This window comes from Sphingobacterium sp. UGAL515B_05, assembly GCF_033097525.1.
Taxonomy (GTDB): domain Bacteria; phylum Bacteroidota; class Bacteroidia; order Sphingobacteriales; family Sphingobacteriaceae; genus Sphingobacterium.
Genome location: NZ_CP109907.1, coordinates 2,595,219 through 2,710,561 on the forward strand (window position 1 = coordinate 2,595,219; position 115,343 = coordinate 2,710,561).

The 115,343-nt window shown below is 40.1% G+C and carries 86 protein-coding genes and 5 tRNA genes (1 of these 91 only partly in view); 58 read left to right on the forward strand and 33 right to left on the reverse strand.

The window, feature by feature from the left end; genetic code table 11:
• The 7 genes from OK025_RS10395 to OK025_RS10425 form a co-directional block, all read left to right on the forward strand.
• A protein-coding gene (locus tag OK025_RS10395; protein WP_317669402.1) for a TonB-dependent receptor crosses the window boundary here: on the forward strand, positions 1-2,880 show its 3' portion. It extends 249 nt beyond the left edge of the window; 2,880 of the gene's 3,129 nt are visible here — the last part of the coding sequence; its start codon lies beyond the left edge, outside the window; the stop codon is at positions 2,878-2,880.
• A gap of 30 nt (positions 2,881-2,910) precedes the next feature.
• The gene (locus OK025_RS10400) at positions 2,911-4,989 is read left to right on the forward strand and encodes a RagB/SusD family nutrient uptake outer membrane protein (protein WP_317669403.1); all 2,079 of its coding nucleotides are present in this window, start codon (positions 2,911-2,913) and stop codon (positions 4,987-4,989) included.
• A gap of 198 nt (positions 4,990-5,187) precedes the next feature.
• Complete coding sequence (locus OK025_RS10405; RefSeq protein ID WP_317669404.1) at positions 5,188-6,249, forward strand: glycoside hydrolase family protein; 1,062 nt, start codon at positions 5,188-5,190, stop codon at positions 6,247-6,249.
• A gap of 132 nt (positions 6,250-6,381) precedes the next feature.
• On the forward strand, positions 6,382-7,782 hold the full coding sequence (locus OK025_RS10410) for a glycoside hydrolase family 28 protein (protein WP_317669405.1): 1,401 nt from the start codon (positions 6,382-6,384) through the stop codon (positions 7,780-7,782).
• A gap of 117 nt (positions 7,783-7,899) precedes the next feature.
• Positions 7,900-11,487 carry a DUF4450 domain-containing protein gene (locus OK025_RS10415; RefSeq protein WP_317669406.1) on the forward strand — a complete coding sequence of 1,196 codons (3,588 nt, stop codon included), beginning with the start codon at positions 7,900-7,902 and terminating at the stop codon, positions 11,485-11,487.
• 76 nt (positions 11,488-11,563) lie between these two features.
• Positions 11,564-13,720, forward strand: a complete 2,157-nt coding sequence (locus OK025_RS10420) for a hypothetical protein (protein ID WP_317669407.1) — start codon at positions 11,564-11,566, stop codon at positions 13,718-13,720.
• A 261-nt stretch (positions 13,721-13,981) separates the two neighbouring features.
• Complete coding sequence (locus OK025_RS10425) at positions 13,982-15,019, forward strand: GntR family transcriptional regulator (protein WP_317669408.1); 1,038 nt, start codon at positions 13,982-13,984, stop codon at positions 15,017-15,019.
• Between the two features lie 198 nt (positions 15,020-15,217).
• Here OK025_RS10425 and OK025_RS10430 read toward each other — a convergent pair whose 3' ends face one another.
• The 9 genes from OK025_RS10430 to panC all read right to left on the reverse strand — a co-directional run bounded on the left by OK025_RS10430 (position 15,218) and on the right by panC (position 25,322).
• Positions 15,218-15,790: a DUF4136 domain-containing protein gene (locus OK025_RS10430; RefSeq protein ID WP_317669409.1), complete on the reverse strand. Its 573-nt coding sequence runs from the start codon at positions 15,788-15,790 to the stop codon at positions 15,218-15,220.
• 282 nt (positions 15,791-16,072) lie between these two features.
• Positions 16,073-17,716, reverse strand: coding sequence for an NAD+ synthase (locus OK025_RS10435; RefSeq protein ID WP_317669410.1), 1,644 nt, complete (start codon positions 17,714-17,716; stop codon positions 16,073-16,075).
• A 1,028-nt stretch (positions 17,717-18,744) separates the two neighbouring features.
• Positions 18,745-19,338, reverse strand: a complete 594-nt coding sequence (locus tag OK025_RS10440; protein ID WP_317669411.1) for an FKBP-type peptidyl-prolyl cis-trans isomerase — start codon at positions 19,336-19,338, stop codon at positions 18,745-18,747.
• A 327-nt stretch (positions 19,339-19,665) separates the two neighbouring features.
• Complete coding sequence (locus tag OK025_RS10445) at positions 19,666-20,313, reverse strand: FKBP-type peptidyl-prolyl cis-trans isomerase (protein WP_317669412.1); 648 nt, start codon at positions 20,311-20,313, stop codon at positions 19,666-19,668.
• A gap of 75 nt (positions 20,314-20,388) precedes the next feature.
• Positions 20,389-20,856 (reverse strand): thioredoxin family protein, encoded by a 468-nt coding sequence (locus OK025_RS10450; protein WP_317669413.1) that lies wholly within the window; start codon positions 20,854-20,856, stop codon positions 20,389-20,391.
• Between the two features lie 14 nt (positions 20,857-20,870).
• A complete protein-coding gene (locus tag OK025_RS10455) occupies positions 20,871-23,207 on the reverse strand; it encodes a TonB-dependent receptor (RefSeq protein WP_317669414.1) in 2,337 nt (778 codons plus the stop codon).
• Between the two features lie 341 nt (positions 23,208-23,548).
• Positions 23,549-23,947 (reverse strand): hypothetical protein, encoded by a 399-nt coding sequence (locus OK025_RS10460; protein ID WP_317669415.1) that lies wholly within the window; start codon positions 23,945-23,947, stop codon positions 23,549-23,551.
• A gap of 119 nt (positions 23,948-24,066) precedes the next feature.
• Entirely contained in the window at positions 24,067-24,417 is a 351-nt protein-coding gene (panD, locus tag OK025_RS10465) for an aspartate 1-decarboxylase (RefSeq protein WP_088163054.1), read from the reverse strand.
• Between the two features lie 44 nt (positions 24,418-24,461).
• The gene (gene panC, locus OK025_RS10470; RefSeq protein WP_317669416.1) at positions 24,462-25,322 is read right to left on the reverse strand and encodes a pantoate--beta-alanine ligase; all 861 of its coding nucleotides are present in this window, start codon (positions 25,320-25,322) and stop codon (positions 24,462-24,464) included.
• Between the two features lie 148 nt (positions 25,323-25,470).
• On the opposite strand from panC, the gene OK025_RS10475 reads away from it, so the two are divergent.
• The 4 genes from OK025_RS10475 to uvrC all read left to right on the forward strand — a co-directional run bounded on the left by OK025_RS10475 (position 25,471) and on the right by uvrC (position 31,544).
• Positions 25,471-26,289, forward strand: a complete 819-nt coding sequence (locus OK025_RS10475; RefSeq protein ID WP_317669417.1) for a glycogen/starch synthase — start codon at positions 25,471-25,473, stop codon at positions 26,287-26,289.
• A gap of 371 nt (positions 26,290-26,660) precedes the next feature.
• On the forward strand, positions 26,661-27,140 hold the full coding sequence (ispF, locus tag OK025_RS10480) for a 2-C-methyl-D-erythritol 2,4-cyclodiphosphate synthase (RefSeq protein WP_317669418.1): 480 nt from the start codon (positions 26,661-26,663) through the stop codon (positions 27,138-27,140).
• Positions 27,141-27,380: 240 nt separating this feature from the next.
• Complete coding sequence (locus tag OK025_RS10485; RefSeq protein ID WP_120334967.1) at positions 27,381-29,651, forward strand: transglycosylase domain-containing protein; 2,271 nt, start codon at positions 27,381-27,383, stop codon at positions 29,649-29,651.
• Between the two features lie 93 nt (positions 29,652-29,744).
• The gene (gene uvrC / locus OK025_RS10490; protein WP_317669419.1) at positions 29,745-31,544 is read left to right on the forward strand and encodes an excinuclease ABC subunit UvrC; all 1,800 of its coding nucleotides are present in this window, start codon (positions 29,745-29,747) and stop codon (positions 31,542-31,544) included.
• A gap of 74 nt (positions 31,545-31,618) precedes the next feature.
• On the opposite strand, the gene era is transcribed toward uvrC, so the two are convergent.
• Positions 31,619-32,497, reverse strand: a complete 879-nt coding sequence (era, locus tag OK025_RS10495) for a GTPase Era (protein ID WP_070570335.1) — start codon at positions 32,495-32,497, stop codon at positions 31,619-31,621.
• Between the two features lie 115 nt (positions 32,498-32,612).
• On the opposite strand from era, the gene OK025_RS10500 reads away from it, so the two are divergent.
• The 5 genes from OK025_RS10500 to OK025_RS10520 all read left to right on the forward strand — a co-directional run bounded on the left by OK025_RS10500 (position 32,613) and on the right by OK025_RS10520 (position 33,202).
• A tRNA-Met gene (locus tag OK025_RS10500) sits at positions 32,613-32,685 on the forward strand.
• 56 nt (positions 32,686-32,741) lie between these two features.
• Positions 32,742-32,814, forward strand: a tRNA-Met gene (locus OK025_RS10505).
• A 57-nt stretch (positions 32,815-32,871) separates the two neighbouring features.
• A tRNA-Met gene (locus tag OK025_RS10510) sits at positions 32,872-32,944 on the forward strand.
• A gap of 56 nt (positions 32,945-33,000) precedes the next feature.
• Positions 33,001-33,073: transfer RNA gene (locus OK025_RS10515), tRNA-Met, on the forward strand.
• A 56-nt stretch (positions 33,074-33,129) separates the two neighbouring features.
• Positions 33,130-33,202, forward strand: a tRNA-Met gene (locus OK025_RS10520).
• A gap of 111 nt (positions 33,203-33,313) precedes the next feature.
• Here OK025_RS10520 and OK025_RS10525 read toward each other — a convergent pair.
• A complete protein-coding gene (locus tag OK025_RS10525; RefSeq protein ID WP_286896806.1) occupies positions 33,314-34,297 on the reverse strand; it encodes a transposase in 984 nt (327 codons plus the stop codon).
• Complete coding sequence (locus OK025_RS10530) at positions 34,290-34,643, reverse strand: transposase (RefSeq protein ID WP_286851555.1); 354 nt, start codon at positions 34,641-34,643, stop codon at positions 34,290-34,292. The genes OK025_RS10525 and OK025_RS10530 overlap by 8 nt, the downstream gene beginning before the upstream one ends.
• 346 nt (positions 34,644-34,989) lie before the next feature.
• Here OK025_RS10530 and OK025_RS10535 point away from each other — a divergent pair, with 346 nt between their 5' ends.
• The 7 genes from OK025_RS10535 to OK025_RS10565 all read left to right on the forward strand — a co-directional run bounded on the left by OK025_RS10535 (position 34,990) and on the right by OK025_RS10565 (position 48,896).
• Positions 34,990-38,163, forward strand: a complete 3,174-nt coding sequence (locus OK025_RS10535; RefSeq protein WP_317669420.1) for a TonB-dependent receptor — start codon at positions 34,990-34,992, stop codon at positions 38,161-38,163.
• Between the two features lie 17 nt (positions 38,164-38,180).
• On the forward strand, positions 38,181-39,815 hold the full coding sequence (locus tag OK025_RS10540) for a RagB/SusD family nutrient uptake outer membrane protein (RefSeq protein ID WP_317669421.1): 1,635 nt from the start codon (positions 38,181-38,183) through the stop codon (positions 39,813-39,815).
• Between the two features lie 257 nt (positions 39,816-40,072).
• Positions 40,073-43,162: a TonB-dependent receptor gene (locus OK025_RS10545; protein WP_317669422.1), complete on the forward strand. Its 3,090-nt coding sequence runs from the start codon at positions 40,073-40,075 to the stop codon at positions 43,160-43,162.
• Between the two features lie 23 nt (positions 43,163-43,185).
• Entirely contained in the window at positions 43,186-44,931 is a 1,746-nt protein-coding gene (locus OK025_RS10550; protein WP_317669423.1) for a RagB/SusD family nutrient uptake outer membrane protein, read from the forward strand.
• A gap of 169 nt (positions 44,932-45,100) precedes the next feature.
• On the forward strand, positions 45,101-46,402 hold the full coding sequence (der, locus tag OK025_RS10555; protein ID WP_070569188.1) for a ribosome biogenesis GTPase Der: 1,302 nt from the start codon (positions 45,101-45,103) through the stop codon (positions 46,400-46,402).
• Positions 46,403-46,423: 21 nt separating this feature from the next.
• Complete coding sequence (cysS, locus tag OK025_RS10560; RefSeq protein WP_070569119.1) at positions 46,424-47,890, forward strand: cysteine--tRNA ligase; 1,467 nt, start codon at positions 46,424-46,426, stop codon at positions 47,888-47,890.
• Between the two features lie 121 nt (positions 47,891-48,011).
• On the forward strand, positions 48,012-48,896 hold the full coding sequence (locus tag OK025_RS10565) for a DUF4440 domain-containing protein (RefSeq protein WP_317669424.1): 885 nt from the start codon (positions 48,012-48,014) through the stop codon (positions 48,894-48,896).
• Between the two features lie 77 nt (positions 48,897-48,973).
• On the opposite strand, the gene OK025_RS10570 is transcribed toward OK025_RS10565, so the two are convergent.
• On the reverse strand, positions 48,974-50,323 hold the full coding sequence (locus OK025_RS10570; protein WP_317669425.1) for a peptidylprolyl isomerase: 1,350 nt from the start codon (positions 50,321-50,323) through the stop codon (positions 48,974-48,976).
• Between the two features lie 482 nt (positions 50,324-50,805).
• On the opposite strand from OK025_RS10570, the gene OK025_RS10575 reads away from it, so the two are divergent.
• Positions 50,806-51,897, forward strand: a complete 1,092-nt coding sequence (locus tag OK025_RS10575) for a lactonase family protein (RefSeq protein ID WP_317669426.1) — start codon at positions 50,806-50,808, stop codon at positions 51,895-51,897.
• A gap of 60 nt (positions 51,898-51,957) precedes the next feature.
• Here OK025_RS10575 and mnhG read toward each other — a convergent pair whose 3' ends face one another.
• Genes mnhG through OK025_RS10610 form a run of 7 tightly spaced genes read right to left on the reverse strand, consistent with a single transcriptional unit; the run spans position 51,958 to position 57,697 of the window.
• Positions 51,958-52,308, reverse strand: coding sequence for a monovalent cation/H(+) antiporter subunit G (mnhG, locus tag OK025_RS10580; protein ID WP_317669427.1), 351 nt, complete (start codon positions 52,306-52,308; stop codon positions 51,958-51,960).
• Complete coding sequence (locus tag OK025_RS10585; RefSeq protein WP_046671612.1) at positions 52,301-52,576, reverse strand: monovalent cation/H+ antiporter complex subunit F; 276 nt, start codon at positions 52,574-52,576, stop codon at positions 52,301-52,303. The genes mnhG and OK025_RS10585 overlap by 8 nt, the downstream gene beginning before the upstream one ends.
• Positions 52,573-53,031: a Na+/H+ antiporter subunit E gene (locus OK025_RS10590; RefSeq protein WP_227550155.1), complete on the reverse strand. Its 459-nt coding sequence runs from the start codon at positions 53,029-53,031 to the stop codon at positions 52,573-52,575. The genes OK025_RS10585 and OK025_RS10590 overlap by 4 nt, the downstream gene beginning before the upstream one ends.
• A gap of 19 nt (positions 53,032-53,050) precedes the next feature.
• Positions 53,051-54,559 (reverse strand): proton-conducting transporter membrane subunit, encoded by a 1,509-nt coding sequence (locus OK025_RS10595; protein WP_317669428.1) that lies wholly within the window; start codon positions 54,557-54,559, stop codon positions 53,051-53,053.
• Positions 54,556-54,912 carry a Na+/H+ antiporter subunit C gene (locus OK025_RS10600; protein ID WP_046671609.1) on the reverse strand — a complete coding sequence of 119 codons (357 nt, stop codon included), beginning with the start codon at positions 54,910-54,912 and terminating at the stop codon, positions 54,556-54,558. The genes OK025_RS10595 and OK025_RS10600 overlap by 4 nt, the downstream gene beginning before the upstream one ends.
• Positions 54,912-55,331 (reverse strand): Na+/H+ antiporter subunit B, encoded by a 420-nt coding sequence (locus OK025_RS10605; protein ID WP_075994294.1) that lies wholly within the window; start codon positions 55,329-55,331, stop codon positions 54,912-54,914. Before OK025_RS10605 ends, OK025_RS10600 begins: the two co-directional genes overlap by 1 nt.
• Before the next feature lie 56 nt (positions 55,332-55,387).
• On the reverse strand, positions 55,388-57,697 hold the full coding sequence (locus OK025_RS10610) for a putative monovalent cation/H+ antiporter subunit A (protein ID WP_317669429.1): 2,310 nt from the start codon (positions 57,695-57,697) through the stop codon (positions 55,388-55,390).
• A 412-nt stretch (positions 57,698-58,109) separates the two neighbouring features.
• Here OK025_RS10610 and OK025_RS10615 point away from each other — a divergent pair, with 412 nt between their 5' ends.
• The 19 genes from OK025_RS10615 (at position 58,110) to OK025_RS10705 (ending at position 82,674) form a co-directional block, all read left to right on the forward strand.
• Entirely contained in the window at positions 58,110-58,631 is a 522-nt protein-coding gene (locus tag OK025_RS10615) for an RNA polymerase sigma-70 factor (RefSeq protein ID WP_317669430.1), read from the forward strand.
• A 52-nt stretch (positions 58,632-58,683) separates the two neighbouring features.
• Positions 58,684-59,835 carry a FecR family protein gene (locus tag OK025_RS10620; protein ID WP_317669431.1) on the forward strand — a complete coding sequence of 384 codons (1,152 nt, stop codon included), beginning with the start codon at positions 58,684-58,686 and terminating at the stop codon, positions 59,833-59,835.
• 233 nt (positions 59,836-60,068) lie between these two features.
• Entirely contained in the window at positions 60,069-63,689 is a 3,621-nt protein-coding gene (locus tag OK025_RS10625; RefSeq protein ID WP_317669432.1) for a SusC/RagA family TonB-linked outer membrane protein, read from the forward strand.
• Between the two features lie 11 nt (positions 63,690-63,700).
• A complete protein-coding gene (locus OK025_RS10630; RefSeq protein WP_317669433.1) occupies positions 63,701-65,173 on the forward strand; it encodes a RagB/SusD family nutrient uptake outer membrane protein in 1,473 nt (490 codons plus the stop codon).
• A gap of 4 nt (positions 65,174-65,177) precedes the next feature.
• A complete protein-coding gene (locus OK025_RS10635; protein WP_317669434.1) occupies positions 65,178-66,548 on the forward strand; it encodes a substrate import-associated zinc metallohydrolase lipoprotein in 1,371 nt (456 codons plus the stop codon).
• Between the two features lie 3 nt (positions 66,549-66,551).
• Entirely contained in the window at positions 66,552-67,883 is a 1,332-nt protein-coding gene (locus OK025_RS10640; protein WP_317669435.1) for a DUF4302 domain-containing protein, read from the forward strand.
• Positions 67,884-67,954: 71 nt separating this feature from the next.
• Positions 67,955-68,998, forward strand: coding sequence for a hypothetical protein (locus OK025_RS10645; protein ID WP_317669436.1), 1,044 nt, complete (start codon positions 67,955-67,957; stop codon positions 68,996-68,998).
• 30 nt (positions 68,999-69,028) lie between these two features.
• Positions 69,029-69,841, forward strand: coding sequence for a hypothetical protein (locus OK025_RS10650; RefSeq protein WP_317669437.1), 813 nt, complete (start codon positions 69,029-69,031; stop codon positions 69,839-69,841).
• A gap of 30 nt (positions 69,842-69,871) precedes the next feature.
• Positions 69,872-70,312, forward strand: a complete 441-nt coding sequence (locus OK025_RS10655) for a PH domain-containing protein (RefSeq protein ID WP_317669438.1) — start codon at positions 69,872-69,874, stop codon at positions 70,310-70,312.
• Between the two features lie 495 nt (positions 70,313-70,807).
• A complete protein-coding gene (locus OK025_RS10660) occupies positions 70,808-71,335 on the forward strand; it encodes an RNA polymerase sigma-70 factor (protein WP_317669439.1) in 528 nt (175 codons plus the stop codon).
• Between the two features lie 46 nt (positions 71,336-71,381).
• On the forward strand, positions 71,382-72,533 hold the full coding sequence (locus tag OK025_RS10665) for a FecR domain-containing protein (RefSeq protein WP_317669440.1): 1,152 nt from the start codon (positions 71,382-71,384) through the stop codon (positions 72,531-72,533).
• A gap of 258 nt (positions 72,534-72,791) precedes the next feature.
• A complete protein-coding gene (locus OK025_RS10670) occupies positions 72,792-76,370 on the forward strand; it encodes a SusC/RagA family TonB-linked outer membrane protein (RefSeq protein ID WP_317669441.1) in 3,579 nt (1,192 codons plus the stop codon).
• 3 nt (positions 76,371-76,373) lie between these two features.
• Positions 76,374-77,987, forward strand: coding sequence for a RagB/SusD family nutrient uptake outer membrane protein (locus tag OK025_RS10675; protein ID WP_317669442.1), 1,614 nt, complete (start codon positions 76,374-76,376; stop codon positions 77,985-77,987).
• A complete protein-coding gene (locus OK025_RS10680) occupies positions 77,974-78,888 on the forward strand; it encodes a putative zinc-binding metallopeptidase (protein ID WP_239468758.1) in 915 nt (304 codons plus the stop codon). Before OK025_RS10675 ends, OK025_RS10680 begins: the two co-directional genes overlap by 14 nt.
• A 6-nt stretch (positions 78,889-78,894) precedes the next feature.
• Positions 78,895-79,758: a DUF4302 domain-containing protein gene (locus OK025_RS10685; protein WP_317669443.1), complete on the forward strand. Its 864-nt coding sequence runs from the start codon at positions 78,895-78,897 to the stop codon at positions 79,756-79,758.
• A 193-nt stretch (positions 79,759-79,951) separates the two neighbouring features.
• Complete coding sequence (locus tag OK025_RS10690; RefSeq protein ID WP_317669444.1) at positions 79,952-80,614, forward strand: hypothetical protein; 663 nt, start codon at positions 79,952-79,954, stop codon at positions 80,612-80,614.
• A gap of 477 nt (positions 80,615-81,091) precedes the next feature.
• Positions 81,092-81,622, forward strand: coding sequence for a hypothetical protein (locus tag OK025_RS10695; protein ID WP_317669445.1), 531 nt, complete (start codon positions 81,092-81,094; stop codon positions 81,620-81,622).
• 42 nt (positions 81,623-81,664) lie between these two features.
• Entirely contained in the window at positions 81,665-82,294 is a 630-nt protein-coding gene (locus OK025_RS10700) for a hypothetical protein (RefSeq protein ID WP_317669446.1), read from the forward strand.
• A gap of 137 nt (positions 82,295-82,431) precedes the next feature.
• The gene (locus tag OK025_RS10705; protein WP_317669448.1) at positions 82,432-82,674 is read left to right on the forward strand and encodes a hypothetical protein; all 243 of its coding nucleotides are present in this window, start codon (positions 82,432-82,434) and stop codon (positions 82,672-82,674) included.
• 431 nt (positions 82,675-83,105) lie between these two features.
• Here the strand turns inward: OK025_RS10705 and OK025_RS10710 are convergent, their stop codons facing one another.
• On the reverse strand, positions 83,106-83,249 hold the full coding sequence (locus tag OK025_RS10710; protein ID WP_317669449.1) for a hypothetical protein: 144 nt from the start codon (positions 83,247-83,249) through the stop codon (positions 83,106-83,108).
• 103 nt (positions 83,250-83,352) lie between these two features.
• On the opposite strand from OK025_RS10710, the gene OK025_RS10715 reads away from it, so the two are divergent.
• The 4 genes from OK025_RS10715 to OK025_RS10730 all read left to right on the forward strand — a co-directional run bounded on the left by OK025_RS10715 (position 83,353) and on the right by OK025_RS10730 (position 87,300).
• Positions 83,353-84,135, forward strand: coding sequence for a hypothetical protein (locus tag OK025_RS10715; RefSeq protein WP_317669450.1), 783 nt, complete (start codon positions 83,353-83,355; stop codon positions 84,133-84,135).
• Between the two features lie 231 nt (positions 84,136-84,366).
• Positions 84,367-84,798, forward strand: a complete 432-nt coding sequence (locus OK025_RS10720; RefSeq protein WP_317669451.1) for a nuclear transport factor 2 family protein — start codon at positions 84,367-84,369, stop codon at positions 84,796-84,798.
• A gap of 267 nt (positions 84,799-85,065) precedes the next feature.
• On the forward strand, positions 85,066-86,049 hold the full coding sequence (locus OK025_RS10725) for an energy transducer TonB (RefSeq protein WP_317669452.1): 984 nt from the start codon (positions 85,066-85,068) through the stop codon (positions 86,047-86,049).
• A 258-nt stretch (positions 86,050-86,307) separates the two neighbouring features.
• Complete coding sequence (locus OK025_RS10730) at positions 86,308-87,300, forward strand: energy transducer TonB (protein WP_317669453.1); 993 nt, start codon at positions 86,308-86,310, stop codon at positions 87,298-87,300.
• Positions 87,301-87,451: 151 nt separating this feature from the next.
• On the opposite strand, the gene acs is transcribed toward OK025_RS10730, so the two are convergent.
• The gene (acs, locus tag OK025_RS10735) at positions 87,452-89,368 is read right to left on the reverse strand and encodes an acetate--CoA ligase (protein WP_317669454.1); all 1,917 of its coding nucleotides are present in this window, start codon (positions 89,366-89,368) and stop codon (positions 87,452-87,454) included.
• A gap of 185 nt (positions 89,369-89,553) precedes the next feature.
• On the opposite strand from acs, the gene OK025_RS10740 reads away from it, so the two are divergent.
• Entirely contained in the window at positions 89,554-90,432 is an 879-nt protein-coding gene (locus tag OK025_RS10740) for a hypothetical protein (protein WP_317669455.1), read from the forward strand.
• 113 nt (positions 90,433-90,545) lie between these two features.
• Here the strand turns inward: OK025_RS10740 and OK025_RS10745 are convergent, their stop codons facing one another.
• The 3 genes from OK025_RS10745 to rsmA are packed head-to-tail and all read right to left on the reverse strand — an operon-like array spanning position 90,546 to position 93,504.
• The gene (locus OK025_RS10745) at positions 90,546-91,478 is read right to left on the reverse strand and encodes an NAD(P)-dependent oxidoreductase (protein ID WP_317669456.1); all 933 of its coding nucleotides are present in this window, start codon (positions 91,476-91,478) and stop codon (positions 90,546-90,548) included.
• Between the two features lie 59 nt (positions 91,479-91,537).
• Positions 91,538-92,722: an FAD-dependent monooxygenase gene (locus OK025_RS10750; protein WP_317669457.1), complete on the reverse strand. Its 1,185-nt coding sequence runs from the start codon at positions 92,720-92,722 to the stop codon at positions 91,538-91,540.
• 2 nt (positions 92,723-92,724) lie between these two features.
• Positions 92,725-93,504, reverse strand: a complete 780-nt coding sequence (gene rsmA / locus OK025_RS10755) for a 16S rRNA (adenine(1518)-N(6)/adenine(1519)-N(6))-dimethyltransferase RsmA (protein WP_070560762.1) — start codon at positions 93,502-93,504, stop codon at positions 92,725-92,727.
• Positions 93,505-93,665: 161 nt separating this feature from the next.
• On the opposite strand from rsmA, the gene pdxA reads away from it, so the two are divergent.
• The 4 genes from pdxA to miaA are packed head-to-tail and all read left to right on the forward strand — an operon-like array spanning position 93,666 to position 97,810.
• A complete protein-coding gene (gene pdxA, locus OK025_RS10760; protein ID WP_317669458.1) occupies positions 93,666-94,721 on the forward strand; it encodes a 4-hydroxythreonine-4-phosphate dehydrogenase PdxA in 1,056 nt (351 codons plus the stop codon).
• A 54-nt stretch (positions 94,722-94,775) separates the two neighbouring features.
• On the forward strand, positions 94,776-96,209 hold the full coding sequence (locus OK025_RS10765) for a CCA tRNA nucleotidyltransferase (RefSeq protein WP_317669459.1): 1,434 nt from the start codon (positions 94,776-94,778) through the stop codon (positions 96,207-96,209).
• Between the two features lie 45 nt (positions 96,210-96,254).
• The gene (locus OK025_RS10770; RefSeq protein WP_317669460.1) at positions 96,255-96,842 is read left to right on the forward strand and encodes an IS1096 element passenger TnpR family protein; all 588 of its coding nucleotides are present in this window, start codon (positions 96,255-96,257) and stop codon (positions 96,840-96,842) included.
• 47 nt (positions 96,843-96,889) lie between these two features.
• Positions 96,890-97,810, forward strand: a complete 921-nt coding sequence (gene miaA / locus OK025_RS10775; protein ID WP_317669461.1) for a tRNA (adenosine(37)-N6)-dimethylallyltransferase MiaA — start codon at positions 96,890-96,892, stop codon at positions 97,808-97,810.
• Between the two features lie 145 nt (positions 97,811-97,955).
• Here miaA and OK025_RS10780 read toward each other — a convergent pair whose 3' ends face one another.
• The gene (locus OK025_RS10780) at positions 97,956-99,026 is read right to left on the reverse strand and encodes a branched-chain amino acid aminotransferase (protein WP_046672808.1); all 1,071 of its coding nucleotides are present in this window, start codon (positions 99,024-99,026) and stop codon (positions 97,956-97,958) included.
• A gap of 324 nt (positions 99,027-99,350) precedes the next feature.
• Between OK025_RS10780 and OK025_RS10785 the strand changes: the two genes are divergently transcribed.
• Positions 99,351-99,509, forward strand: coding sequence for a hypothetical protein (locus OK025_RS10785; protein ID WP_157698580.1), 159 nt, complete (start codon positions 99,351-99,353; stop codon positions 99,507-99,509).
• A 190-nt stretch (positions 99,510-99,699) separates the two neighbouring features.
• On the opposite strand, the gene OK025_RS10790 is transcribed toward OK025_RS10785, so the two are convergent.
• From OK025_RS10790 to recJ, 3 genes are all read right to left on the reverse strand, one after another.
• A complete protein-coding gene (locus OK025_RS10790) occupies positions 99,700-101,214 on the reverse strand; it encodes a GH3 auxin-responsive promoter family protein (RefSeq protein ID WP_317669462.1) in 1,515 nt (504 codons plus the stop codon).
• A 22-nt stretch (positions 101,215-101,236) separates the two neighbouring features.
• Complete coding sequence (lptB, locus tag OK025_RS10795) at positions 101,237-101,971, reverse strand: LPS export ABC transporter ATP-binding protein (RefSeq protein WP_028072074.1); 735 nt, start codon at positions 101,969-101,971, stop codon at positions 101,237-101,239.
• A 156-nt stretch (positions 101,972-102,127) separates the two neighbouring features.
• Positions 102,128-103,828, reverse strand: a complete 1,701-nt coding sequence (gene recJ, locus OK025_RS10800; protein WP_317669463.1) for a single-stranded-DNA-specific exonuclease RecJ — start codon at positions 103,826-103,828, stop codon at positions 102,128-102,130.
• A 114-nt stretch (positions 103,829-103,942) separates the two neighbouring features.
• Here recJ and OK025_RS10805 point away from each other — a divergent pair, with 114 nt between their 5' ends.
• Positions 103,943-104,725 carry an MBL fold metallo-hydrolase gene (locus OK025_RS10805; RefSeq protein WP_317669770.1) on the forward strand — a complete coding sequence of 261 codons (783 nt, stop codon included), beginning with the start codon at positions 103,943-103,945 and terminating at the stop codon, positions 104,723-104,725.
• A gap of 48 nt (positions 104,726-104,773) precedes the next feature.
• Here OK025_RS10805 and OK025_RS10810 read toward each other — a convergent pair whose 3' ends face one another.
• Positions 104,774-106,396, reverse strand: coding sequence for a RagB/SusD family nutrient uptake outer membrane protein (locus OK025_RS10810; RefSeq protein WP_317669464.1), 1,623 nt, complete (start codon positions 106,394-106,396; stop codon positions 104,774-104,776).
• A gap of 13 nt (positions 106,397-106,409) precedes the next feature.
• Entirely contained in the window at positions 106,410-109,439 is a 3,030-nt protein-coding gene (locus tag OK025_RS10815; RefSeq protein ID WP_317669465.1) for a TonB-dependent receptor, read from the reverse strand.
• Between the two features lie 523 nt (positions 109,440-109,962).
• Here OK025_RS10815 and OK025_RS10820 point away from each other — a divergent pair.
• Positions 109,963-110,442 (forward strand): cation:proton antiporter regulatory subunit, encoded by a 480-nt coding sequence (locus OK025_RS10820; RefSeq protein ID WP_046672804.1) that lies wholly within the window; start codon positions 109,963-109,965, stop codon positions 110,440-110,442.
• A gap of 3 nt (positions 110,443-110,445) precedes the next feature.
• Positions 110,446-111,687 carry a cation:proton antiporter gene (locus tag OK025_RS10825; RefSeq protein ID WP_317669466.1) on the forward strand — a complete coding sequence of 414 codons (1,242 nt, stop codon included), beginning with the start codon at positions 110,446-110,448 and terminating at the stop codon, positions 111,685-111,687.
• Positions 111,688-111,788: 101 nt separating this feature from the next.
• Here OK025_RS10825 and OK025_RS10830 read toward each other — a convergent pair whose 3' ends face one another.
• Positions 111,789-112,118: a metal-sulfur cluster assembly factor gene (locus OK025_RS10830; protein WP_317669467.1), complete on the reverse strand. Its 330-nt coding sequence runs from the start codon at positions 112,116-112,118 to the stop codon at positions 111,789-111,791.
• Positions 112,115-113,284, reverse strand: a complete 1,170-nt coding sequence (locus tag OK025_RS10835; RefSeq protein WP_317669468.1) for a glycosyltransferase family 4 protein — start codon at positions 113,282-113,284, stop codon at positions 112,115-112,117. Before OK025_RS10835 ends, OK025_RS10830 begins: the two co-directional genes overlap by 4 nt.
• A 111-nt stretch (positions 113,285-113,395) precedes the next feature.
• Here OK025_RS10835 and OK025_RS10840 point away from each other — a divergent pair, with 111 nt between their 5' ends.
• Positions 113,396-114,364, forward strand: coding sequence for a polyprenyl synthetase family protein (locus tag OK025_RS10840; RefSeq protein ID WP_317669469.1), 969 nt, complete (start codon positions 113,396-113,398; stop codon positions 114,362-114,364).
• Between the two features lie 84 nt (positions 114,365-114,448).
• Positions 114,449-115,225 carry an amidohydrolase gene (locus OK025_RS10845; protein ID WP_046672799.1) on the forward strand — a complete coding sequence of 259 codons (777 nt, stop codon included), beginning with the start codon at positions 114,449-114,451 and terminating at the stop codon, positions 115,223-115,225.
• The last annotated feature ends 118 nt before the right edge of the window (positions 115,226-115,343 follow it).

Genomic DNA, 115,343 nt, shown 5'->3' on the forward strand with positions numbered 1-115,343 from the left:
AGCCTTGGTTTCGAATCCCAAGAAATTTCTGTGGGTAGTCGAAATAACTTCAATATAGTTCTTGCACAAAAGGTCGATGTCATGGACGAAGTCGTGGTGGTTGGTTATGGCACGATGAAAAAAAAGGATGTGACGGGTTCGATAGCGAGTGTGGGTGAGAAAGAACTGAAGGCAATGCCTGTGAAAGATGCATTGCAGGCAATGCAGGGTAAGGTGGCTGGTGTTGATATCACTTCGAACCAACGTCCGGGAACAACAGGTAGTATAACGATAAGAGGTGTACGATCGATCACTGCAGATCAGGGACCACTGTATGTAGTCGATGGGATGGTATTACAGGCCGGTGGCATTGACAATATCAATCCGAGTGATATAGAGACCATTGATGTCTTAAAAGATGCTTCTGCAACAGCTGTCTATGGTTCACGTGGAGCGAACGGTGTTGTTTTGGTGACGACCAAGCAGGGAAAAAAAGGACGTTTAATGTTGAATTATGCTGGTACGGCAACTTTTGAGAAAATGTACGATGTCACAGAGTACATGGATGCTGCGGAATGGTTGGATTATGCGCGTTTGGCGAAATTCGGAACGACGACACCAGATTATGCAAAGGATCTTTCTAGATGGGGATCTGTAGCTGCCTCATGGGCAAATATTGCTAAAGGTTGGACTAATAACAATACTGTATGGGATCCAAGCCTAGTCGGTAATTACGATTGGGCAGATCTTGGACGTAAAAATGCCTTATCGACCGAACATACTTTAAGCGTTTCAGGGGGAGGGGAAAACTCCAAAGGTTATGGTTCTTTTGGTTATCTTAAGCAAGATGCTACACAACCCGGTCAGAAATTTAATCGCTATACTTCAAAAGTAAGTTTTGAAGCTACGCCAACAAAATGGTTTACCATGGGAGCTTCAATAAACACATTCTTCTCCGATCAAGATTATGGCTATAATTTCTCTAAATCTGTAACAGGTGCAGGTGACTATTACAGTGCTTTACGAGGTATGTTACCTTGGACAGTTCCTTATGATGACAACGGAAACTATCTGAGAAATCCTGCTGCGGGTGATATCAATATCATCAATCCAATTAATGAATTGGAATATAATACCAATCAACGTCAGACTTTTGGCGCCAATGGTAGTTTCTTTAGCCAATTGGATTTTGGACAGATTTATGAGCCATTGAAAGGTTTAAAATATCGGGTGCAATTTGGACCTGAGTTTAGATATTACCGGTTGGGTTTAGCAAATGCAGCCGAGGGAATAAATGGTGATGGAAATAATGCGGTGACTTATTCAACAAACCGCAATTTAGCTTGGACTTTAGACAATTTGATCTATTACGACCGCGATTTTGGAACGGATCACCACCTTGGTATAACCTTGTTGCAGAGTTCTTCCAAGTATAATTCTGAATCAAGTAATATGAAAGCCACGGATGTGTATAGCGCAGAAGAATTATGGTATAATATAAATTCAGGAGGTTTTATCGGCAGTTGGGGAACGGGCTTATCTGAGCGACAAATGGAATCCTATATGGCACGTGTAAATTATAGCTATAAGGACCGTTATATGTTGACTGCTTTTGTGCGTTGGGATGGATCTTCGGTATTGGCACCGGGGCATCAATGGAGCTCATTTCCTTCCGTAGCTGCATCATGGCGCATTGACCAAGAAAATTTTATGAAAGACGCTCGCTTTGTCAATACACTAAAATTGCGTTTGGGAGCTGGTATTGTTGGTAATGCCGCAATTGGACCTTATCAAACGAAAGGATTATTGACCCAAAATTTTTACAACTGGAGCGCGACGAATTCAACACCAGGATATGTTGCCTCTGATCCTTCAGCTGCTAATCCGCAAAAAATGGCCAATCCAGAATTAGGCTGGGAGCGTACGACCCAATATAATTTGGGTATAGATTATGGCTTTCTAAATAACCGAATCAGCGGTGCTTTGGACATGTATAAAACGAAGACGAATGATCTGTTATTGGCCATGACGCTAAACTCTGTTTTAGGCTATGGGGCCACAATGGCAAATGTTGGTAAGACTTCAGGCTGGGGGATTGACCTTCAGATCAATACAATCAATGTTAAGAATGATAACTTCCAGTGGAATACGACTTTAACTTGGTCCAAAGACAAGAATAAAATACTCGAATTGAATAACGGACGAAAAGAAGATTTAACCAATAACTGGATTGTTGGTCAGGAGATTCAAGTCCCTTATGATGTGGTTTACGATGGTATTTGGAAAACCTCAGAAGCAGAGGAGGCTAAAAAATATGGCGCTAAACCCGGACAGATCCGTGTGAAGGATATTAGTGGTCCCGATGGTGTTCCTGATGGCAAAGTAGATCGCAATTATGATCGACAAGTGTTAGGATCCTATCGTCCAAAATGGTCTGGCGGGATTATGAATACATTCACCTACAAAAACTTTGACTTATCTTTCTTTATTTTCTCGCGTTGGGGACAGACCATAAACGCTGGAGCTGCTACTTTGGATGGTCGTTATATGCAGCGCAAATTGGACTACTTTATTCCGGGCGTTCATGAAGATGCTGAATATTATCAGCCAGGCTCAAATGGTGAAGCGGCAGATCCTTGGAACTCTTCCATGAATTACCGTGATGGATCATTTATCAAGCTAAGAAATGTAAGTTTAGGTTATAATTTTTCGAAAACAAAATTACAAAAACTTGGCATCAGTAATTTTAAGGTTTATGCACAGATCATGAACCCGGCGATGTTGTATTCAAAAGTGGATTTTCTGGATCCAGACTTAGCAAGTTATAATAATAATACAACGCAAGCCGGCTCCGCCATCACCACAAGAGGAGCTGTGATCGGCGTGAACATAGGATTTTAAGCAGCAAAAGGATTTAAAAAATTGACTCTCATGAAAAATTATAAAATATTAGTTGCTTCAATGTTAGGTGCGGCAGGATTATTAGTATTGAACGCCTGTAGTAAAGACTTTTTGAAAGAGGAGCAGATTACCATACCGGATACAGACTATTTTAAAACTCAGGCAGGGCTAGATGATTTAGCAACCGGTGTTTACTCCAAATTGAAATTTAAATATAATTATACCTGGGGGATGGCCCTGTTCAATCTAGGTGTAGATGAGTTTACGGATGCAAATAATGCTTCCCCAAGCTTTAATAGTTATAGTATGGATCTTAATCCTGCTGAATCAACTTATGGAGGTGGAAATATTCAGCCGGTGTTTGATAATATGTATAGCGGTATCGAATCGGCCAATACCCTGATTCAAAACGTACCCTTATATTATGATAAATCCAATGCCAATTATAATACACGTCTTGGCGAGGGATACTTTATGCGGGGCTATTTCTACTTACAGTTGATTGTACAGTTTGGAGGTGTCCCCCTGAAATTGACCCCGACCGAAAAGGTTGAATCCTATTTTACTAGAGCTTCTGAAGATGCTTGTTTTGCACAGGCCATAGCGGATCTTGAGCAGGCTTATACGTTGTTGCCGGCTTCGGCGACAGAATTTGGGCGTGTAACAAAATCAGCTGCAGCACACTACATTGCTAAAGCACGATTGACTCGATCGAGTGAGCTATATGCCGCTTGGAATTCAAAATATACCGCGGAAGACTTAGATGCTGTCATCAAATATGGAACGGAGGTCGTGGCGGCACATCCCCTGGTAGATGATTACGTAAAACTATGGGATTATCAAAAGGCCAATAGTGCTAACGAAAAAGTCTCGGAGGTTGTTCTGTCGGCACAGTTTTCGGACGACCAGGCAACCTGGGGGCGTTATGGAAATCAGATCCATCTTTACTACCCTGCTGTTTATCAAGATTTAGGCGGAACAAGCCGCGATATCTCCGGTGACCGTGAATTTTCTTATGCCCGTACCACAAATTATACGCTGGATGTATTTGACAGGGTGAATGATTCACGTTTCTGGAAATCCTTTATTACGATGTATGGTGCCAATAATACCGCTAATGCCCCTGTCTGGACTGCAGCTAATGCATCGCTTGGGCCTGAAGGAACTGTTGTTGGAACGAAGCGGTTTAAAGGTGGAGAGCTGGGTATTAAATACATTGTCAACAACGCTGGCGATACACGCTACAAAGCAGTGGCCGGTGATGCAACAGGAGTTCTTAAAAATGGCGTGATGCAGAACCCGCATACTTTTGTACGTTACTTTCAGGGAGAACCTCAAGCTTGGGTGGGTCAGCATGGAAATAACGGATACTTTGGTGTTCAATCACGTTATGTGGCGCTTTCGAAGTTCAGAGATGGCTATCGGGTTAGTATAGCGTCTGCCAATGGTACGCGAGATGTTATTATGGCGCGCTCGGCGGAAGATGTCTTAATGGTGGCCGAAGCCTATATCCGCAAGGGGGAGGGCCAATATGCCAATGCTATACAGTGGATCAATAAATTGCGCAGTCGTGCTGGCTATAAAAGTGGTGAAGACCGAGCGAAGAATGTCGATGGCGGACAAGCCTACAAGAATAATTCCTATGCTGTTGGAAAGGGCGGCGGCTTTTCTGCGGAAGGAGCAATCTATTGGGAAGGAAACTCATACTACGAATCCAATAATGATATTGCGAAAACTACGGCCTCTTCCGAAACACAGATGCTGATCAATTCTGTCGCTGACATTTATAATTCAGCAGTTGATGCGCCGATCTACGAGAAATTGGGGGCAACAAGCAATGCACAGAAAATGATGGCATTTTTGTTGAATGAACGCACACGTGAATTGTGCGGTGAACTTTACAGATGGGAAGATTTGGCGCGCACCAAAACATTGGAAGCGAGATGGAAAGCCTTTAATGATGGTTATGTGCGCGGGAATACAGTCTTTAGTCCAACTACACATTACTATCGACCGATTCCGCAATCTTTCTTGGATGCAACAACCAATGAAAGCGGTGCCGCATTGACGCCTGCAGAAAAACAGGCTATGCAAAATCCAGGCTATTAATTTTTGATGGTAATAAACGTGAACCTGACCTACCTGTTCTGAATGGAATGGGTAGGTTTTTTTTTATCAAAATGTAAGCGATTGCAGGATAGCGCAGGATAGGGAATATTGCTGATTTTGGTATCTTTCGGTTTGATTCTCATTGCATTGGGAATCGGAATAAACCAAATTATAGATCAACGGAAGGGAAATGTTCACATGGATAGAAGAGTCTTCTTAAAATCAAATGCATTTTTGTGGGCGATGATGGTGTTACCTTTAGATACGGCAGCTAAAAAGGGTATACTGGAGTCTCCTTATTTTAAATTGAAACCGATTGGAAGATCCTTACAATTGGTAGATTACTTTATTTGGTGCTCATCTCCGATTTGGGGCGACGATGGTAAGGTTCATCTTTTTTATTCACGTTGGCGAAAGGACAAAGGGATGGGTGGCTGGATCAAAGGTTCCGAGATAGCGCACGCAGTCGCTGATTCTCCCTATGAAACATTCCAACATAAAGATGTTGTTCTACAACCTCGGGAAGGATTTTGGGATAGTACCACCTGTCATAATCCACTGATAAAAAAGATAGCGGATACGTATTATCTTTTTTATATGGGAAATTCCAACGGAAAGACAGATACCAAAAGGATAGGCGTAGCAACGGCGAAAAACCTGGATGGACCATGGAAACGGCAGGATAATCCAATCTTATTGCCTGGCGTGGAGGGGGCATGGGATGATCATTGTACCACAAATCCTGCATTTCTAAAAGGTAACGATGGTAAATTTTGGTTGTATTATAAATCTTGGAATACTGCTGAATATCTGCGGGATAAAGGTCCTGTTAGAGGAAATCGAAAGTATGGATTGGCCAAAGCTGAACATCCCTTGGGACCATATGTGAAAGTATCAGAGCATCCGGTCATTGATTTTTCTGATCGTCCGCATAATGCACAGCTTGAAGATGCTTTCGTATGGAAACAGGATGAACAGTATTGTTTATTAGCAAGGGATATGGGGTTTTACAATCACGAAGATGGATTGATCTTAAAATCATCAGATGGCGTTAAATGGTCTGAACCGCAAGTGGCTTATCTAGGTTTATCGACCTATATTCAGGAACCGCCCCCACCAGCCAACTTGAAGCGCTTCGGCAGGCTTGAGAGACCTATGGTCCTGATGGATGAAATAACGGATAAACCGCGTTTCCTTTTTGGGGCAACGCAGGGTGGTACAGCCGGAACCTCGACAGCCTTTGTATTTGAGATCGTGTGAAGAGTATGCCATAATCATGTTTATTCTGAGAAAATAACTGCAAGTTTTGCTTCTGTATTGGGAAGATCGATGCAAGTGGGCTGAATTTGGCAGCTGATATAAACAAGTACAACCAGAAACAATTATAAGCCAATGAAAAAGATTTTTAGTATGCTCCTCGTCATTTTTGCATGTGTAGCAAGTCAAGCGCAACAAACATCCTGGACCAGTGCAAAGCAACCCTTAAAGGAAATTGAACAGCTTAAAAAGATCATTGTTGCTCCTACATTTGAAAAGAAAGATTATTCCATCGACGATTTCGGTGCTATTGGAGATGGCAGGACAAAAAATACTGTAGCCTTTAGAAAAGCAATTGAAACGTGCAATAGGCAGGGTGGAGGGCGCGTAATAGTCCCGAAAGGAGTCTATCTGACCGGTGCAATCTATTTGAAAAGCAACGTCAACCTTCATGTCAGCGAAGGGGCAACCGTACGCTTTAGTCGCGATAGTGCTGATTATCCGATGGTATTCACGCGTTGGGAGGGCATGGAATGCATCAATTTTTCTCCTTTCATCTATGCGTACAAAGAAGAGAATATTGCCATCACAGGAAAAGGATTGTTGGATGGAAATGCCGATAATGATCATTGGTGGTATTGGTGTGGTGCCCGAAAATATGGATGGCACGAAGGCCGCCCTGGAGAACAAAAGCCTGCCCGGGCAATTTTGCATCAGCAGATGGCTGAAGAGATGGACCCGTATAAAAGAGTATTTGGCGACGGCAATTTTCTTCGCCCCAATTTTGTGCAGCCTTATTTATGTAAAAATGTCTGGATTGCTGACGTCAAGCTGATTAATTCTCCGATGTGGAATCTTAATCCTGTCCTATGTGAGAATGTATTGATTGAAGGTGTGAAAGTGGTGAGTCATGGACCTAATAATGACGGCTGCGATCCTGAAGCAAGTAAAAATGTATGGATCAGAAATTGTTATTTTGATACCGGCGATGACTGTATTGCTATTAAATCGGGAAGAGATGAAGATGGCCGCAATATTGGTCGACCTGCGGAGAATCATATCATCGAAAATTGTGAAATGAAAGATGGTCATGGCGGCGTCGTTATCGGTAGCGAAATTGCAGGCGGAGCCAGAAATATCTATGCACTCAACAATGTCATGGACAGTCCAAATTTGGATCGGGCTCTACGGATAAAAACCAGTTCGAGCCGAGGTGGGATCATTGAGAACGTTTTTTTTTATAACACGGAAGTGGGGCAATATAAGGAAGCGGCTGTACGATTTAATATGTTTTATGAAAAACCCGGAAAACATATTCCAACGATTCGCAATATCTGGGTCGAAAATCTCCATGTTAAAGGTGGTGGAAAGTATGCTGTGCTCTCCACGGCATACGAATCTTCACCTATAACCGATTTTACGATGGTCAATTGTAAAATTGATGGTGTAAAAGAAGCGTTTAAAGTTGATTACCTCAAGAATGTCTTGCTAAAAAATGTTATTGTCAATGGAAAAGAAATCAAGTCTTTCGATTAACGTAACACAACCATCGATGGTTACCATCGATGGGAAGTATAAACTCCAGTGACTAAGAAGTAGCTACCGGTCATTAAAAAGATCTGCACATAGCTAATTCATGAACTAATTATTGATATGATACGAAAGTATTTGATTTTTTGCGGTTTGCTAGTTGGGACTATCCTGGAGATAGCTGTTGCCCAGTCAAAACATTGGCAAGATAACGATCGTGTACTGCATTATACCGAGGATAAAGGAGATTTCTTACTGGTGAATGGAAGATATCGATTTAATCGTGCTCTTTATGGTAATAACCTGGCATCCCGTGTAGAAGCAGGCGATTTACCTGAATTTGCATTGTACATGCCGGGGATGGCAGGGAACTTACAGTTTGTTCTCAACAATAAGCAGCAGCGAAAAAAAGTGATTGATGCCGATCATATTGAGACAAGGTATCGACCCGGAGCGATGTATTATCGCATCAAAGATGCCTTACTTGGAAATGGTTATATCGATATCGTTGTAATGGCGCAGGCCGATGCCGAAGGGATGATCGTAAAATTACAGGCGGCGAATATTAAACAGGATGCACATCTTTACGCTGTCTATGGGAGAGCTAGCGGAAAAACATTCAGTAGAAATGGCGACATAGGTGCAGATCCAGAATCGGGGTTTTATCTTCTTCCTGCATATTGTGAACAGAATCAATATACACTGGAAAAAAATAGTTTTGGACTTAAGTATCAAAATAAGAAAAATGAGCCCCAATTTATTCAGGGTAGTTTTTCAGGACTCTCAGCACTACGGATGTCAGATGCTACCGTTTTGGATGATCTCTCTAATCTGACGAAAACGGAGAATAAGGGTAGTCCTATCCTTGTCGGGAAATTTATGCTGACTAAAAAATCAAGTTATATTCAAATCGCTAAAGGGAAGCGTTCTGCTGCGGAATTTTCTGAAGGCTCATTGGAAAAGATTTATGAGCTAGCGGATCAGAAAAGGGTTTCGCTGGCTAGTCGGGTTAAAATAAACACACCGGATCGATACATCAATAATTTGGGGGCAGCGCTTTCGGCAGCCGCTGATGGAATTTGGGAATCGCCTACTTTCTTGCATGGAGCTGTGGCATGGCGTATGCGTTTGAATGCTTGGCGGGGAGCTTACACCGCAGATGTATTGGGATGGCATGACAGAGCGAAAGAACATTTTTCGAGTTATGCGAATTCGCAGGTTAGAGAACCCGCTGCTGGACGGGTGGTGATGGATACAACTTTGCACTTAGCTCGACATTTGGAAAAAATGGGTACTTCTATGTTTTCAAGCGGCTACATTTCTCGGAATCCAAATAATAATACGGTACCCCATCACTACGATATGAACTTGGTCTTTATCGATCAATTGTTGTCACATTTTAATTATACAGGGGATGTTGCTTATATCAAAGAGATGTGGCCAACGCTGACTCGGCATCTCAACTGGGAAAAGCGAAATTTCGATCAGGACAATGATGGCTTATACGATGCCTATTGTGCAATATGGGCAAGTGATGGTTTACAATATTCCGGTGGCGCGGTCACGCACACAACCGCCTATATGTACCGTGCCAATCAAATGATGGCCAAACTCGCAAAGGTAATAGGTGAGGATGCGACGCCCTACCAACAAGAAGCAAATAAGATTCAAAAAGCGCTAAAAGATCGACTTTGGTTGCAAAAGAAAGGTCATTTTGCCGAGTTCCAGGATGCGCTTGGCAATCAGCTTATACACGAAAATGCGGGTTTGTGGACCATTTATCATGCCGCAGACGCTGCTATCCTGGATGATTTTGAAAGCTACCAAAATCTCCAATATGTAACTAACTATTTGCCAAAGATTCCTATTCGTGTCAAAGGACAGGAACAGCATGACCTGTATACATTGCCGACGACGACATGGCAGCCTTACACTTGGTCGGTCAATAATGTTGCTTTGGCAGAGAATCTACAGACAGCATTGGCCTATTGGCAATCTGGTCGGGCGGATGATGCCTATCAGCTCTGGAAAAGTAACCTCATGGAAAGTATGTATCATGGGATCAGTCCCGCCAACTTTCAGCAGCTTTCCCACTATGATGCATTTAGAGGCGAATTATACCGTGATTTTGCCGACCCGATCGGTGTAGCATCTCGTACATTAGTCGAAGGATTATTTGGCGTGCATCCACGTCTACTGGACAAACAATTGTTTCTTAAACCTGGTTTCCCATCGACATGGAATTTTGCACAGATTGAAATGCCGGAATGGAGTTATACGTATAAGAAAACTAAAACTGCTGTTACATTTCAGATTAACACGCGTTATGCGATGCCCGTAAAACTTGCTTTGGAAGTTTCCGTAGATTTTACCCAGGTGAGTGCTGTTAAAGTCAATGGAAAAGAAGTCAAGTGGTCATTAAAGTCTTCCGCTATAAATGGGGCATGTATTGTTGTTGAATCTGAAGCTGAGCGGAATTTCGACATCACGATAATGGGGGATGGCAAACTCGAAAAGATGGATACCAAAAATGTGGAGCAAGTTTTCACCGATCAATGGGCTTTTCCCTTACCTGCTAATACCCAATTGTTGGAAAGCTACGATCCTCAAGGAATTATCCAAAAGAAAGCCGGTCACAAATTTTCTTTTGTCCAGCATGAGCGGGTAGGAACCTTTTTCGTGAAGCTTCAACAGGGAGCTATGGTTTGGTGGCAGGCAGTTGATATTCGGCTATTACCGCCTGTAAATTCAACTATTCTGCGTAAAGAGCTAAACTATTTTTTGATGGTGGAAAACCGTTCTGCTCAGCCACAACAACTGGTAATTGATCATCAGGATTTTCAAACAGCCTTCAGCTTGAGATCAGGAGAAATAAAGAAATTGGAACTTCCCAACAATATCTTTTCAAAGGGAACAAATCGCGTTAATCTGGTTGTGGGAACTTATCGCCAAACAGTAGATTATATCGATTGGAATATCGATGATAAACCTGATTTTTTAGCGGAAAATTTATCGAGTTATTACAACGCGCGTTTGACGGATATCTTCCAACAGAAATATCTTTCGCCAAGACCGGAAGGGCCAACCTTGCAGCTGCCTTGGCAGGGAATAGGCAATTGGTGTTATCCATTGACGACGGCAAATATTGACGACAGGGGAATCATGAAAAAAGGCAAGCAAGGGGATCTAATATACCTAGGTATTCCGTTTCAGCTAAAAAATGACTCCAAAAATGTGGTCTTTGTCAGTCAGTGGGATAATTATCCAAAAAGCGTCAAAATACCTTTAGCCGGCCAGGCCAGCAAAATGTATCTCTTGGTCGCCGGTTCTACAAATCCGATGCAATCCCAGCTTATCAACGCCAATATTAAGGTCAATTATACTGATGGAACTTTTGATACGTTAGATCTCATCAACCCGATCAACTGGTGGCCTATCGAACAGGATTATCTCGATGATAATCACGCTTTTGAACTCCCCGATGAACGAATTCCTTACCGAATCAGTCTGAAGTCTGGAGAGCTTTATAAGGGCGGAACCTGGAGTCATTATACCGATATCAAGGGGTATAGCAATCGTGCCATTGATGGTGGAGCAGCTTCATTATTGGATTTGCCTCTAAACAATAAAAAGAAACTTCAATCAGTAGAGCTTATCGCCGTAGCAAACGATGCGGTCATCGGTCTGATAGGTCTCACTTTAATGCGATAGATAAATTGAGAATGTACTCCGGAATTTCCGGAGGAATCTTGAACACGAATATAGTATGCATAAAAATCCAATATAGATGAAAAAGAAGTTTAGTATTATTTTCACTTTCCTTGTAAGTGTTTTAAGTCCTATGTTAGTCCTAGCGCAACAAGGAACCAAAATTAATCGGGAAAATGTCGTTAAAAGGCACAATGTCTCCAATCATACCATGGATACATTAGCTTCGCTCACAGTCGGTAATGGTACCTTTGCCTATACGGTCGATGCTACAGGAATGCAGTCTTTTCCCATTTATTATAAAAATGGGGTTTCCTTGGGAACACAGTCAGAGTGGGGATGGGATTCCTTCCCCAATACAAAGAACTATAAATTCGAAGAAACATTAAAATCCTACGACTTTAACAGCGAAGGGCGGAACGCGCAATATAGCATCCAATTGAAAGAACCGGAACGCAATGCAGAAGCTGTAAACTATTTTAGGGAAAATAAACACCGTCTGCAATTGGGTAACGTGGGCTTGGAACTTTATTTGAAAAACGGGCAACGGGCAACGGCACAACATATCCAGGCTATTCGACAGGAGCTGAACCTTTGGACGGGTATTATCACAAGTGAATTTCAGATTGAAGGAGAACCTGTCTCTGTAAAAACCACATCGTATCAAAGCAGTGACCGCGTTGCAGTACATGTCGCTTCGCCATTGATTGCACAGCAAAGGCTGAAAATATTTGTACACTATCCTTACCCAAGCGGAAAATTTTTGGATGAAGGTACCAACTATGATCAGGTGAATGATCATAAAACAACGATCGTAGCTCAATCTGCACATGTTGCAGTGATAAATCATCAGTTGCAGGGAGCCAGTTACTTTACACAATTGGATTACTCACAGGGAACTTTAAAAAATACGGCTTCACACTATTTTGTGTACCAACCAGCTCCTGAGGTCAAAGAGTTTGATTTTTCATTTGCATTTGCGCCCACAAACAACTTTGATAAGAAGAGGATCCAGTATATGGATGCAGCAGGTGAAAGTGCAAGGTCCTGGAAGCATTTTTGGGAAAGTGGTGCTGCGGTTGACTTTGCGGGTAGCACAGATCCAAGAGCCAATGAGTTGGAAAGAAGAGTTGTACTCTCTCAATATCTGACAAAAGTACAATGCGGAGGAAGTAATCCACCCCAAGAAACAGGTCTCACTTTTAATAGTTGGTATGGAAAGCCACATACGGAAATGCATTGGTGGCATGCTGTGCATTTTGCATTATGGGGACGTCCTGAAATTATGGAAAAAACATTGGATTATTATTTTAGGACCTTTGAAAAAGCGAGAGAACTCGCAAAACGACAGGGCTATCAAGGGGTTAGATGGATCAAAATGTCCGATAACGAAGGGAATGAAAGCCCCTCATCGGTAGCTGCATTTTTAGTTTGGCAACAGCCACATATTATCTATATGACCGAATTGGCCTATCGGGACAAAAAGGATCTCGCTGTCTTAAAAAAATATAAGGATCTCGTATTTGCCACAGCTGATTTCATGGCCGACTTTGCACATTATGATCAGGCAACGGGTCGCTATAATGTAGGCAAGGGAGTTATTCCTGCACAAGAAGTTTTCAAGGCTTCCGAGACGATGAACCCGACGTATGAGGTCGCCTATTGGGATTGGGCACTTCGTATAGCGCAACAATGGAAGGAGCGTCTGGGAGAACCCAGAGTGACCAAATGGGATCAAGTTATTGAAAAACTGGCCCCCTTACCAAGTAAGGACAACATCTACTTGGCCACTGAAACTGCTCCCGATTCTTATACGTACGATCGTTGGATGATGGACCATCCCGCGGTACTCGGTGCATTAGGGATGGTTCCTGAATCACCGAAGCTAAATAAAGCGGTGATGAAAAACACACTGGATGTCGTTTGGGAGAAATGGCATTGGGAAAAGACCTGGGGGTGGGATTTTCCCATGACGGCCATGAATGCTGCTCGTCTGAATCTTCCCCATAAAGCGCTGGATGCATTATTTATGAATGTCCAAACCAATACCTATCTCAAAAATGGACATAATTATCAAGATGAACGCCTGCGGATCTATTTACCAGGCAATGGTGGTGTGCTCACGACCGTAGCGATGATGCTTGAAGGGTGGGACGCTTCCAACAGTGATTTACCAGGGTTTCCAAAAGATGGCTCATGGGTTATAAAAAAAGAAGGATTTAAAAAAATGCCCTAATATATCCAACCGAACACCCTCATCCTAAAATTGAACTGTCCATTGAAAAATAGCAGTACAGTACAGGATGATGAAATCGGACACATTTTATAGTATTGTAATAACCAATATAAACAGGTATAACCCCAGCTTTTGTTCATGAGCTTGAAACTTTCATTGTTATGAAAAAATATATATTTCATTTATGTTTTTTGGTATTCGCTCTTTCCTATTAAATATTTATAAACAAATCGTTAATTTTATAATTAATAAAATCTAACAATGACCAATTCCGTAAATCAATTTTTAAAAACTTTAGAAATTAGCGATTTTTCTGCCACACCTAAGTATTTGCAATTGGCAAATACAATTATCGATGCTGTTAAAAATGAAACATTGGTCAGAGATGATATGCTCCCTTCTATTAATGAGCTCAGTGCATATCTGGAAATATCACGTGACACTGTAGAAAAAGCATACCGCTATCTTAAGAAAAATGAAATTATAGCATCTAACCCCGGAAAGGGGTATTATGTGAATAAAACGGATGTCGAATCCAAACTTAAGATAGCACTCTTTCTAAACAAACTAAGTGCCCATAAAAAAATAGTATATGATTCCTTTGCAAAAGAGTTGAGTGATTATGCCAACCTGGATCTATTTGTATACAATTCAGACCTATCGTATCTGAATACATTGTTGGGAAGCTTAACGAAAACATATGACCACTATGTTCTATTCCCCCATTTCAAAGAGGGAAGGGACAAAGCGCCGGATATCATTCGTAAGATTCCGGCAGAGAAACTCATGTTATTGGGTAAGTTCATCGAAGATGTGCCCGGAGATTTTCCTGCAGTCTACGAAAATTACGAACATGATATTTACTCCGCATTGGAGGAAGCTAATGAAGTGCTGAGTAAGTACAAAAACTTAAAACTTGTATTTCCTGACTATAGTGATTTTCCAAAAGCTATTATTAAGGGCTTTTATAAGTTTTGTCAACAATATGCTTTTGAACACGAGCTCGTATCCGACATTGATGAAGAGAAAGTAGAGAAAGGAACATGTTACATCAATATTATTGAAGATGATCTGGTGAAATTGTTGAACAAGGTTATTCAGAAAAAACTGGTTATAGGAAAAGATGTTGGTATCATTTCCTATAATGAAACTCCATTGAAAAAGTTTATCCTGAATGGTATTACAACAATATCAACTGATTTTGAAATGATGGGAAGAATGGCTGCTGAGTTGATTATAAATAAATCTAAAGATCGCGTTGAAGTGCCATTCTACTTGAAACTAAGACCTTCTGTTTAATGCTAATGCGCTCCTATTTCAAGGTACAGATGATCATGAAGCGTATATTGGTTCTTCATGTTTCAGCAGGCGAGCGGGCGGTAGTGAAAGGAAAAGACGATTCTTTTACTTGAGGAACAGGCTAATAGAAAAAGCAAAAGGCTGATCTACTTAAATAAATCAGCCTTTTGCTTGTATAATTACGATTGAAAACTTCGTTTATTTCTTTAAGGTCTTCACAGGAAACAGATCAATAACACCTTTTGCAACCTTGCTGATATTATTAATTGCTTTTTCTGGGTTATCAACATCGCCCGAACCACGTGCCTGCCAAATTACCGAATTTGTTTTACGATCGATGGCTTCGATGATCAAATGGCCGTAGCGATAGCGTTCTTTTGCAACTGGATAATAACCTCCGCCATAGTAGTAAGGTGAAAACCATGGACGGTACCAGCCCCAAGGGCCTCCCCATCCGTAATAACCACCGCCGCCATAGACCAGACGGCTTTTATTATTGACAATGGTAATATATCGAAATAGTAAATCAGGATTATCTTTAGAATATTGTAAGCCCTTTGCCTCCAATGCAGTATTCGCGGCATCCAGGATATTGGTTTTAGCGATATCGTTGTCAAAATAAGACTTCGAAAGCGAGTCTACCGGAGGTAGCCAAGCATAGGTCTTGAAAGGAGTAAAATCCATCTTTTCTACCCGAGTGGTATTGTATTGATAAGACGAACATGATGCGAGTGCAACGCAAAGCACCAAAAATAATAGAATCTTTTTCATCGTAGTAATTTGTTTATTAACTGTGATGAATCTACCATGAGTATATTGTCGCTACATTCAGCAGTACACTCATGATGGTTCATGGCCTATATGGAACTTATATTTATTTAACTAATTTGTTTTTATTCTTTATCCGCATACCTTTCAATTGTAAAAACAGTACAGTTGACGGTCTTCATGGCAATTGTTTTTCACCGTCCGGGATGCTACCATCCTTTTTGATTTTACAATCTATTACTTTAGACAAAAAACTATAAATATGGTTTAATCCGAATTGTAAAATTAATAGGGATATTTTGCCACTAACGGAATCTGTCTTCCCGGACCGAATGCTTTTGGACTAATACGCAGGATCGGAGGAGCTTGAAAACGTTTGAATTCAGCATTATTAACCAATTTACATACCCTTTCTACTAACGATTTTTCAAAGCCCATTGCTACAACCTCAGATCCTGCTTTCTCATTTTCTATGAGTTCAAAGAGGATTTGATCCAATAGATCGTATTCCGGTAGCGAGTCCGAATCTTTCTGATCGGGTCGAAGTTCTGCAGAAGGCGCTTTTTCAATGGTATTGACTGGAATGATCTCCCTTTCTCGATTGATGTAGCGCGCTAAATCATAGGCTTTGGATTTGTAGACGTCACCGATTACAGATATGGAACCTGCCATATCACCATAGAGTGTACCATATCCTACAGCAGCCTCACTTTTGTTGGATGTATTGAGTAAAATATTGCCGAATTTATTGGAAGCGGCCATCAGAATTACCGCACGTGCGCGCGCTTGAATATTCTCTTCAGTCGTATCTGGCTGTAGCCCTTCAAAAAGAGGAGCTAAACTATGTTCGAAGGCATTGGCAATATCTTTGATCGGAACGATATAATGTTTGCAACCGGTATTGTTGACGAGATCCATTGCATCTTTTATCGAATGGTCGGAAGAGTAAACCGATGGCATCAGTATGGCTAATACATTATCAGCACCTAGCGCTTCACAGGCTAAAGCGGCAACTAAGGCCGAATCTAGCCCGCCGGACAGACCTAAAACCGCCTTCTTGAAACCGGATTTTTGAAAATAATCACGTAGTCCAAGGATCAATGCATCGTGTATAAGAGCTATCTCAGCAATAGACTCTTTTGAAGATGCTGTGGTGGAGGTTATATTTTGTTGATGATAGGTGACAAATTGAAGATCTTCTTCAAAGCTTTTTAGCTCAGCAATTTTTGTTCCTTCATTATTCAGGGCGATTGAGCGGCCGTCAAAGATAATATCCATGTGGGCGCCAATTTGATTGACATAAATTAGCGGTCTTCCAGACTTTCTTACCTGTTGGCTGAGGACCTTGATCCGTTCATCAAAATGCGTATAGGAAAAAGGGGATGCCGCAATGTTGATGAGAAGGTCTGGATTTTCTTTTCTCAACTCTGCCATGGGGTCACCAACGTAAGAATTGCCCCCTTCGTCATCATCCCACAAATCTTCGCAAATGGTTAAGGCAATTTTTACACCGTTCAACTCGATACAATCAAAACGTCTGCTGGGCTCAAAATAACGATATTCATCAAATACATCATAATCGGGCAAGAGGCCTTTTTTAACAATGTTTCGGACTTCCCCATGCTCAATAAATACGGCCGTATTATAAAGCTCTTTGCCTTCAGGATCACTGTTTTTGACCGGTGCTCCGATGATACAGGCAATATCCTGACAATGAGCAGCGATGTGATGAATAGCTTCATCGCATTGACGTTTAAAAGCCTTACTTCGCAAAAGATCCTTGGCAGGATAACCACCTATGGCGAGTTCGGCGAAAATAATAAGATCGGCTGTTGCTTCTTTGGCCTGTTGGATCGCGCTAATTATTTTTTTGGTATTTGCTTCAAAATTACCGATATGGTAATTCAATTGTGCTAAAGCTATTTTCATATGCTATTAATCGTCTAACTAAATAAGATACCAATTGCTATAGGATCTTCTCACAAATTTATTTCTTTTTTTTGATACTCAGACCGCCCTTAGTCGAATAAAAGCGCTAAATTATCTTCCGATCAATTGAAGGACATTGTATTACCAGCTATGGCCTGTAAGTGGAACGAATGCACAGTGAGACCATGTTGAGTCTATCTGTTGAGCTGCTATCGTTGTAGATGTCTGTTTTTTACAACGCGGGACGGTATTGAATCGTGCTAAATTGTTTTAACATAATTTTAACAACGTTAAATGCTGTTAAATTTCTTGACATGAAAGCAGATCTGTAGTACCTTTGATATATCAAAAGAAACGAAAGATATTTAAAAATAATATATAAAGAACTTTTCATAATTTAGGTTAATAATTGGTTAGGTAAAGCTCGGAGTTCCCCACTTCGAGCTTTTATTTTTTCTAGCAACCTGTTTCAAGTCGTGTTTCAATTTCCTTCTTTGTTTAATTAATTTAAAGTGTTGTTTAGGCATTATACTATTGCCACATAACAGCGTTCTTTTTGTTCCATAAGTCTAGCTCCTTCCTCTTTTTCTCTTTTAATTTTTTTTTGCAGAACATTAGGATTAAATAGTGATCAAATTAACCATTTAGACAGTGCTTGTTCAGTGATTGTTCAGTGCTCGTTCAGTGCTTGCTCAGTGAAGACTGAACAACTAGTGACTGATCACTGTCTAAAAATTGGTTAAAAATTGTTATTAGGTAAAAGAGGATGTTAAAATATTTCCGTTTTAATTGTCAACTTACTTTTAAGTTTTTAGATCATTTTGCTAGCATTAATACTATCGAACATATAATCGTTATTTATTATTTTGAGGAGATTGCGGGAGCATATTTCCCTGTAGAGAAGGGCCGAGTCGATGTGATGTGTGATACTGTGAAGGCTTTAGTTGAAAACCCCATTAAACTAAAAACTCCTAAAATGACGTCATTTTAGGAGCTTTTATGCTTTATTGCTTCAAAAGGAGCGATAATTATTTGATATCCGTTACTTCAATGACAAAATCCAATGGCGAGTTTGCCGGAATAGTTCCCACAGCCTGGTTTTGGTATCCATAAAGGGAAGGTGCCATGATGTGAATTTTACTGCCCTTTTGTAGACCTTTTTCCGTTAAGCCGCCTAATTTCATGTCACCGATTTTTTGCGGAGCAAATGCGAAGGTCCAAGCAGGAATAATAGTGCTGTAAAATGGATATTGATACCCCGTGTTTGTGATGATTTCAAATTCTTTGGCAGTATCAGTTTGATCAAATACACTTCCACTCAATAATTTTCCAACGTATTTTACAGTCGGTTTATATTTTAAATATTTGCCATTTAATGTATCAACCACTTTATACTCATAGTTCCCTGTTCCTTCGGCAAGAATTTCATACCAAATTCCCGTTTCGCTGTTGTATTGTGCATCAGGGTAATTTTGGCTAACGTAATTTTTAAGTGTTACAGAATCCGTTTTAAATTGTGCATTCGCATCATAAACCGGCGCATCGTCGCTTTTGTTACAGCTGACAATAAGGAAAGCGATTGCTGCAAATCCCATGAATAGTGGTGATAACAGTTTTTTCATTGTATTTTTTATTGGTTTTTCAAGGAAGCTATTTTCTTTATGAAAGTAGCTTTGCAAATGTATATTATTTTTTCTTCGCTAAAGGTTTTCGCTATAACAATTAACATTTTGATACAGTAATTTACACTTTGAACGTGGAATTAGCTGTTTGGTATTGAACCGACGTAATTACGCATATCAGCATGTTGACTATGCTGGCACATTGGCTACTTTTGGTGAGTGCCTAAAAAAAGCCATTCTCACTAGGAGAACGGCTTGTGTTGTCTGCTGTATTTTTAGTAGATATAATACAGAATTGTTAGCTGTTGTTATGAAACAAGGCAATTATTATTGATTTTTGATGTCAATAACCTCAATCGTAAAATCTAATGGAGATTTTGCAGGAATAGTGACATTTCCTGTTGAAGAGTCTTTTTGGTCATTATCACCATATGCCCATGGAGAGGGTGTAATAAATCTAATTTTTGATCCTTTTTTTAGCCCGTTTGTTGTAATGCCTCCTGTTTTTTCTTCTTTACCATTAAAAGTAATTGATTTTGGTAAAAAGGCAATTTGCCAAGCCGGAATTACTTTGGAAAGGTTGAAAGAAGCTGTTTTTCCTTCCTCTGTTTGCTGAAAGACAGTTCCACTTGGAACAAGTTTTCCAACATATTTTACGGTCACATTAGGGGCTACAATTCCGCCATTTCCACTGAATGAGTAAGTGTAAGAACTCTCATCTCCTGCAGCTAGAACTTGATATGCTAGTCCCAATGAATCAATGTATTGTACATTTTGAAGTTGGTTATCCGCAACATATTTTTTAATCAGAGGGAATTGTTCATCAATTCTTTTTTTATTGATCGAATCTTGAACACGTTGTTTCTCTATTTGCTCTTTGTAATAAGCATCCCAATCAAAATTATCTTTATTACAAGCCGTAAAAAGAACCCCCAGACACAAAAACGCCATTAATAATTTCGTGATATTTTTCATAATTTCTTAAAGTGTGTATTAATTATAAAATCCAAAACGCAGGAATGATGGAATTCGCTACAAGTAAATGTTAAATTATTCTAAAAAAACAGCTAACTCCTTTGAATTCAGGTATTTTTGTTGTATGCTTTTTAGACGAAATTCACGATCAAAACGTAGGAGAGTTGGGAAGATCATTTTTCTCCCTTGTAACAATTGCAAAGCTAAAGGATGGTATTGTCCTGTTTTCTTTCTTTTGCTTAAGGGCTTCCATATACTAAGGTCAAAAGCAATGTCTTGGATAGATTCTGCATCTAAATGAACGGCGTAATAGCGCTTGTTGATTAATTGGGCAATCTCCTTTTTTGTAAAGATTTCCTGTTCCATTTTCCGGCAATAGCTGCACCAATCTGTATGAATAAAGAGGAGTGTTTCGCGAGGGGAAACGGCCAAGAGTGAGTCCAGTTCCGTAAAATCAATCCAATTTATCCGCTCCTGTCCTTGAGAACAGAGCGGATAAAAGAATAGGATCAATAGCACATATATTTTTTGGAAATGCTTCATATCCCAAATCCATGTTAATGAAAATGACCAACACGAAGGCCAAATGTATAAGTTCGCGGGCGTGTTGGACCATAGATATAGTCTGAATCGCGGAGCGCTCCCTTGTCAAAATCTTTTTGGAAAGCATTGAACATGTTTTGTACACCACCAAAAATCTCAATGCTGAAATCTTTATGTATTGGAAAGGTATACCCTAAGCGGAGGTTCAGCTCAACAAAGTCCCGGGCATTTTTAAGGGTCATTACATCATTTTGGATGTGTGGAACAATCATCTTTCCCGTGTATACCCCTGTCAGATCGATTGCAAATTGCTTGGTCGCTTTCAGGTTGCTATTCATATAACCATAGATATTTGGCGTACGGACATATTTCTTAGTGAGGATATCCTGTCCATCTTCTTTTCCCTCATAGATGAGCTGGTCTCTCTTATAGCGAGAGCGCTGGATCGTCCCCCCGGTTTGAAAAGAAAACCAGGAGGATGGCGCGATATTGATTTCAATATTGGAACCGTACACCCTGGCTCCTTCACCATTTTGCATTTCCTGGATAATCAGTCCATCTTTTTCAGACGCCATGATGTTGACAAACTGATTATTTAGATCGGTGTAAAATCCCTCCACGAGCAAACTTGTTTGTACATTTCCAAAATTTTTATTGTAGCTAAAAGAGCCTGTATACGCATTGGAGTATTCTGTTTTCAGATTTTCACCGATCAATACAAATACTTGGTTTCCACCAATGGAAGTGACGTGCATGTCCTCATTAAATGCCTGGGGTGCACGGAAGCCCCGTGCATAACCGCCTCTAAATTGGAGGTCTTTTGTGATATCGTATAAGATGGTCAACCGTGGGCTAAAAGTGCCGAAGCGCTGATCCGAATTTCGGTCTATACCTGCAAGACTATATTTACCGTCAACGTAGGTATAATCATATCGTGCTCCGATTAACGTTTTAAAATTGCTTAAAGGCTTCCATTCGTATTGGGCATAACTGCCTAACCCTTTGTTTTGCTGATCAATGGTTCGTTTATACCCCGGTATTTCATCCTGGGTATTGTTGTATGAAAACTCCACTCCGGCAGTAAATACATCTCTTTCAAAGTTGTAGGTATATTGTCCTCCGGCGACTAGCGCAATATCATTTGTTTTGCCATAAGCATTTGCGGCTAATGTGCTGTCTGCAAGGGTTGTTCCGCCCCCAAGACCGCCATAGTAGCTGTCGCGAACTGTTTTCTGCACAGAGCCATACAAAGACATTTTTTGCTTATAATCTGTGGAATAGTGATCGTATGTGATTCCGCCAACAAGCGAACTGGTTTCCAACTGCTCGGTGATCTGCGTCAGGTGCGGTACTTTATCGAGTTGATCACCACCGCGACGGAATTCATTCACGGTACTAAAATCAACCGTTATCTTATCCAGGTCACTCGGTTTGTAAAATAGTTTTGTGCCGAACGTGGTGTTACGAAGTTTGGTTATTTCCGAAAATCCATCGCCATTTGCATCGTAAGCTTCCCGATTACGGTGCATACCGTAGAATGTGGCTCCTCTTTTGAGGTCTTCCGAAACGGTGGAGGTATTAAAATCCACTGTATTATCCCAGCTTTTGCCGCCAATGAGTGAATTGGTGGATTTTACTTGCCAGTCGTTTTCTACAGGATCTTTTGTAATAATATTGATGGTTCCAGCGATCGCATTGGCACCAAATAATGCCGAACCGCCACTGCGCACAACCTCAATACGATCGATCATACTGGTTGGAATCTGATCCAATCCGTACACGCTATTTAATGCGGAAAATACCGCCCTACTGTTGATCAATATTTGTGAATAGGGACCTTCGAGGCCATTCAGGCGGACTTGTGAAAAGCCGCAATTCTGGCAATTGTTTTCTACCCGTACACCAGGCTGATAATTCAATGTTTCCGACATAGCAACAGATTGTGTCGCATTAAATAATTTTGGACCGATGACATTGACAACCACGGGGGCGTCCTTACGTTTGACGCCATAACGTGTAGCCGAAACAACAACCTCATCCAAATTGAGGTTGTCTTCTTCCAGTTGAATTTGCAAAGGCGACTTCAACGTGTCTAAAGAGATGACTTTGCTGAAGGAGCGATAGCCCACTGCCGATATATTTAAGGTTACTTTTTGCGTTTGTATTGCAGACAGCTTAAAGTACCCATCTGGATCAGATGTAGTTGCGAGCTTGCTGTTTTTTAAAGTCAGAGTACCAGAAGGAACCGCCTCATGGTTTTTGTTGAATAAGTAGCCTTCAAGTTTTGATTGGGCGTATATAGTGGATGTACCAGCCAGTAATGTGGCCAATAGAGTGTAGTGCTTTAGCATCGTAATTTTATGAAAATTTTAAAAATACAAGCCTCGTATAGCATGTTCTGTTCCTCGTTATGAACGGCGTTCAAGGCATTGCGTCTTATCGAAAGCAGGATAATAGCTTGTTTCCGACAAGTTAATGTATGCCAATGAGCTCACTGAAACCATAATGACAGTATTCAGCGAAGGTTTTCGCTATTGTAACAGGGACAATTCTCAAAGTAGAGGCAAATAAAAAAAAGGGATCAAAGATGATTATCGATAGCGGTGTTTCATGCTGTCGTTCTGGAGCCAAGCGATTTAGCACATGCGTAATTTCTACTTGTTTGCGCCAAGTTCGTTTGATCGTTATGGAACTAGAAACAGGCTTTCGAAATCTTTGATTTTTGGTTTATGCTAAGCTGGGGGGGACCGCGTAAGTGGTAATGATCGATCGTTGTGCTGATCGCCTCCGGACAAAATGAATTATAATGCTCTTCTTTTACTTCACGCGGAAGAGGAAGTTCAAGGACGGTAAATTCAGTTTGTACGTAGGTATTGTGATAGATGACATTGAGGTATTCGATTTGGTCATCTGTTTCTTGCGGCTTTTGTTTTTTTGTAAAATCATAAGGGTGGGTGTGCATGACAATTTCACCAGTCGATTTTACCTCTTTGTGCATGAAAACAACACCCGAAATAATAATCAGCGACATTAATACCAATTGGCATAATGCGATAAGCTGACGTGGGGATTTCGTTGTTTTTCGGTACATAAAAAAGCGCTACTTTTTAGGGTAACGCTTCAAAAATACGATTTTATTGTTGAGTATAGGTGAAATACCTATTAAAAAAATATAAAGTATCTAGTTGTGAAGTTTACAGATCTTCCTGATTATTTAATCAGATGATTGTTGTCGTCCGGAAATACAACGGAAGGTTTGAACTGCTTAGCCTCCTCGAAATCCATGGTCGCGTAGGAAATAATGATGACGATATCGCCAACTTGAACCAGGCGAGCCGCAGCACCATTCAAACAGATAATACCTGATCCACGTTGACCTGGGATGACGTATGTTTCAAGACGGGCTCCATTATTGTTGTTTACGATTTGAACTTTCTCGTTAGCGATGATATTTGCGGCATCCATCAAATCTTCATCTATTGTGATACTACCCACATAATTCAATTCCGCTTGTGTGACTTTAACGCGGTGAATCTTGGATTTCATTACTTCTATTACCATGGCGCAAAGGTAGGGCTTTCTGCTGAATTTGAAAGATTTGTCAATTAATTTGACAAATTATTCAGAATCATATTATCAATTAAACGGACACCTTCAACCCAGGCCGTGACAAGTGCGACATGCTGCTTGCTGAAATCGATGTGGTTGACTTCTTTTAACGTTGAACTTTCACATAGCGCAAAGTATTCAACGCTAAGCCCATCGGTGTCTGTTAAAATCTGCAAGGCTTTGTCTTTTATTTCCGCTAGCGGGATAGGGTCATGTATATGATCTTTTACATATTGCAGGGAACGGGAGAGTGCCAAAGCCGTTCTTTTCCCAGCTTCACTTAAGCGCGCGTTTCTAGAGCTCAGTGCTAGGCCGTCTTGATCTCTAATGGTAGGACATATCGCTAATTGAATCGGGAGATCCTTCATGGCTATCATGCGTTTGATAACCATGACCTGTTGAAAATCTTTTTGTCCGAAACACGCAATATCCGGTTGTACCAATGTAAATAATTTATAGACGACCTGGGTGACACCCTGGAAATGGCCAGGGCGTTTTTCACCTTCCCAAATTTGGTCCAGTTCGCCAAGATCGAGATGCCAGGCCTCATTTTTATCGGGGTACATCTCATCAACGCTTGGTAAGAAAAGGATGTCGCAATCGACGGATTCCAGTAATCTGATGTCGTTTTCGATGGGCCGTGGATATTTTTCGAGATCTTTCGGATCGTTAAATTGTGTGGGGTTAACAAAAATGCTGCAAACACGAATATCACTGATTGGTTTTGCATAATTTAATAAGGATAAATGTCCTTCATGTAAAGCGCCCATCGTAGGGATTAGGGCGATTTTTTGACCTGTTGATCGGGCTTCTTGCAGGTATGCTTGGAGAGATGCTTTCGTTTTGAAAATTTCCACTTTGCTATTTAGTTTTTTGTTGGCAAAGGTGCATAATATTTTGGGAATATAAAACGATGATTAATAGTAAATTGCATAGTAAGTATTTTTTTCGTACCTTTGTAGACCGATTTTACTGTTCGAAAATAATAAATAAAAATAACTGGAGATGGCAAAAACGAAGATATTGTTTATTACTCACGAGATGTCGCCTTTCCTCGAATTAACTAAAATTTCTGAAATTACACGTCAACTTCCGCAAGCGATGCAAGAAAAGGGTTTTGAGATCCGGATCTTAATGCCGCGTTTTGGGAATATCAATGAGCGTAGAAATAGATTACATGAGGTTATTCGTCTTTCAGGCTTGAACATTGTTGTGGATAATAATGATAATCCGCTAATTATTAAAGTTGCTTCATTACCTGCGGCCCGTATGCAGGTGTATTTCTTGGATAATGAAGACTACTTTCAGCGTAAAAAAGTTTTTAGTGATGAGCATGGCGAATTCTTTGCAGACAATAATGAGCGTTCGGTGTTCTTCTGTAAAGGAGCATTGGAAACTGTGAAGAAATTAGGTTGGTCCCCTGATGTAGTACACTGTCATGGATGGTTCTCTGCTTTGGTACCGGCTTACGTGAAGACAACTTATAAAGACGATCCTACATTCAAGGATGCAAAAGTGATGTACTCTTTGTTCAATGAAGAATTTAAAGGCACATTAGGTACGAAGTATGCTGAAATGGCGCCAGAAGGTTCCTTTAAAGCTTCGGATGCGCAGGTGTACGGTGATGGTAGTTATGAGGCGATCTATAAAGGTGCTTTGCATTTTACCGATATGGTGGTTGTCGCTGACGAAAATGTCAACACTGAAATCGTTGACTTTGCTCGCTCAAAAGATATCCAGATTTTTGAGCCTAATGGCGATCAGGATTACGATGCTTTTGGAGAAGTGTATGATCAGTTTGCGCCCGAAGAAGTAGAAGCGTAAGCTTTACTTTTCGAAGCGTTTCGAAAAACAAACAGATAATGATATAAAAAAGGCTATTCTCAAGGATAGCCTTTTTTTATGCGTCTCTTTTTTCATCTGGTCGAACCGTTATTTCAATGATTTTCGTTGCACTACCTGCTAGAAGCCTTTTGTCTCGGTAAATATAGCTGCGAATTGTTATCTTCGCAGTAATCTGTCGTTGTGTTTAGATGTTCATGCCCTGGGATCTCCGCGAAGATGATTCGGGTTGGATCTAGACCTAATAGGCTAGGTTGTCAAATAGCATACATAGGCTGTATTTTATTGTATTTAAATCGGATGTTTGGGCATGTTTCTAGGATATGAACAGACACCATAGCTATAATCGTGTAATGAAAATTAAGGTAGGATTTGGATTTGATGTCCATCAGATGAAAGAAGGTCATCCATTTATTGTCGGTGGAGTGCAATTGGAGCATCATGCTGGAGCCTTTGGGCATTCTGATGCCGATGTGTTGGTCCATGCGATATGTGATGCCATTTTGGGCGCTGCCAATTTAGAAGATATTGGCTACCACTTTCCAAATACAGATATGCGCTGGAAAGGCATTAGCAGTTTATTGTTGTTAAAAGAATGTATGGCGCTGATTGCTGCAAAGGGATACACGCTTGGCAATATTGATGCGATGCTATGTCTGGAAGCTCCTAAGATCAAACCCTATATTCCACAAATGAAAGTTAAACTGGCTGAAGCAACGGGTTTGGATATCGACGACATCTCTATTAAAGCAACAACAAATGAAACGATGGGATTTATCGGTCGCCAGGAAGGGGTGGTTGCCTATGCGGTTTGTTTGATTGAACGCACGTAGTTCGCCTCAATATTTTCGCGTTTAAATTCTTGCTTTTGGCCCAATTAGTAATACCTTTGCCAAAGTAGGGATTCTTGGCACACTATCTGATAGAGTGAGCATTAATGTCTTAATTGAAGTCTTTAAAGATCGAAATAAAGCAGTATCCAAGGTTGCAGAACATAACTGTGGCTGGAAAAATGGGCTCTGTATTGTGGTCTTTACAATGAATAATATTTACGTCTGAAATTTAGTAAATAGATGAAACGAGTATCAAAAAAAAATCAACTTACTGAGGCTGATGTCAAACGGTATACGTTCAATTTTTGGAAAATTATCGTCGGGATCGTCGCGATAGGTTTCCTCTTTATATTGAGTATACGTCTTGGCGTATTTGGAAAATTACCCTCCTTCAGTGATTTGGAAAACCCCAAAAGTAATTTAGCTTCCGAAGTTATCACGGAAGATCATAAGGTATTGGGAACCTATTATGTCCAAAACCGCTCCAATGTAAAGTATAGTGAATTGTCACCTTATTTGGTCAAAGCATTGGTTTCGACAGAGGATAAACGCTTTTATGATCACTCTGGGATCGACTACTCACGTACATTTACAGTGATCTTTCACACGCTGACCGGTAACAAACAGGGGGGAAGTACAATTACACAGCAGCTGGCACTTAATCTATTTTCGGATGGACGGCAAAAGAATTTTCTAAAGCGTGTCATCCAGAAATTTCAGGAATGGATTACAGCTGTTCGCTTGGAAAGAAATTATACCAAAGATGAGATTATTACCATGTATTTTAACACGGTAGACTTTGGTGCTTACAATACATACGGAATAAAATCCGCCGCGCGGACTTATTTCAATACGACTCCGGATAAACTGACAGCAGACCAAGCGGCCCTTTTGGTGGGGATGCTTAAAGGGCCGGGAGCCTATTCTCCGGTGCGGTATCCCGAAAAATCACGTACTCGCCGTAATACGGTGTTGAACAATATGGTTGCCGCAAATTTTATTTCGGCTGAGGAGGCTACAAAAGCGAAAGAAAAACCACTTGGTTTAGAACTTAAGATCGCAAATTACGGTGAGGGTTTGGCGCCATATTTTAGAGCGGTATTAAAGGATGAAATCAAAAAGGAATTTGCAAAATTGTCCATCACCAAACCAGATGGCACACCTTATGACCTCGATCGCGATGGATTGAAAATCTATACGACGATCAATATGTCTATGCAGCAATATGCCGAAGATTCGCAAAAAGAGTGGATGAAGCAACTGCAGTCTAAATTTGCTGCGCAATGGAAAAATAGGGATCCTTTTAAAGGGGATAAAGCCAAGCTGCTCATCAGTGGAATGAAGCGCTCAGACCGTTACCGTATTTTGAAAGAAGAGGGCTTGAATGAAGACGAGATCAAGAAGGCCTTCAATGTCAAGGTTCCGATGAATATATTTACATGGAAGGGAAGTGTTGATACGATGATGACGCCAATGGACTCCATTAAGTACAATAAACTCATGTTGCGCAATGCGATGATGTCTATGGAGCCGAAGACCGGACATATCAAAGCCTGGGTTGGAGGTATAGACTTTGATCACTTCAAATATGATCAGGTGAAAATGGGTACACGTCAAGTCGGATCAACGGCCAAACCATTTACGTACGCGGTGGCGATTGACAACGGTTATTCGCCATGTTACAGTATTCCCAATTACCAACAAACTTATAACGGATGGACACCAAGAGGAAATGCACAAGGTGGAAACCCGATTACCTTAGCGAAAGCATTGGCTTATTCGCAAAACTATGCGACGGCCTATCTGGTACACGAAGTTGGTGCTGCGGAAGTAGCTGCATTGACAAAACGGATGGGTATAACAAGTGATGTGCCTAATTATCCATCGATCTCATTAGGCGCTTATGAAGCGTCGGTCTTTGATATGGTGGGTGCCTATTCTGCATTTGTGAATCAAGGAACTTGGATTGAGCCAACAGCGATCTTACGTATTGAAGATAAAAATGGTACACCGATCTATGATAAAGCACCAAAGGTCGTAAAAGCCTTAAATAGTGAATCCGCTTATATTATTGTTGATATGCTGAAAAAGGTGGTATCCCAGGGTACGGCGAGACGTATTCAATGGATGTATAAGCTCACAAATCCAATTGGCGGTAAAACAGGTACAACCAACGACAACTCAGATGCCTGGTTTATTGGTATTACACCGGAACTGGTTACAGGTGTTTGGACTGGTGCAGAAGATCGAGGCATTAGTTTCGATAGGATGGAGTACGGACAAGGGGCCGCAGCAGCGATGCCAGTATTCGCCTACTACATGCAGAAAGTGTATAAAGATTCAAATTTGAAGTACACCAAGGGTGATTTTGAGCAACCCCAGGGTGGGCTTACCCGCGTCATTGACTGTAATCAGTATTGGGGCGGTGGTGGCTCTGATGTCGAAGATGGGTCTACGGATTCAAGCGGCAAAGATGCGACTAAACTAAAAGATGATCGCTTAGGTTTCTAAGTTATTTTAACGAATACCATTGGGCCAGACAATAAATTTTTTCGAGATTTGTTGTCTGGCTTTTTTGCTGAAGGTGTTTGATATTGGAACATAATGGACGTATTTGACTATAGAGAAGAATTAAAGAAGATACCGCATCGACCGGGAGTCTATCAGTATTTTGATAAAAATAATGAACTGATCTATATCGGTAAAGCGAAGGATTTGCGTAACCGGGTCGGCTCGTATTTCGTTAATGAAAATCAGCTGAATGGCAAAACCCGTGTTTTGGTTCGGAAGATCAACCGCATATCTTTTACCATCGTTGACACGGAGATTGATGCTTGGTTACTTGAGAATTCATTGATCAAAAAACACAAGCCCAAGTATAATGTTCTGTTGAAGGATGATAAAACCTATCCATGGATTGTCATCAAGAACGAACCTTTTCCGCGGGTTTTTTGGACCAGACAATATATTAAGGATGGGTCCCGTTATTATGGCCCCTATCCTTCCGTGGGAATGATGCATATTGTATTGGATCTGATCCGTGAATTGTTTCCCCTCCGTACCTGCAATTTGGCCCTAACACAGGAAAATATACGGAAAGGTAAGTTTAAGATCTGTCTCGAATATCAAATTGGAAATTGTAAGGGGCCCTGTGAAGGGTATCAGTCCGAAGACGACTACGATCAGAACCTGAGTGATATCAAGGATATTCTGAACGGAAAGATTGCTGTGGTGACCAATCGTTTAAAGGAGAGTATTGCTGCCGCAGCAGCAGCTCTGGATTTTGAAAGAGCGCAGTTAATTAAGGCGAAGCTGGATAAGCTGGACAATTACCAGAGCAAGTCTACAGTGGTCAACTCATCCATTACAAATGTGGATGTATTTAGTATTGCTTCAGACGAGGGCTACGCTTTTGTCAATTACCTGAAAGTCATGAATGGTGTTATTATTCAGACACAGACGCTCGAAATGAAACGGCGTCTGGATGAGAGTGAACAGGAGCTTTTGGCCTTGGCCATACCGGAGATTCGGGAACGCTTCAAAAGCCTTTCGCGGGAAATTATCGTACCCTTTGAATTAGATATTGAAGAGAACGAACGGATTCGATTTACGGTTCCGAAGCTGGGCGAAAAGAAAAAATTGCTGGAGCTGTCTCAAAAGAACGTGGCATTTTTTAGAAAAGAGCGTCTGTTGCAATATGAAAAGCTTAATCCTGACATTCGGACCGAGCGCATCTTAAAGCAGATGCAAAAAGATCTTCGCATGAACGTGCTCCCACAGCATATTGAATGTTTTGATAACTCGAATATTCAGGGGAATTATCCCGTATCGGCTATTGTTGTCTTTAAGGATGCAAAACCTTCGAAGAAGGATTACCGACACTTTAATGTGAAAACAGTTGAGGGACCCAACGATTTTGCCACGATGGAGGAGGCTGTTTTTAGACGCTATAGGCGATTATTGGATGAAGATCAACCTTTGCCGCAGTTGATCATTATCGATGGCGGAAAAGGGCAGCTAGGCGCAGCCTTAAAGAGTTTGCGCTTGTTGGGGATCGAGCGAAAAGTAACCGTCATCGGTATTGCCAAAAGACTGGAGGAGCTTTTCTATCCAGGTGATCAATATCCACTTTATTTAGATAAAAAATCTGAAACCCTCAAGGTCATTCAACATCTTCGGGATGAGGCACACCGCTTCGGAATCACCTTCCACAGGAATCAACGGAGCCGGAAGACCTTCGTTTCAGAGCTGGAAAACGTTCCGGGTATAGGTAAAACAACCGTTGAGAAAGTATTAACTGAATTTAAATCAGTGAAAAAAGCGAAAGAAGCCTCAGATGAAGAGCTAAAAAAAGTGCTTAATCTGAAACAGATTAAAGCACTTCGTGAATATTTTGCAAAGTAAAAATTTACAAGAAGAACAGTTCGTGCAGGGGAGGTCGGTATAAAAAGATCTCCGTACGAACTTTTCAATGCGGATTAATCGTCGTAGCCGAAACGTTTAAGGTAGTTCTTTTTACTTCTCCAGTCAGGAATTACCTTAACAAAAAGCTCGAGGAATACTTTTCCGTCGATAAACTCTTCAATATCCTGGCGCGCATAGGTGCCGACTTTTTTGATCATGGCTCCCGCTTTTCCAATGATAATGTTTTTTTGAGAGTCGCGCTCAACAATAATTTCGGCAGCAATACGTGTGATATTTGCTTCTTCTTTGTAAGATGTAACGATTACTTCTGTACTGTAGGGAATCTCTTTATCGTATAGTTTGAATACTTTTTCACGAATCATCTCAGAGACAAAAAAACGCATGGATTTATCCGTTAACTCATCCTTTTCATAATAGGCTTCGTGAATAGGTAACTTGTCCTTAATGTAGTGCATCACGGCAGCAACATTATGATTTAATTTTGCTGAAATCGCAAAAACGGTATCCGGATTTAACTTTTCCTGCCAAAATTCAATCTTAGCCTTGACCTCTTCTTCCGAAGATTTATCGATTTTGTTGATAAGCACGGCAACAGGGGAATTTGTTTTACGCAATTTCTCCAGGACATCGTTCTCATCGTATTTTTCGTGGATATCTGTCACAAATAAAATAATGTCTGCATCGATCAACGATCCTTGGACAAAATTCATCATTGACTCTTGCAAAGAATAGTTTGGTTTGATAACACCAGGGGTATCCGAAAACACAATTTGATGGTCTTCATCGTTTACAATACCGATAATGCGGTGTCTTGTCGTTTGCGCTTTGGGTGTAATGATAGACATTTTTTCACCCACTAAAGCGTTCATTAGGGTGGACTTACCAGCATTTGGCTTTCCGATGATACTTACGAATCCTGCTTTATGTGACATTTTTCTAAATTTTATTAGGATTACAAAGAAACAAAATATATCTTTGTACTCCAATTCGGAAGGATCATAATCTTGTTTTTTCAAAAGAAAAAAGCAATTTTGTTCAAAAATATATTGCGGGGTGGAGCAGTTGGTAGCTCGTCGGGCTCATAACCCGAAGGTCACTAGTTCGAGTCTGGTCCCCGCTACTAAAAGAAAGAGCCGGTTGCAATGATCGGTTCTTTTCAAGAAATTTAAAATACATTGCGGGGTGGAGCAGTTGGTAGCTCGTCGGGCTCATAACCCGAAGGTCACTAGTTCGAGTCTGGTCCCCGCTACTAAAAGAAAGAGCCGGTTGCAATGATCGGTTCTTTTAAAAGAAATTTAAAATACATTGCGGGGTGGAGCAGTTGGTAGCTCGTCGGGCTCATAACCCGAAGGTCACTAGTTCGAGTCTGGTCCCCGCTACTAAAAGAAAGAGCCGGTTGCAATGATCGGTTCTTTTCAAGAAATTTAAAATACATTGCGGGGTGGAGCAGTTGGTAGCTCGTCGGGCTCATAACCCGAAGGTCACTAGTTCGAGTCTGGTCCCCGCTACTAAAAGAGAGAGCCGGTTGCAATGATCGGTTCTTTTCAAGAAACTTAAAATACATTGCGGGGTGGAGCAGTTGGTAGCTCGTCGGGCTCATAACCCGAAGGTCACTAGTTCGAGTCTGGTCCCCGCTACTAAAAGAAAAAAGCCGAGGTGAATATCTTGGCTTTTTTTGTGTCCTAATTTACGCTATAATACCGCCTGTTTTTCAGGATCATACCGAAAGTTTGGGGGAGGAGAAGTTTTTAAGCATACAATTTCATTACTCTATATAGGAAGAATGTGGTGTCCCTTACACCGCGAAAGACACTCCTGAACGCTTTGAGCTTTGCATTGAAAGATTCTGCTGAAGCATTGGTGCTTCTATTGTCGAAGTAGTGTAGAATGTATTGATGATGCGCTGCAATGGATCTTGCTACGCTCTCAAATGAAGCGATGCCCGCATTTTCAACCTGATTATGCCACAGTCCCAGTTTGGTAAATGCTATCTTTTTGTCCTGGCATTTATTGAATATGTCACCCAGGGCAATTCCAAGGTCATAAGCGAGCTTTAGCTTGGGAAACCGCATGAACAACAATTCAGCTCGGTGTTTCTGGTTTTCGGACCATCGGCTTGGGTGTTTGAACAAGAGGTGTCTGGATCTAGCCAGTAGCTGTTTGAGCGTGTCTCCATTAGGCAACAACTCGGGTTCATATGGGATTCCTCCCTTTCGCGATTCCATTATCTTCTTGCTTTCCGCATCCAATACTTCCCAACGATACTTAATACGAAGTTCCTGCACTGCATCGTAAGCTAACTTTTGGACATGGAACCGGTCGACCACACGCCTGGCATTCCTGAAACATCTACGGATTGCCTTGGCCATGTTCGGCGCCATATCCATGGTCACCTCCTTTACCTTATTCCTTGACCGTAAAGGTATTAACTCAAGAACAGTGATGATATCTTCGGCCTTGGTGCCCTTGATAGTCGCTAGGATCGTCCCTTTACCTCCTTTTGCCGATTTACTGCTAACAATGGTATATAATTCACCGTTGCTAAAACTGGTCTCATCGATGCTCAAGCGTTCAGAGATGTTCCCGGGGAAAAGAGTCCATCGCTCTGCATGTGGCTTTTGGCTCCAGTCATGGAAGTCACTGAGATGGTTCTTGTATTGATCCTGAAGTTGCTTGCCGTCCACCTGGAAGAATAACCCTACCAATTGGGCACTGACAGGATAGTTATCCAAATATCTTCTTTAAAAAAAGCCCGAATTCAGTCGTCATTCGAGTACCCTCACGCACCAGGTTCCAATCTCTTGTGATAATATCTCCCGTATCTAACACTGTCCAGCGGCGGCGGCGGATATGTAGAGTAACTTTCTGACCTCTAATGGGAAAGTCTGAAATCTCTGTGGAAGGCATAAAGCCCTTTGACTCCAACTTGCTGTTCTCATAGCCCGTTGGAGCAATATTAAGCTCGTCTAGATAAATGTGGAGCTGATTGTCAACCTGATCGACTTCTAAAATCTGAAAGTATTCTAAAAGCCCTTCGGGCATCAATAGGGATAGTAATTTACGTTCGGCGTCTTGCAAGGGATATCTGTATTAAACAAACTAAACTAGGAAATTTTTTGTATTCCCCCAAGAATTCTGCTTGATCCGTTTTTCAGGATCATCTTTTTTCCTACTCTTCTAAATTTCTTTTTATCGATTGTCGTGAGCGTGTTAAAAAACTGTCTTTTGCTGTTATTTAATCGTTCTACTTTTTTGATATTGGATTACGTTGTAAAATGTGTGTTTATGCAATCGTTTGTCTAGTTTGCGCAATCGATTTCGTTGATTCCATATTTTGATATCGTCATATCTTCTTCTAGTTTTAGCATTCATTTACCTAAATTTTGATTAGAACGCTAATCAATCTTTAAACTAACTATTAAATATGATCATTTCAAAGATTCTTGGTAATCAAAAATTGAGCTTATTGTCTTTAGCCCTACTTGTTACAAGTGCACATAATATGGCTAATGCGAACAGTCTCAATTTCTCCGAAAACAGTGCTTTGTTCAACAATGTACTATTTCAGCAGAAAGTAACAGGTAAAATCTCAGCTTCAGACGGTCCCAAAGCAGGTGTCACCATTCGTGTTAAAGGGACTTCTAAGTCCACGTCGTCTGGCGCCGATGGGCAATTTAGTATCGAGGCTAAAAATGGAGATGTGCTATTAATCAATAGTATAGGCTATAAGGCACAGGAAGTCGTTGTCACAAGCCCAGTTGTCAACATCAACTTGGAGTCTGCAAATGAGGCTTTGGAAGAGGTTGTTGTTGTCGCATACGGGACACAAAAGAAAGTGAACATGACGGGTTCAGTCGCAACGATTACACCAAAACAATTGGCTGATCGACCAGTTACATCTCTTCAAAATGCTTTGCAGGGGATTAGTCCTGGTGTTACAGTGTTGAGTCGTCCGGCGGAGGTTGGACGAAGCTCTTCCGGAGCAGCTTCCAATGCAGGGTCAATAACCGTGCGGGGTAGGTCAAATTTGGGGTCACCATCACCTATGTTTATTATAGATGGTATCCCAGCAACTAGCGCAGAATTCTCGGCATTAAGCCCGAACGATATCTCGAGTATGTCGGTATTGAAAGATGCAGCTTCGGCTTCATTGTATGGATCCCGAGCAGCAAATGGCGTTATTTTGGTGACAACCAAGCGCGGAGGCGGAGAGCGCGCAGTTATCGGTTTCAATGCAAATTACGGATTTCAAAGTGCAACGTTTTTACCGGAATATGCCGATGCTGTAACGTATGCAGAGCTGTATAACAAAGCAATGCTTAATGTTGGGAAAACCGCAACTTTTACTCCTGAGGTTATCGAGAAATATAAGAACCAATCTGAACCCGATTTTTACCCAAATAATAATTGGTACGATGAGGTCCTAAGACACTCTGCTCCACAGCGTGAAGTCGGACTTAATGTGAATGCCCCAGGCAAGATCACCAATTACTACTTGGGCTTAAATTATTTTGACCAGCAATCGTTAGTGCCGGGGCGTAAACAAGATCGCGTTAATATGAAGCTCAATACGAATACCACTGTTATCAAGGATCTATTGACATTTAATACCAATATGTCATTCCTTAAGCAGGATTTCGATCGCACAGGGAGTGCAATTAGCTGGGTCGAAATGGGAAGAGCTTTGCCGTTTACGGTGATTCGTCAATCTGATGGTTCATGGGGATCTATTTCAAATGGAAAACCCAATGCAACGATTGCAAAAAATAATCAATTACGTGCCATTACCGAAGGCGGAAGAGGAAACAATCGGGATAATTATCTGCAATTGGCCGCGAATGCATCTTTAACGCCGTTGAAAGGGCTGTCGATAGATGGGGCGATGTCTTTGAAATATACGAATACAAACTCCTTCGATTTTATCAACCGTACGGATCCTGTTACTAATTTCGTAACTAAGGAACCTATGCCATCCACCGCAAATACGATCAACGAATTGAAGGAATATTGGGGGAAACGTCAGGAACTACTCTTGCAAGGTACGGTAAACTACGAACGGACATTTGGCGACCACTTTGGAAAAGTGACTGTTGGTGCATCCCAGGAGTCTAATGTGTATCGCGAAGCATTTTTGGGAAGGAAAAATTTTGTCACCAATGATGCATCAACGATTATTAATGGTGATTCAGGAACACCCAGCTCGGATGATACAGGTTTAGCAAACCGTACAACGCAAGACGAATGGGCACTACGTTCCTTTTTTGGACGTTTTAATTATTCTTATAAAGATAAATATCTGTTAGAAGCAAACTTGCGTATGGACTATTCTTCGCGTTTTGCTTCGGAGGTTAGAAAAGCGACTTTTCCTTCGTTCTCAGCTGGCTGGAACATCAATAAAGAATCTTTTATGGAGAATGTTAAATGGGTTGATCTATTAAAACTCCGTGGATCTTACGGTTCATTGGGTAACCAAGATGCTGTTCCGATTGGAAACTATTATAACCTTTTGGATCGTTTTTCTGCCTACAGTTTTGATGGTACGGCTGTAGATGGTATGGAGCAACTTTACGGAGCTAATCGTTTGGCTTTATGGGAAAAGGTGTCAATGAGTAATGTTGGAATTGACGCGACATTTTTAGGAGGAAAATTCAATTTGGTTGCTGATTATTTTGTTAAAAGAACAGAGGATATCTTATTGCAACCAGCGCCACTACTGACTGGAGGATTTGATAAAAAACACTCTCCTTATTACAATCAGGGAACAACACAGAATAAGGGTATTGAGATTTCATTGACATATAATGGGAAAATTGGTGATGAATTTACCTATTCCCTATCAGGTAATATTTCAAAAATCAAAAATAAGATTATCACGTTGGGTAGTGTGAACGAGATTATAGACGGATATTATATCAATCGCGTAGGTGGGTCTGTTGGTGACTATTTTGGTTATAAGACAGCGGGTGTATTTACCAGTCAGACAGAAATAAATGACCATGCTGACCAAAGCAGTCTTGGAGCAACGACTAAAATAGGTGATATTAAATATGTTGATACCAATGGCGATAAAGTGATAGGCCCTGAAGACCGTAGTATTTTGGGGAATGATGTTCCTTGGTTCAATTATGGTTTTAACTTCCGTGCGGCCTATAAGAACTTTGATTTAGATGTCTTGACTTATGGTGTTGGTGGGGTGAAAACATATTTGGAAAATGAGGCTTCTGCACCATTTTTTAACGGAGCCAATATTAAAAAGAATTGGATAAATGGCTGGTCAGAGGAAAATAATAAGGCTGATGCACCATTTCCACGGATTACATTGACAGGAGATGCGCCACAAAATTACAGAACCTCGGATTTCTGGTTATTTAGCGGAAACTATTTTAGAATTCGAGCAATTACGTTTGGTTATACTTTCCCTAAAGAAGTATTAAGTCATATGAAGATGTCGCAGTTGCGTTTGTTTGCATCTTCGACTAATCCATTTACGTTCATGGCAGACAAACGTCTTGGAGATTATGATCCTGAAACAGGTTCTGGAAGAGCAAGTTATCCGGGGGTGAAGACTATTTCTGTAGGATTGACAGCTAAATTTTAATTTTTTAACGAAGAGAAATGAAAAGAAACATATTATATCCAATGTTGGCAGCGACCCTTTTAATGGGAGCATGTTCCAAAGATTTTTTGGATCGCACGCCTGTGAATAAGATCGCCGAGGATGATTATTGGAAAACCGAAAATGATGTTAAATTGGCAGCAAATGCAATTTATGCAAAGCTTTCAGACGCGATGTATATGGATGGAGCATCCGATTTAGTACACGCTCAATATCCATGGGAAAGTGCATCTACGGATATCTCTTCCGGTTCAGTTGCAACTGATTTGGACGCGGGATGGGATTACATCTCTATTCGTTCCTGTAACTACTTTTTGGAAAATGTAGATAAGGCAACGATGGACGCTGAATTGAAAGAGCGCTATAAAGCTGAGGTAAGATTTATCCGTGCATTTTTATATATTCCTATGGTAGAAAAGTTCGGGGATATTCCTTTAGTCACAACAGTATTAACAAAGGAAAATGCTAATGTGCCCCGTACGAAGAAAAGTGAGGTGTTGGAATTTTTATACAATGAACTACAGGAAGTCTCCACAAAATTACCTGCTTCCTATGCATCTGAAAAAGGTAGAATCACCAAAGGAGCAGCTCTTGCATTGAAAGCCCGTCTTTATTTATATGAAAACAATTGGGAGAAAGCAGCTTCAACAGCAAACGAAGTTATGGGTTTAGGTTATTCATTGTTTAAAGTAAGTAGTGAATCCGAAAGAGATAAAAAAGATAACTATGGTCAATTTGTTGATTTCAGCAGTGCAGCTGACGAAACTAAATTCAGACTAGGATTAAGGAGTTATGAAGGCCTATTTGAAGTCGAAAACGAAGGAAATAGTGAAGTCATTCTAGACAGACAATATATTCCTGTGACACAAACACAGTTCAATAACACTCTTTTAATGGAAGGAAGTGTTGGTGGATGGAGTTCCCTAACACCTACGCAAAATCTAATTGATTTGTATCCAAGTTATAAAACAGGTCAGCCAGTTGAAAAAGTTTCGGCTGCTACTCGGGCCGCCAATTATGCGAAAGCGGATAAATCAGATTTTGTAAAAGAGTTTAAAAATAGAGATCCACGTTTTTATGCTTCTGTTTTGTTTGAAACAGCACCTTGGAATGCTTTGACAGAAGAAGGTGGATATGAATTTGCTTGGCAGAGTGGTAAATCAAATATGTCGCAAACAGGATACAATTTTAGAAAACTGGTTGATCCTACATCCAGTAGAGCACAAGTCGATTCCTATGCAAATATTATCCTAATACGTTATGCTGAAATCTTGCTTACTTATGCTGAAGCGCAGAACGAAAAGTCAGGGCCGGATGCTTCTGTGTATGATGCACTGGATCAACTTCGAGAGAGAGCCGGTATGCCTAAAGTTGATCGTACTGTTTACGCGTCTCAAGCTAAATTGAGAGAATTGATTCGTAACGAGCGGGCGATAGAACTGATCTTAGAAGGTACACGTTACTATGATATCCGTCGTTGGAAGACAGCACCCGATGTGATGAAGAATATTTACAATGTATCCAATGGATTAGCGCAAGAACGTGCTTGGAATGATAAGCTATATTTGATGCCAATTCCACAAGGTCAAATTGACTTATCTTATGGTGTGCTAACCCAAAACAAAGGTTATTAGTATTTCCCATAAAACAAATGAAAACGGGCTCCTCAATTATTTGAAGAGCCCGTTTTATTGGATGCACCTTCCAGATAATTACCTCCAGATTTTTGAATGTTATAAATATGTGTTTATGCAATCGTTTGTCTAATTGGCGCAATCGATTTCGTTGCTGCTAAATTTTGAGATAGCGTGATCTTCTTTTAGTTTTAGCATTCATGTACCTAAATTTTGATTAGCAAGCTAATCAATTTTTAAACTAACTATTAAATATTATGATTTCAAAGATTCTCGACAATCACAAGTTGAGCCTGTTATCATTAGCTTTACTCATTACAAGTACACATAACTCAGCTAATGCTAATGGTCTTACATTTACAGGCGACAACATATTGTTGAATAGCGCTGTTTATCAACAAAAAGTGAGCGGAACAGTGCGGTCTGTAGACGGACCCTTGGCAGGTGCTACCATTAGTGTGAAAGGTAGTGCTAAATCGACATCCGCAGGTGTAGATGGACGATTTACAATTGATGCTAAAAATGGCGATGTATTGGTCATTACAAGTGTTGGATATAAGGCGCAAGAAGTGATAGTGACAGGGTCGGTTGTTAACATTAATCTTGAGTCCAATAGCGAAGCACTCCAGGAAGTTGTCATAGTTGGTTATGGAACACAACAGAAAAAAGAAAGTTTGACCGGTGCTCTTCAGGCTGTGAAAGGTGACAAATTGCGTGACGTAACAACTCCGTCTGTCGAGAATATGTTAAATGGTAAGGCCGCAGGTGTCTATGTGGCACCAGGAGCTGGTAAACCGGGATCAAATGGTGGAGTTGTGATTCGTGGTCAGGCAACAATAAGTGGTACAACAAGTCCACTATGGGTTATTGACGGCGTCATTGTTGGTTCAAGTCCAGGTGATATCAACCCTAACGATATTGAATCTTTAACGATATTAAAGGATGCTGCCTCAACATCTATTTATGGTTCTCAAGGTGCAAATGGTGTTGTTGTCGTCACAACAAAAAATCCTTCAGCTTCCAAGACCAGTATTAGTTTTTCTACCAAAATGGGGGTTAACCAACTTTCTAATGGACACATGAAGATGATGGATGGAGCTGAACTTTATGACTACTTTGCTTCATTCTCAAATCCAGCTGATATCAAATTTCCACGTTGGAATTCGGACTTACGCAATAGTAATTTCGACTGGTGGAAGCTGGCTACTAAAACTGGATTTGTACAGAATCATAATCTTTCTATTCAAGGTGGTACCGATAAATTGCAATCTTATTTGTCTTTGGGGTATTATAACGAAGCTGGTGCAGTAAAAGGGTATGACTATGATCGTTATAACTTTAGATTGCGTACCAATTATAAACCTTTTGACTGGTTGACCATTAAACCATCAATTGTCGGTTCTAAACGTTCTGTTGATGATCGTCAATATGATGTCAATGCGATGTATGGTAATCTACCATGGGATAGCCCTTACGATGCTAATGGAAATTTAGTGCCACACCGCTATAGTGGCTGGGTCAACAACGCAAGCACAAACTACTTGTATGACTTGCAATGGAATCATAGTGCCAATACCAATTATGAATTTATGGGTAACTTAGATTTCGATGTCAAATTAACAGATTGGTTGACCTTCTCCTCAGTCAACAATTATCGTTACAATAGTTATTCCGATAGCGGGTATCAAGATCCACGATCAAACAGTGGCGAAAGTGTAATTGGTCGTGTGACAGATTATCGCATGGAATTTGCCCGTCGATATACCAACCAGATTTTACGTTTCAACAAGACTTGGGATAAACATAGCCTGAATGGATTGGCTGCATACGAATTTAACGACTATTGGACAAAAACCTTAGATGCTTATGGGACGGGTATTGTAAATGGTTTCGAGGTATTGGATGTTGTTGCAAAACCAGAGCGGACCAGAGGCGGAATTTCCGAATGGGCAGTACAGTCATTTTTGTCTAATGCAAACTATGCATACGATAATAAATATTTGGCACAGGTATCGTTCCGCCGTGATGGAGCATCCAATTTTGGTACGAATGCAAAATATGGAAACTTCTTTTCAGTCAGTGGTGGTTGGAATATCAATAAGGAAAACTGGTTTAAGGCTGATTGGGTGGATAACTTGAAATTGAGAGTTGCATATGGATCGGTAGGTAATAGACCGAGCTCATTATATCCACAGTATAGCCTTTATTCGGTATCGGCATCATCAAGTTATAATGGTATACCAGGGGCGTTAATTAGTCAAATCGGTAATAAAAATCTGACTTGGGAAAAAACATACACAACAGGTTTTGGGGTGGATGCAGCCTTGTTAAAAAATCGACTAAGATTTAATGTTGATTATTACGACAAGAAAACAGACAATGTACTTTATCAAGTTCCCATCAGTGGTCTGACCGGTGTTACCTCTATTTGGAAAAATATTGGTAAGATGCAAAACCGGGGGATTGAATTGACCATCGGTGGCGACATCGTTCGAAATGACAATGTGCAATGGAGTCTGGATGTTAATTTAAGTCACAATGTGAATAAACTGACAGAACTTTTCGCCACAAAAGATGCTGATGGCAATCTTGTATCCAAACGAATTATAGCGGGAGATGGTTCAGGAATCGCTGGATCGGCGCAACGCCTGCTTCAACCTGGTTATCCGGTAGATACCTATTACTTAAAAGAATGGGCTGGCGTTAACGTAGATAATGGGGCACCTATGTGGTATCAATATTCGACTGATGCGGATGGTAACGAAACGCGAACAGCAACATCTAATTATTCAGATGCCACATTCCGTAATGTAGGGAAGGGAAACCCAGATCTTTTTGGAGGTTTCAGTACGTCCTTAAATTATAAACAGTTTGACTTAAATGCTGTCTTTGGTTTCTCGTTGGGCGGGAAATTGTATAATTACTCACGTCAGGAATTTGATTCGGACGGAACATATACAGATCGTAATCAGATGAAACTACAAGATGGATGGAGTCGTTGGGAAAAACCGGGCGATGTAGCTACTCACCCGATAGCGAAATATGATAATCAAGATAAAGGTAATTCGCCGTCAACACGCTACTTGGAAAGTAACAATTTTTTAAAGATGAGGTCGTTGACTTTGGGCTACAACTTCGATCTGAAAAAGTATAACATCAAAAATTTACGCGTATTCTTAGCTGGAGAGAACTTGTTTACAATTACGAACTACTCAGGTGTTGATCCGGAACTTCCGTTGACTGAGCCAGATGGCAAAGGTGGAGGCGGTCAAATGATCAGATCTACAGGTGTTTCTGTATATCCTATGGTTCGCAAATACATGTTCGGCGCAAGTGTGACATTTTAATTTTAACGTTTAGAAAATCAATAATGAAAAAGATATTAATCGGACTTTTAATCGCAACGGCAGTATCCTCTTGCGATATAGATCGACTTCCTTATACTTCAATGGACGAAGATAATATTGTAACTAATCCTGATGCAATGGTAACCGGTACTTATGCACAGTTAAAAGCTTGGTCCGACCCTATGCACCGTTTAGGTGAATACGCTGGTGATAATATGATGATCCGCGGTTCATCGACAGATGCGTTTTACGAATTTATCTCCTATGCGAGAACTCCAAACAATTATCGTTTACAGGATTTTTGGGACAGCGGCTATAAAGCTATTGCACAATCCTCGAACGTCATCAAGATGTTTGCAGAAGGTCAAAGCAAAGAAATGGACAACAAACTGGGGGAGTGTTATTACATCCGTGGAATGATGTACTTTTACCTTTGTCGTGCATTTGGAAAGCCATACTATCAAAGCCCAGAAACAAACTTAGGTGTCCCTATTGTCAATGGTACACCTGATGATGTTTTCAATAATTTGAATCTGCCGGACCGTTCTTCTGTCAAAGATACGTATGCACAGGCAATCAGCGATCTAAAAAAGGCAGAAGGTTTACTGACACTTGATAAAGGGGCTACATATGCATCCAAAGGTGCAGCGCAAGCGATGCTTTCCCGTATATATCTGTATATGAGTGGTACCTATAAAAATCCAAATGCAGCATATGCTCGTCTTTCGGTTGAATATGCAGATAAGGTGATTAATTCAGGTAAATATGTGCTGTTGGCCCGTGAGCAATTCATGAAATATAATACCTTTAGACCAGAAGATAACAAAGAGACCATCTTTGCGGTGAAACGTGTCGCTTCTGAATTTTCGGGCGATGATCACTATTATGGTATTGGTGGTATGTACTCCAATATCGGTGGTATGGGCTGGGGTGAGATGTATTCCAGTGCCAAGTACATTGATCTATTGAATGAAACTGGTCGTAATGATTGGAGACCTGATCATTACAACATTGTCGATGCACGTGCTGCATTTATTGAACCAACATATGCCAAAGATGATAAGGACAACTATTCAACAGTAATTCGATTTATCAAGCAGGACGTCCCAGCGAAGGCCGGTGACCCTAAAACAGTGAGCTATGTACAGATTCCAGTTATAATTAGTGGAAATAATGTTATTGCGAGAGAAGTCAAAAAGGTCGGTGATAAGGAGGTTGTTAAAGAATATACATTGACAGCAATTAATGCTAATCAACAGACCTATTCAATTACCTATGAGGATGGCAATACCTATGCGGGTATGATAGATTACTATATTTCCTTAAACCGCGCTTATCCCCAATTCTATATTGTGAAATGTTCACGTGAAGGGGAGGAGTCTCAACTGCACTCGCCTGTAATCAGTCGCTTGGGTGAAATTTATTTAAACCGTGCCGAAGCTAATGCAAAATTAGGTAACTATGGTGCTGCATTAAATGATTTGAATACCATCAGAAATCGTTCTATCGTCAATGGAGGATATACTTCGATTGATGCGGCCAACGCAAGCAAACTGATCGATAAAGAGCGTCAGTTGGAATTGGCCTATCAGGCCGAACGCAGCTATGATGTGTTCCGTAATGGGTTACCGTTGAATAGAACTTATCCTGGACCACAAAAACAATTTGAAGATATTCTACCAACAGATTTTAGAGTGACTTATTTTATTCCACAGAACGCAATAAATTCTTATCCAGGTAAATTGACGCAGAATCCAACGTCTAATTAGACGAATATTTATAATTTAAACCCGATAAATGGCTTTACTTCACGGTAAAGCCATTTTTGTTTTTGTGTCGCGATAATCCCTTTCGAATCCGTATCTTTGTTCCCTTAAGTATATTTTTAGCATAAAAGTGCCATCTGCTGTGAGAGCGGGTGGATCAAATAAAATAAATATGGCAAATATTGTTGCAATTGTTGGTCGTCCAAATGTTGGTAAATCTACCTTATTCAATCGTCTTACAGAAAGTAGAAAGGCGATTGTTGATGACTTTAGCGGGGTGACGCGCGACCGTCATTATGAAACAGCCGAGTGGATCGGAAAGAAATTTACAGTAATTGATACAGGTGGTTTTGTACATGGTTCGGATGATGTCTTTGAAGAGGCTATTCGCGATCAGGTCTATATCGCTATTGAAGAAGCTTCAGTCGTTATATTCATGGTGGATGTCACAACTGGTATTACCGACCTGGATGACGAAATCGCTGATATTCTGAGAAGAAGCTCCAAACCTGTGTATGTCGTGGCCAATAAAGTCGATCACGCAAAATTGCACCATGAATCGGCAGAGTTTTATGCCTTTGGTTTAGGAGAGGTCTTCAATATCTCGTCGGCTACAGGATCGGGTACAGGTGAACTGTTGGATGCTGTGGTTTCTCATTTCGAAGTGGAGGAGGAAGAAGAAGAATCCTTACCGAAATATACCATCGTAGGCCGCCCGAATGTGGGTAAATCTTCCTTGACAAATGCATTGATCGGCAAAGATCGCAATATTGTAACGCCAATGGCCGGGACAACACGTGATTCAATCCGTATACATTACAATCAATATGGACATAACTTTTTATTGATCGATACTGCAGGTCTTCGTCGTAAGTCCAAAGTAAATGAAGATATTGAGTTTTATTCGGTGATGCGTACCATCAAAGCCTTGGAAGATTCTGATGTGACGATTTTAATGTTGGACGCACAGGATGGATTAGAAGCGCAGGATGTTAATATTTTCAACCTGGCAGAGAAGAACCGTAAAGGTATCGTAATTGTTGTCAACAAGTGGGATTTGATCGAAAAGGACAACAAAACAATGAAGGCTTTTGAAGATCGCATCAAAGAGAAAATAGCACCATTTACAGATGTGCCTATTATCTTTACTTCCGTGACCGAAAAACAACGTGTTCTTAAGGTGTTGGAAGTTGCCGACAAGGTATATGCCAACAAGACAAAGAAGATCCCTACGTCCAAGTTGAATGAAGTGATGCTGGATATTATCGAGAATTATCCACCGCCATCCTTAAAGGGTAAATATATCAAAATTAAATATGCAACACAGTTGCCAGGACGGACACCGATGTTTGCATTCTTCTGTAATCTGCCACAATATATCAAAGATCCGTACAAACGTTTTATTGAAAACAAATTGCGTGAGAACTTTGACTTTACAGGTGTGCCAATTCAAATATATTTCAGACAAAAATAGATTTCCAAGCAGCGATTAAACATGGACCATAATCTCTATTTATACAATACGCTTTCGCGAACAAAAGAAAAATTCGAACCTATTCATCCCAATCTCGTTGGTATGTACGTATGTGGACCCACAGTGTACAGTGATGTGCATTTGGGAAACTGTCGAACGTTTGTGTCTTTTGATTTGATTTTTAGATACTTGCGTCATCTTGGTTATAAAGTGCGTTACGTGCGCAATATTACCGATGCGGGGCACTTGGAAGGCGATCGTGATGAAGGGGATGACAAGTTTGCAAAAAAAGCAAAATTGGAGCAGTTGGAACCGATGGAAATCGTTCAAAAGTATACGATAGGTTTTCATGACGTATTGCGTCTTTTTAATACATTGCCGCCTAGTATTGAGCCTACTGCGACAGGTCATATTTCCGAGCAGATCGAAATGATCGAACAGATTATAGCGAATGGCTATGCCTATGAGCGGAATGGTACGGTTTATTTTGATGTTGAAAAATATGTTGAAACATACGATTATACGATATTGACCAATCGTAAATTGGAGGATATGCTCAATAATACCCGTGAATTGAGCGGTCAGGATGAGAAAAAGGGGCGTTTGGATTTTGCCTTGTGGATCAAAGCAAAACCTGAAACGATTATGCGTTGGCCTGCACCTTGGAGCGTTGGCTTTCCGGGTTGGCACATTGAATGTTCGGCCATGAGCAGAAAGTACTTAGGTGATCAGTTTGATATTCACGGTGGTGGAATGGATTTGGCAGCTACACATCATACCAATGAAATTGCACAGTCTGAAGCATGTAACCATACGAGCCCTGCCAAATATTGGATGCACACGAATATGTTGACTGTAAATGGTGCACGTATGTCCAAATCTGCCGGAAATGGATTTTTACCGGGCGAGCTATTTACTGGAAATCATCCCTTATTGAATAGAGGTTATTCGCCGATGGCCGTACGCTTCTTTATGTTGCAGGCACATTATAGGAGTACGTTGGATTTCTCCAATGAGGCATTGGATGCGGCCGACAAGGGATATAAAAGACTCATGACTGCGATCAGTCTTTTAGACAAATTGAAGGTGTCTAAAGGTGCTGATTCATTCAATTTAGCTGAAATCCGCCGCAAGTGTTACGCAGCTATGGATGACGACTTTAATAGCCCTGTACTCATTGCCGAACTGTTTGAAATTGTACGTATCATCAACTCGATTTATGATGGTAAAGCGAAAGTAACGGCAGAAGGATTGGAAGGTCTTCAAGTATTCATGAAAGAATTTGTTGAGGATATCCTAGGGCTTAGAAATGATCAGACTTCAGCATCCGATGATATCGATGACGTCATGAATCTGGTCATTAAACTACGTAACGAAGCCAAAGCAAATAAAGACTTCGTCACCTCAGATCGTATTCGTGATGAGCTTAATTCTATTGGAATTCAATTGAAAGATAGCAAAGAAGGAACACTTTGGAATAAGATTTGATAGATAAGAAATCGAATTTATAAAAGAGGAGTAAAATGGAATATTCCTATTGGGAAAACACATTATCCGTGGAAACCAATGGATATTCCATATAACCTTTAAAAGAAAGATCATTTTGCATATGAATTTTTGGAATAGGCTATCCGTCGTCGCATTCATGAGTGTTGCTGGTACAACGCTATATGCGCAGATACCTGAGAAAGTTGGAAGCCTATTGCAGGCCGATAAGGATGCTGCTGCATTGGCTAAAGCCTCTACACCGCACCAGGCGTTTCTTTCGATCATTGATAAGGAATCTACGTTTTACGTCCCATCGGCAGTAAATGCTTATAACTATCTTAATAATAGACCAAATATTCCCGATGTTTTAAATTGGCAACCTACGTTTGCGTTGATTGCTAAAAGTCAGGAGTTTGGTGTGACTTCGGGGTCTATGGACTTTCAGAAAGTAGGTGCAAGATTGCGTCATGGGGAATACCTGACTGTGTGGAAACGCAATAAGAAGGGTAAGTGGCTGGTCGATATCCGTGCTGAAGTTGAAAATAACGGGAAGGATGGGGAATTTGATCTTGAATATATCGAACCTACCGACTCGTGGTATCTGAAGCATCGCTCTAAAGTGCGATTGAATCAGCGTGAAGATATTGTCCTGGAGACAGACAAATTGATGTCAACAGTTTTGAAAGCCGATAACCCAACCGCATATAAGGAGTTTTTAAGTGAGGATGTCCGGTTTTTGTTCCCTTGGACCAGTCCGATGGAAGGAAAAGCCGAAATGATGGCTTATCTCAAAAAACAACGGATGACGGTAGAAACAGTGCCCGAAGAAGTAAAACGTTCGTATAGTGGCGATTTTGCCTATACCAAGGGAACTGCAACGGTGCGACAAAAGGATAAGGTTGTGAAGTATAATTATATTCGTATCTGGCAACTGAGTGAATTGGCGAAAGATGATGTGAAGAAAGCGAACTGGAATATTCTGATCGAGATGATGTTTGAAAAATAACAGAATGATAGCGAAATAAAAAAGGGCTTGAATAGTTTATATTCAAGCCCTTTTTTATAGGATAAGTGTGTTGTACACTATTGTTTTTTCCATTTTTTCAATCCTTCACTGTGACCGAAGTCATCACTGATATTGATGTAGGTGGTCTTCAATTTATCATCGAACCATTTGCTCAGATTACGGTTGGTTTTATCCTGAACGGCGGCTTCTTTGATCTTTGTGAAATCCTCGTCCAAATTTGCTTTGTGAGGCGGGATACGTGTTTTCAAGTAATTGAAACGGTAGCCAACATCGCCCATTTTGTCTGTAAATTGCTCTGGTTTCGAGTATTCTCCTGGTTTTAGCGGATCGATTGCGGTAAATACTGATTTCTCCAAACCATCCATAGGGATTACCGTCGTGCGGCTCGAGCCCTCTTGATTTAGGATCATACCCCCATTGAATTTACTTTCCTCTGCATCTGAAAAATTTGTAGCGGCATGATAGAAATCCATTTTTTTGTCAACCACCAGTTTATAGATACTGTCCAATTTATTTTTGGTTCTCTCCAATGCTGCAGGCCCAGGATTGATCTTCATCAGGATATGGCGTGTGTGTACTTCTTCGCCACGTCTTTCGAGCACCTGAATAATATGAAAGCCATATTTGGATTCTACAATAGGTGATATTTCTCCCGGTTTTAATTTAAAAGCCATCGCGGAGAATTCCTTTACGTAGTTGTCACGTGTACCAAAACCTAAATCACCACCATAAGGGGCAGATCCGGGATCTTGAGAGTATATGCGTGCCATAGTTCCAAAGTCGGAGCCATCTATGATCTGCTTGCGGATACCTTCAATCTTATCTCGCTGCTCTTTTTTCTCTGCATCTGTCAATTTGGGCATCATGACAATCTCACCGATTTCTACCTCGGTATTGAAGTAAGGCAGACTGTCTTTATTCAAGCCTTCAAAATAACGTTTTACTTCCAACGGAGTTACATCTATTTTGGAAACGATGTTTTGTCTCATTTTTTGCGCTTTTAATTGTTCGAAAACACTCGGGCGCATTTCTTCTTTGTATTGCAATAAAGAGCGGTTAAGGAATTTTTCAAGACGTTCTTGTCCTCCAGCCTGTTGGGACATATGGCGAAGGCGTGCATTGAGGTTGTCATCAACTTCCGTCTCGGTTACATCGATGGAGTCAATTACGGCTTGTTGAGATAATAATTTTTGGACAATTAACTGTTCCAATATACCATCTTTATAGTTTTCATCTGGTTTATTCCCTTGCGCTAACCATTGAGAATATTGCATATCCACGTCGGACTGTAAGATAATGCCCGATCCAACCGTTGCGACAACGCGATCAATAACTTGACGTTGCGCAAGACTGGCCTGAATTGATGCAAACAGCAATAAAAACAATATATAAATGTTTTTTTTCATCCGTATAAATTATTTATGATATTTATGAGTGATCTTCATTTGTATAAATGAACTTCTTCCACTCGGTTATTTGTCCATGATTTATTTTTTTGTCACAAGCATTCACGCTGCCTTCGGCGGTATGCGTAGTAATTGTGTTCAATATATACTTTTTTGAACAACAGCACAAAATTATCAGATTATATGAATTATTCGTACTTTTATTTAACAATATTTTTGTATTCCCAATATTTTAAATGGGTGATTTTAGAATTGTTAAAATTGATGTGCTAAAATACGCATTTGCCTATTAGAAAGGACGGTTTTAACCAAATTTAACAAGTCTATTGACGATATTTACACCTGTAAAATGGAGGGGTTTTTAGATCCTCACACGAGGAATGAATGGAGGAATTTAATCGGGGTCCCGTATAATTTAGAAACAAACTTGATGTAATGGTCTCATTCAACAAATGAGTATCTACATTTATAAAATAATTTCAATGAAAAAAGCATTTATTTATTTGATGACAATTTTACCGCTGGCTAGTTTTGCGCAACAGATTCCTATGTTTGTGGGCACATATACGAGCAAAACCGCGAGCAAAGGCATCTATATTTATAATTTTGATGTTAAAACTGGTGAAACAACTTTGTCGAGCACGCAAGAAAGTAAAGATCCATCCTTTTTGGCGCGAAATAATAACTTTATTTATGCGGTTAATGAGGTTCCAAATCAAGAGGGCACTGTTTCTGCCTATTCTTTTAAGGACGGTCATTTAACTTTTTTAAATTCACTTCCTTCCGGAGGAGAGTCGCCATGTTTTGTTGAGGTACATCCTAAGGGTAACTTGCTCGCCGTGGCAAATTATACAGGCGGATCTGCGGCTCTGTTTGACTTGGAAAGTAATGGTGTTTTAAGCAAAAGAGCACGCTTAATACAACACGAGGGTAAGGGGGTGGACCCCGTACGCCAAGAAAAACCACATGTGCACTCTACGTTTTTCTCCAGTAAAGGGGATAAGTTGTACGTTCAAGACCTCGGTCTGGACGAGATCTCTATCTTTGCGGTCAATAAATCAGGAAATACCTATAGCCTAGCTGATGAATCAGAAGATATCTTTACGCCTGCTGGAGGTGGTCCGAGACATATCATATTTGATAAGAAAGAGAAATTCCTGTATGTTGTATTGGAAATGACCGGTCAAATAGCATCGTATAAGAAAGATGGTGATGCATGGATGTATCAAAGTACTTTTGAAATCAATCCAGAAGGTTTTAAAGGGAATAATGGTGGTGCGGATATTAAGATGTCGGCTGATGGCAAATTTCTGTATGCAACCAATCGTGGCGATGCCAATACAATCGCTACTTTTTCGGTGGAGAAGGATGGGGAACTGAAGAAGCTTTCCAATCTTTCGGTAAAAGGTAAAGGACCGCGCAATTTCAACCTCTCTCCGGATGGTAAGTACCTTTTGGTAGCAAATCAGTATACCAACAACATTGTTTTGTTTAGCCGGGATGCTAAAACGGGTTTGTTAACCGATACTGGGAAAGAAATTGCTGTACCATCGCCTGTTTGTGTTATATTCTAATCAAGACCAGAAATCCGAATAAGAAAAGAAGATTTTTAAGAAAAATAGTACACGTTTTTCTTAAAAATCTTCTTTTCTGCAATCTAATTCACCTTCCTTTTCAAGGTCATTTAAGGTGGTTCCCTTCCATGTTTTTACCCGCTGGATATAGGCCGCCCTACCAATCATGTGTGCCGCGACTGGCGCAGTGAGGATTAGGAAAAATCCAATGGCTATAGCCTTGGTCGTTACGGACACATCCGGGAAGGTCATGGCTGCACAAATGAGCAATAGCCCGACACCCAATGTTGCTGCTTTTACGGTAACTGAAAGGCGTAAATAAAAATCGGGCATCCGCAAGATGCCAATAGATGCAAATAGTATGGCCAATGCCCCGATGGTACTGAGAATGGCTAAAGTAATATCAATCATCTTTGCTTTGTTTTTCTAAATAAAATGAAAATGCGATCGTACCAAGAAATGCGATAAGCGCCAAGATCATGGCAATGTCTAAAAACACCTCCTGGGAAGTTCGTATACTATAAACGGTAATAATGCCGATTCCAATGGTGATAATAAGGTCTAAGGCGATTACACGATCAAATATCTGAGGGCCCTTATACAGCCGAATAAAAGCCAATATGACTGAAATAGTCAAGATCGGAAGGATCACATAGTCAAAATAGCTATTTAAAGTCATCTTAAGAGTTCTAAAAGTCTTCGTTCAACATTATTTTTAAGAGTAGAAACAAATTGTTCCTTGCTTTTCATGTACATGACGTGAATAAAGAGCGTTTTCTTATCTTCACTTACGTCGAGGATAAGTGTGCCGGGTGTCAACGAGATAAAGGTTGAAAGCAGGTTAATTTCCAAATCGGTTTTTGCATCCATGGGATACTTGACAATCGCAGGTTTGATAAAAAACTTGGGGGTTATTACGTCGTATGCAACCTGCACATTGGCGACAATCATTTCCCACAGGAAAAAAAGAATAAAACTCAAGGTTTTGGGGACCCGATAAAAGTAGCGTTGATCTACTTCATTCCTGTTCATAAGCCAGAGGATACCAAATCCCAACATAAAGCCGAATAGGAAGTTGGTGTAATACATCGATCCCGTCAAAGCGACCCAGATGAAGGATAACATGAGGTTCATTAAAAACTGTTTTATCATATCATTTCTGCCCTCCTAATACAGCGTTTATGTAAGGTGATGGATCCAATAATTGTGTCGCGATTTGATCCGCAACATGGATGATAGCTTCGGCATTGAGTCCAATATAGAGAGACGCAGACGCCAAAATAACAACTGGAAGTATGAGCATTGTTCTCTTATAGCCGATCATACCCGCAAATTTATCGTCAATGATTTCCGGATCAGGCGCATCTTTCCAGAATACCTGCGCCCACATTTTAGCGATGACAAACAAGGTGATAAAGCTGCCGATAATCAGGGCTCCCGCGAAAGCATATTTTTCTAACTGGAAAGCGTCTTTGAAAAGATATATTTTTGGCCAAAAGCCCGATAGTGGTGGAATGCCCACCAATGAAAATAGAACAATGGCAAAAAGTAATGAAATCTTTGGATATTGGGCATAAAGTCCACCCAGTTTGGTCATATCCATGGTGCCGCGGAGTTGTCGTATAACACCAGCGATGAGGAATAAGTTCGTTTTGACCATGATATCATGGATCAGGTAAAATACTGCGCCTAATAAAGCCCATTTGCTATATAAGCCCAATCCGCCAATCATAAAACCAATATGACAAACGATCAAATAAGAAAACAACCTTCGGATATTGGTTTTGATCAGTGCGCCAAAAGCACCCGTCAGAATAGTCAATATGGCTAAGACGATAAGCAGTTCCTTGGTAAAATGATTGGGAATAAATAGTAAGGAAAATACGCGGAACAAGGCGTAAATCCCAACCTTGGTCAATAAGCCTCCAAATGTCGCTGCTACGGCCGAAGGTGGCGTATGGTAAGAGGACGGTAACCAAAAATAGAGTGGAAATACGGCGGATTTAATTCCGAAACCGATCAGGAAAAATGTTGCTGTAATTTCTACTAATGCCTGATTTTGTATTTTAGGAATACGGAGGGCCAGGTCGGCCATGTTTAACGAGCCTGAAATGCCATAAAGAATGCCTATTCCTGTTAAGAAAAATGTGGAAGCCAGAATATTCATGGCCATATATTTTACGGCACCTTCCAATTGGGATTTTCTGCCCCCCAAAGTCATCAATACAAAAGAGGAAATAATAATAACTTCAAACCATACATACAGATTGAAGATGTCACCGGTTAGAAAAGCCCCATTGAGCCCCATCATCAAAAAGTGAAAGATCGGGAAGTAACCGTAGAGAATACGCTGGCGCCCTACGCCGACACAGGAAAAGATGGAGACCGCCAGCCCTGCGATTGAAGTTAGGAGTACAAGGGTACTGCTGAAAAGATCGGCAACAAAGACAATTCCAAAAGGAGCTTTCCAATTGGCCGCATTCATGGTCAAAATACCACCATCGTAAACCTTGAAGAATAGTTTAAAGGCAAGAATGAGTGCGAGCAAGCTTCCACCGACACTCAGAAAACGTTGTGCGGTGGATTTGCGCCAAAACATTAGTTGGACAATAGCAATAAATAAATGCACGATAATCGTGGCTATAATGTGGTTGTCTATCATATATCTTCTTCCTCAGGCGTGTTCAAATCATCCAGATCATCAGTACCAAGCAATGCATATACACGCTTGAGTAAAACGATGGCAAAGGAGGTTAGGCCAAAGCTGATCACGATGGCCGTTAAAATAAGTGCTTGCGGAATCGGGTCCGCATAAATATCGGTGAATACCTTCAGATCGGGTCCAATGATAGGTGGTTTACCTTTAATAATGTTTCCCAATAAGAAGATCAAAATATTGGTACCATTGCCCAGTAACATAATCCCCAGCAACAGTTTCACCATGCTTCGACGCAAGATGAGGTATATTCCGGCAGCATAAAGGATGCCGATCAATAACACGAGTATCAGTTCCATTATTCTTCTTCAGTAGTTAAAGCAATTGTAAATAAAATCGTCAGGACGACACCGATGACAACAAAGTATACACCAAGGTCAAAAAATAAGGCCGTTCCTATCATCCCGATAACGGGAATTTTCTCTTCCAGCCAAAGCCCGGTCATGACAGGGTAGCCAAAAAATGCAGGTAAGAACATGCTTATGGCCGAAATCCCCAATCCTATGGGAATAAGTGACAAGGGTTTGTACTGAATCAGTTTCATGGTATTTTGAGGGCCAAAGGCAAAACTATGCAACACAAAGGCAATCGAAGCAACTAAGCCGCCAACGAAACCTCCGCCTGGGTAATAATGCCCCCTGAGTAGAAGGAACACCGAGAAAAGTAAAAGTATCGGTAATAAATACCGCGTAGCGGTCTGTAATATTGTACTGTTCATTTGTTACTATTTAGCAAGGAGCTATTAGCTCATTTGTGCATAACCTTTAACTATCATTATTCTTTATCCGAAGATTTTAAACGTAATTTTAATAAGCTGTATACCCCTAATGCAGCAATACTCAATACCACAATTTCAAACATGGTGTCAAAACCTCTGAAATCGACAAGCAATACATTGACAACATTTTTTCCTTTAGCAAGCACATAAGCATAATCGCCATAGAAATCACTGATATTGGTTGTCGTTGGTTCATGGAGTACACGCAGTGCAACCATGGATAGCAGAATGCCAAAAACGATAGCGACCACGGCGTCGCGAATGATGGTGCGTCGGTTGGCCAAATTCAGGAAAGAGGGGAGCTTAAAGAGTACCAATACGAAGAGTACCACCGTGAGTGTATCGATGGTGAATTGCGTCATCGCTAGATCTGGGGCACTGTAAAATACGAAAATAAGACATATGGCATAACCTACAACACTGGTGGCTACTACGGCAGTTAAACGGGATGAGGTGCGGATGGTAAGTACAATGGCACCGACCAAAATGCAGACTGTGGTGACTTCGTAGAAACTCACTGGCGATAGGGTTTCCCATTTGATATGGAGTGGTCCCCCCAGGTATAACTGGTAGGCGATCAATAATTCGGCAAATAAGATAATTTTCAACAGATACGAACGCAAATAGCCGTTGTGCATTTTGTTGGTGAAGAAAGTAGAGAACAAAACAATTTCCTGCGCACATAATTGAATGATATATTCAGGAGAAATCTTATTGAAATTTGCAATCCAAGCCAATTTTTTCTCGCTGGGCCTGTTTGCGAAATAAAGTAAGGTGCCAGCAGCAATTGTAATAGCGCTTAATAGGAGGATTAAATTAAAGCCATGCCAGATTTTCAGGTGAAATGTTTCCGGTTTTGCGAGTATACTTGTTGCGGTAGGTCCGGCAATCCATTCGCCGACAAGTCCTGGGATGCATCCAAAGACAACTCCTAATATAGCTAAAAGTAAAGGTGGGATCCACATGGCTTTATAGGGCAGGTGGATTGTATTAAATTGCTCGGGCAGCTTACCCATAAAAGGTTTGATACCGGCCATAAATCCGGCAGAGACCAAGAGTATATTTGTTATTACTGCAGCGACGGTCAAATAGAGAAATAAATCGGGTGTGGCATGCAGTGTTGCCTCGTAAATCAGATCCTTTCCAATAAATCCAAATGTAAGTGGAATACCGGCACTGGAAAGTGCCGCTAGGAAACCAGCGATAGCGACAGGCATTAATACCTTGCGTAGCCCCCGCAAGACTGTAAGATCCCGCGTTCCGGTTTCATGGTCTATAATCCCCGTAATCAAGAATAAAGCGGCTTTATATAAGGCATGTACTAGTATAAAGACACTTGCTGCAATAATGGCGTCCTTTGTGCCGAGGCCCAATAAGAAAACCAAAATACCTAGTGCGGATATCGTTGAGTAGGCAAGAACTCCCTTTAAGTCGGTTCTGAAAAGGGAATGGAATGCGGCATAAAGCATCGTGAAGCCACCAATGGCCATGAGAGAATACATCCAGATTGGGTTGCCCCCAAGTATTGGTGAAAAACGGGCCAAAAGGTAGATTCCGGCCTTCACCATGGTTGCGGAATGTAAGTAGGCCGATACAGGCGTTGGCGCTTTCATGGCACCGGGTAGCCAAAAATGAAAAGGAAATTGTGCCGATTTCGTAATAGCACCAAGTGCTACGAGGCCAAAGACCAGCGGGAACAATGGATGCTGCTGAATGAGTGATACTTTACCAATGAGTGCCGTAATATGATAGGTGCCGGCAATATTACCGAGTAAAATAAAACCTGCCAGAAGGAAAAAGCCGCCCAAACCGGTAATAGATAACGCGGTCAATGCGCTTTTTCGTGAGTCCTTGTTGTCATTGTTAAATCCTATGAGAAAAAACGAACTGATCGAGGTCAGTTCCCAGAAGATAAACAGTAATAACATATTGTCCGACAGGACAAGTCCCAGCATCGCCGACATAAATAGACAGAGGTAGCCAAAGAATCGATCGATATACCGATGCCCTTTAAGATAGGCATTGGCGTAGAAAAAGATGCAAGCTCCGATTCCAGTAATCAATAAGGAAAAAAGTAATGATAGTCCATCTAATTTAAAATCCAGATTGATACCTAAAGAGGGTACCCATGACGTCGACTGTACGAAATAGGAGCCTTGACTAATTGGTACAATATATTGCGTAAAGTATAGAAATAGAAGTACCGGTAAGAATGCGAGAATAAAACCCCATTTGGTTTTAAGGAATCGACCAAATGGAACAATAAGGCTCGATGTTATTAATCCTGATAGAACAGTAAATAGCATTTAGTCTTTGTTTTAATTTTTTATTGAAGTGTTTGTTTTACTTGTCAATAAGAACCTTCTACAGTTCATCGTTGCCAACGCTTATATAGCGATGAAGGTTTTTTGAAAGTTTACAATATAGTAAAAAAAAGCGGAAAATGGTGTTTTTTCAGCTGTTTTTCCTATGAATAAATGATAAAAACAGGGATTTTGTTTTGACTTGAGAATAAATTTTTAATGAGAGAATAAGCTTGTAAAAAAGGGCCAAGAGAAGTTAATTTATTGGGAAATAGAATTTTTAAGCCCAGACATTAATATTTTATGTAATAAAAATGTTAAATTTTGTTAAACAATATTAAAAAACTCTATCTTAGAGTAGTTAATCAGCCGCCAAGGACTGTTTCTAATCAATTTTGTTATACCCGTTGGAATTATGGGCTCTGAAGAGAAGTTATTTAGAAGGTATTATAAAAATTTATGCCACTTTGCATGGAAATTTGTGGGAGAATCTTCCGTTGCAGAAGATTTGGTACAGGAAGCTTTTATAACATTCTTTAAGGAGCAACAACGAATGGATGAGTCGGAAACGTTTGTACGAAACTATTTATATACTGCCGTGCGATTTTCTTGTCTGAAGCATTTAAGACATGAAAAAGTAAAAGAAAAGTATTGGACCCGAGTAAAGTTCAATGAGGAAGATGCGCATTCTGTTGAACTGTCCGTGATTCATACCGAAGTGATCAATGAAGTCTATCGAATTATCGCCGAAATGCCTACTGCGTGTCAGCAAATTTTTAAGATGGGCTATTTAGAAGGCTTGTCGAATCTTGAAATTACCGAAAAACTTCAGATCAGCGTAAATACCGTTAAAACGCAAAAACAACGAGGCATGAAGATTTTACTGGATAAGCTGCATCCCGAATTTTTACCCCTTGTTATTTTTTTATTAAAATAATTTTAATTTCTTGTCACCCTTGACGATTCTATAGGGTTTCTAACCTATGGATATGAAAGCTAATACCAATTACATAGCCAAACTCATCAATAAGTTACTTCGTGGTCAAGAAACCATGACGGAGCGTAATGCTATTGAGCAGTGGCGGAAATCGGACAAAACTAACGATGATTTGCTAGAAAGCTTTCGGGACGCAAAAAATATTGAGGAGGATCTTATCTTTTTGGACAATTTGGATGAAGATCGTGCTTGGCATAAAATTCAACATGTTTCCGCTAAAGCAAAGAGAAATTATAGACCATTTCTTCGTGCGGCAGCCATTCTCGTGATATTGCTGGGAACAGCGCTCTTTTATATCCTTCAGCAGAAAGGGAGAGTTTTAGAGAAAGTAGCAATTGTACATCCTGTAAAAGGGGATATTTCACCGGCGCAATCTGGAGCTTTACTCGTCCTGGCGGATGGATCGATTATGCCTTTGGAGAAATCTAACAAAGCTGTTGATCCGAAAATAGTTGCCTTAACACATAAAGATAGTGTTGATCAACTGAATAATCCGAAAGCAGAGACTCGAATACAATTTAATACGCTGGTTGTTCCCAAAGGGAATTTTTATAAATTAAATTTAGAAGATGGTACTCAGGTTTGGGTAAATGCCAACTCTCAGCTTAAATTTCCTGTAAAGTTTAAAGAAAATGAGCGTCGCGTTATCTTGGAGGGGGAGGCTTACTTCGAGGTCGCTCATGATGCTGAGCGTCCTTTTGTTGTGGAATCTAGAGGAAGCGAAGTGAAGGTGTTGGGGACGCATTTCAATATTAACGCTTATAGTAGTAATGTCCGTACGACATTATCCTCGGGAAGGGTTCAAGTTAGCCATTCAGGAAATGTTATTGTTCTTGAGCCCGGAGAGTATGCGAATCTCAAAGATGACCTTCTCAGCAAAGGGAAGGCAGACTTAGATCACGATCTTTCCTGGCATAATAATCAGTTTTATTTTAAGAAAGAAACGATTGTAGAGATTGCCTCTACACTATCTAAATGGTACGATGTTCAGGTTCGATTTAAAAAAGATGTGGCGCTGGATAAGGTGTATAATGGTAATTTTAAACGCGATGTTAAGCTGTCCGAAGTTTTGGAAATGTTGACTTACGTCTGTGATTTGAAATTTGAGCTTCAAGGAAAAGAATTAATTGTCGAAAACAAATAAAAAGGAGTGTTTATGTAAGAAAAATAATACCTAACCTAAAGGTCTTACATAAAAAGTAGAACAGGAATGTTGCAGCATCCCTGTTCCGAAATGATCAAAAGGCCTAGAAATTTTTAAAGCGAATTAAGTAAACCCAATTAACCACAAAAAGTAAATGTATGAATAACTTACCATTTGGCAAAACGTGGCGACTGATACCTCATGACCCACGGTTTTGTAAACCTTTACGTATTATGAAAATTAGTACCTGCCTTCTTTTCGCCTTTGTGACCGGAGTTCAAGCCAATGGCCTTGCACAGAAAGTTACTTTGAAGATGAAAAATGCAAGAATTGAAGAAGCATTGAATGCGATTTCCAAACAATCCAATTTGCAATTATTTTATGGGGAGAATGTTGATTCTAAGGTGAGGGTCAATGTGAACTTAAAAAATGCTTCAGTAGAAGAAGCATTGAATTCTGTCCTACGCAACAATCATATAGACTATAAGATTATAGCAAATACGATTTCAGTTAATGGCGAGGAAGGCATTCGTTCGGATCGAAATGCGCTGCAACAGGGTATTTCTGGAACTGTTAAGAGTCAGGACGGAAAAGGGTTGAGCGGAGCGACAGTAACCGTAAAAGGAACCTCTATTTCAACACAGACTGACGACTTGGGCCATTTTAAAATCAATGCTTCTACATCGGCTGTTTTGGTTGTACGGTATGTAGGATTTGGCACACGGGAAGTCTCTATGGAGGGTAAGTCAACCGTAAATATTACACTTACAGCTAATGATTTAAAATTAGACGAAGTCAACGTGGTTGCGACTGGATATCAGAATCTTGATCGTAAGTTTTTCACGGGTGCATCCACGAAAATTGATGCGAAAGAAGCCGAACGAGCTGGGGTTCCTGATGTTTCCCGGATGTTGGAAGGCCAAGCAGCGGGTGTCTCTGTTCAAAACGTATCTGGGACATTTGGTGCAGCACCAAAAATTCGGGTACGGGGCGCAACCTCATTAACTGGGGATAATAAACCTTTATGGGTAATTGATGGTGTCATCCTAGATGAGGCTGTCAATATCTCCAACGAAGCATTGTCTACAGGAGACGCAAATACACTTTTAGGCTCTTCTGTAGCTGGGCTAAATCCCGACGACATCGAATCGATTACCGTTTTGAAAGATGCTGCCGCAACTGCGATGTATGGTGCTGCTGCGATGAATGGCGTGGTCGTCGTGAATACAAAAAAAGGTAAAAATACAGATGGGCAGGTACATTTTAATTATTCCGGAAACTTTACGACTTATATTAAACCCAACTATAATCAATTCGATATAATGAATTCTGCTGAGCAGATGCAGTTGGTAATTGATATGGAAAACAAAGGTTATCTCAATCACTCTCAGGTTTCGAGAGCAGGAACAGGAGGGGTATTTACCAAAATGTATAATCTCATGTATGAGTATGATCCAAACACCGATTCTTTCAAACTCAGAAATGATGCTCCTTCTCGCTATAATTTTTTACAACGTTATGCAAACGTGAATACAGATTGGTTTGACTTATTGTTTAGAAATAGTTTTGTACATGACCATTCGTTGAGTATGAGTACTGGGACTGCAAAGGCACAGACCTATGCTTCAACGAGTTTTATGAATGACCCCGGTTATACGCTTGGTAATCAGGCAAAACGTTTTACGGCTAATATCCGTAATAACTATAAAATCAATGATAAATTGAGTACAGAGTTTATTTTTCAGGGAAATATTCGTGATCAACGTACGCCTGGAACTCTAAATCGTAACTCCGATGCCGTTTATGGTAGTTATTCCCGGGACTTTGACATTAACCCATATTCCTATGCGCTAAATACCAGTCGTATTATTACACCGTACGATGAAAATGGTGACTTAGAGTATTTCACGCGAGATTATGCACCATTTAATATCTTCAATGAACTTGATAATAACTATATCAAACTAAAATTGATGGATATTAAAGTTCAGGCTGGTTTAACGTATAAGATTTTGCCCTCTTTGACCTATTCAGCAACCGGAATGTATCGTTATTATAATTCTGAAAGGCAACATATGATCACGGAGAATGCCAACCTTTCTAAAGCCTATCGGGCAAATCAAGACCAAACTGTCAATAGCGGAAATCGCTTTCTCTATGCTGATCCCGATTTTCCAAATACCGATAAATATGTTATTCTTCCCAATGGGGGATTTTTTAATGTTGCCAATAACAATATGATTAGTTATTATATGCGGCATAATTTAGAATTCAACAAAAAGTGGAATGACCATACCATGAACTTGTTTGGAACCTATGAACTCCAATATGCGGATAAGCAGAGCCACGATTTTAATGGGCCAGGAATCGAATATGGAAATGGCAATCTGGTTTTACCTGCCTATCGGTATTATAAAAAACAGATTGAATCTGGCGATTCACCATTTGCGATGAACTATACTTATGACCGCAAATTAGCTTATGCATTGCGCGGCGCTTATAATTATAAAGATAAATACTCATTTAACTTTACAACACGTTATGACGGAGCCAATAAAATGGGGCGGACGAATGTTGCAAGGTGGTTACCGACCTGGAACGTATCGGCAGCATGGGATATCGATCAAGAGAATTTCTTTAATAGAGATAATAAGATCTTGTCACGTGCTAGGTTAAGGGGAACTTATGGTCTGGTTGCTAATATGGGGAATGCTTCCAATTCTTCGGCTGTTTTCTATAATGCTATTACTTATAGACCTTACGACGGAGAAAAAGAAGGCAAGATTAGTATAAGTGGCCTAGAAAACTCCGAGCTAACCTGGGAGAAAATGTACGAACTTAATATTGGTACAGATTTAGGATTCTTGAACGATCGAATCGATCTGAACTTTGATTATTACCGGCGTAATATATTTGATTTAATTGGGCCAATTCGTACTTCAGGGATTGGTGGACAATTTGAGAAATTAGCAAACTACGCTGATATGAAAGGTCATGGGGTTGATATTCAGGTTGGCGGATATCCATTTAAAGACCCGAATGGTTTTACTTGGCGTACACAGCTTACACTTGGTTTTAACAAAACGAAAATTACCAAATTAAATGTAACTCGCAATATCTGGGATTTGATTTCCGGCGAGGGTGGAGCAATGGTCGGCAAACCTCATAGAGGTTTGTATTCTCTGGACTTTGATAAATTGGCCGCCAATGGAGGTTATCCGACTTATATCGGTACAGATGGTACTCCGGGTGAAACTTATTTCTGGTTTCAGGACAATCAAACGGAGTTTCTTAAATATGAAGGTCCTGTGGATCCGACGCTTGCCGGAGGTTACTACAACCGATTGGAATATAAGAACTTTAGTTTTTCCTTTTTGTTGAAGTTTGGTTTGGGCAATATGGTTCGTCTACAGCCTAATTATTCTCCTGTGTATCTAGATATGTATAATGTATCAAGGGAACTGATCAATCGTTTTATTTACAAAGGCGACGAATATTTAACAGTAATTCCTTCTACACTCGATGGGTTAACTGCAGAATTTGATGTCCAGAATGCTGCCGGTAACCGTACGGCATCTGTTTATTCTTATAATGCTTACAATTATTCATCAGAACGTGTAGCAAAAGGTGATTATCTACGTTTATCGCAAATTTCCGTGGGATATAATATTCCCAAATCTGTTGTCAGTAAAATTAAATTTAGAACTGCGCAAGTAAATTTGGTGGGGAATAACCTATGGTTGATTTATTCAGATAAAAAATTAAATGGAGTCGATCCTGAGTTCTATAACAATGGAGGGGTAGCCTTACCCGTTCCGAAGCAAGTAACTCTATCTGTAAAATTGGGATTTTAAACGACTAAATTATGAAACTTACACATCTTAAATATTTATTCATTTCTTCTACGCTGCTACTCAGCAGTTGTAACAAATATCTGGATCAGCAACCAGATATGCGCGCCGAGATCAATACGGTAGATAAAGTCAAACGACTTATTACGTCAGCTTACCCTTTTGGTAATTATCTTGCAATGGCCGAAACCTATTCAGATAATGTGGAAGATAAAGGCGTAGGTGGACTATATCAGCCAGTTCCTTCCCTATATCGTTGGCAAGACATCAACAACAGTGATACGGATAGCCCCAATAGCTACTGGAATAATTGTTACGAAGCTATTGCAGCTGCGAACCATGCTTTGGCTGCAATCGAAACCAATAATTTCGGAAAGGAAATTTCCGCATTCAAAGGTGAAGCTTTGGTTGCAAGGGCGTATGCGCATTTTATGCTCGTCAATTTCTTTGCGAAAGTTTATGACTATAAAAATCCGCAGGGTAATACCTCTCCCGGAATTCCATATGTGACAGAACCGGAGACCGTGGTGATCAAAAAATATGATCGTGGAACGGTGAAGTCTGTTTATGATAATATTCGGAAGGATCTAGAAGAAGGATTAGCGCTTTTAGACGGGAATCCAGCAGAATGGAATGTACCTAAATACCATTTTACACCAGCTGCTGCGCATGCTTTTGCAACACGCTTTTATCTGTTTACTGGTGAGTGGCAAAAAGTGGTTGACAATGCTAACAAAATTTTTGCGGGAGGAAATTTTGCAGGAAAATTAATTCCTTATAATTCCACATTCAAGAAAATGACCTTCGAGGAGTTACATACGGTCTTTTCCAAGGCCGATCAACCTTATAGTTTGTTGATTAATGAAACTTACAGTGGTTATCAACGCTGGTGGGATAATCGTTATGCTATGGGGATCAATGTGTTTCAAAAGATTTATAATGGTACTACTGCTGCAGGAGCGAAGTTTTATAATTTCGGTGTCTCCTATGGTGCTCCACACTATACTACTTATATCTGGAAGGAATTTTGGTATGTAACAAATGCAACCGCAAATACGGGATTTCCTATGCTTATGGTCCCGGTATTAATTACAGATGAGGCACTAATGAATCGGGCAGAGGCTTATTTGGAATTGGGAAATAATGCAGCTGGTATTGCAGATATGAATTTAATGGCAAGTAATCGAATAGATGGTTACAATCCTACAAACCATGCTGTAACGGCTGCAAAATCCAAAGCATTTTTTGGTGTTCAAGATGATAAGGAAGCACTTATTCAAACGGTTCTACAATTTAAACAAGTTGGATTTATGTCGATGGGTTTACGTTGGTTCGATATTATTCGTAAAGGCATAACAGTAAGACATCTTGTTATTGCCAACGATGAGAGTGAGTCTTATATCGAATTAAAACCTGAGGATCCACGGCGTGTTTTCCAGATCCCACAAGAAGCGAAGTTGTCAGGTGTTGAACAAAATCCAAGGTAATTTTATGAAAACGATAATAAAAACATGTATAATAGTCGGTCTGTTCGCCAGTTTATATTCCTGTGTAAAAGAGGAGAAGCTGAATACTAAAATTGAAAATTACGATACCTTTGTTCCAGGAGCTATTGACGAATGGATTACAAAGAATCTGACCGATCCCTATAATATTGAAGTAGTCTACCGGTATCAGCGAAATATGCATGATATTAATAAAAATATAGCACCGGCAGACGAATCCAAGGTTATTCCACAAATGGATGTGGTAATTAATGGATTTTTGGATGTTTATAAGAAAATCGGGGGAGTACCCTTTATAAAAACATACACACCCAAACAGTTTGCTTTATTTGGATCAGGTGATTACGATGTGGATGGCTCAGTAAAAGGAGGAACTGCAGACGGAGGTAGAAGGATCACTTTGTATGGGATTAATAATTTTGACATTGCGAATTCAAATTCTGTAACCGGTAACCTTCAGGTTATTCACCATGAATTTACCCATATCCTAAATCAGATGAGATTTATCCCTGCTGAGTTTGGAAAAATATGTGCAGGTGATTATTACTCGAATTGGACTGCACAGGAGAATGACCAGGCAAAAGCAAGATCATTGGGCTTCATTACACCTTATTCGAGAAAGTCGATCGGGGAAGATTTTGCCGAAGTCTTATCACATTTAATTGTCGCTGGTCAATTATATTATGACGATTTTGCTTACGATAGTGGAAAGGATGCTTATCCCAAGTTTAAGCAAAAGGAGGCGATTGTACGGGATTACATGATGCAGAATTTTAACATTGATGTAACGCAATTGCAGATTGAATTTCAGCGCGTCATGTCGGAAAAATACAAATCTACACGTTATTCCGCTACAACGGCATTGAGCAATGACTATGTTGGTTCGTTGGACTGGGATATCCGAAACACCTGGGGATTAGAAAACACGATTTCCAGCAAGCAAAGATCACTATTTATGGCAATTTTGGATGAGCTCGGAGGCTGGACCACCAAATCAATGACCTTCCAGTTTGTCTCCGCTACAAAGGCGACTTTAAACATTGGATTTGGCGATAATAATGTAACCTACACGGCATCCTATGACTTTGATATTGTTAAAAACGCAGACAATACATTTAAAATCGCTAAGTCGGCGACCCAAGGGACAGGCAATAATTATGGTAATGGTACCATCGATTGGGTATTAGAAGATACGCAACCCCTGATCGATTATTTGGGCAGTACTAGTTTTTCAGCCGACTGGAAACAAGTCGATTTGTCGGTCAATCCGAGCGATTATCTGCAATTTTTGATCTTAAAAGATATAAAGGATCCAAATGCAACATTTATGGGCAAAGTAAATTTGAGGAAGTATTAGATTATGAAAAAGATATTTTATTTAATGTTTTTGGTCCTATTGGCTTTCAGTTGTAGCAAACCAAAAGAAATGGATCCCATATTCGGTAATCCCGATGATAGGATTTCCGATACATTATTGTATGTTAAAAAGACATTGGTAGATGCACCATACGGGTGGAAAGCTTATACAACCACGGAGATATCCAAAGGGGGATATGGCTTCTATATGCAGTTTGGTGAAAATGATCGATTAAAGATGGTTGCGGATTTGAACGAGAATACATCTTCCGTAATAAAGGAGTCCACCTATCGCATACGTCAGATAATGTATGCTACGCTTTCTTTTGATACGTATAACTATATTACTATGTTGCAAGATCCAGATCCTAGTGTTTTTGGTGGAACAGCTGGGAAAGGGCATGGTAGTGACAATGAATACGATTACGTGAAGACTCATGGCGATACCTTGTTCTTTCAGGGACGTAAGTTTATTAGACCGCTTATTCTGGTTAAAGCAAAAGAAGATGAAGCAAAAAAATATACTTCAAAGGGCTATCTTGATGTAATTAACAAAAATAAAGCATTTTTTAAGAAAAACCCGTTAACTTCGATTGTTGTGGGCAATGTGGAAGCAGAATTGGCATTTGGTTTTCGAACCAAAAGAATGTCTATTATTACTGCCAATGCAGATGGAAGTTTTTCTTCTTCCTTTGTTGAATTCTGTAATACAATAGATGGACTTGAAATCGTTGGTGGCGTCCTAATAAATAATGTTCAACTAAAACGTTTCATATGGAAGGATGAGAATTCTCTTGTTGGGCTTGACAAAGATGGCAAGGAATATCCGTTGAAAATTAATGCTTCTTCTGTTGTTCCGTATCTTACAGCTTTAGGAGCAAGTTTCTCTGTGATTACCATTCCGGATGTGACCACGTATAATGGGTGGAGTACAAATTTTGCGACACGTAAAGCGCAAGCAAAAGCGGGAATTAATAGATGGGGATTTGATGGGGTTAATTTCTTTATTTTAAGGACTATAGATTTTAAGTTCCAATCTGTTAATAAAAGAATGACTATTGTGTTTAATACGACATACGAAGGTTCTAAAACATTCACCCTAACGTATAATTATACCTACGCCGTTGAAAATGGTAAATTTAAATTTACATTAAGCGGAACACCTACGGGAAATGATGGAGCACTTTACAACGATGTTCGCTATTTACTGCAGGAGCGGATCAATGTTGATACGTTTGAACTGGGATACTTTGTAAATTCCGAAACCGGAGAAGTCATGTCTCAATTTAAGAGCGTTGAGCATCCTGATTTTTATTTTACAGGCCAAAATAATTAATATTTTAATTCAGTATCGATCGGGCGATGGCCTTGGTCGATACTGATATTTCTATTTATAATGATGTTGCTATGAAAGAATTTTATAAAAGTATTTTAATTCTTGGATTACTGTTTATTGGGGGATGTGGTAAAAGTTCATTAGAACCAAATAGGTCGCAAAAATTTGCTGCTAGTAAAGACAACGAGTTTATTGAGGGGGTAGTTGTTTCAGCTACAGAATTTAATTCTTGTGCAGAAAAATACAATGATTCTACGATGCGATATATGAGATATGCTGGTACACATGATGTGTCAAATTACGACTTTGAAACGAAAATGTCGCAGCTAATTCAATCAGGTTTGGCATGCTCAGCTTCAACATCACCGAATACACCTGTTGGACCTCAGCCATGGACTCCCAAGCCAATCGACGTGAATATAGATTATACTCTTGACGTAATTTATACTTATTTAGATAATCCTTCGCATTATATCGGTTCTTCCAATTTGACGACAATGAAATGTTTGATTTCTTCGTACAAATCTCTCATAGCTCAGAACCCGATTGTAAGTGATATCAATGAAAGAACTTTGTTGTTTTCTAAACAGGTCGTAAATGATGGCTATGAGAATGTCTATATTAATCCTTTACCACATTATGATCCTTGGAGTGGATTTTATCTTTTAGCGGCGATACAGACCTTGGTAGGAACAAGAGACATTAGCGAACAGATCTATAATCAATATTTTGCTGGTAATTCAAATGAAACTTTTGTTTATCCTGTTGTTCAAAATATTGGTTGGATATATATAGGTAACACTGGTGGGTCGAACCAGGAAAATATTCTTCCTGAGGTTCCAAAAACTGTACAGATAAATTATAATTCTAGCTTCGCTTTATATGCACCAACTTGGGAAAAGATTTATCAAGATCCGCGAATAGAGCCTATGCCTAGTACTAGCATATATTTTAATAGTATTAACAATAAACTGTACTCCAATAGTAGCTTTACCCAATATGTACCAGATGGCTTATATAGATTGCCAGCGGAGCATCAAAGTTTGTATGAGAAGAATCATTTCATTGTTGAAATAAAAAATGGTGAGATCTATAAGCAGTTTGGAAAATCTTAGATAATATGGCTAAGCCAAGGGAGCAAGATTATGATAAAAATTCCTAACCTACTAATTTTTTTTTCAGTTCTTATTTTTTGTGCTTGTTATAGGCATACTCATGTGATAAAGACTGAAATTATAGGAAAGCTTCCCGTATCAGCTCCCTTCTATATCGATTTATATAGTTTCGAGACAGGTGAAAAGATGATGTCTGATACTTTAGATCAAGAAGATTTTGTTTTAACTAGTAAATCGCTTCCAAAGGGGATTTATCAATTGGTTTTTTCGTGGGATCGGAATGTGGTGAAGCCGCAGGAGATTGAGCGATTTGCCCGTCAGCCTGAACTTGGTACACCAAAGTATTATATTTCAACTACATTTTGGCTCGATCCCAAAGAGTCAGGCAAATATAAGATCTTGCTTGAAAGTCCTGGTAAACAGGCCGAGTTAGAAGAACTATTGTTGGCTAAAAATGGAAGCGAATCTATTAAAATGGCGGTTGTATCAGGTGGGGAAAACAACAAGTTATATAATGAATACTTAACACTGGTGGATCGTTTTAAGGATAAAAACAGACATCAAAAAGATAGTCTTCAGCAGTTAGCAATACGTTATAGTGATCATAAATTCTTGCAAGAAGTAGGTCGGATACAAAAGCTCTTATCAAAAGACTGGTTGGTTGATGTGAAGAATGAATTGTTAGCAGATGAAATCGATTTTATGAAAAGGAATATTGACGCTGAGGTTATTCCCCGTATTTATAAAATTCAGCTAAATAATAAAGATAACGTTGAACGATATCATGAAGTATATAGCTTATTTCCATTGAAAGTGAGGCAAAATCTGGCTTTAAAAAATTAAAATTATTGAACTATTAAAAAATCATTGATTATGAGAGAAGTCTTTAAAACACACATAAGTTTCGGTAGTTATATCTGGGGAGTTGCGATGACTATATTCATCGTGATGTTATCTTATGAAGGTCTTGAAAAAGGACTGTATCTGGGGACACTATTGTTATTTGGTATATTCGCAATAACTTGGTATTTTACATTCTTTTATAAAAGGTATTGGATTGAAGGTGATAAGCTTTTTATTAAGACAGTCTCCGGTACGAAATCTGTTGATATTACTTCTATACGAAAATTAGAAACAGATAAGGTAGACTGGTTTGGTACAATGAGACTTACAATTTTAAGACCGTATAGAAAAGGATTGGTACTGCATTATAATAAGATTGACGATATATTCGTCGATCCAGAAAGTCCTACTGAGTTTATCGAAAAATTAAAACAGATTGCACCGAATATCGATGTCATAGCAGGTAAATAGGCTGGAGTTTTAAGTCTACTTTTAGAACTATCTCAGTTGTTAATCCTAAAGTTGTTTATACTGGACGACTCTAACTTTATGCCAATAGGAGGTTCTCCTCTGATATAGAAGATAATTTGAAATAAATATGAGACTTCCCTATACATTAAATTGGCGATATTCATTTGGAATTTTCGCTAATAAATATGGACGGTGGCATCTCTTGTTACAATTAAAATTGACTTTTTGACAATAAGTTATTTTTTTTTTGAGCCGTTCCTCTTTTTTATCTTTACCCCCCTTAAAGAAGTTATCTTTTATTTTTTTACTGCCGATTTTCTAAGTTTATAAGTATAAAAGAGCATATGAGATTCCGCTTGGTAACTTTTTTGTGTGAATAATAAAAAATATTTAGCATTTTTACCAAACAATTATTAAGCACTTACATGTAAGTGCACATACATGTCCTAAAATATCCGCTACGAAGTACAATTTGTAGTCGCGGGATCTTTAACGATGCAGAAGGAAGAAGTATTATTTAAAACACACTATAACGGATTGTGCCACTTTGCTTGGAAAATTGTTGGTGATTTAGCTGTGGCTGAAGACCTAGTTCAAGATTCATTTGTCGCTTATTTTAAAAACACCGAGCAGGTCAGCGACAATGAGATTGCCGTTAAAAATTACTTGTATAGTTCGGTTCGTTTCGCCTGTTATAATCATATTCGCCACGAAAAAGTACAACAAAGATATTGGAATGTCGTCGGTTTTACAGAAGAGGATAATATAGCCCTTGAATTGAATATGATTCATAGTGAGGCCATTCAGGAAATTTACAAAATTATCGAACAGATGCCGACCTCTTGTCAACAGGTCTTTCGCCTGGGCTATTTAGATGGATTGTCTAATCTTGAAATAACCCAGGAATTGAAAATTAGCATCAATACCGTAAAAACCCAAAAACAGCGCGGTATGAAAATGCTTTTAAAACGACTAAATCCTGAGTTTTTACCCCTTATTATATTTTTGTTAAAAAATATTTAAATTCTTGTCACCCCTTTTCCTGCCTTAAGTTTCTTTACTATACAATATGGAAGAAAACTCAGGGCATATCTCTCAGCTGCTTCAAAAATTTTTATTTGGTCAATTGACCGAAATAGAACAAAAACAATTTGAAGAGTGGCTACAAGCTAGTGACCAAAACAGACGGCTTTTAGAATCATTTCGAAAAGCAAAGAATATTGAACAAGATTTAGCTGTTGTTAAGCAATTGGATGCAAATAGAGCTTGGGAAAAGCTTAACAGCAGGAATAATAAATCTAATTATAAGTGGTTTATCAGTATTGCCGCATCGTTACTTCTATTGGCCACTTTTTTCTATCTATGGCAGAGCAGTTATTTGAAGACAGATGAAGATGCTGTACATAATCTAACTTTGAGTTTGGAGCAGGATGTCGAACCGGCACAGAGTGGGGCTATTTTACAGTTGTCCAATGGTGAAAAAGTTGTGCTTAATAACAAGACGTCCAAAACCTACCATACAAATAAGACATTTGTTGGAAATGGCGCGGAATTAATCGTTAAAAACGATAAAAACCAGCAAGTATCCCGTTTGAATTCGCTCATAGTGCCACGTGCAAGTTATTATAAAATCACTTTGAGCGATGGTACCAAAGTTTGGGTTAATGCACAGTCGAAATTAAATTTTCCGGCGCAATTTTCAGCAGATGAAAGAAGGGTGAGTTTAGAGGGAGAGGCCTATTTTGAAGTGGCACATGACGCTAAAAAGCCTTTTTACGTTGATTCAAAAGCTGGAGAAATCAAGGTTTTGGGTACGCATTTCAATGTATTCGCTTACCACGATGATATCCGTGCAACGCTAGTCGAAGGTAAAGTAGAGGTGCGACAAAAGGAAAATAAATTAGAATTGAATCCAGGTGAATTTGCTTCCCTTTCGAAAAATAATATGATAAAGGGGAATGCTGATATTCAGCAGGATTTAGCTTGGCATAACAATGAATTTTACTTTAAAAAGGAAACGATTGTAAATATTGCTCATCAACTGTCCCGATGGTACGATCTGGATGTGAAATTTAGGGGCAATGTGCAACTCAGCAAAGAATATAGCGGTAGTATACAGCGCGATGTAAAACTTTCTCAAGTGTTGGAGATGTTATCGTATGTCAGTGACCTTCGATTTGAAGTTCACGGTAAGGAATTGATTATTGAGAACAAAAGCTAACTTATTTTAAAATATAAAACTAATTCAGCAAGGCTTATGATATAATATTACTATCCAATCATTAAAGTGCCCAAAAAAAAGAGAACAGGAATGTTGGCGCATCCCTGTTCAGAAATGTGATCAAAGGGCTCATAACTTAAAAGTGAACTATTAATTACCTAATTAACCACAAAATGTAAATGTATGAATAACTTACCATTTAGCAAAGCCTGGTCCTTGTTACCCCAAGATCATAGGTTTTGCAAACCCTTACGTATTATGAAAATTAGTACATGCCTTTTATTCGCATTTGTAACCGGTGTTCATGCTAAAGGAACAGCCCAAAAAGTTACCTTGAAAATGAGGAATGCCCGGATTGAGGAAGCGCTTTCTGCAATTTCTAAACAATCCAACTTGCGTGTTCTCTATAGCGAAAACTTAAACGCTAAATCTCGTGTTACAGTCAATCTAAAAAATGCGTCTGTAGAAGAGGCGTTAAACTCGATTTTAAGCGATAAAAATATCGAGTACAAAATTATTGCAAATACAATTTCTGTCAATAGTAATGGAAAAAATGACGTAGTTGTAGAGGGGACACAACAGTCGATCACTGGAACAGTTAAAAATGCTGACGGGAATCCGTTGGCCGGTGCTACAATCACGGTCAAGGGAACTTCCATTTCCACGCAAACCGATGCAAACGGACATTTTAAGATAAATGCTGGAGGAAATGCGGTATTGGTTGTCCGATATGTGGGTTATAGCAATCTTGAAGTTAGTGTCAATAATAGAAGTTCCATCGCGATCGTATTGGATTCTAACCAAAATCAAATCGACGAAGTTGTTGTAACAGGACTTGGAGCTAAAATAGACAAAAGAACATTTACAGGGGCTACATCTAAAGTCGATATGAAAGATATTGAACTTGGTGGACTTCCTGATCCATCAAGAGCTTTGGAAGGCCGTGTTGCTGGGGTTTCGGTTCAAAACACAACCGGAACTTTTGGATCAGCTCCAAAAATTAGAGTCCGTGGTGCAACGTCAATTTATGGTAGTTCAAAACCGCTTTGGGTAATTGATGGGATTATCATAGAAGATGTGTCAAACGTCTCTTCAGATGATCTGTCTTCGGGAGATGCATTGACCCTAATCAGTTCTGCTGTCGCCGGCTTAAATGCCAATGATATTGAGTCATTTACTGTACTGAAAGATGGTTCTGCGACTTCAATATATGGTGCTAGGGCTATGGGAGGTGTTATTGTTATTACAACAAAGAAAGGAAAAGCTGGTCGGAACTCCGCCAATTATGTGGGTGAGTTTACTTCAAGAGCGATTCCTTCTTATAATAATTTCAATATCATGAATTCTCAGGAGCAGATGGCATTTAATCAAGTTCTTGAACAAAGGGGATGGTTAACAATGGCAGATGTGGCAAGTAGATCCGAATCGGGTGTCTATGGGAAAATGTATGAATTAATCAAGGCAGGTCAATTAGAAAACACGCAGGAAGCACGAAATGCTTATCTAAGACAAGCTGAATACCGAAATACAGATTGGTTTAAACAATTGTTCAGCCGGACAATCATGCAGAACCACTCAGTCAGTCTTTCATCAGGTACAGAAAGAGCACAATATTATACATCCATTAGTGGTGTTTTTGATAATGGCTGGGCGCGTAAATCAGATGTGAAACGCTATACAGGGATGTTTAATGCTTCCTATGATTTATTTGATAATCTTAAATTAGATTTGCGAACAAATGGATCCTATCGTGATCAGCGGGCTCCCGGTACATTAGGTTCTTCTGTAGATCGAGTTTCCATGGAAATTAAACGGGATTTCGACATTAACCCTTATAGTTATGCATTAAATACTTCACGGACACTTGATCCTAATGAATTCTATACACGGAATTATGCACCATTTAATATCCTGCATGAATTGGATAACAATTACATGGATATAAATGCTGCCGATATTAAATTTCAAGGAGAATTGCGATGGAAGCCGATCAAGGCATTGGAATTGGGGTTATTGGCCGCTACAAGATATCAGCAAACATCGCAACAGCACTATATTAAAGATCAGTCAAATCAGGCATTAGCTTATCGTTGGATGCCTACTACGTTTATTCGTGATGCGAATCCTTTCTTATATACTGATCCGAGTGATCCTTATGCAGTGCCAGTTTCTGTCTTACCATATGGCGGTATCTATAATCGTACAGACAATAAGATGTTGACAAAGGATTTCCGTTTTACAGCAGCTTTCGACAAAACTTTTAAAGAGATCCATAAGGTATACGCATTTGCCGGTGCTGAAACGAATTCTGTGGATCGAAATCAGAACTGGTTTAGAGGTTGGGGTTTGCAATATGATTTAGGGGAAATTCCATTTATAGATTATAAGCTGTTTAAGAAAAGCCAGGAAGAAAATGCTGATTATTATTCTATTGATAGAAGAAAAAATGGTGATATAGCTCCTGCTCGTAACAGACAAGTAGCATTTTATGGAACCGCAAATTATACGTTTGACAACCGATATACTATTAATGGTACATTACGCTACGAAGGGACCAACCGTTTAGGTCGTACAACCTCTGCACGTTGGATGCCTACATGGAACGTTTCAGGAATGTGGAATGTCATGGAAGAAGATTTCTTTAAAAAATTGAATACGCCATTTTCGAATTTAAGTTTTAAGGGGTCTTATAGCTTAACGGCAGATAGAGGACCGGATTTCGTTACCAATTCGAAGATTATTATTCAAAGTTATAACCCATGGCGTCCTAATACCGCAGATAAAGAAACAGGTCTTAATATTTCTGATTTAGAAAATTCGGAACTTACCTATGAAAAGAAACATGAGTTAAATATAGGTACTTCCATTGGTTTATTTAAGAACAGGATCGCATTGGATGTTGATTACTATAAACGTAAGAACTTCGACTTAATCGGTATTGTCAATACACAGGGACTTGGTGGCGAGATTTCAAAGTACGGGAATGTTGCCAATATGGAATCTCATGGATTGGAATTTAGTCTTTCCGCAACAATATTGAAAAAGCAAGATTTTTCGTGGGTTTCTAGCTTTATTTACACCAAAGCGAAAAACAAGATTACGGCTTTGGAAAACAATAGTCGAGTTGCAGACTTAATTGCTGCTGGCGGATATGGACGGGTTGGTTATCCCGTAAGACCGCTATTTTCCATTCCATTTAATAGACTTCTTCCGAATGGTCTGCCCGTCTACAATTACATCGATGGAGCAGAGACAACAACGGGGGTTTATTTTCAGGAACGCAAGCAAATTGACTGGTTGAAGTATGAGGGGCCAACTGAACCGACCGATATGGGAAGTTTTGGGAACGTATTTTCATATAAGAATTTTAAGCTCAATGTATTTATCACCTATTCTTTTGGAAATGTAGTTCGATTGGATCCAGCATACAAAACAGGTTATTCCGACTTAAATGCTACACCAAGGGAATTTTGGGATGCCTGGACTGTTCCTGGAGAGGAAGCATTTACGAATATTCCTGTGATTTTGGATAGACGTTTTATCCGAAACAATAGTCAATACGATTATGCTTATAATGCCTACAATTATTCAACGGAAACTGTTGCAAAAGGTGATTTTATTCGTTTGAAGGACATTTCCTTGTCTTATGAGCTGCCAAAATATTTTGTGCAATCTCTTAAGATGAGCAATCTTGGTGTACGGTTCAATGTGATCAATCCTTGGTTAATTTATGCGGATAAGCGCCTTAATGGGCAAGATCCAGAATTTGTTAATTCAGGAGGTGTGGCATTACCAATTGCGAAACAATATACATTAACATTAAAAATGGGATTCTAGCATATGAAAAAGAGATTATCATATATATTAATTGCAGCGGGAATAATAGCGACAAGCTTTTCTTCCTGTAAGAAATATTTGGATGAATTGCCCGATAATAGGGCTGAACTAAATACAACAGACAAAATTGGGAAAATGCTCGTTGGGGCTTATCCAGAGAATGCTTATGTTATGGTAGCTGAGTTATCTTCTGACAATGTGGATGATGTTGGGCCAGTTTACTTAAACTACGCACGCTTCATAGAACAAATATACAAATGGCAAGATATTACTGAAACGAGTAATGATGGAATCGATCGTATTTGGGGAGCGTGTTATGGAGCGATTGCTAATGCAAATGCTGCATTGCAAGCTATTGATGAACAGGGGAATCCAGCGAGCTTAAAAGCACAGCGTGGTGAAGCGTTGTTGGCACGGGCTTATAACCATTGGATTCTTGTAAATATGTTTGCACAGAATTATTCGAAAAAGTATTCAACAACAGATTTGGGTGTTACTTATATGACGAAAGGAGAAACTACCCTAAATCCAAAATATGAACGTAATACTGTTCAGGAAGTTTACGATTTTATTAAAAAGGATATAGAAGAAGGTTTACCATTAATCAATGACGCTTCTTACGCCAACTCTAGTGTTGCAAAATATCACTTTAACCGAGCGGCAGCTTATACCTTTGCATCGCGTGTTGCATTATTTATGGAAGATTGGACAAAGGCAGTGGAGTATTCCACCGAAGCGTTAGGAAACAATCCAACAGCGACTTTACGTGATTATGCAACGATTGCCTCTTTTTCTGCTGCGATCAATAATACAACGAGAGAGTATAATGCGAGCTCAGTGAAAGCTAATTTCTTAGTAGCTACGGCTTATTCGGCGATGGGGACAACTTTTGGGGGGTATTCAACCAACAACAGAATCAGTCACGGTGGATCTATTGCAATGACGGAGACAGCGTTTGCTGCTCAGCCTTTTGGGAGAGCTACGACATCAACGGATTATAGAATTCGTGCATTTTCCTATACGAGTACGACGGCAAATAAAGTGATTTTTCCACATGTTGCCTACATTTTTGAATATACTGATCAAGTTGCGGGAATTGGATTTTCACGAGGAGTCTATACGCCGATCACGTCGGAAGAAGCTTTATTGAATAGGGCGGAAGCAAATATTCATCTTAAGAATTATGCGGCAGCCATTACTGATATGCAAATCCATATTAATAACAATACCATTAGCAAGCCTGGGACAATAAGTGAAGCTTCGATTAACAATTGGGCGAATTCATTTGCATATTTTACTCCTACAGCTCCAACACCGAAAAAGAAATTGAACCCAGATTTTCAGATTGAAAGCGGTACACAGGAAAATATGATCCATGCAGTATTATCGCTTAAACGCCTTCAGTTTCTTCATACTGGCTTAAGATGGTTCGATGTAAAACGTTATGGCATTGAAATAACCAGAAGGGTCGCTCCTGCGGTCAACAATGGAACGATGACTTTTACGGTTACCGATAATACGCTATCGATCCGAGATCCTCGTCGTGCAATTCAATTACCTCAAGATGTAGTAAGTGCAGGTTTAACACCAAATCCTAGATCAAATGAAATTAAGTAATAAACTATTTATGTTATTAGCTTCATGCGGAGTGTTGTTTTCTGCATGTAACAAAGAGGATAAATTAAATCCCAATAGTGTTTTTGTAGATTCAACAATACCAAAGAACGCTTTGGACAATTACCTCTATAAAAACTATATTCTACCCTACAATGTCGAAATACTGTACAAGTACGTCGATAAAGAATCTGATATGAGCTATCGATTGGTACCTGCACCTTTTGAATCTTCTATAAGATTGTCCAAGCTTATGCTTTATCTTGTTATGGAGCCATATTCAGAAGTGACAGGAGGGAAGGAGTTCCTTAAAAACAACTTTCCAAAATTAATTACGTTTACTGGTTCAGCTCCAATTCAAACAAACGGTGTCATGATTTTGGGAACAGCAGAATCAGGTACAAAAGTATCTTTGTATAATTTGTTGGAATTAAATGAAACCAATGGTAAAAACCCAGCTTTTCTGACGGGCCGATTTTTCAAAACAGTTCACCATGAGTTTCAACATATTTTAAATCAGAATAAGCCTTATCCAAGTAATTTTAAGGAGATCACAGGTACTAGTTACGTGGAGGATGACTGGAATGCGAAATATCCTGCCAATGCTACAGGTATAGGAGCCGCGATCGCAGCAGGCTTTATTTCACCGTATGCTTCTAAGGCCGATACTGAGGATTTTGCTGAACTGTATTCGTTCTATGTTACGCGGAGTCAAGCTGATTTTGACGCCATGCTGAATGTTGAAAATTCTACGGCAGCGGGAAGGGCTTTGATCCTTTCAAAATTAGCAATTGTGAAAAACTATATGAAATCTGAGTGGGGAATTGATATGGATCTATTAAGAGCCAATATTCTTGCTCGTTATCCTAATCTTAACACTTTTGATCAAACAACTTTAAATTAAGAAAAAATGAAATTTAAACTATTTATTTTAGGAATAACCATTTTGTCTTTGAGCGCAAGTTGTGAGAAGAAGATGGATCGTATTTTTGAAGAAAGTCCGAGTGACCGTCTGAACGCGAGTGTGGCTAATGTATACTCTACTTTACAAGCGAATAAAGATGGTTGGATAATCAAGTATTTTCCAAGCAGCGGATTAGAATTTGGAGGATATACCTTATTTGCCAAATTTAATAATACCACTGATGTTAGCATTGAAGGTGATTTTACAACACTTGCTGCACAGGTAAGTACTTATACTGTTGCACCTGGTGCTGGCGCAATTTTGACCTTCGATACCTATAATCGCATATTTCATTATTTTGCATTGCCTGCAGTCTTTAATAGGGAACCTGCATATCAATTACCCGGTTTCCTTACAGCATCAATTGGTGCGAGTAACGAGGGGATGAAAGGTGAAAATGATTTCTTGGTAACAAAGGCATCAGCTGATTCCATTGTCATGGAAGGTAGAAAATCGTACAATAAGGTTGTGATGGTCCCGATTAAATCTTCAGAGGCTTCTACAATTATAGCGACCTACCGCGCTGCGCTTACAAAATTCCATGCATTTTCAAATTACAAATTTGAAGTTGGGACAGAATCCTTAGCAGCAACATTTTCAACCGCAGCAACGAAACGAGCATTATTGATTGCAGGTAATACTAAACCATATGCTTATCGTTATACGCCTACTGGACTCGAATTTTACACAGAATATGAAGTAAATGGAGTGAAGTTTAGAGAATTGAAGTATGTAGAACCAACAGGAGCGTATACCAAAGGTTATTTTACCAACGATGCAGGAACGATCAAGTTAGTCCCACAAAGTTAAAAAGCAATTTTCTCCCTGCGAAATCAGGGAGAAAGTTTCATATGTTTATTTAGTGGCCCCTTCAGAATATTTTTTGGAGGGGCTTTTTTGCAAATATTTTTTTCCATGTAATGGATCTATTGATTTAGTTGTCATAATGATGTAGGCCTTTGCCATAGTTAGTTTAATTGATATAAACCAAAGTGTAAATTTTATGAAGTATTTTTTTAGTGCCCTTTTACTTGTTTTTGCAGCTCAGTTATTTGCGCAACAAAAAACCAATCAGACGAAACATCTGCCATTTGAGACGATCTATTTTGCCGGTGTTCAATTTAACAACGCCAGCAATCTGAATAGGATCTTGAAAGAATATGATTCCGGAAAGGTGCCTGGGTTTGGTTGGAATGCAGGCGCCGGACTGGCATACAGGACGAAACAAACCCTTATTGGCGTGAATTTTAGCCTGTCGACAAGCAGTAAAAACGACAATACGATGAACACAGGAGATTTTACGGTTTATGTATCTACCAATGCGATACGTACAGGCAGATTGATCTTTAGTCCGCAGCTGGGAGTCGGTACGCAGTCTACTACTTTTACGGTTCAAAAGAAAAATCTGAATGGAGAATTTAGAGACTTTTTGACCACGCAGTCCAACCAAACTAAAATGGAGCATGATGCTGCTATTGTCGATTTAAGTGTTACGTTGAAAACATCCAATTCCGAACGAACGAGCTTTCGCCCCGAATGTAGAATAGGTTATAAATCTTCTATTACACAGAATGAATGGAAAGTAGTGAATGCTGCCGTTGCAAATGGTCCGAAGGACAGACTGGGACATTTTTATGTTCAGTTAGCTTGGGGTATTGGACGATAATAATGCGATATCAAGGTTTATAGTGCTCCAAAATCTCGACATTCTTTAATTGATTTCTTTTTAGTTTTATTAATTTTCTTGATGTTAAGCTACCTCAGGTGTAATTTTTTATTATATTTTTATTAATTTTATTTAAGTTTCTTTAACCAAATTACTAGTGATCATGTCATATGCCGTTTATGGAAATTTTTAAAACACACCGCAAGTTATTTTTTCTTTACTGCCTTATTATGCTAGTGATTATATTAAGTCAGCAACTTATAGACGTTCACTTTCGGGGTGAAGCAGTGGAATTCACTTCAGACAGAATAATTAGAGTAGTTGTGTGTCTAATTGTTGGAGCATGGATACTTACATTTGTGGAAATAAAGACTAAAAAGCTTAAGTAAATTAAAGAATCTCTAATTATCTGATCTGACTGCAAGAAGTTACATTTAGGGAAATGTAGAAAAGCCGCTTATTAAGCTAAAATAAGTTATGAAAAGATTATTGTTTATTATTCCCTTTGTTGTTTTCTTTCTAGGATGTAAGAAAGAAAAAGACGATGCTAATCCTTTCTTAGGAGAATGGGAAATCAAGACCATCTATACAAAGTATACCGACCCGGTTGCTGGACTAAAAGAGGAAACAACGGACGTGAAAACATTTTTGGCAAAGAATGGCTATTCCCCATCGACCTATAAAGGAATGCTGTTTTATGCTGTTGATAGTGCCGCATTGATAACATCGGAGATATTCGCGCTGCCCAACGATGATGGGCACCTATATGAGGATCCGGACAAACCTGATAGCGAAAGCAAAACGGCCGATAGGATAAGAGCGAGCTATAAGGTCGATGGCAATACCATCACTCTTCAATTGGAACCATTACCAGTCTCACAGAAGTTAACTTATCGTTATGCTTTTGTAAATGGTTTTCTTGAACTTACTGTAAAAGATCTAGAAAGTGAGCTGGAAGGAAAGCCTGTGATCCATAAAGAAGTATGGACATTGCAGAAAAGCAAATAATGCGATAACTTAGCGGAACCTATTTTCTGAAATTTATTTTCCATGAAACGGATTATTTTCCTCCTATTCATTATTCTTATAAATAAAGTTGCCGTGCAAGCGCAGCCAAAGACGAGACCATTTCAATTTAAGAAACCAAATCAAGTAGTTGAACATGCGAAGTTTGGTAAAATAAGCCTATACGACGCAAGGGAGATAAAAGATAATCTGGGTGTCATACAAGTAGGTATGATGAACGCAAACCGGTTGTTGGTGGCGGAGCCATCATTGGAAAAACAGTTACAGAGCCAATTGGAACAAATAACCGGTCGTAAAGGCAATGGTGAATTGCTGATGCGGTTGGAAAAATTCTGCATAGCGGAATTGATGGGAGCTTTTTCTGAAAAGGGATTTTTGGATTTTAGAGCAATCTTATTCTCAAAAGAGGCTAATGGAGAATATTTACAGCTAGCCCGAGCTGATACAGCTATCGTCGTTAAAGGGATGGATGTAACCAAAGCGACTTTGGCACGCGCCAGCGATGTTGTCAATAACCTGATCTTTGATGCATTAACCAAAAACGGCGATACCACAAAGAGCTATAGTCTCAGTGAAATCGAACATTACGACGATATTCAAAAGAAACAATTGGCACTTTATAACACGGAAACATTAAAGATGGGTTATATCTGACCTACGAAGAATTTGCCCTTCAAACACCATCAGGAGGGCAGGCCCAATTAAGAGAGGACGATTTAAACTTAGGCTTCTTTAAGGAGAATGAAAAAGGGAAACTGAAAAAGGTAAACCCGAAAGATTATTATGCAGTAGTGCACGCTGGTAATCCTTTTATTTCAAGTCAGGATCAGTTTTATGCTTTAATCAAGGAAGATGATGATTTTATTTTTGTGGGCCCCGTTGTGGAAACTGCATCTGCAACCAATGTTGTTGTAGCTTCGGTGTTGCTAGGTGCAATAGGAGGTGTGTTGGTAGCAGGCCCTGAAACAAATTACTATAGGCAGAAACTCGACTATGCAAATGGTAGCTTTATTCGAATGCTGAATAAACAATAATATGTATCTCTTATTTACATCGTAAAAAACTTTTGGTCGAATCTAGTATATCGTCTTATATTTTGTTTAAAATTTGATGCGTTCGCAGTTTTCCATAATTTGTTAATAACATTGTGGAAAACGTTGTTACTCCAGAGTTGTGAAATAGGTTCTTTGTTACTGAAATGTATTGACGCTATAAATTAATTATTCTTTATTTATTAAATAATCATGTATATTAAATGCAATATATTAACCCTTGACTAATGAAAACCAAATTTATACTTGTTTTAATATTGTCCTTCATCGTCTGCTTCTCCATAGCAGCTGCTGTATACTATTTCTTGGATGAGAAATCGTCCATTCCCGATTCCTTGTTCGTGGCGTCTATATCAAGCTCTATCGTGATTACATTATTCTCAAAGTTTAACACAGCCGCTCGACGTAAATAATTATATTTTCTTGGCACCAACTCCATACCAACTAGTGGTCAACTCCGTACTGTAACCGCCTTGTGTCCACAGTGAGTCCACGTTGAGTCCACCTTCTAAGGGTTCCTTCACTGTACAGACATCCTGTTTGCATCTTGCTTGCAATTAGAAGGTGGTTAGGAGTTGGCTATAACTAATCCCAAAAAAGGTATCACTAAATTTTCAAATTTATAATTGCTATTTGCTGCAGTTTTCGAATTCCTTAAAAATGAACAAGATACTTGACATAGGGTCGTTTTGGTGGTATATTTATTGTATGGGAATAAATGATAATGGCTATATCCGTGGACTGGTTGGCCCACTGGTAAGCAGAAAGGTAGGAACAAAGAACTACATTCAAGGTAAACCACATCGTGTAAAACAAAACGTCGACACGAAGAAAGCTGGTAAAGATTTTGGACAGGCAAGTCGCGCGGGCGCTGCAATTAGGCAGGCTTTTAGGTTAGTGCATCAGGAACTGCATGATGGACAAATGGGCAATCGCTTGAATAAACAGATTTATAGGGCAATGAAGACAAATATCGATGACGATAGGGGAACACTGTGCCTAAACAACTGTAGGCTCGATAGATTGGTGAATTTCCAATTCAACGAAAATTTCCATATGCAGGATGCGCTGAATATCGATCCAACGGTTAGCCTAACCGAGGAGAATCAGATCGAAATCTCATTTCCGATATTTGACATTAACCGAGCATTAATGCTACCCAAAGATTGTAATGCTATCGCCTTTAAATTCCATACTTTTTCTTTCAATTTCAAAGAAAGGGAATTTATAGAAGTAAAGGATGAAGAATGGGAGATCGATATCGTCTATGGACAGGATCCAATTCCGGCCAAGACGATCAGCATCCCATGCAACGAATTTGTTAATACACCCATCCTGGTTGGATTTACGATCATATATCTTCATAAAAATGGCCGACGCTGCAATGTGCTCAATGAAGTTGATTGTACGCCTGCAACCATTCTAGCTGCTTTCCAGTTATAAAAGTGATCTTAATCTTTTCCTATATTTTTTCCTACCGGAGCGGATATCCATTTACCGCTCCTTTACCTCCATTTACCGACTTTTTTATTCCGTTGATCTAAATGTAATAAAATGGAATGCTGGGTTGTCTTACTTTTGAATCAGAATCTTAAAGGAAATGATGCAACAAAATCAATATCCTTGCGACAATAAGAAAAGAGACAAAAAAACTAACACTATAAATAAAGTATTATGAAAACTTTAGTAAAGACATTCGCAGCAGCAGCATTGATTACGGTATCAACTTTCGCAATGGCAGCTGCTGACCCAGGTAAAGCATTAAACTTCTCCACAGCTGATTTGGCGATCGATAGCTACGTGTCGGTTATGACAGAAGGTGCATCTCAGGGCGTAGAAAAATTATTCGCATCCGAATTCAACCAAAAAATTCAAGGCAAAGTTGCGCGTACCAATAGCCGTTCGGAAGTTATCTCTTTCCTGAAAAAGCAAAAAGGGGAAAAGTTAAACTGCAGCACAAATACAGAAGTTCTTGAGGAATCTGAAAACTATATGGTCGCACGTATCACCATGAAGTTTGATGATTTCACCAAAACAGATTTAGTGACGTTGGTTAATGAGTCAGGAAGCTGGAAGGTTGCAAGCTCTGTAAACTCCTATAAATAGAAACTGTTTAATTAAATTCATATGTTTATTTTAGCCACGTCGGGATGATGTGGCTTTTTTTGTTTCACCATCTCTTAGCGAATCTGAAATGGCTTTATTACTTACATGAGTAACGTTTTTAAGTTATCAACAGAGTTATTAACATTGTGTTGATAACCTGGTTTCCTCAATTGCAGCGATAGTTGTAATAAGTAATAATTAATTAACCTGTTTATTTCTTGTTTGGCTGCTCCATTTGTTATTATTGCAATACTATTAACAAATTTTATGAAATCCAACTTGTATTTAGCGGCAAAGCTGATTTGTTATTTGCTATTCAATCTATTTATATTTAATGCGAGTGCTCAGATTGAGCGAACAGCATACTATACAAAGGCAGGGCGAGAAACCAAACTAAAGGATTCAGCCTATTTTTCCAGAACCATAGTGCATATGACAGATCAGCCTATGTCATACTTTAAGATCGTAGAGCATTATTTACCGAATAATACCATTAAGCTAAATGGAACAGTGCAGGATACAGGTATTATTTTAAAATTCTTTGGGAAGCTGGAGGAGTTTTATTTCAATGGTGAAAAGCGTAGTCTAGAAAATTTTAATTCAGAAAATGTACGTGTTGATTCAGCATTTTACTGGTATCCGAATGGGAAGTTAAGAACAATTTCACATTACCCATTTAACGATAAAATAAAGGGCGGTGTCGCATATTATATCGCACATTACGATTCGTTAGGCAATAAGACTCTTGAAAATGGAAACGGTTTTATTCGCATTGAGTATGATCATGACGATTACCTACAGGGAGAAATGGAAAATTACCGTCGTGAAGGTAAATGGGAGGGTATAATGTCTAAGCTGCCAATTACCGAGGTCTTTGCGCGAGGCAAGCTGCTCTTTGGTGTCAAAACCAAAGATAATGGAACGACCATTAGCTATGATTCAACGACCTATTGGGTTGATCCCGTTTACCCAAGCGGAATGCCAAAATTGATGAACTTTGTTGCTAGACATTATAAATGGCCTAAAGAAGCTAAGCGAAATAATGTTAAGGGGGTATTGGAAATTAGTTTTGTTGTGAATAAGGAAGGATATTTAGAAGATATTGTTGTGAAAAAAGACTTGGGCTTTGGTACGGGCGAGGAGGGTATTCGTGTGTTAAAAATGGCCGAAAGATGGAAACCGGGAATACTGCGTGGAGAGCCTATCGGTGTAATGTTTACGATACCAATTCGGTTAGATGCCAATCCTTGATTGATGGTCTGTTCAAAAAGACTGATTGTGTTTTTGGCGTGTAGTTGTTCTTCTGTTCCTATGGTGAAGGCTAAAATGAAGTTCTGTGAATAAATGAAGCCCTCAATTTTCGTGACAAGTTGGGTTATTAACAATCTTATTAACATCATGTGGAAAACTTGATTTTACAGCATGATGTTGAACATAAATAGAAATAAGTATTATTTAATCGATTAATTCTTTATTTAACCAGGATATTTGTTATTATTATCAATTATTATGAAGTATTATTTACATTTTTGGGTCTCAACCGTCTGTTTTTTGTTATTCAATTTTTTCTTATCAAACCTTTATGCTCAGGTTTCTTTTACAAGTTATCATAAGAAAGATGGCGATGAAACAAAACAAGCGGATTCGGCCTATTATATGCGGACAATTCATGTTGATGCATCGGGAAAGGATAAAGTTTATCGTGTAGAGGAGTTTTACACTCGCAATGATTCGATCAAACTCAGTGGCATCAGTACAAATGCGCTTTATCCATTTAAATTTCGCGGGCGAAAGTACGAATTTTATGAACAGGGAACGTTAAAAAGCTTAGAAAACTACAGCGACGAAAGTGCTCTTATAGATTCTGCTTTTTATCTGTATCCAGGGAATAAATTGGAGAAGATTGTTTTTTATTCCAGTAGTCCCGATAAAAAAGGAAAACTGAAAATAGAAGATCCCATCTATGTTGTGTACTATGATTCTCTTAACAACAAAACGTTGGAAAATGGGAACGGATTTATTCGGCTAAATTATGGGTGGAGTTATGAAGAGGGACAAATGAAAAACAATTTGCGCGAAGGTGAATGGAAAGGAAAGATGGGAAAGGACAGCTTTGTTGAAACGTACTCGAATAATCAATTGGTGTCAGGGACTAAAACAAAGGTTGACGGAAAGGTTTTTAAATATGATTCGTCTAACTTTATGAGTCCGCCTGATTACCCCGGTGGAATTTCTAGACTGATGGGCTTTATAGCGAGCAATTATGTCTACCCAAAGGAGGCGATTAGCAATCAGGTGTCTGGTGTGGTCATGATAGCGTTTGTGATAGACAAAGATGGTAACATAAAAGATCCGGTAGTAACGAAAGATTTAGGTTTTGGAACAGGGGAGGAAGGAATCCGTGTTATAAAAAAAGCAGGCAAATGGAAGCCCGGAATACAACGTGGAGAGAAACTAAATGTGAAGTATTCGCTCCCAATCCGCTTGAACACATCGCGATAGAACTGTTTGGATAGCATTAAATAAAAATATATTAAATATAATCTCTCGCATATTTGAAATGAAATTCTAGCGGGATAGTGGTAAAATACCTAAAAAGGGCTTTCCAATTTTTTTGGAAAGCCCTTTTTAGGTATAAAGGATTTAAGATAGACTATTTTCTCAAAGCTGCTGCTCCTTTGATGATACCCTCTACAACAGCAGGATCCTGAAGTGTCGAAGTATCTCCTACATTGGCGATATCGTCTTCGGCAATCTTGCGTAAGATACGACGCATGATCTTTCCAGAACGTGTTTTTGGTAGGTCATCGACAAACTGGATAATGTCTGGTTTAGCAATTGGACCGATAATACGTGAAACGGTTTCCATGATATCCTTTTTGGTAGCTTCTGCATCGGTGTGGTGATTCGCAATGACATAAGCATAAATACCCTGGCCTTTTACTGGGTGCGGATATCCGACAATGGCAGACTCCACAACATCAGCGTGCATATTGATGGCATTTTCTACCTCTGCTGTACCAATACGGTGGCCCGAAACGTTCAGTACATCATCTACACGGCCTGTGATTTTATAATAACCCTCCGGACTACGGAAACATCCGTCGCCTGTAAAATACATATCCTTATATGTCGAGAAATAGGTTTGACGGCAACGGTCATGATCTCCCCATGTCGTGCGTAGCATGCCTGGCCAAGGGAACTTGATACATAGGTTTCCTGTGACGTCATTGCCTTCAATCTCCTTTCCATTCTCATCCATCAAAGCGGGTTGAATGCCCGGCATCGGGAACATCGCATAACTTGCTTTTTCTGGTGTTACTCCCGCCAATGAAGTGATCAAGTGGCCTCCATTCTCTGTCTGCCAATAGGTATCAACAATAGGGCAATTCTTTTTACCAACTTTTTCGTTAAACCAGTTCCAGGCTTCTTCGTTGATTGGCTCGCCTACTGACCCCAAAACACGTAAAGAAGACAGATCATTTTTATCGACAAATTCGTCACCAAAGGCCATCAATGAACGTAAGGCAGTAGGGGATGTATAGATAATATTGACCTTGAACTTATCAACAATGTCCCAATAACGGCTGGCATCCGGGAAGGTTGGAATACCCTCAAACATTAAAGAAGTAGCTCCTTGTGATAATGGCCCGTAGACGATATAACTGTGTCCTGTAATCCAGCCGATATCTGCTGTACAGAAAAATACGTCGTTTGGCTTATATTGGAACGTATTCATAAAGGTATAACCTGTATACACCATATAACCGCCACAGGTATGTACTACACCTTTAGGCTTACCTGTGGATCCTGATGTATAAAGGATGAATAAATTGTCCTCAGCATCCATCTCCTCGGCTGGACATGCTGGATTTCCTTGTGTCTCTACTTTTTTGATCTCATCTTCCCACCATACATCGCGTCCTTTGATCATTGATACCGGTGTACGCGTACGTGTTAAGACAATTACCTTTTCAACGGTGTCACATTGCATCAAAGCATCATCTACGATATTTTTTAGACCGATGGTTTTATTGCCACGGTAACTGCCATCAGAAGTAACGATTAGTTTGCATTCGGCATCTACGATACGATCCGCGATAGAACGTGCTGAAAAACCTCCAAATACCACCGAGTGGATGGCACCGATACGTGCACAGGCCAATACTGCAATAACCAATTCAGGAACCATTGGTAAGTAAATACATACCCGGTCTCCTTTTTTGATGTTATTATTTTTAAGTACGTTGGCAAATTGCTCTACCTTTTGTAGTAATTGTTTATAGGAAAGAATGCGGTGCGCTTCATTGGGATCGTTAGGTTCCCAGATGATGGCTGGTTTATCACCATTTGCATAAATATGGCGATCAAGACAGTTTTCAGTAATATTTAATTTTGCACCCTCAAACCATTTGACATTGGGTTCCTCAAAGTTCCAGTTTAGCACTTTATTCCATTTTCTCTTCCAGAAAAAATGATCTGCAATGCTCGCCCAAAACTTCTCAGGTTGTTCTACACTTCGCTTATATTCACTTTGATATTCTTCAAATGATTTTATTTGTAGGCTCATCGTTATTAGGATTATTATGAATTATTTTAATTTATATTGTTATCGTTGCGAAATTGTTTTTGGTATTTCGATTTCGGTGTACAATTTAGCGGTTTTTGCCCATTTTATCAAAAAATTGATGTTTAATATAATGTTAAACTACTTTTATCTATCAAGATTGTTATCTTGCATCAAGATTTACCGAGATGTCTTTTCTAAGAAAGCTGTTCTATATTACAATCTATACAAATCTTCTGATCGCCATGGCGGCCATGGCACAATGTGCGTTGACTTATATCATATTTGAATGGTCGATCAATTGGTATATCGTTTTAGTGGAAGGGACAGCGACTTTGTTGCTTTATAATTTTAGCCTGTGGTGGTCCAAACCGAAGAACCCAAAAGAATCAAAATTCCCCCGGACACGCTGGATCTTTAATCATGAATGGGTCATGTGGTTAAACAATGGTATCGCTTTGCTTGTGCTAGGTTATTGCTTATGGTATATTCATGTGTACTCCTTTTTGTTTTTGGGATTTATTGGAATCCTGAGTCTGTTATACGGAATGCCCCTGTTTACCTTCCGTGACCGCAAAGTGGGCCTTCGACAGATACCGGGGGCTAAGATTTTTCATATTGCCCTGGTCTGGGTCTGCAGCAGTGTGGTGCTTCCCTATGTGGAACTGGCCAATGTCGGTGTCAAAATAGATCAGTGGGTTTTTATTGCGCTCTGCGGATTGAAGTTCATATTTTTGGTTATCTGTACACTGCCTTTTGATATTCGGGATATCCAACAGGATTCCTATTATCACCTGCGGACTTTGCCCAATATGCTGGGCGAACAAAAAGCTAAAAATCTAACTTATGGACTGTTGGGTCTTCATTGTGTATTGATCTTGACGGTACCTTATACGGTGCCTATTAAAATTGGATTGATTCTGACCAACGTGCTCATATTTGCTTTGCTAAAATTGGCTGTTTTCAAAACAAAAGATCATTATCACTATGCTTATCTACTTGACGGTAGCTTGGTGCTTCAGTTTCTGATTGTTCTTGTTATCGGTATGTTTAGCGCCGGAACCTGATTTTTAATACATTTCAAGAGCAATAGGTGACTTTAACCTCCTAAGCGGGTATGAATAGGAGGTGCTTACTTGCTAGATTGATTGGAGATTTTAACAAATAGCTCGTTGTAAAATTAAGATGCCAGAAAGGCGATGATCTTATCGGCAGCCACTTCCGATAATTTATAATAACTTTCGAATGTCCATCCGGCAACATGTGGAGATAAGATCACATTGTCTCTGCGGATAAGATCCGCATACCATGCCTGTTCAGCCAGTTTTGGGAACTTTTCTACGGGCAACACATCGAATGCTGCTCCGATAATGGAACCGGAATCAAGACCATTTAATACTGCGGGTACTTGTACAATACCACCTCGTGCCCCCAGTAAAAAGAAAATAGGTTTTTCAAATTTAGCCAGATAATCCACATCGATCATCCCCTTTGTTTCATCCGTTAAGGGAATATGGAAACTGATCACATCGGCTTCTTTGCAGATTTTTTCCATGTCGGCTGCGGCGGCATATTGATCCGCGTAGTCGATTCGGTATTTATCATAGGCAAGCACCTGTACATCAAAACCGGATAGTTTTTTTGCCATGGCCATGCCATTGTGCCCATAGCCAATCAAACCTATAGTACGTCCCTTAAGTTCGTAGCCACGATTGGCTTCACGTAACCACTGGCCAGATCGTATTTGTTGGTCACCCCGATTCAGATTGTTCATTAGACTGAGCAACATACCGATCATATGCTCACCTACAGCATCCCGATTGCCTTCATTGGCCGGAATTAACAGCACGTCTCTTTGCGCAGCAATTGTATCGTCAATATTGTCCATACCGGCACCAGCACGAGCGATAAAGCGGAGGTTTGGCGCCAGGTCAAAAAAAGCTTTATCTACCTGAAATTTGGAACGAATAACCATCCCCGAGTAATTGCTGATAATTTTTTCAGCCGCTTCCCGACTGATATCCGGTTGATAATGGAACGCGATTCCTGCCTGTTCAAATTTCTCAAGCATGATTTCATGAATGTCGTCGACGATCAAAATGGTAGTTTTCATTCAATTATTTTTTTATGTGGGACTGATCAAGGAATATTGTTACGGTGTAGTACGATGATTTAGATCCCAGCATCATGATTATGATTGATCTGCATAAAATCTACAGATAGTAATTTGTTCAACTGTTGTTGTTTCATGCGGTTAGGCATTATTTTCATGCCAAAATTTCGCATTTTTATCAGGAATGGATTTTCCCATTGTGCGATTTTTCCTATCCTCCAGGAAGTATTACAGATATAATTTACCCGATCCAATCTTCTTTTTTCGAATCGTTGGAAAGCCAAATTAACGAAACCTGCGGTCTGGAGTTCATCCACGAGAACAGCAACATCTTCAATAGCCTGACAGGCTCCCTGACCTAGGTTGGGAGTCGTCGCATGCCCGGCGTCACCCAATAATAGAATATTGTCAAAAGCGAGTTGTTGAAGTGGTGCGATGTCAATGATGTCATTTGCAATTAGTTCGCTATCCTTTGTTTCCGAAAGAATCGTTGGAATAGGGGCATGATAATCTTTAAAATTTTCGAAGAGCTCCTTTGTTTTCCAATTTTTTAAGACTGGATTTTGTGCCTCAGTATTGAGGCATGCGTACCAGTAGATGCGGTTATTGACAAGTGGGGTCATCCCAAAGCGTCCTTTGCTGCCCCAGGTTTCTGTGCCTTTTTCAAGTTTTATGCTGCTGTTGTCTATGGTGGCCCGCCAACAGGTATAGCCTGAATACCGGGGTGCCGAGGCCGGTATAAGTTGTTGTCGTAATGCTGAGTGTACGCCATCGGCAATCAAAAGGGCTTGCCCGCATACATGGCTTCCGTCTGCGAAATAAACTTGAATATCTCCTCCCTCCCGTTCAAAGGAAACGGCGCGTTTGCCGAGATGAACTTGTTCATTGGGGATTTTGGATAAGAGAAACTGATGCAGATCTGCCCGATGGATAGCGAAATTGTCCTGTTGATATTTTTGGCTGATTGACCTGGTGTCTGGTTCAACAAGAATATTTCCCTTTTGATCCAAGACATTATACGATGCAAGGTAATGCCCTATCGGAACGATTTCATCTTTCAATCCGAGATGTTCCAAAGCTTGCATGGCGTTGGCCGCGAGCCCGAATCCAGCACCTATGCCCTTGAGTTCAATGGCGCTTTCATAGACATGTGCTTCAATACCTACTTTTGCAAGCCCAATTGCAGCACATAATCCCGCGATACCTCCGCCGACGATAATAAATGTGCTGTCCGTCGAATGCATAATTAAAGACTATTTGCAATTTCGTTTGTTAAACCAACAAAATCATCCACGGTCAGTCGCTCCGCGCGTAGCTCGTACAATGGATTGTCGGACATTTTATCTTTGGGAACAACGCCAGAAAGTGAGTTACGGAGGGTTTTACGGCGTTGATTGAAGCCCGCTTTGACAACACGCCAAAATAGTTTCTCATCACAATTCAATTGTTCACGGTCATTGCGCGTCATGCGGATAACGCCCGACAATACTTTTGGCGGTGGATTAAAAGCTCCTGCTTTTACAGTAAAAAGGTATTCTACTTTATAATAGGCCTGTAAAAAGACACTCAAGATACCGTATTCCTTGCTGCCCGCCTTAGCTGTACAACGTTCGGCCACTTCTTTCTGGAACATCCCCGTCATTTGAACCACACGTTGGCGTTCATCCAAAATTTTAAAGAGAATCTGGGAGGAGATGTTGTAAGGGAAATTGCCAATAACAGCCATTTTCTCACCAAAATACTGTGAAAAGTCAAGGTTCAGGAAATCACCGTGGATCAATCGCTTACCCAATTGGGGATATTTATCGTCCAAATAAGCAATGGATTCGTCATCCACATCGATCAAATAGGTTTCATATTCTTCCTTTTGCAGGAGAAAATCAGAAAGTACGCCCATTCCCGGACCTACTTCAAGCACTTGGCTAAAACCCAATTTAGGATCCAGTGCTTCCACAATCTTTTGTGCAGCATTTTTATCGTTCAAGAAATGCTGTCCTAAATGTTTTTTTGCTCTTACTGTGCTCATGTTGCAAAAGTAATGAAAATTAAAAACTAAAAGTCAGAAATTAGAAGTCCGAAGTAAAAAGCTTAAAGTTAAAAAAGAGCAAGGAGCAAAGAACAAGGATAAAGGACAATACCCAATACTAAAAAAAAATCCCTATTTTTGAATCAAAGCATTTAAACAGAATGAGCGATAAATTAAAAATCGGAATTACCGTAGGCGATATTAACGGCATTGGACTTGAAGTCATAATTAAATCTTTGGTAGATCAGCGGATGTGCGATTTCTTTACGCCGGTGGTTTACGGAAATACAAAGGTTGCTTCTTTTCACCGTAAAGCGATCGGTGTAAATGATTTTAGTTTTAACGTGATCAATGATGCTGAGCAGGCACATTCCAAAAGAGCAAATATGATCAATTGCTGGCAGGAAGACGTCAAGATTTCGTTGGGTGAAGAAAACGAAATTGGCGGTAAATATGCTTTCCTTTCGTTGGAGAAAGCTGTTGAAGACCTGAAAGCTGGCAAGATTGATGCTTTAGTGACTGCCCCAATCAATAAGCATAATATTCAACAGGAGGGATTTCAATTTCCGGGCCATACGGAATACCTGCAGTCCAAAGTGGGGGCCGATGATGTCCTGATGTTTATGGTATGTGATGAATTGCGTATTGGTGTGGTAACAGGTCATATTCCACTGCATGAGGTTGCGGCTAATATTACGGAAGAGGCTATCCTTAAAAAGCTAGCGCTGATGAATGATTCCCTGAAGAAAGATTTTTGGGTTGAAAAACCTAAAATTGCTGTCTTAGGACTAAATCCACATGCTGGTGATCATGGTATTATTGGTACGGAAGATGACCAGATCATTAGACCTACGGTAGAAAAAGCAAACGAACAGGGAATCTTCTGTTTTGGCCCTTATCCGGCCGATGGATTCTTTGCTAAAGGCGCATACGAGAAATTTGATGCGGTACTGGCAATGTACCACGACCAAGGATTAATACCTTTTAAGCATATTGCCAAAGGTGCCGGTGTCAACTTTACCGCTGGTCTTCCTGTCGTACGAACTTCGCCAGATCATGGTACAGGCTATGATATTGCGGGAAAAAATCTAGCTTCTGAAAGTTCTTTTGTCGAGGCGATTTTCTCAGCTTTGCATATTGTGAAACACCGCCGTGAACAAGCGGAATTACTTAAAAATCCACTTGCTTTCCGTAAGTTATCCAAAGATAGGGATTAGGGAAAAAAATTGTTACTTTTGCAAACTGTTTGGTTTTTACCTGCTGTTTTGACTATGTACGATAATTTACAACATCCAATCTTTTCAATCATTAAGGAACTCGCCGAGACAACAAATACAGAATGTTATGTCATCGGGGGGTATGTTCGCGACTATATCATGAAGCGCCCTTTTAAGAATGATGTGGATATTGTTGTCGGTGGCAGTGGTATTGAATTTGCGACTTTATTGGGAGATAGGCTGCATACCAAAGTTGCCGTATATAAGAATTTTGGCACTGCAATGCTGGTTTATGAAGGACTCAATGTGGAGTTTGTCGGTGCGCGAAAGGAATCTTATCGTGCCAATTCACGCAAGCCCATTGTTGAGGATGGAACCTTATCCGATGACCAAAATAGACGTGATTTTACAATCAACGCGATGGCATTTTCTCTGAATAAAGCGGATTATGGTACTTTAGTCGATCCATTTGAAGGCGTAAAAGACCTTGAACAACGCATTATTCGGACACCTTTGGATCCGATAGAAACATTTTCTGATGATCCATTGCGGATGATGCGTGCTATTCGTTTCGCTACGCAGTTGAATTTTAAAATTGCCATTGAGGCAATAACTGCGATTACAGATACAAAAGAGCGAATAAAAATTATTTCCAAGGAACGAATTATTGATGAAATCAATAAAATCATTCTTTCTCCAAAACCTTCAGTAGGTTTTAAATACCTGTTTGATACCGGTCTATTGGAATTGATATTTCCGGCGATGTATAATTTACATGGTGTTGATATTATTGACGGCAAAGGCCATAAGGATAATTTCTACCATACGCTGGAAGTGTTGGACAATGTCTGTGAATTATCTGATGACCTCTGGTTGCGTTGGGCTGCGATTATGCATGATATTGCTAAACCGGCAACCAAGCGTTTCGACAAAAAACTCGGTTGGACTTTTCATGGCCACGAAGACCGTGGTGCCCGTATGGTACCAAAGCTTTTTGCCGAATTGAAGCTACCGCTCCATGAGAAAATGAAATTTGTTCAAAAACTGGTACAATTACATCTTCGGCCTATCGTCTTGGCGCAGGATATCGTAACGGATTCTGCTGTACGCCGTCTATTGTTTGAGGCGGGGGATGATATTGAAGCCCTTATGATGCTATGCCATGCGGATGTGACAACAAAGAATGAGTTTAAAAAGAAGAAATATCGTCAGAATTTTGAACTTGTCAAACAAAAATTGAAAGATGTTGAAGAACGGGATAAGGTGCGCAACTGGCAACCACCGATCAGTGGAGAAGATATTATGATCCTATTTGGCTTAGCGCCGGGACGTACCGTTGGGCAGTTGAAAAATTTGATTCGCGAGGCTATTCTGGAAGGCGAGATTCCAAACTCCCGAATAGAAGCATATCAATTCTTGGTGAAAAAAGCAGGCGAAATGAACCTGACGATCAAACAAGAAATCCCATTGGAAATTTCCAATTCTTAAAATATAGTATTAATTTTAGAGGGTTAAAAGAAGAAAATAGTAGACATGGCAATTTATAGATTTAGAGTTACTTTTGAAGATTATGAAGATGTATATCGTGAAATCGACATGCCTTCAAAAAGTACATTTATAGACCTACATGAAGAAATCCATAAATCAACAGGATATGCTGCAGATGCATCTTCCTCTTTCTATGTGAGTAATGATCAATGGAAAAAGGGAACAGAGATTGCATTTAAGCCTACGCAACGTAAAAAGGACGCAGAGGTATTGTTGATGGAGAATATCCGATTGAGCAAGTTTATCGATGATCCACATCAGAAATTTTACTACGTCTATAATTTTGATCGTCCTTATGATTTTCAGGTTGAACTGATTAAGATCTTGAAAGAAGAGGATGGAAAGGATTATCCTGCATTATTTAAGTCCATCGGCCAGGTTCCTAAGACCATGACAGCTGCTAATTTCCCCGTATCAGATGCAGTTGAAGAGGATGACTATGTAGAGGAAGACGATACGCAATATGGCGTAGATGATGATGACGAATTAGACGGCTTCGACAGTGACGATGAAGAAGAGGGCGAAGAAGGTGAAGAGCGTGAAGAATCGAACGGTTACGAGGACGAATATTAATTAAGAAGACTTTATAGGTTCTTTTTGGACCTGTGAAGTACTATATTATGGCAAATAAAAAAACATTGATAGCCATTGTGGGGCCAACAGCTGTTGGTAAGACCACAATGGCTATTTCATTGGCACAATATTTTAAAACAGCAATAATTTCTGCTGATTCTCGTCAGTTCTATCAGGAAATGTCTATTGGTACGGCTAAACCAGATCCAGCGGAACTTGCTGCTGCACCTCATTATTTCATTAATTCACACTCCATAACGCAGGATTATTCAGCAGGAGATTTTGAACGTGAGGCCTTACTGAAACTGGAAGAACTATTTCAATTGCACGACGTGGTAATCATGGTAGGTGGATCGGGCTTGTTTGTACGGGCCCTCTGCGAAGGATTGGATGACTTGCCCAAGGCGGGGGATGAAGTGCGTGAGCGACTTAATCATGAACTTGCAGTATTGGGATTGGAGGCCTTAAAAGATCGATTGAAAAGCATTGACCCGGCATATTTTGAAACTGCAGACATCGATAATCCGCAACGTGTCGTCCGGGCGCTTGAAGTTTTTGAGGCGACAGGTAAACCCATGTCATTTTACCATAAGAAAGATGTCGAGAAAAGGCCTTTTGATGTCCTTACCATTGGCTTGAATATGGATCGGGCTGACTTGTATGAAAGGATCAATTTACGTGTAGATTTGATGATGACAAATGGCTTACTGGACGAAGTGAAAGCTTTACTTCCTTTCAGAACGAAGCCCGCATTGCTCACTGTTGGTTACGCCGAGTTGTTTGATTATCTCGATGGCAAGCAGTCTTTGGAGGACGCAATAGCGAAAATCAAGCAAAATTCGAGGCGTTATGCCAAGCGACAGATTACATGGTTTAAAAAATATGGTTATACGCACTGGTTTCAATCCCAGGAGACAGCCGCAATAATTGATTTTATTCAAAAGGAGCTGACAGGAGAGCATTCCTAAAGATCTAGCAGAAGTGAACTAGATGTTATCTTCGAAGGTTCAAACGAGGTTTATAGACCGCTTTTCAAGGTGTGCATAACGTATATAGGCCATAAAAAAAGCCTTTGTTATTAATAACAAAGGCTTTTCTATTTCTAGCCGATAATTACTTCACTAAATAGTTCCATCCAAATGGATCTTCTACTTTGCCATAGCGCAAGTCGTTGAGGTAATTCAAAACACGATTTGAAAACTCGCGGCCCTCTACTGGTGGCAAGTGGTAATCTTGTCCTTCGAAACCGATACGGCTGATATCCGTAATTGTGGCTGCAGTACCAGCTGCGAAAGCTTCAGTTACTGTACCGGCTTTAATACCGTCAATTAGTTCTTGAATAGATACCTTTCTCTGCTCGGCTTTATAACCCCATTTCTCCGCCAATTCCATAATTGTACGGCGTGTTACACCGTGTAAGATTGTATCACCATGTGGTGTAATAATCGTATCTCCAATGCGGAAGATAAGGTTTGCCGTACCTGCTTCTTCAATATATTTATGCTCGGAAGCATCTGTCCACATAATTTGGTCATAACCTTCGTCATTGGCCAATTGTGTAGGGTAAAGCGATAATGCATAGTTACCTGCATTTTTAGAAAAACCAACACCACCTTCTGCTGCACGCGTATAGTAGGTCTCAACTTTTAAGCTGATTGCTTTGCTGTAATATGCGCCTACAGGGCCAGTGATAATGATAAATTTGTATGACTTTGAAGGGTGTACACCTAATGCTGCTTCTGTTGCGAACATAAAAGGACGGATGTACAATGATGAACCTTCTTTTGCCGGGATCCAGTTACGGTCGATGTCCAATAGTTTGCTTAGGCCATCCATGAAAATCTCCTCAGGTACCTCCGGCATTTGAAGACGTGCGGCAGATTTGTTGAATCTTTCCCAGTTTCTGTCCGGACGGAAGATACTTACTGTTCCATCTGCAAATTTATACGCTTTGATTCCTTCAAAGATCGCTTGGCCATAATGTAAAGCGGACATTGAAGGACTAATACTGATATCTCCGTAAGGGACGATGCTGACATCTTTCCATTCACCGTCATCATAGTTTGCGACCAGCATGTGGTCGGATAAAATCTTTCCGAATTTTAGATTGTCGAAATCTACTTGCGAGAGTCTTGAATTTTGAGTTGGCTCTACGCGAATTGAATAGTTCTCTGTCGCGTTCATCTTATTTTTTAATTACTTAGGCTAAGTTAGGAAAAAAATGAAATATAAGTTGCACCTGTACCCGGATAATTTACCCGCTTTGATATGCCTTTTATTTCGGACAGTTGTTCCCTGTTTTGCTACACTTTTTTTGAAATGGAAGAATTTGGCGGCATTTCTTTATGTTCGACTGTATTAATAATTAAATGTATTAATTATTTATTAATTAACGTGGAGGTTTGATATTATGGCATAAAGTTTGGCTATAAAGAATGCGGTCCTATAGATGGGCTTTTTGGTCCGCAGTAACGCTATAAAATCACTTATCATAAAAATAAACTTAGTATGGAATTGACTCACAGTCTTAACAAAAGTAGTGAAGTAACATCAGGCGATAATCGCTCAGTGTTACAGGGTGAAGTTGAAGTTCAGAAGAAAGGTATTTCTATGAATTTTATCCTTGGTTTTTTTGTTTTTTTATATAAAACGGCAATTAAACCTTAACAAACCTCCATTATAGTCTAAGCTTTCTTGAGCTTACCAATTAGACGAACTCACAGCGGTTCTTTAAAACAACAAAATTCAGCAATACGAGATTAGCCAAAATAAGGGAATCCAAAAATTTTGGCTAATCTCCAGCCGGAGACCGCCCTATTACGGTCAATGTGCGGAATATTTCAGTTTGTACGCCGTATTATTCGGCGAGTATTTTCAAGAGCGGGTCGAGATATTCGCGGCTATTGCTCAATCTTGGAACCTTATTTTGTCCCCCAAGTTTACCCCTTGATTTCATCCATTTATAAAACGTATCTTCGGGCGCATTGTGTACAATAGGTGGTCGGAGCGCCATATTCTTAAAACGTTTGGCGTCATAATCCGAATTGATTTCACGGAGTTTTGCATCCAATATTTCACAGAAGCGTTTAAAATCGTTGGGTTGTTGTTCAAATTCTATTACCCATTCATGTGCCCCGGCTTCAGCATCTTTAAAATATACCGGCCCTGCCGTATAATCTTTTATGCGTGCCTGTGTTAATTTGCTCGCTTCGGCCAATGCCTGTTCGGCATTGTCAACAATAACCTCTTCACCAAAGGTGTTAATGTATTGTTTGGTCCGTCCGGAGATCTGAAAACGATAAGGAGATAATGACGTAAATTTTATGGTATCACCGATTTTATATCGCCATAAACCTGCGTTGGTAGAGATAATCAATGCGTAGTTTTTGCCAAGCTCCACCTGATCCAAACGTAAGGTTGACGGATTTTCTTCATGCATTCGTTCAGTAGGTAAGAATTCGTAATAAATACCATAATCTAGCATAAGCAGAAGATCTTCCGAGTCAGATTGATCTTGTAAACCAAAATATCCTTCTGAGGCATTGTAATTCTCTAGATAATACATGTTGTCCGAAGGGATCAATTGTTGGAATTGCTCGCGGTAAGGTTTAAAACTCACACCACCATGTCCATAAAACTCTAGGTTTGGCCAGACCTCAAGGAGGTTATCTTTGCCTGTAATCTCAAGAATACGCTTGGCCATAACAATATTCCAGGTCGGTACGCCAGCTAGGCTCGTTACGTTTTCTTTGAGTGTAATTTGCGCAATCTGCTCAATTTTCTCTTCAAAGTTTGGATTTAAAGTAACCTCCATATTGGGCGTTCGCTTAAATTCTGCCCAGAAAGGAAGGTTACGGATGAGGATTGATGAAAGATCGCCGTAGTAGGAATCCGGACTGAAATTGTTGATTTGGGAAGAACCACCAATAACAACAGATTTTCCCGTAAATACGCGATTTTCGGGTCTATTATGACAATAAATTGTAAGCATATCTTTACCGCCCTGGAAGTGACACTCTTCGAGCGCTTCCTCACTAACGGGAATAAATTTGCTACGATCAGATGTGGTACCTGAGGACTTGGCAAACCATTTGATATCAGAAGGCCACAGGATATTCTGTTCGCCTTTTATCATACGATCAACGTAGCCCTTGATATCATCATAGTCCTGTATAGGGACGCGTTCTTTGAAGATTTCGGGCGTTAATATACTTGTATAATCGTATTTTTTTCCCCATTCCGTAGCTTCAGCAGTGGCAATTAAACTCTGAAACCATTCTTCTTGTACATCGTGTGGGTATTTCATGAAAAGTTCAATCTGGTGAATTCTTTTTTTCATGAACCAAGTAAAAATGGAGTTTAATAAGGCCATAGGGGGAGAGATTCTTTAATCTTTAAAATTTTTTCCTTCTTAATTCAAAATGTCGACCGAGATAAAATTTACGGGCAAGCTCATTATCTGCAATTTCCTCAGGTGTACCCGTCAGCATAATCTTTCCTTCGGTCAGGAGGTAGGCCCTGTCCGTAATAGATAGGGTTTCCTGTACGTTGTGGTCGGTAATTAAGATGCCGATATTACGGGTTTTGAGCTTGGCTACGATCGTCTGAATTTCTTCTACGGCGATTGGGTCAACCCCTGCAAAAGGTTCATCCAAAAGTATAAAAGATGGATTTGCAGCTAATGCTCGCGCAATTTCGGTACGTCGACGCTCACCGCCGGATAACAAATCACCCCTGTTTTTGCGGACACGGTGCAGGCTGAATTCTGTGAGTAGTTCTTCCAGTTTTGCCAAACGTTCTTCTTTATTCGGATAGTGGATTTCTAATACAGCCAGGATGTTGTTTTCTACGGAGAGCTTCCGAAAGACCGATGCTTCCTGAGCGAGGTAACCGATACCACGTTGGGCACGTTGGTACATCGCATCTTGTGTAATCTCCTGATCGTCGAGGAATACCTTGCCTTCATTGGGTTTGATTAGACCAACGATCATGTAGAAAGAGGTCGTTTTTCCCGCCCCATTAGGACCCAATAACCCGACAATCTCTCCTTGTTCCACATGGAAGGAAACATTGTTGACAACGGTACGCTGCTTATATTTTTTTATGAGATGTTCTGCCTTTAAAATCATCTTCGTGGAGTGTCTTGTGTTATATGTATCTGTTCAATAGGACTACTTAATAACCCTCACCATTCTTTCATGCCTGGTATCTAATCCTGTATGAGGGTTTTACGCCTTGATCAAATCTTGTGTAAATATATTTAATATCTTCTTACTATTGCAATACTAATACTTAATCCCTTTGATGTTTAGTTGTAAGTTTCTTTTGTTGCGCCACACATTCTCTTCAATGCTGTAACAGATGTCGAAACTTTGCCCAGAATTGATATGTGTGATATGTTCTGCCAGTCCAAAACCGATACAGTCAAATGAAGGCGAGTCTTCTTGAACAACGGTCATCTTGAGGTGATTGGTGCCCACAATAAAAGCTTGTCCTACTGCATTTACCTTTTTACTGAGGAAAATAGGAGATTCATTTTGGGGGCCGAAAGGTTCAAACTGCTGGAGAATACGAAAGAACTTAGCGTCGATATCTTTCAAGGCTAGTTTAGCATCGATCAAAATTTCTTGGGTCAGCATTTCAGGACTGATACGTCGCGATACCACTTCCTCAAAACGATCTTGGAATAGGGTGACATTATCTAAGGACATCGTTAGTCCGGCAGCATATTTATGACCACCAAATTGCTCCAATAGATCGGCGCATTCGCTTAAGGCTTCATACAAGTCAAAACCCAGTACCGAACGGCAGGAACCTGCAATATGACCATTTGTTTCGGTCAATATAATCGTTGGACGGTAATATTTTTCGGTCAGGCGCGAAGCTACAATACCAATGACACCTTTGTGCCAGTCGGCTTTATACAATACCGTGGATTTGCGGCTTTTAAGTAGGGCATTGTCCTCAATGAGTGCCAGCGCTTCTTCTGTTATTTTGAGATCAAAGTCTTTACGGACATTGTTTTGATCGTCTATGCTCGAACTGAAGTCTTTGGCTTCCTGTAGCGATTTGGAAATCAAAAGCTTGACGGCGTCTTTGGCATGGTCTATTCTGCCGGCGGCATTAATGCGTGGGCCGATCTGGAACACAATGTCGTTAACTGTAAAGATCTTCGTTCGATTATTTGATAAGTCAATCAGTGCCTTTAATCCGACGCAGGGATTCGTATTAAGTTTAATAAGGCCAAAGTGGCTGAGTATTCTATTTTCACCGGTAATCGGAACAATGTCCGAAGCGATACTCACGGCCACAAGATCCAAAAACTGATAGCAGGTATTGATATCCATGCCATTGGTCAATATAAAAGCCTGAATGATCTTAAAGCCAATTCCACAACCTGAAAGTTCTTTATAGGGATATTCACAGTCTGCTCGCTTGGGATCTAATACGGCATAGGCTTTGGGAAGTTCTTCACCGGGAAGGTGGTGATCGCCAATGATAAAATCAATTCCTTTGCTATTTGCGTAATCTATTTTATCGACTGCCTTGATACCGCAGTCCAATGCAATAATTAAGCTGAAACCATTTGCTGTGGCATAGTCGATGCCTTGTGTAGAGATGCCATAACCTTCGGCATAGCGGTCTGGTATATAAAACTCCAGCTGGCTATGAAATTCCCTGAAAAAACTGTAAACAACAGCTACCGCTGTGGTACCGTCCACATCATAGTCTCCATAGATCAGAATTTTTTCTTTGTTGCCGATGGCTTGGATAATACGGGTGATGGCTTTCTCCATGTCCCGCATCAAAAATGGATCGTGCAAATCCGATAATTGAGGTCTAAAAAACTGCTTTGATTCGTCAAAAGTCTCAATTCCCCTGCTCACGAGCAACTCTGCCAATACAGTGTTGATGTTTAATTCCTCGCGCAGTTTGTTGGTTATTTTGACATCAGTTTTAGATTTTAGTACCCACCTTTTTTGCATATCTTTGCACAATATTTTAAGTGTAAATATACGTTTTAAGGCTGGACTTACCTAATTCCTAAACCCGGTATTGGTCCGCTGTTGCTTAACGTGCATATTCCCAATGTTTTAAATATGGTGCAGGCTTATTCTTTATATGAAGGTTCTTTTTCCGTAGACAAGAGTAGAAAATTTATTCCCTTTGACCCACTTCTAGACGACCCTAAGGACCGACCGGGGGCGATGTTTATCCATGTCCATCCCTTCTTGATCCAAACGAATGCCGGACTTGTTCTCTGTGATACCGGTCTTGGCTATACCGATGACAGTGCTGTGCTACAGCTGCATCATAATATCCGTAAGGCTGGCTTTAGACCCGAAGATGTAAAATATGTACTGATGTCCCACCTTCATAAGGATCATGCCGGTGGGATGGTCACATTTGAAAACGGAACTGGACGTATCGCATTTCCTGAAGCCGAATATATTGTTCAACGTGGCGAATGGGAAGACGCCTATTCAGGCATCTCCAGTTCATACAGGACCGAGATTTTTGATGTGATTCAACGCAGTGGAAATTTGGTACTGGTGGAAGGTGAAGGAAAAATAAATGATGAAATCAGCTATGCGCTCAATGGTGGACATACCGCACACCATCAGGCATTTCATATTCAAACGGATGATCAGCACTATTTCTTTGGCGGAGATGTATTACCTGAGCCTGAAGAAATTTTCCATAATTATGTTGCCAAATATGATTTCGATGGTCGGCGCTCCAAAGCCTTGCGTCAGGAGTATTGGGCAGAAGGCGCGCCAGCAGGCTGGATTTTTTTGTTTTATCATTCTAAGAATATAACCATTGGCCGTAGTCAGATCCGGGAAGATGGGACCTACAAGCTAGTTGACGCAAAGTTATAAAGGAAAAACCTCCATGACCTTTTAGGGACATGGAGGTTTTTGGAAGGTTTAGTATCCCGGATTTTGTGGGAAGGCTGCACCAGTGTTACTGTCTATAACTTCTTGTGGAATAGGCCAAAGAATAAATTCTTTTTTCACCACATTTTTTGATTGTGTATTTAATGTTTGCACGCGGCGTAAAAAGATATCCTCACCAAAGCGGGCAAGGGTCATACGGCGCATTTCCTCACCAATAAGCTCCCGGGCGCGTTCGTCGAGAATCAAATCAGCATTGATTGCTGATGCATCGATTAATGATGCCTTTGCACGGGCACGGACAGCATTAATGGCGTCTTTAGCTTGTGCCGGTTTATTGGCGCGCCAGTATGCTTCAGCCAATAGCAGGTAAGTTTCTGCCAAACGTACTTTCACACGGTCCTTCATATTTCCTTCAAATGCAGGGTCAACAGCGGTCTTTCCGTAGAAAAATTTGGTTGTTGTCGGGAATACATTACCTGATTCTTTGATCGCGTCGGTAAGTACGATCTTCTTACCATAAAGTTCAGGGACGGAAGGATCGTTATAATACCAATCGCGTTTGATATTGAAAGATGAATTTCTGACATCTTGTTTTTCATAGCTATCCAGCCACCATTGATAAGGGCGCACGTGCCCAAGCCCTCTTCCACCAAGTGAGTCGGCCAAGGCAAATCCTTTTTGTTGTGAATAGAAAGGCACCCAGGCGCGTTTACTCCAATCCGTGTAGCGGTCGCCGCCCCCTTGTGTATTGTATTCCAATTGGATAGCCCAGATCGTTTCTTGATTGCCGGAACCACGATTTTGATTGTTTTCGATAAACATATCGTGGAAATAATCGCCGGGTTTATCTTTTTCGGCGCCAAAACGTTGATCATTCAATTTAAAGTAGCCACTTTGAATCACTTTGTTGGCAGCTTCTGCAGCTAAATCAGGTTGTCCAGCTTCGATATATGCTTCTGCCAGGTAGTGTAAAGCAGCCCATTTCGTCAATTTACCTTCCTGAATTGTTCCTGGATTGTCGGGCAGGTTTTCGCTCGCGTACTTAAGGTCTTCAATCATATGTGTCAAGATCTCAGCTTTCGGTGTACGCGTGAAATCACGACGCGGTGTTTCGGATACCTTGTCCACCCAAGGCACATCGCCGTACAGGTTGACTAAGTAGCGATAACTGTAGGCACGGAAGAAACGGGCCGTTGCTTCCACACGTTTTGGATCGTTGTCCTTGTCTGTCCAGCTGATACCATCCTTTTTTAAAGCCTCGAGGATGGTATTGGTATTACCAATAAATCCGTAGGCATATTTCCAATAATTGCGGACATAAGACGAAGCTGGATTTAGCGTATAATTGCTGAATGGAGCCAATGTAGCGTCTGTACCTGTGGTTTTGATAGCGACGATATCTGTTCCGACCTGTAACGCCTCCTGTGGAGTTGCTCCCTGGGAAAAGATACTACCGTTCCAGGTCAGGAATTCCATGCGGGCATAAGAGTATAAACCATTTAGGCCAGTTTCGAAACCTTTCGTATTAATATAGGTATTATCAGGTGACTGAAAGCTGCTGGTATCTTCATTTAAGAAGTTCTTGCTGCAGCCTGTAAAAAGTAAGCTTAGGCCAGCTAGTATTGTATATAAAGTTGTATTTCTTTTCTTCATGATCTTGATGTGTTTAGAATTGGACATTTACTCCCAATGAGAATGTTCTCGCAACAGGATAAGGACTGGCAATATTTGTCGTTGTTGGATTACCTGTGGTCGAACTTACGCTCAATGCCTCTACGTTGTAACCTTTGATTTTGGAGAATGTATAGAGGTTACGGGCGTTAATAAATGCTTTAATGGAAGAGAGATTCAATCTTTTTAGAAAATCGCCATCAAAGGTATAGCCCAAGCTAAAGTCCCTAATTCGCCAGTAGGACGAATTGATATAATACGTATGGTTATTTACAGGCGTGTATCCAGGAGATGGGATATCTGTGTTTGTACGCTCCGGTGTCCAGTAAGGCATGTCAGCGAGATAATTGGCGCCGTTGTTAGGCAAGAAACGTTCGATGTTTTTGAAATCATCTATTTTCGTTCCACCAAATGCCCCATTCATAAAGAACGACAGGGAGAAATTTTTGTACGTGAAATCATTGCCAATACCGAGTGTATAAGGTGATATTTTGTTCCCCATCATGGTACGGTCATTGGCATCGATTTTACCGTCGTTGTTGAGGTCGGCTAACTTGGCGTCGCCAGGTTTCGCTTTAGGTTGATAGGAGTTTGCGATGTCGTCGCCCTCTTGCCATACACCAATGACTTTATAATCATAGAAAATACGGATAGGCTTTCCGATTAACCAGGCATTGGTCAAATCATCTTTTCCATCAGCGCGCAGTTTGGTGATTTTATTGTTGTTATAGGCAAAGGTCGTATTTACATTCCATTGGAAATTGTCATTTTTGACAGGTATGGCATTCAAGGTAACTTCTATCCCTTTGTTGGAAGTTTCACCGATATTGGTCAAAATGGTGTTGTAACCGTTCATGACAGGGACCTGTTCACTTAATAAAAGATCGGATGTTTTTGAGGAGTAGTAGTCGATCGTTCCTGAAAGTCTATTTTTGAGAACCCCAAAATCCAAACCAAGGTTTAATGAAGCTGTCGTTTCCCAAGTTAGATTGCTTCCACGGCCATTGAAATTCATCACAAGTCCTTTGACTGGGTCAAGACCATAGATATAATCGACGTTGGTCAGGCGGTCGTAAGTTTGATAAGGTGATACGGCCTGATTTCCATTTTTACCATAAGAAACACGAAGTTTTAACAAGTCGAAATAGTCCTGCACATTTCCTTCTTTAGAAACTACCCAGGCTCCTGCAACGGATGGGAAAAATGCATATCGGTTGTTAACAGAAAATGCGCTATAACCGTCCGAACGACCTGTTAAGGTTAATAGGTAGCGATCCTTAAAGGCATAGTTGATTCTTCCCATGTAGGAAATCATCGCTGTATTTTGAAGGTTGGACTCGATCTTAAGATTTTTAGAGGCAGAAGCCATGTTGTTATATCCGGCATCTGATACAAAATCGTCTCCATTCATTTTAGAAGTTTTTAGATTTGTTTTCTGGGAAGAATAGAGGCCCACGACATTGATCTTGTGGTCACCAAAGGTGCGGTCATAGGTCAAGAGATTTTCCCAGGTCCAGTCCCAGAAATGCTCATTGTAAATTGATCCGGTACCATTCACGCCTCGCCCTGTAACCGTATTTGAACCATAGTAGGAGTTTTCGTTAATATTTCGATAGTTGGTTCCGAAGGTGGTTTTGAAACTTAATCCTTCAATAGGGAGTTTCACATCAAGCCAAGTATTCGCATAGACCGTTCTTCTGGTCTGATCCCATTGGCCTTTTTCGTCTGCGAAAGGGTGTGCCCACAAGGTCTGTGCGTACATCGGGTACGTTACAGCAGTGCCATCGGCATCACGGTTTTTACTGTAAGGGGAAAGCTTTACAACACTTTCGAGGTTAGGCTGTACGCCGTCACGGTTCCCTTGGGAAGCCTGCATGGTCATTCCTAGCTTTAACCAAGAGCTTAAACTTTGGTTGAGGTTTAGATTGACATTATATCTTTCGTAGGGCGTGTTTTTTACCACACCATCTTGATTTAGGTAGCTTACAGATGCATAGTAATCGGATTTATCTGTTCCACCTGAAAAACTGAGTTGATGTTCCTGAATGGGAGCGCCACTATTGAATACTTCGTCCTGCCAATTGACTTCTTCTCCTTTTTTGTATTGTTCCAATACGTTGGCAAAAAGATAATTTTCTGGGTTGAGCTGATCGCCGGTTTTTCCTTTCGAAGCCTGGTAATCACGCATAAATTGGATGTACTGTGGACCGTTCATCAATTTAAGGCGGCGTTCTACACTTTGAACCCCAAAATAGCCGTTATAATTGATGCGTGCTTTCCCTGCGGCACCCTTTTTTGATGTGATGAGGATGACACCATTTGCCGCTCTTGAACCATAGATTGCAGTAGACGAAGCATCTTTTAATACCGAAATACTGGCGATTGTATTGGAGGAGATGTCGCCTAGGGAACCACTAAAAGGGATTCCATCCAGGATAATTAGGGGTGCATTGGACGCCGAGATCGAGTTCTCACCGCGGATATTGATAGAAGCTGTTTCGCCAGGTTTTGCTGAACCGGAATTGATCGCCAGACCGGAAATCTTACCTTGAAGTTTATCGACAACATTCGGTGAATTTATTCGTTCCAGGGATTTTGCTTCCACTGTTGCGATACTTCCTGTCAAATCGCTCTTTTTCTGTTTACCATAACCTACGACCACAACTTCATCCAAAACATCCTCGGATTTTGTCAAGGTTATTTGTGCTGCTTGTGCTGCGGAGACTTCTTTCGCCGTAAATCCGATCGAGTTAAATGTTAGGATGGCACTTTTTGAACTGACGTTCAGTGAGAAGATACCGTCTTGATTGGTTGTCGTCGCTGCTGCTTTGCCTTTTTCAGAAACGGTAACACCGCTTATTGGTTTCCCCGTTTCATCAACAACTTTTCCGGAGACGACTTGCTGGAAGGGTGAACGACTGGATATTGCAACCAAATTACGTGGATTTGCTACCCCGTAAATAGGTGCCGCTAATGACAAGATTGATAAGGGTGTCAGCAGGATGAGATGACTCTTTTTGACCATAGGTGTGTAATTTAGATTCAGTAAGTGTTTAATGCGGCAATTATAAAGAAATAAAGCGTTGACAATTCTATTGCTTCTTGGAACAAACGATTGCACGAACTACGAAAACGTTATAGAAATGGGGCTTTGTAATGAAAATTGGAGCGAATTAAAGCTGATTTTTTCGGCGAGGAATTCCGATCGTTAATAACATGTATACGTCGAACGCTTTTATTGTTGTTCAGTTGTGTCATCAAGATGCCATACGTCGAAAAAAAGGATGATATCGATCAAAAGGGTCGTTTTTCTGTTCTTTTTTTAGTATTTTGGGGTAATTTGGTCTTTGTAGCCCATCCCGTCAGATACCAGCGGATTCGTTTAAGATTGATTTTTTGGGTAAATTTGTGTTTTAGTAGCTAAGGGCTGATGCTGTTTTTTCTAAACGTCTTTGTTTTTTTTAGAAAGAACCTTTAGCTTGTTTTCGTAATTGTTGTAAACAACGTTATGAAGCTTATATTATTAGTATTTATTTAAATAGAAGATTATGTCTATTGTAAGAGAGTCCGATCTGATTGGAATTGGAAAAAAATTTCAAATTGAAACCGATGCGGGAGACAATATGGTTGTTGTTATCCATGACGATGGCAGACGGGAACTTTATCGCTATGATGACGAGGAGCACGAGTCACGTTGCGTTATGACACTTAATGATGATGAATCCCGGCAGATTGCGGGTATTATCGGTGGCTTGTCCTACAAACCTAAAGCTTTGGAGACAATTGAAGTTGCTTTGGACGATTTGCGTATTGAATGGTACAAAGTGGAAGGTAAAAATGAAGGGGCCGGAAAGACAATTGGAGAGCTGGAAGTTCGCCAACGTACAGGTGCATCGATTATTGCTGGGATACGGGATGATGATACGGTTATCAATCCAGGACCGTCTTATTTGATTAGCCCAGGTACAACCCTTGTCATCGCGGGGAAGAAGAATAATATTAAACTTTTAAAGGAAATTTTACTGTAATTTATGCTATCACATACCTTAATTCTGGAAATTGGAATCGCTGTAGGACTTGTTGCCATTGTTGGCCTAATCGCCAATAAGCTTAAGTTTTCTGTTATTCCATTTTTCATTATTATAGGAATGGTTTTGGGACAGCACGCTCCGCAGGTTGGTCTGGTGGATTTAACATTTACAGAGAGTAAACCCTTTATAGATTTCATGGGACGGTTGGGCGTATTATTCCTGCTGTTCTACCTGGGCCTTGAGTTTTCGGTCAATCGCCTTATTAAATCCGGTAAAGCAATTGTCACAGGCGGGACAATTTATGTTTTATTGAACTTTACCTCTGGCTTGTTGATCGGATGGCTAATGGATATGCCATTTAAGGAGATGATGGTCTTATGCGGTATCATGACAAGTTCTTCCACGGCTATTGTTGCAAAGGTTCTTACAGATCTTAAACGCACGGCCAACCCCGAGACGGAGGTCATCATGGGCATGATTATGTTCGATGATCTGTTTATCGCGATGCACATCTCTTTCCTTTCAGGCTTGATACTGACCGGAAGCAGTTCGTTTTGGACGGTAGCTGGAACGTCCTTACTGGCCTTGGGATTTATATTGGCCTTTTTGATTTTGGGTAGAAAACTGGTGCCTGCGATTGATCGCTTATTGAAGGAGAAAACCTCCGAATTATTTATATTGATCATCTTTGCCTTACTTTTTATTGTGGCAGGTTTCTCTGAAACCATCCATGTTGCGGAGGCTATTGGGGCATTGATGGCTGGCTTGGTGTTGGCAGATTCGCAATACATTAAAAAGATTGAATCGATGGTACTGCCTTATAAGGACTTTTTTGGAGCGATGTTTTTTTTTAGTTTCGGATTATCTATTGATATTATGTCCCTTGGAGGTGCCGTATTTTGGGCTTCGATTGCAGCAGTGGTAACGGTAATGGGGAATCTTGCATCGGGATATTTTGCAGCTAAATTTTCGGGTATGAAACCCAAAACTTCTTTTGATATCGGCTTTACCCTGTCTGCGCGGGGAGAATTTTCCATTATCATGGCAAATATTGGTAAAGCAGGGGCTTTATTACCCGTTATTCAATCCTTTGTGGTTGTGTATGTACTTATTCTTTCCATTGTATCTCCACTATTGACCAAAGAGTCACGTAATCTGTGGAAATTACTTTTCGGTGCAGATGCCAATAGTGCAAAGCCTTTGAAAAAGTTGAGCGATTTAGAAAATAATCAGACCACTTAGCACTTCTGGATGATAGAGTTGCTCTTAAATGAGTGCTCACAAGCAAAGGAGGATCCTATAGTACTGTAGGATCCTCCTTTGCTTGTATGAGCTATTGAATTTTACAAAAATCCTAATTCTAGCTTTGCTTCTTCAGACATCATGTCTTTGGTCCAGGGTGGATCAAATGTCAATTCGACCAATGCCTCTTTTATACCTTCTACGGCCGCAACTTTTTCCTGAACTTCATTCATGATCTCACCAGCCACCGGACAGCCGGGAGCAGTCAGTGTCATCACGATCTTTGCAATGCCCTCTTCCTTTGTAATGATTTCGTAGACAAGTCCCAAATCCACAATATTTGCGGGTTTCAGTTCAGGATCATAAATCGTTTCCAGTACCGCCTGGATTTGTGGTGCTAAACCCAGTTTATCTAATACGATGATACTCATTTATTCAGTTTTTTATCGTGAATAGCGCCCTGATAGATCGCTAGTAATTGTTCTTTATTTATTTCAGGAGTAAAATTACGAAAATAGTATGCATTGCAGGTCTTTCTTATCTCATCTTTTTCATCTGGTGTTTCGGCACTCCACGTTGTCAAACAGCGGATGATATCGTTTTTGTCGTGGGGATCGAATATCTGTCCTGTTTTGCCCGGAATGATCAGTTCGGGTAGTGGCCCTAGGTTTGAGCAGAGCACAGCTGTTCCGACTGAATAAGCCTCAAGAATCGTGATCGGCATACCTTCAAAACAAATCGATGGTACGAGTAGTGCCTGTGCTTTGGCTACCAAGGGAAGTATTTCGGACCTCTTTTTAAAGCCGAGGTAGGAAATGTTCGGCTGATCTTTAATTCTTCTCAGGACCTCCTCTTCGAGCGGACCGCCACCAATTAGCTGTAGTTGAAAATCTGTTCCGATTAAAGCATCGATCAGATTCAATATCCCTTTTTCTTCCGAAAGACGACCAACGTAAATGAAGTAGGGCTGTGTAACTTGCGGGCCTATTGTGGCAGGGAAGACAAAGTTTGGTTTAACCGCAAATTTACTGGGTGAAAGACGCAAAGTCGATTCTACAAATATTTTTTTCGCAAAGGAACTTAAATTAATGTAGCGATTAACCTTTTCCCAAGTCCCAATTTTACGGTGAAACCAATAATTCAAAGCCAGAAGAAATGTTTTGACTGTGGAATTATTGAATGCCTTTTGCCGAATGGCCGTCCAAGGAAACTCCTCTTGAAGGGAGTCCAGAAAGAGATGGTTGTGATGGTAAAGCGTAGCTGAAGGGCATAGCAAACGGAAGTTATGCAAGGTCATGACCTGGGGGATGCCGAGTTTTGCAATCGTACGCACGATAATCGGTCCTGCTGCATAATGGGTGTTGTGAACGTGAACAATGTCTGGTTTAAACGTCTGAATTATTTTTTTGACACGTTGAGCAGCGCAAATATTCCAAAAAGATCCTATTGTCTGTAATGCACCTTGCCAGCCCTTTTCGTTTTGAAAGGTTAGCGTTTGAACTTCATGTCCTTGTGCTAGGAGGGATGATTCCTGCTGGAATACAGTGTCTTCACCACCAGGATCTTGATAAAATGTATGGATAATCAGTATGCGCATAATAAAAGACTTATACAAATGTACAATTTTGGGGGGACTTCCTTTAAGGGGACAAAATTGCCATTTCTATATGATTATTGCTATATTCGCAAGATTCGATCGTAAAGATATATGCAACATTTACAACAACTCGTGATAGCGGCGATAGAGACAAGTCAATTTCCTGAAACACCATCAAATTTATATGATCCGATACGGTATATATTGACTTTGGGCGGAAAGAGGGTTCGACCGGTGCTGACATTAATGGCTGCCGAATTATTCGGTATGCAAGAGATGGATGAAATTATCCCTGCTGCCAAGGCAGTGGAGTTTTTTCACAACTTTTCACTGATCCACGATGATCTGATGGATAAGGCTCCTTTAAGAAGAGGTAAAACGACAGTTCACGAAAAGTGGGATGCTAATATTGCCATACTGTCTGGAGACGGATTGTTGGTCAAAGCTTATGAGGAAATCTCAAAGTGTAATCCGATTTACCTGCCTGCGACATTGAAAATTTTGAGTAAAGTAGCCATGGAAGTGTGTGAAGGCCAACAATTGGATATGGATTATGAAAGTCGGGATTCGCTGACTATGCCTGAATATCTCGAGATGATCCGTTTGAAGACTTCAGTATTACTGGGCGGAGCATTACAGTTGGGGGCTATTTTATCTGGAGCAGATGAACAACAACAGCAGCTGATTTACGATTTTGGCGAGAATGTAGGCTTGGCGTTTCAATTACAGGACGATATCCTGGATGCTTACGGAGATCCAGACACTTTTGGAAAGATCGTTGGAGGTGATATTATGATCAATAAAAAGACCTTTTTATTGGTGAAGTTGATGGCCGTAATTTCGGACGAAGATAAGATTGTCCTTCAGCACTTATTGGACGCTTCTATGGAGACTGCCCCTTCAAAAGTTGGTGATATGCTTGCATTATACGAGAAGTATGCAATTAAAACCGCTGCCGACGAATTGAAAGATATTTATACACAACGGGCATTTGAAAAAATGGCGGCATTGAATGTACCAAATGAACGTAAAGAAGCGTTATTAGTCTTAGCAAATAACCTTTTGGTGAGACAGCAATAAGTATAAATTCTATTAAAATTCGTATCTTGCCATTAAATGGTTGTTTTGTAATAAAATAATTAAATAAATTTTTAGATTACGTTCATGGAGCCTTTAAAAATCACCGTATTTCAAGCATATCTATTCTGGGAAAATATAGAGAAGAATCTAAATAATCTCGCGTTGAGACTTTCCTCATTGCGCGAGAAAACGGATGTTATTATTCTCCCCGAGATGTTTAATACAGGCTTCACGAATAATGTCGAAAAATGTGCAGAGCCGGCAAATGGCCCTACAACAAGATGGCTATTTGAGATGGCGAGTTCGCTTAACTGTGTTGTTGCCGGTTCCTTGATTATCGAGGAAGGTGGCAAATACTATAATCGCTTTGTGTGGATGTTTCCAGATGGTAAATATGTAAAATATGATAAACGCCACCTGTTTGGACTATCTAAAGAAAGTGAGTACTTCGAACCAGGAAATGAACGTATCCTGGTGGATATCAAAGGATGGAAAATTTGCCCAATGATCTGTTATGACCTTAGATTCCCCGTCTGGTCTAAAAATCAAAATGGCGCATATGATATTTTAGTGTATACGGCCAGCTGGCCGGATAAGCGTTCTGCACATTGGAGAGCCCTCATACCAGCACGTGCGATAGAAAATCAAGCTTACGTTGTTGGAGTAAACCGGGTTGGGCATGATGGTAATGATATTTACTATTCAGGTGGTTCTATGTGTATCTCTCCACTTGGTGATGTGGTGTATTATAAGCCTGAAGACGAGGACTTGTATACATTTACCTTAAATCCGAATGATCTGTTGGAAGCACGGGAGAAATTTCCTTTCTTAAAAGACTCCGATTCTTTTACAATCGGGTAACACGCTCTAAATTAGGTATAATTGCAAGCATTTATTTTGTTTGTCTCCTTTTTATTTGTTAAATTCAGTCTAGTATAAATCAAATTGTTATGATTTATCAACATCTACTGGTGACATG

Bases quoted from the DNA above. Each gene is read 5' to 3' on its own strand.
- OK025_RS10600 (WP_046671609.1), bottom strand. From the start codon at position 54,912: ATGGAACTGATACTCGTGTTATTGATCGGCATCCTTTATGCTGCCGGA.
- miaA (WP_317669461.1), top strand. From the start codon at position 96,890: ATGGCAAATAAAAAAACATTGATAGCCATTGTGGGGCCAACAGCTGTT.
- OK025_RS10420 (WP_317669407.1), top strand. From the start codon at position 11,564: ATGAAAAAGAAGTTTAGTATTATTTTCACTTTCCTTGTAAGTGTTTTA.
- rsmA (WP_070560762.1), bottom strand. From the start codon at position 93,504: ATGAGCACAGTAAGAGCAAAAAAACATTTAGGACAGCATTTCTTGAAC.
- OK025_RS10660 (WP_317669439.1), top strand. From the start codon at position 70,808: ATGCAGAAGGAAGAAGTATTATTTAAAACACACTATAACGGATTGTGC.
- OK025_RS10720 (WP_317669451.1), top strand. From the start codon at position 84,367: ATGAAAACTTTAGTAAAGACATTCGCAGCAGCAGCATTGATTACGGTA.
- OK025_RS10640 (WP_317669435.1), top strand. From the start codon at position 66,552: ATGAAAAAGATATTTTATTTAATGTTTTTGGTCCTATTGGCTTTCAGT.
- OK025_RS10570 (WP_317669425.1), bottom strand. From the start codon at position 50,323: ATGAAAAAAAACATTTATATATTGTTTTTATTGCTGTTTGCATCAATT.
- OK025_RS10595 (WP_317669428.1), bottom strand. From the start codon at position 54,559: ATGATAGACAACCACATTATAGCCACGATTATCGTGCATTTATTTATT.
- OK025_RS10430 (WP_317669409.1), bottom strand. From the start codon at position 15,790: ATGAAAAAGATTCTATTATTTTTGGTGCTTTGCGTTGCACTCGCATCA.
- OK025_RS10575 (WP_317669426.1), top strand. From the start codon at position 50,806: ATGAAAAAAGCATTTATTTATTTGATGACAATTTTACCGCTGGCTAGT.
- OK025_RS10605 (WP_075994294.1), bottom strand. From the start codon at position 55,331: ATGAACAGTACAATATTACAGACCGCTACGCGGTATTTATTACCGATA.
- OK025_RS10650 (WP_317669437.1), top strand. From the start codon at position 69,029: ATGATAAAAATTCCTAACCTACTAATTTTTTTTTCAGTTCTTATTTTT.
- OK025_RS10750 (WP_317669457.1), bottom strand. From the start codon at position 92,722: ATGCATTCGACGGACAGCACATTTATTATCGTCGGCGGAGGTATCGCG.
- OK025_RS10740 (WP_317669455.1), top strand. From the start codon at position 89,554: ATGTCTTTTCTAAGAAAGCTGTTCTATATTACAATCTATACAAATCTT.
- OK025_RS10410 (WP_317669405.1), top strand. From the start codon at position 6,382: ATGAAAAAGATTTTTAGTATGCTCCTCGTCATTTTTGCATGTGTAGCA.
- OK025_RS10460 (WP_317669415.1), bottom strand. From the start codon at position 23,947: ATGTACCGAAAAACAACGAAATCCCCACGTCAGCTTATCGCATTATGC.
- panD (WP_088163054.1), bottom strand. From the start codon at position 24,417: ATGGTAATAGAAGTAATGAAATCCAAGATTCACCGCGTTAAAGTCACA.
- OK025_RS10655 (WP_317669438.1), top strand. From the start codon at position 69,872: ATGAGAGAAGTCTTTAAAACACACATAAGTTTCGGTAGTTATATCTGG.
- OK025_RS10645 (WP_317669436.1), top strand. From the start codon at position 67,955: ATGAAAGAATTTTATAAAAGTATTTTAATTCTTGGATTACTGTTTATT.
- OK025_RS10845 (WP_046672799.1), top strand. From the start codon at position 114,449: ATGGAGCCTTTAAAAATCACCGTATTTCAAGCATATCTATTCTGGGAA.
- OK025_RS10670 (WP_317669441.1), top strand. From the start codon at position 72,792: ATGAAAATTAGTACATGCCTTTTATTCGCATTTGTAACCGGTGTTCAT.
- OK025_RS10585 (WP_046671612.1), bottom strand. From the start codon at position 52,576: ATGACTTTAAATAGCTATTTTGACTATGTGATCCTTCCGATCTTGACT.
- OK025_RS10435 (WP_317669410.1), bottom strand. From the start codon at position 17,716: ATGAAAATAGCTTTAGCACAATTGAATTACCATATCGGTAATTTTGAA.
- OK025_RS10415 (WP_317669406.1), top strand. From the start codon at position 7,900: ATGATACGAAAGTATTTGATTTTTTGCGGTTTGCTAGTTGGGACTATC.
- uvrC (WP_317669419.1), top strand. From the start codon at position 29,745: ATGGACGTATTTGACTATAGAGAAGAATTAAAGAAGATACCGCATCGA.
- OK025_RS10440 (WP_317669411.1), bottom strand. From the start codon at position 19,338: ATGAAAAAACTGTTATCACCACTATTCATGGGATTTGCAGCAATCGCT.
- OK025_RS10745 (WP_317669456.1), bottom strand. From the start codon at position 91,478: ATGAAAACTACCATTTTGATCGTCGACGACATTCATGAAATCATGCTT.
- OK025_RS10405 (WP_317669404.1), top strand. From the start codon at position 5,188: ATGGATAGAAGAGTCTTCTTAAAATCAAATGCATTTTTGTGGGCGATG.
- OK025_RS10835 (WP_317669468.1), bottom strand. From the start codon at position 113,284: ATGCGCATACTGATTATCCATACATTTTATCAAGATCCTGGTGGTGAA.
- OK025_RS10810 (WP_317669464.1), bottom strand. From the start codon at position 106,396: ATGAAGAAAAGAAATACAACTTTATATACAATACTAGCTGGCCTAAGC.
- OK025_RS10790 (WP_317669462.1), bottom strand. From the start codon at position 101,214: ATGGCCTTATTAAACTCCATTTTTACTTGGTTCATGAAAAAAAGAATT.
- OK025_RS10770 (WP_317669460.1), top strand. From the start codon at position 96,255: ATGGCAATTTATAGATTTAGAGTTACTTTTGAAGATTATGAAGATGTA.
- OK025_RS10425 (WP_317669408.1), top strand. From the start codon at position 13,982: ATGACCAATTCCGTAAATCAATTTTTAAAAACTTTAGAAATTAGCGAT.
- OK025_RS10400 (WP_317669403.1), top strand. From the start codon at position 2,911: ATGAAAAATTATAAAATATTAGTTGCTTCAATGTTAGGTGCGGCAGGA.
- OK025_RS10690 (WP_317669444.1), top strand. From the start codon at position 79,952: ATGAAGTATTTTTTTAGTGCCCTTTTACTTGTTTTTGCAGCTCAGTTA.
- OK025_RS10485 (WP_120334967.1), top strand. From the start codon at position 27,381: ATGAAACGAGTATCAAAAAAAAATCAACTTACTGAGGCTGATGTCAAA.
- pdxA (WP_317669458.1), top strand. From the start codon at position 93,666: ATGAGCGATAAATTAAAAATCGGAATTACCGTAGGCGATATTAACGGC.
- OK025_RS10675 (WP_317669442.1), top strand. From the start codon at position 76,374: ATGAAAAAGAGATTATCATATATATTAATTGCAGCGGGAATAATAGCG.
- OK025_RS10815 (WP_317669465.1), bottom strand. From the start codon at position 109,439: ATGGTCAAAAAGAGTCATCTCATCCTGCTGACACCCTTATCAATCTTG.
- OK025_RS10685 (WP_317669443.1), top strand. From the start codon at position 78,895: ATGAAATTTAAACTATTTATTTTAGGAATAACCATTTTGTCTTTGAGC.
- OK025_RS10475 (WP_317669417.1), top strand. From the start codon at position 25,471: ATGGCAAAAACGAAGATATTGTTTATTACTCACGAGATGTCGCCTTTC.
- OK025_RS10725 (WP_317669452.1), top strand. From the start codon at position 85,066: ATGAAATCCAACTTGTATTTAGCGGCAAAGCTGATTTGTTATTTGCTA.
- OK025_RS10450 (WP_317669413.1), bottom strand. From the start codon at position 20,856: ATGAAGCATTTCCAAAAAATATATGTGCTATTGATCCTATTCTTTTAT.
- OK025_RS10840 (WP_317669469.1), top strand. From the start codon at position 113,396: ATGCAACATTTACAACAACTCGTGATAGCGGCGATAGAGACAAGTCAA.
- OK025_RS10590 (WP_227550155.1), bottom strand. From the start codon at position 53,031: ATGAACCTCATGTTATCCTTCATCTGGGTCGCTTTGACGGGATCGATG.
- OK025_RS10635 (WP_317669434.1), top strand. From the start codon at position 65,178: ATGAAAACGATAATAAAAACATGTATAATAGTCGGTCTGTTCGCCAGT.
- OK025_RS10780 (WP_046672808.1), bottom strand. From the start codon at position 99,026: ATGAACGCGACAGAGAACTATTCAATTCGCGTAGAGCCAACTCAAAAT.
- OK025_RS10630 (WP_317669433.1), top strand. From the start codon at position 63,701: ATGAAACTTACACATCTTAAATATTTATTCATTTCTTCTACGCTGCTA.
- ispF (WP_317669418.1), top strand. From the start codon at position 26,661: ATGAAAATTAAGGTAGGATTTGGATTTGATGTCCATCAGATGAAAGAA.
- OK025_RS10805 (WP_317669770.1), top strand. From the start codon at position 103,943: ATGGTGCAGGCTTATTCTTTATATGAAGGTTCTTTTTCCGTAGACAAG.
- OK025_RS10700 (WP_317669446.1), top strand. From the start codon at position 81,665: ATGAAACGGATTATTTTCCTCCTATTCATTATTCTTATAAATAAAGTT.
- OK025_RS10620 (WP_317669431.1), top strand. From the start codon at position 58,684: ATGAAAGCTAATACCAATTACATAGCCAAACTCATCAATAAGTTACTT.
- OK025_RS10765 (WP_317669459.1), top strand. From the start codon at position 94,776: ATGTACGATAATTTACAACATCCAATCTTTTCAATCATTAAGGAACTC.
- OK025_RS10565 (WP_317669424.1), top strand. From the start codon at position 48,012: ATGAATTTTTGGAATAGGCTATCCGTCGTCGCATTCATGAGTGTTGCT.
- OK025_RS10825 (WP_317669466.1), top strand. From the start codon at position 110,446: ATGCTATCACATACCTTAATTCTGGAAATTGGAATCGCTGTAGGACTT.
- OK025_RS10610 (WP_317669429.1), bottom strand. From the start codon at position 57,697: ATGCTATTTACTGTTCTATCAGGATTAATAACATCGAGCCTTATTGTT.
- OK025_RS10455 (WP_317669414.1), bottom strand. From the start codon at position 23,207: ATGCTAAAGCACTACACTCTATTGGCCACATTACTGGCTGGTACATCC.
- OK025_RS10730 (WP_317669453.1), top strand. From the start codon at position 86,308: ATGAAGTATTATTTACATTTTTGGGTCTCAACCGTCTGTTTTTTGTTA.
- OK025_RS10785 (WP_157698580.1), top strand. From the start codon at position 99,351: ATGGAATTGACTCACAGTCTTAACAAAAGTAGTGAAGTAACATCAGGC.
- mnhG (WP_317669427.1), bottom strand. From the start codon at position 52,308: ATGATTGATATTACTTTAGCCATTCTCAGTACCATCGGGGCATTGGCC.
- OK025_RS10445 (WP_317669412.1), bottom strand. From the start codon at position 20,313: ATGAAAAATATCACGAAATTATTAATGGCGTTTTTGTGTCTGGGGGTT.
- era (WP_070570335.1), bottom strand. From the start codon at position 32,497: ATGTCACATAAAGCAGGATTCGTAAGTATCATCGGAAAGCCAAATGCT.
- OK025_RS10615 (WP_317669430.1), top strand. From the start codon at position 58,110: ATGGGCTCTGAAGAGAAGTTATTTAGAAGGTATTATAAAAATTTATGC.
- OK025_RS10535 (WP_317669420.1), top strand. From the start codon at position 34,990: ATGATCATTTCAAAGATTCTTGGTAATCAAAAATTGAGCTTATTGTCT.
- OK025_RS10680 (WP_239468758.1), top strand. From the start codon at position 77,974: ATGAAATTAAGTAATAAACTATTTATGTTATTAGCTTCATGCGGAGTG.
- OK025_RS10715 (WP_317669450.1), top strand. From the start codon at position 83,353: ATGAACAAGATACTTGACATAGGGTCGTTTTGGTGGTATATTTATTGT.
- der (WP_070569188.1), top strand. From the start codon at position 45,101: ATGGCAAATATTGTTGCAATTGTTGGTCGTCCAAATGTTGGTAAATCT.
- lptB (WP_028072074.1), bottom strand. From the start codon at position 101,971: ATGATTTTAAAGGCAGAACATCTCATAAAAAAATATAAGCAGCGTACC.
- OK025_RS10550 (WP_317669423.1), top strand. From the start codon at position 43,186: ATGAAAAAGATATTAATCGGACTTTTAATCGCAACGGCAGTATCCTCT.
- OK025_RS10665 (WP_317669440.1), top strand. From the start codon at position 71,382: ATGGAAGAAAACTCAGGGCATATCTCTCAGCTGCTTCAAAAATTTTTA.
- recJ (WP_317669463.1), bottom strand. From the start codon at position 103,828: ATGCAAAAAAGGTGGGTACTAAAATCTAAAACTGATGTCAAAATAACC.
- OK025_RS10625 (WP_317669432.1), top strand. From the start codon at position 60,069: ATGAAAATTAGTACCTGCCTTCTTTTCGCCTTTGTGACCGGAGTTCAA.
- OK025_RS10545 (WP_317669422.1), top strand. From the start codon at position 40,073: ATGATTTCAAAGATTCTCGACAATCACAAGTTGAGCCTGTTATCATTA.
- OK025_RS10830 (WP_317669467.1), bottom strand. From the start codon at position 112,118: ATGAGTATCATCGTATTAGATAAACTGGGTTTAGCACCACAAATCCAG.
- OK025_RS10820 (WP_046672804.1), top strand. From the start codon at position 109,963: ATGTCTATTGTAAGAGAGTCCGATCTGATTGGAATTGGAAAAAAATTT.
- acs (WP_317669454.1), bottom strand. From the start codon at position 89,368: ATGAGCCTACAAATAAAATCATTTGAAGAATATCAAAGTGAATATAAG.
- cysS (WP_070569119.1), top strand. From the start codon at position 46,424: ATGGACCATAATCTCTATTTATACAATACGCTTTCGCGAACAAAAGAA.
- OK025_RS10540 (WP_317669421.1), top strand. From the start codon at position 38,181: ATGAAAAGAAACATATTATATCCAATGTTGGCAGCGACCCTTTTAATG.
- OK025_RS10695 (WP_317669445.1), top strand. From the start codon at position 81,092: ATGAAAAGATTATTGTTTATTATTCCCTTTGTTGTTTTCTTTCTAGGA.